Annotated in this window: 102 protein-coding genes (2 of these 102 cut by a window edge); 51 read left to right on the forward strand and 51 right to left on the reverse strand. The window is 68.3% G+C overall.

The window, feature by feature from the left end; translation table 11 throughout:
• The 6 genes in view from BN976_RS18240 to BN976_RS18265 are tightly spaced (at most 45 nt apart) and all read left to right on the forward strand, a layout consistent with a single transcriptional unit that may run on beyond the window.
• Positions 1–2,808, forward strand: partial view of a type I polyketide synthase gene (locus BN976_RS18240; RefSeq protein WP_036372750.1) — the 3' portion only. Its footprint begins 2,610 nt before the window's first position; 2,808 of the gene's 5,418 nt are visible here — the last part of the coding sequence; its start codon lies beyond the left edge, outside the window; its stop codon occupies positions 2,806–2,808.
• Complete coding sequence (locus BN976_RS18245; protein ID WP_036372753.1) at positions 2,805–7,217, forward strand: type I polyketide synthase; 4,413 nt, start codon at positions 2,805–2,807, stop codon at positions 7,215–7,217. Before BN976_RS18240 ends, BN976_RS18245 begins: the two co-directional genes overlap by 4 nt.
• Before the next feature lie 18 nt (positions 7,218–7,235).
• Positions 7,236–8,240 carry an efflux ABC transporter ATPase subunit, DrrA-related gene (locus BN976_RS18250; protein ID WP_036372756.1) on the forward strand — a complete coding sequence of 335 codons (1,005 nt, stop codon included), beginning with the start codon at positions 7,236–7,238 and terminating at the stop codon, positions 8,238–8,240.
• Positions 8,237–9,061, forward strand: coding sequence for an ABC transporter permease (locus BN976_RS18255; protein ID WP_036372759.1), 825 nt, complete (start codon positions 8,237–8,239; stop codon positions 9,059–9,061). Before BN976_RS18250 ends, BN976_RS18255 begins: the two co-directional genes overlap by 4 nt.
• Complete coding sequence (locus BN976_RS18260) at positions 9,061–9,915, forward strand: ABC transporter permease (RefSeq protein WP_011780327.1); 855 nt, start codon at positions 9,061–9,063, stop codon at positions 9,913–9,915. Before BN976_RS18255 ends, BN976_RS18260 begins: the two co-directional genes overlap by 1 nt.
• Positions 9,916–9,960: 45 nt before the next feature.
• Positions 9,961–11,211, forward strand: a complete 1,251-nt coding sequence (locus BN976_RS18265; protein WP_036372763.1) for a phthiocerol/phthiodiolone dimycocerosyl transferase — start codon at positions 9,961–9,963, stop codon at positions 11,209–11,211.
• A gap of 4 nt (positions 11,212–11,215) precedes the next feature.
• Here the strand turns inward: BN976_RS18265 and BN976_RS18270 are convergent, their stop codons facing one another.
• Positions 11,216–12,043, reverse strand: coding sequence for a class I SAM-dependent methyltransferase (locus BN976_RS18270; protein WP_011780325.1), 828 nt, complete (start codon positions 12,041–12,043; stop codon positions 11,216–11,218).
• Positions 12,044–12,105: 62 nt separating this feature from the next.
• Here BN976_RS18270 and BN976_RS18275 point away from each other — a divergent pair, with 62 nt between their 5' ends.
• The 4 genes from BN976_RS18275 (at position 12,106) to BN976_RS18290 (ending at position 15,600) form a co-directional block, all read left to right on the forward strand.
• Entirely contained in the window at positions 12,106–12,792 is a 687-nt protein-coding gene (locus tag BN976_RS18275) for a flavodoxin family protein (RefSeq protein WP_011780324.1), read from the forward strand.
• 4 nt (positions 12,793–12,796) lie between these two features.
• Complete coding sequence (locus tag BN976_RS18280; RefSeq protein ID WP_036372766.1) at positions 12,797–13,312, forward strand: DUF2505 domain-containing protein; 516 nt, start codon at positions 12,797–12,799, stop codon at positions 13,310–13,312.
• A gap of 2 nt (positions 13,313–13,314) precedes the next feature.
• Entirely contained in the window at positions 13,315–14,034 is a 720-nt protein-coding gene (locus BN976_RS18285; RefSeq protein WP_011780322.1) for a nitroreductase family protein, read from the forward strand.
• 138 nt (positions 14,035–14,172) lie between these two features.
• Positions 14,173–15,600: a hypothetical protein gene (locus BN976_RS18290; RefSeq protein WP_036372768.1), complete on the forward strand. Its 1,428-nt coding sequence runs from the start codon at positions 14,173–14,175 to the stop codon at positions 15,598–15,600.
• Here BN976_RS18290 and BN976_RS18295 read toward each other — a convergent pair.
• Positions 15,597–16,385, reverse strand: a complete 789-nt coding sequence (locus BN976_RS18295) for an SDR family NAD(P)-dependent oxidoreductase (RefSeq protein WP_011780320.1) — start codon at positions 16,383–16,385, stop codon at positions 15,597–15,599. The genes BN976_RS18290 and BN976_RS18295 overlap by 4 nt on opposite strands.
• Before the next feature lie 41 nt (positions 16,386–16,426).
• On the opposite strand from BN976_RS18295, the gene BN976_RS18300 reads away from it, so the two are divergent.
• The 4 genes from BN976_RS18300 to BN976_RS18315 all read left to right on the forward strand — a co-directional run bounded on the left by BN976_RS18300 (position 16,427) and on the right by BN976_RS18315 (position 23,309).
• The gene (locus BN976_RS18300) at positions 16,427–17,209 is read left to right on the forward strand and encodes an alpha/beta hydrolase (protein ID WP_011780319.1); all 783 of its coding nucleotides are present in this window, start codon (positions 16,427–16,429) and stop codon (positions 17,207–17,209) included.
• 879 nt (positions 17,210–18,088) lie between these two features.
• Positions 18,089–20,395 carry a PE-PPE domain-containing protein gene (locus BN976_RS18305; RefSeq protein ID WP_036372771.1) on the forward strand — a complete coding sequence of 769 codons (2,307 nt, stop codon included), beginning with the start codon at positions 18,089–18,091 and terminating at the stop codon, positions 20,393–20,395.
• A 33-nt stretch (positions 20,396–20,428) separates the two neighbouring features.
• Positions 20,429–21,913, forward strand: coding sequence for a flavin-containing monooxygenase (locus BN976_RS18310; protein ID WP_011780316.1), 1,485 nt, complete (start codon positions 20,429–20,431; stop codon positions 21,911–21,913).
• Between the two features lie 31 nt (positions 21,914–21,944).
• Positions 21,945–23,309 (forward strand): cytochrome P450, encoded by a 1,365-nt coding sequence (locus BN976_RS18315; protein ID WP_011780315.1) that lies wholly within the window; start codon positions 21,945–21,947, stop codon positions 23,307–23,309.
• Here BN976_RS18315 and BN976_RS18320 read toward each other — a convergent pair.
• The 5 genes from BN976_RS18320 to BN976_RS18340 form a co-directional block, all read right to left on the reverse strand.
• A complete protein-coding gene (locus BN976_RS18320) occupies positions 23,306–24,133 on the reverse strand; it encodes a class I SAM-dependent methyltransferase (RefSeq protein ID WP_036372773.1) in 828 nt (275 codons plus the stop codon). The two genes, BN976_RS18315 and BN976_RS18320, sit on opposite strands and share 4 nt — an antisense overlap.
• A gap of 45 nt (positions 24,134–24,178) precedes the next feature.
• Complete coding sequence (locus BN976_RS18325) at positions 24,179–25,369, reverse strand: PE-PPE domain-containing protein (protein ID WP_084182331.1); 1,191 nt, start codon at positions 25,367–25,369, stop codon at positions 24,179–24,181.
• Between the two features lie 180 nt (positions 25,370–25,549).
• Positions 25,550–26,215: a cutinase family protein gene (locus BN976_RS18330; protein ID WP_011780312.1), complete on the reverse strand. Its 666-nt coding sequence runs from the start codon at positions 26,213–26,215 to the stop codon at positions 25,550–25,552.
• 59 nt (positions 26,216–26,274) lie between these two features.
• The gene (locus BN976_RS18335) at positions 26,275–27,753 is read right to left on the reverse strand and encodes a flavin-containing monooxygenase (protein WP_036372775.1); all 1,479 of its coding nucleotides are present in this window, start codon (positions 27,751–27,753) and stop codon (positions 26,275–26,277) included.
• A gap of 165 nt (positions 27,754–27,918) precedes the next feature.
• The gene (locus BN976_RS18340) at positions 27,919–29,049 is read right to left on the reverse strand and encodes a PE-PPE domain-containing protein (RefSeq protein ID WP_308212950.1); all 1,131 of its coding nucleotides are present in this window, start codon (positions 29,047–29,049) and stop codon (positions 27,919–27,921) included.
• A gap of 1,008 nt (positions 29,050–30,057) precedes the next feature.
• Between BN976_RS18340 and BN976_RS18345 the strand changes: the two genes are divergently transcribed.
• Positions 30,058–31,290 carry a PE-PPE domain-containing protein gene (locus BN976_RS18345; protein ID WP_084182332.1) on the forward strand — a complete coding sequence of 411 codons (1,233 nt, stop codon included), beginning with the start codon at positions 30,058–30,060 and terminating at the stop codon, positions 31,288–31,290.
• Between the two features lie 45 nt (positions 31,291–31,335).
• Positions 31,336–32,193 (forward strand): SDR family NAD(P)-dependent oxidoreductase, encoded by an 858-nt coding sequence (locus BN976_RS18350; protein WP_036372779.1) that lies wholly within the window; start codon positions 31,336–31,338, stop codon positions 32,191–32,193.
• Here the strand turns inward: BN976_RS18350 and BN976_RS18355 are convergent.
• From BN976_RS18355 to BN976_RS18385, 7 genes are all read right to left on the reverse strand, one after another.
• Positions 32,173–33,363 carry an alkane 1-monooxygenase gene (locus BN976_RS18355; protein WP_036372781.1) on the reverse strand — a complete coding sequence of 397 codons (1,191 nt, stop codon included), beginning with the start codon at positions 33,361–33,363 and terminating at the stop codon, positions 32,173–32,175. The genes BN976_RS18350 and BN976_RS18355 overlap by 21 nt on opposite strands.
• A gap of 234 nt (positions 33,364–33,597) precedes the next feature.
• Entirely contained in the window at positions 33,598–35,184 is a 1,587-nt protein-coding gene (locus BN976_RS18360) for a peroxidase family protein (RefSeq protein WP_011780306.1), read from the reverse strand.
• A gap of 51 nt (positions 35,185–35,235) precedes the next feature.
• Positions 35,236–37,158: a vWA domain-containing protein gene (locus BN976_RS18365; protein ID WP_036372782.1), complete on the reverse strand. Its 1,923-nt coding sequence runs from the start codon at positions 37,156–37,158 to the stop codon at positions 35,236–35,238.
• Positions 37,159–37,211: 53 nt separating this feature from the next.
• Complete coding sequence (locus tag BN976_RS18370) at positions 37,212–39,416, reverse strand: malate synthase G (protein WP_011780304.1); 2,205 nt, start codon at positions 39,414–39,416, stop codon at positions 37,212–37,214.
• 73 nt (positions 39,417–39,489) lie between these two features.
• Positions 39,490–40,386, reverse strand: coding sequence for a hypothetical protein (locus BN976_RS18375; protein ID WP_036372784.1), 897 nt, complete (start codon positions 40,384–40,386; stop codon positions 39,490–39,492).
• The gene (locus BN976_RS18380) at positions 40,364–41,425 is read right to left on the reverse strand and encodes a hemolysin family protein (protein ID WP_011780302.1); all 1,062 of its coding nucleotides are present in this window, start codon (positions 41,423–41,425) and stop codon (positions 40,364–40,366) included. Before BN976_RS18380 ends, BN976_RS18375 begins: the two co-directional genes overlap by 23 nt.
• Positions 41,418–42,773 (reverse strand): hemolysin family protein, encoded by a 1,356-nt coding sequence (locus BN976_RS18385; RefSeq protein WP_036372786.1) that lies wholly within the window; start codon positions 42,771–42,773, stop codon positions 41,418–41,420. The genes BN976_RS18380 and BN976_RS18385 overlap by 8 nt, the downstream gene beginning before the upstream one ends.
• Positions 42,774–43,129: 356 nt before the next feature.
• On the opposite strand from BN976_RS18385, the gene BN976_RS18390 reads away from it, so the two are divergent.
• The 3 genes from BN976_RS18390 to BN976_RS18400 are packed head-to-tail and all read left to right on the forward strand — an operon-like array spanning position 43,130 to position 46,772.
• Positions 43,130–44,152 (forward strand): iron ABC transporter substrate-binding protein, encoded by a 1,023-nt coding sequence (locus BN976_RS18390; protein ID WP_011780300.1) that lies wholly within the window; start codon positions 43,130–43,132, stop codon positions 44,150–44,152.
• Between the two features lie 3 nt (positions 44,153–44,155).
• Complete coding sequence (locus tag BN976_RS18395; protein ID WP_375167618.1) at positions 44,156–45,700, forward strand: ABC transporter permease; 1,545 nt, start codon at positions 44,156–44,158, stop codon at positions 45,698–45,700.
• Complete coding sequence (locus tag BN976_RS18400; RefSeq protein ID WP_036373207.1) at positions 45,678–46,772, forward strand: ABC transporter ATP-binding protein; 1,095 nt, start codon at positions 45,678–45,680, stop codon at positions 46,770–46,772. The genes BN976_RS18395 and BN976_RS18400 overlap by 23 nt, the downstream gene beginning before the upstream one ends.
• Here the strand turns inward: BN976_RS18400 and BN976_RS18405 are convergent.
• Genes BN976_RS18405 through BN976_RS18420 form a run of 4 tightly spaced genes read right to left on the reverse strand, consistent with a single transcriptional unit; the run spans position 46,725 to position 51,075 of the window.
• On the reverse strand, positions 46,725–48,161 hold the full coding sequence (locus BN976_RS18405; protein WP_036372788.1) for a GuaB1 family IMP dehydrogenase-related protein: 1,437 nt from the start codon (positions 48,159–48,161) through the stop codon (positions 46,725–46,727). The genes BN976_RS18400 and BN976_RS18405 overlap by 48 nt on opposite strands.
• A gap of 22 nt (positions 48,162–48,183) precedes the next feature.
• A complete protein-coding gene (gene gndA / locus BN976_RS18410; protein WP_036372790.1) occupies positions 48,184–49,653 on the reverse strand; it encodes an NADP-dependent phosphogluconate dehydrogenase in 1,470 nt (489 codons plus the stop codon).
• A gap of 55 nt (positions 49,654–49,708) precedes the next feature.
• Complete coding sequence (locus tag BN976_RS18415; RefSeq protein ID WP_011780295.1) at positions 49,709–50,644, reverse strand: M56 family metallopeptidase; 936 nt, start codon at positions 50,642–50,644, stop codon at positions 49,709–49,711.
• A gap of 14 nt (positions 50,645–50,658) precedes the next feature.
• Positions 50,659–51,075: a BlaI/MecI/CopY family transcriptional regulator gene (locus BN976_RS18420; RefSeq protein WP_011780294.1), complete on the reverse strand. Its 417-nt coding sequence runs from the start codon at positions 51,073–51,075 to the stop codon at positions 50,659–50,661.
• 241 nt (positions 51,076–51,316) lie between these two features.
• On the opposite strand from BN976_RS18420, the gene BN976_RS18425 reads away from it, so the two are divergent.
• From BN976_RS18425 to BN976_RS18460, 8 genes are all read left to right on the forward strand, one after another.
• Positions 51,317–52,090 (forward strand): hypothetical protein, encoded by a 774-nt coding sequence (locus tag BN976_RS18425; RefSeq protein WP_036372793.1) that lies wholly within the window; start codon positions 51,317–51,319, stop codon positions 52,088–52,090.
• Between the two features lie 188 nt (positions 52,091–52,278).
• Complete coding sequence (locus tag BN976_RS18430; protein WP_011780292.1) at positions 52,279–52,683, forward strand: PaaI family thioesterase; 405 nt, start codon at positions 52,279–52,281, stop codon at positions 52,681–52,683.
• Between the two features lie 227 nt (positions 52,684–52,910).
• On the forward strand, positions 52,911–53,213 hold the full coding sequence (locus tag BN976_RS18435; protein ID WP_011780291.1) for an urease subunit gamma: 303 nt from the start codon (positions 52,911–52,913) through the stop codon (positions 53,211–53,213).
• A 42-nt stretch (positions 53,214–53,255) separates the two neighbouring features.
• Positions 53,256–53,570, forward strand: a complete 315-nt coding sequence (locus BN976_RS18440; protein WP_011780290.1) for an urease subunit beta — start codon at positions 53,256–53,258, stop codon at positions 53,568–53,570.
• Positions 53,567–55,288, forward strand: coding sequence for an urease subunit alpha (locus BN976_RS18445; RefSeq protein WP_036372795.1), 1,722 nt, complete (start codon positions 53,567–53,569; stop codon positions 55,286–55,288). Before BN976_RS18440 ends, BN976_RS18445 begins: the two co-directional genes overlap by 4 nt.
• Positions 55,288–55,932: an urease accessory protein UreF gene (locus BN976_RS18450; protein ID WP_036372797.1), complete on the forward strand. Its 645-nt coding sequence runs from the start codon at positions 55,288–55,290 to the stop codon at positions 55,930–55,932. The genes BN976_RS18445 and BN976_RS18450 overlap by 1 nt, the downstream gene beginning before the upstream one ends.
• Positions 55,933–55,946: 14 nt before the next feature.
• Positions 55,947–56,627, forward strand: coding sequence for an urease accessory protein UreG (gene ureG, locus BN976_RS18455; RefSeq protein ID WP_011780287.1), 681 nt, complete (start codon positions 55,947–55,949; stop codon positions 56,625–56,627).
• On the forward strand, positions 56,627–57,253 hold the full coding sequence (locus BN976_RS18460; protein WP_011780286.1) for an urease accessory protein UreD: 627 nt from the start codon (positions 56,627–56,629) through the stop codon (positions 57,251–57,253). The genes ureG and BN976_RS18460 overlap by 1 nt, the downstream gene beginning before the upstream one ends.
• On the opposite strand, the gene BN976_RS18465 is transcribed toward BN976_RS18460, so the two are convergent.
• From BN976_RS18465 to BN976_RS18475, 3 genes are all read right to left on the reverse strand, one after another.
• A complete protein-coding gene (locus BN976_RS18465) occupies positions 57,250–58,623 on the reverse strand; it encodes a type II NADH:quinone oxidoreductase Ndh (protein WP_011780285.1) in 1,374 nt (457 codons plus the stop codon). The genes BN976_RS18460 and BN976_RS18465 overlap by 4 nt on opposite strands.
• Positions 58,624–58,745: 122 nt before the next feature.
• Positions 58,746–59,675, reverse strand: a complete 930-nt coding sequence (locus BN976_RS18470; protein WP_011780284.1) for an LLM class F420-dependent oxidoreductase — start codon at positions 59,673–59,675, stop codon at positions 58,746–58,748.
• 99 nt (positions 59,676–59,774) lie between these two features.
• Positions 59,775–60,446, reverse strand: coding sequence for an SDR family oxidoreductase (locus tag BN976_RS18475; protein WP_036372800.1), 672 nt, complete (start codon positions 60,444–60,446; stop codon positions 59,775–59,777).
• 331 nt (positions 60,447–60,777) lie between these two features.
• Here BN976_RS18475 and BN976_RS18480 point away from each other — a divergent pair, with 331 nt between their 5' ends.
• The 3 genes from BN976_RS18480 to BN976_RS18490 all read left to right on the forward strand — a co-directional run bounded on the left by BN976_RS18480 (position 60,778) and on the right by BN976_RS18490 (position 63,261).
• Positions 60,778–61,794 carry an alanine and proline-rich secreted protein Apa gene (locus BN976_RS18480; RefSeq protein WP_036372803.1) on the forward strand — a complete coding sequence of 339 codons (1,017 nt, stop codon included), beginning with the start codon at positions 60,778–60,780 and terminating at the stop codon, positions 61,792–61,794.
• Between the two features lie 116 nt (positions 61,795–61,910).
• On the forward strand, positions 61,911–62,216 hold the full coding sequence (locus tag BN976_RS18485) for a GlsB/YeaQ/YmgE family stress response membrane protein (RefSeq protein WP_011780281.1): 306 nt from the start codon (positions 61,911–61,913) through the stop codon (positions 62,214–62,216).
• A gap of 43 nt (positions 62,217–62,259) precedes the next feature.
• Positions 62,260–63,261, forward strand: a complete 1,002-nt coding sequence (locus BN976_RS18490; RefSeq protein ID WP_036372806.1) for a zinc-binding alcohol dehydrogenase family protein — start codon at positions 62,260–62,262, stop codon at positions 63,259–63,261.
• A 4-nt stretch (positions 63,262–63,265) separates the two neighbouring features.
• Here BN976_RS18490 and BN976_RS18495 read toward each other — a convergent pair whose 3' ends face one another.
• Complete coding sequence (locus tag BN976_RS18495; protein WP_235622078.1) at positions 63,266–63,670, reverse strand: hypothetical protein; 405 nt, start codon at positions 63,668–63,670, stop codon at positions 63,266–63,268.
• 192 nt (positions 63,671–63,862) lie between these two features.
• Between BN976_RS18495 and BN976_RS18500 the strand changes: the two genes are divergently transcribed.
• A complete protein-coding gene (locus tag BN976_RS18500) occupies positions 63,863–64,495 on the forward strand; it encodes a CGNR zinc finger domain-containing protein (protein ID WP_011780278.1) in 633 nt (210 codons plus the stop codon).
• On the opposite strand, the gene BN976_RS18505 is transcribed toward BN976_RS18500, so the two are convergent.
• Together BN976_RS18505 and BN976_RS18510 are read right to left on the reverse strand one after the other, a co-directional pair.
• Positions 64,442–65,203 carry a CPBP family intramembrane glutamic endopeptidase gene (locus tag BN976_RS18505; protein ID WP_011780277.1) on the reverse strand — a complete coding sequence of 254 codons (762 nt, stop codon included), beginning with the start codon at positions 65,201–65,203 and terminating at the stop codon, positions 64,442–64,444. The two genes, BN976_RS18500 and BN976_RS18505, sit on opposite strands and share 54 nt — an antisense overlap.
• 19 nt (positions 65,204–65,222) lie before the next feature.
• Complete coding sequence (locus BN976_RS18510; protein WP_011780276.1) at positions 65,223–67,721, reverse strand: phosphoketolase family protein; 2,499 nt, start codon at positions 67,719–67,721, stop codon at positions 65,223–65,225.
• 175 nt (positions 67,722–67,896) lie between these two features.
• Here BN976_RS18510 and BN976_RS18515 point away from each other — a divergent pair, with 175 nt between their 5' ends.
• Complete coding sequence (locus tag BN976_RS18515) at positions 67,897–69,372, forward strand: acetyl-CoA acetyltransferase (protein ID WP_036372811.1); 1,476 nt, start codon at positions 67,897–67,899, stop codon at positions 69,370–69,372.
• A 3-nt stretch (positions 69,373–69,375) separates the two neighbouring features.
• On the opposite strand, the gene BN976_RS18520 is transcribed toward BN976_RS18515, so the two are convergent.
• The 4 genes from BN976_RS18520 to lon form a co-directional block, all read right to left on the reverse strand.
• A complete protein-coding gene (locus tag BN976_RS18520) occupies positions 69,376–70,374 on the reverse strand; it encodes a malate dehydrogenase (protein WP_011780274.1) in 999 nt (332 codons plus the stop codon).
• A gap of 14 nt (positions 70,375–70,388) precedes the next feature.
• The gene (locus BN976_RS18525) at positions 70,389–70,988 is read right to left on the reverse strand and encodes a hypothetical protein (protein ID WP_036373209.1); all 600 of its coding nucleotides are present in this window, start codon (positions 70,986–70,988) and stop codon (positions 70,389–70,391) included.
• Positions 70,989–71,013: 25 nt separating this feature from the next.
• Entirely contained in the window at positions 71,014–71,346 is a 333-nt protein-coding gene (locus BN976_RS18530; RefSeq protein WP_011780272.1) for a TfoX/Sxy family protein, read from the reverse strand.
• Between the two features lie 91 nt (positions 71,347–71,437).
• Positions 71,438–73,768: an endopeptidase La gene (lon, locus tag BN976_RS18535; protein WP_036373211.1), complete on the reverse strand. Its 2,331-nt coding sequence runs from the start codon at positions 73,766–73,768 to the stop codon at positions 71,438–71,440.
• Positions 73,769–73,881: 113 nt separating this feature from the next.
• On the opposite strand from lon, the gene BN976_RS18540 reads away from it, so the two are divergent.
• A complete protein-coding gene (locus BN976_RS18540) occupies positions 73,882–74,628 on the forward strand; it encodes an SDR family oxidoreductase (RefSeq protein WP_036372813.1) in 747 nt (248 codons plus the stop codon).
• 87 nt (positions 74,629–74,715) lie between these two features.
• Positions 74,716–75,993 carry an ATP-binding protein gene (locus BN976_RS18545; protein WP_036372815.1) on the forward strand — a complete coding sequence of 426 codons (1,278 nt, stop codon included), beginning with the start codon at positions 74,716–74,718 and terminating at the stop codon, positions 75,991–75,993.
• A gap of 63 nt (positions 75,994–76,056) precedes the next feature.
• Here the strand turns inward: BN976_RS18545 and BN976_RS18550 are convergent, their stop codons facing one another.
• The gene (locus tag BN976_RS18550; protein ID WP_011780268.1) at positions 76,057–77,061 is read right to left on the reverse strand and encodes an esterase family protein; all 1,005 of its coding nucleotides are present in this window, start codon (positions 77,059–77,061) and stop codon (positions 76,057–76,059) included.
• Positions 77,062–77,320: 259 nt separating this feature from the next.
• On the opposite strand from BN976_RS18550, the gene BN976_RS18555 reads away from it, so the two are divergent.
• Positions 77,321–77,749 (forward strand): DUF1810 domain-containing protein, encoded by a 429-nt coding sequence (locus BN976_RS18555; protein ID WP_036372818.1) that lies wholly within the window; start codon positions 77,321–77,323, stop codon positions 77,747–77,749.
• Positions 77,750–77,753: 4 nt separating this feature from the next.
• On the opposite strand, the gene BN976_RS18560 is transcribed toward BN976_RS18555, so the two are convergent.
• The 10 genes from BN976_RS18560 to BN976_RS18605 all read right to left on the reverse strand — a co-directional run bounded on the left by BN976_RS18560 (position 77,754) and on the right by BN976_RS18605 (position 89,245).
• On the reverse strand, positions 77,754–79,058 hold the full coding sequence (locus BN976_RS18560) for an alpha-amylase family protein (protein ID WP_036372821.1): 1,305 nt from the start codon (positions 79,056–79,058) through the stop codon (positions 77,754–77,756).
• A gap of 92 nt (positions 79,059–79,150) precedes the next feature.
• Positions 79,151–79,630: a nucleoside deaminase gene (locus BN976_RS18565; RefSeq protein ID WP_036372823.1), complete on the reverse strand. Its 480-nt coding sequence runs from the start codon at positions 79,628–79,630 to the stop codon at positions 79,151–79,153.
• A gap of 168 nt (positions 79,631–79,798) precedes the next feature.
• A complete protein-coding gene (locus BN976_RS18570; protein ID WP_036372825.1) occupies positions 79,799–81,478 on the reverse strand; it encodes a tetratricopeptide repeat protein in 1,680 nt (559 codons plus the stop codon).
• Complete coding sequence (locus tag BN976_RS18575; RefSeq protein WP_036372827.1) at positions 81,414–82,475, reverse strand: membrane protein; 1,062 nt, start codon at positions 82,473–82,475, stop codon at positions 81,414–81,416. The genes BN976_RS18570 and BN976_RS18575 overlap by 65 nt, the downstream gene beginning before the upstream one ends.
• Entirely contained in the window at positions 82,468–83,061 is a 594-nt protein-coding gene (locus tag BN976_RS18580; protein WP_011780262.1) for a TetR/AcrR family transcriptional regulator, read from the reverse strand. The genes BN976_RS18575 and BN976_RS18580 overlap by 8 nt, the downstream gene beginning before the upstream one ends.
• Before the next feature lie 96 nt (positions 83,062–83,157).
• Positions 83,158–84,759, reverse strand: coding sequence for a SulP family inorganic anion transporter (locus tag BN976_RS18585; protein ID WP_011780261.1), 1,602 nt, complete (start codon positions 84,757–84,759; stop codon positions 83,158–83,160).
• A 23-nt stretch (positions 84,760–84,782) separates the two neighbouring features.
• Positions 84,783–85,475 (reverse strand): cysteine hydrolase family protein, encoded by a 693-nt coding sequence (locus BN976_RS18590; protein WP_036372829.1) that lies wholly within the window; start codon positions 85,473–85,475, stop codon positions 84,783–84,785.
• Positions 85,472–86,875 carry an allophanate hydrolase gene (locus BN976_RS18595; protein ID WP_036372831.1) on the reverse strand — a complete coding sequence of 468 codons (1,404 nt, stop codon included), beginning with the start codon at positions 86,873–86,875 and terminating at the stop codon, positions 85,472–85,474. Before BN976_RS18595 ends, BN976_RS18590 begins: the two co-directional genes overlap by 4 nt.
• A gap of 63 nt (positions 86,876–86,938) precedes the next feature.
• Positions 86,939–87,634 carry a GntR family transcriptional regulator gene (locus tag BN976_RS18600; RefSeq protein ID WP_011780258.1) on the reverse strand — a complete coding sequence of 232 codons (696 nt, stop codon included), beginning with the start codon at positions 87,632–87,634 and terminating at the stop codon, positions 86,939–86,941.
• 81 nt (positions 87,635–87,715) lie between these two features.
• Positions 87,716–89,245 carry an HNH endonuclease signature motif containing protein gene (locus BN976_RS18605; RefSeq protein ID WP_036372832.1) on the reverse strand — a complete coding sequence of 510 codons (1,530 nt, stop codon included), beginning with the start codon at positions 89,243–89,245 and terminating at the stop codon, positions 87,716–87,718.
• Positions 89,246–89,438: 193 nt separating this feature from the next.
• On the opposite strand from BN976_RS18605, the gene BN976_RS18610 reads away from it, so the two are divergent.
• Positions 89,439–90,065 carry a PaaI family thioesterase gene (locus BN976_RS18610; protein WP_011780256.1) on the forward strand — a complete coding sequence of 209 codons (627 nt, stop codon included), beginning with the start codon at positions 89,439–89,441 and terminating at the stop codon, positions 90,063–90,065.
• On the opposite strand, the gene BN976_RS18615 is transcribed toward BN976_RS18610, so the two are convergent.
• Positions 90,037–92,055 (reverse strand): FUSC family protein, encoded by a 2,019-nt coding sequence (locus tag BN976_RS18615; protein ID WP_051558493.1) that lies wholly within the window; start codon positions 92,053–92,055, stop codon positions 90,037–90,039. The genes BN976_RS18610 and BN976_RS18615 overlap by 29 nt on opposite strands.
• Positions 92,056–92,086: 31 nt before the next feature.
• Between BN976_RS18615 and BN976_RS18620 the strand changes: the two genes are divergently transcribed.
• Positions 92,087–92,833, forward strand: a complete 747-nt coding sequence (locus BN976_RS18620; protein ID WP_051558494.1) for an EthD domain-containing protein — start codon at positions 92,087–92,089, stop codon at positions 92,831–92,833.
• Positions 92,830–93,588, forward strand: a complete 759-nt coding sequence (locus tag BN976_RS18625) for an enoyl-CoA hydratase/isomerase family protein (RefSeq protein ID WP_011780253.1) — start codon at positions 92,830–92,832, stop codon at positions 93,586–93,588. The genes BN976_RS18620 and BN976_RS18625 overlap by 4 nt, the downstream gene beginning before the upstream one ends.
• 3 nt (positions 93,589–93,591) lie before the next feature.
• Here BN976_RS18625 and BN976_RS18630 read toward each other — a convergent pair whose 3' ends face one another.
• Positions 93,592–93,780: a (2Fe-2S)-binding protein gene (locus tag BN976_RS18630; protein WP_011780252.1), complete on the reverse strand. Its 189-nt coding sequence runs from the start codon at positions 93,778–93,780 to the stop codon at positions 93,592–93,594.
• Positions 93,781–93,789: 9 nt separating this feature from the next.
• A complete protein-coding gene (locus BN976_RS18635) occupies positions 93,790–94,422 on the reverse strand; it encodes a hypothetical protein (protein ID WP_036372835.1) in 633 nt (210 codons plus the stop codon).
• A 264-nt stretch (positions 94,423–94,686) separates the two neighbouring features.
• Between BN976_RS18635 and bfr the strand changes: the two genes are divergently transcribed.
• The 6 genes from bfr (at position 94,687) to BN976_RS18665 (ending at position 100,283) form a co-directional block, all read left to right on the forward strand.
• On the forward strand, positions 94,687–95,166 hold the full coding sequence (gene bfr, locus BN976_RS18640; RefSeq protein ID WP_011780250.1) for a bacterioferritin: 480 nt from the start codon (positions 94,687–94,689) through the stop codon (positions 95,164–95,166).
• A gap of 105 nt (positions 95,167–95,271) precedes the next feature.
• Positions 95,272–97,329, forward strand: a complete 2,058-nt coding sequence (locus BN976_RS18645; RefSeq protein ID WP_036372837.1) for an MDR family MFS transporter — start codon at positions 95,272–95,274, stop codon at positions 97,327–97,329.
• A 19-nt stretch (positions 97,330–97,348) separates the two neighbouring features.
• On the forward strand, positions 97,349–97,831 hold the full coding sequence (locus BN976_RS18650) for a carboxymuconolactone decarboxylase family protein (RefSeq protein ID WP_036372840.1): 483 nt from the start codon (positions 97,349–97,351) through the stop codon (positions 97,829–97,831).
• A gap of 21 nt (positions 97,832–97,852) precedes the next feature.
• Positions 97,853–99,214, forward strand: a complete 1,362-nt coding sequence (locus BN976_RS18655) for a type I glutamate--ammonia ligase (RefSeq protein WP_036372842.1) — start codon at positions 97,853–97,855, stop codon at positions 99,212–99,214.
• Positions 99,215–99,438: 224 nt separating this feature from the next.
• A complete protein-coding gene (locus tag BN976_RS18660; RefSeq protein WP_036373218.1) occupies positions 99,439–99,795 on the forward strand; it encodes an ArsR/SmtB family transcription factor in 357 nt (118 codons plus the stop codon).
• 2 nt (positions 99,796–99,797) lie between these two features.
• Complete coding sequence (locus BN976_RS18665) at positions 99,798–100,283, forward strand: SRPBCC family protein (protein ID WP_036373220.1); 486 nt, start codon at positions 99,798–99,800, stop codon at positions 100,281–100,283.
• A gap of 74 nt (positions 100,284–100,357) precedes the next feature.
• On the opposite strand, the gene BN976_RS18670 is transcribed toward BN976_RS18665, so the two are convergent.
• Genes BN976_RS18670 through BN976_RS18680 form a run of 3 tightly spaced genes read right to left on the reverse strand, consistent with a single transcriptional unit; the run spans position 100,358 to position 104,382 of the window.
• The gene (locus BN976_RS18670; RefSeq protein ID WP_036372844.1) at positions 100,358–102,121 is read right to left on the reverse strand and encodes an N-acyl-D-amino-acid deacylase family protein; all 1,764 of its coding nucleotides are present in this window, start codon (positions 102,119–102,121) and stop codon (positions 100,358–100,360) included.
• A gap of 10 nt (positions 102,122–102,131) precedes the next feature.
• Positions 102,132–102,602 carry a nuclear transport factor 2 family protein gene (locus BN976_RS18675; RefSeq protein WP_036372845.1) on the reverse strand — a complete coding sequence of 157 codons (471 nt, stop codon included), beginning with the start codon at positions 102,600–102,602 and terminating at the stop codon, positions 102,132–102,134.
• Positions 102,592–104,382, reverse strand: coding sequence for an N-acyl-D-amino-acid deacylase family protein (locus tag BN976_RS18680; protein WP_036373222.1), 1,791 nt, complete (start codon positions 104,380–104,382; stop codon positions 102,592–102,594). Before BN976_RS18680 ends, BN976_RS18675 begins: the two co-directional genes overlap by 11 nt.
• Positions 104,383–104,491: 109 nt before the next feature.
• Here BN976_RS18680 and BN976_RS18685 point away from each other — a divergent pair, with 109 nt between their 5' ends.
• From BN976_RS18685 to BN976_RS18700, 4 genes are all read left to right on the forward strand, one after another.
• Positions 104,492–105,457, forward strand: coding sequence for a dienelactone hydrolase family protein (locus BN976_RS18685; protein ID WP_036372848.1), 966 nt, complete (start codon positions 104,492–104,494; stop codon positions 105,455–105,457).
• A gap of 84 nt (positions 105,458–105,541) precedes the next feature.
• Positions 105,542–106,648, forward strand: coding sequence for a glycosyltransferase (locus tag BN976_RS18690; RefSeq protein ID WP_011780241.1), 1,107 nt, complete (start codon positions 105,542–105,544; stop codon positions 106,646–106,648).
• Between the two features lie 14 nt (positions 106,649–106,662).
• Positions 106,663–107,085 carry a hypothetical protein gene (locus tag BN976_RS18695; protein WP_036372850.1) on the forward strand — a complete coding sequence of 141 codons (423 nt, stop codon included), beginning with the start codon at positions 106,663–106,665 and terminating at the stop codon, positions 107,083–107,085.
• A 90-nt stretch (positions 107,086–107,175) separates the two neighbouring features.
• The gene (locus BN976_RS18700) at positions 107,176–107,649 is read left to right on the forward strand and encodes a hypothetical protein (protein WP_011780239.1); all 474 of its coding nucleotides are present in this window, start codon (positions 107,176–107,178) and stop codon (positions 107,647–107,649) included.
• Here the strand turns inward: BN976_RS18700 and BN976_RS18705 are convergent.
• From BN976_RS18705 to BN976_RS18720, 4 genes are all read right to left on the reverse strand, one after another.
• Positions 107,646–108,947 (reverse strand): cytochrome P450, encoded by a 1,302-nt coding sequence (locus BN976_RS18705; RefSeq protein WP_011780237.1) that lies wholly within the window; start codon positions 108,945–108,947, stop codon positions 107,646–107,648. The two genes, BN976_RS18700 and BN976_RS18705, sit on opposite strands and share 4 nt — an antisense overlap.
• A 17-nt stretch (positions 108,948–108,964) precedes the next feature.
• Positions 108,965–109,360, reverse strand: coding sequence for a hypothetical protein (locus BN976_RS18710; RefSeq protein ID WP_036373224.1), 396 nt, complete (start codon positions 109,358–109,360; stop codon positions 108,965–108,967).
• Positions 109,361–109,415: 55 nt separating this feature from the next.
• Positions 109,416–110,588: a serine hydrolase domain-containing protein gene (locus BN976_RS18715; protein ID WP_049778223.1), complete on the reverse strand. Its 1,173-nt coding sequence runs from the start codon at positions 110,586–110,588 to the stop codon at positions 109,416–109,418.
• Positions 110,589–110,660: 72 nt separating this feature from the next.
• On the reverse strand, positions 110,661–110,867 hold the full coding sequence (locus tag BN976_RS18720; RefSeq protein WP_011780234.1) for an Rv3202a family protein: 207 nt from the start codon (positions 110,865–110,867) through the stop codon (positions 110,661–110,663).
• 295 nt (positions 110,868–111,162) lie between these two features.
• Between BN976_RS18720 and BN976_RS18725 the strand changes: the two genes are divergently transcribed.
• The gene (locus tag BN976_RS18725; protein ID WP_011780233.1) at positions 111,163–112,044 is read left to right on the forward strand and encodes a cyclopropane mycolic acid synthase family methyltransferase; all 882 of its coding nucleotides are present in this window, start codon (positions 111,163–111,165) and stop codon (positions 112,042–112,044) included.
• On the opposite strand, the gene speB is transcribed toward BN976_RS18725, so the two are convergent.
• Entirely contained in the window at positions 112,028–113,092 is a 1,065-nt protein-coding gene (gene speB / locus BN976_RS18730) for an agmatinase (protein ID WP_011780232.1), read from the reverse strand. The genes BN976_RS18725 and speB overlap by 17 nt on opposite strands.
• A 17-nt stretch (positions 113,093–113,109) precedes the next feature.
• Positions 113,110–113,532: an acyl-CoA thioesterase gene (locus BN976_RS18735; RefSeq protein ID WP_036373228.1), complete on the reverse strand. Its 423-nt coding sequence runs from the start codon at positions 113,530–113,532 to the stop codon at positions 113,110–113,112.
• A gap of 39 nt (positions 113,533–113,571) precedes the next feature.
• Here BN976_RS18735 and BN976_RS18740 point away from each other — a divergent pair, with 39 nt between their 5' ends.
• Both BN976_RS18740 and BN976_RS18745 read left to right on the forward strand, forming a co-directional pair.
• Complete coding sequence (locus BN976_RS18740; RefSeq protein WP_011780230.1) at positions 113,572–114,531, forward strand: threonine ammonia-lyase; 960 nt, start codon at positions 113,572–113,574, stop codon at positions 114,529–114,531.
• A gap of 78 nt (positions 114,532–114,609) precedes the next feature.
• Positions 114,610–115,343 carry the 5' portion of a DUF7159 family protein gene (locus tag BN976_RS18745; protein ID WP_036372854.1) on the forward strand. It continues 505 nt past the right edge of the window, so the window shows 734 of its 1,239 coding nt (coding positions 1–734); the start codon lies at positions 114,610–114,612; its stop codon lies beyond the right edge, outside the window.

Raw genomic sequence — 115,343 nt, forward strand, 5'->3', positions numbered from 1 at the left:
CGCCCGCCCGCGGTGCAGGCGCCCGAGGGGACACCGGGTCGGCTGGCCGACATTCCGCCGACGGCGTGGCAGCACTCGCCCTACTGGATGGTGGACCGTTCCGCAGGCCAGGGTTTCTCGGGGGCGCACCCGCTGCTGGGACTGCACGTGGAGCTTCCGTCGGGCACCGGTCACGTGTGGCAGTCGGACGTGGGCCTGCAGGCCCATCCGTGGCTGGCCGACCACATCGTGCACGGTCTGCCGGTGATGCCGGGCGCCGGCTTCGCCGAGATCGCGCTTGCGGCCGGGCGCGAGGCGCTCGGCCTGCCGGCCACCGGTGTCGAGGTGCAGCTGGAGGTCGAGCAGATGCTGCCGCTCGACGAACACACGAAGCTGACCACTCAGCTGACGCGCGACGACGAGGAGAACCTGCGGGTCGAGATCCACTCCCGCTCGGATGCGGGCAGCTGGACCCGGCACGCGGTCGGCACGGTGAAGGCCGCTGCGGGTCCGGCCCCGGCGAAGGTCGTACCTGCCTCCGACGGGACGCCGGTGTCACCGTCGGACTTCTACACCGCGCTGCGCCGCACCGGCGCGCACCACGCCCACGCGTTCGCCGCGCTGACCCGCATCGTGCGGGCCGGCGGCCGGGCCGACACCGAGATCGTGCTGCCCGACGAGGCGACCCCGCACCGCGGCATCGCACTGCATCCGGTGATGCTCGACGCCGCGCTGCAGGGCCTGGCCGCCGCGATGAGCGATGAGACCCTGTCGGATTCCACCGATGTCACCTATCTGCCCGTCGGCTTCGGGTCGATCCGGGTTTTCGGTGACATCGGCAGGCGGGCCAAGTGCCGCGCCGAGCTGGTCAGCGTCGTCGAGGACAGCGGCGACGCGATGGGCAGGGTCACGCTCACCGATGACACCGGCACCGTGCTGGCCCAGGTCGACGACGTGCACCTCAAGCGCATCCAGCGCCGGACCGTGCCACTTCCGTTGTCGCAGAAGATCTTCGACTCGCGCTGGGTGGAGTCTGCGGCGGCTGCGGGCACCACTGCCACCGGCAGCTGGCTGGCGCTGGCCGACGGGGCCGCCGGTCAGGCCGCCGCGCAGGACTTCGCATCCCGGTTCGGCGCAGACACCCGCAGGGTGATCACCGCCGACCTCGGCGACGAGTCGGCGGTGCGGGAGGCGTTCGCCACCGCGACGGCCGACCCCGACCTGCCGCCCGTCGGTGTGGTCGTGTTCTGCGACTTCGGAGGCAACCCGGCGACGCTGGACGGCACCGACGTCGCCGGCGGGCTGGAGCACGCCCGGGACGTGATCTGGGGCGTGGCGGGCACCGTGCGCGCCATCGTCGGCAGCTGGCACGGCAAGGCGCCGCGGCTGTGGCTGGTCACCCAGGGTGGTCTGGTCGTCAGTCCCGAAGACGGACAAGGCAATCCGGGCGCCAACAGCCTCAAGGGCCTGGCCCGGGTGCTGGCCTACGAGCATCCGGATCTGAAGACCACGCTGCTCGACACCGGCGGCGACGGTGCCGCGCTGGCCACGGAGATCGAGGCAGCACCGGCGTCCGCCGTGACAGAAGACGTGATCGCCTGGCGCGGCGGCACCCGCTACGTCGAGCGGCTGTCCCGCGCGACCCTGCCGGCCACGCCGGGTCAGCTCGTGGTGCGCAGGGACGGCGCCTACGTCGTCACCGGCGCCCTCGGTGGTGTCGGCATGGCCGTGGTCCGCTGGCTGGTCGACCACGGTGCGGGCCGGCTGGTGCTCAACGGCCGCAGCGGCCCGTCCGACGAGGTGGCGGCCGAGCTCGACACGCTGTCGAACCGCGCCGAGATCGCCGTCGTCACCGGCGACGTGGCCGAGCCGGGTGTCGCCGAACGGCTGGTCGCGGCCGCGGAGGAGACCGGAAAGCCGTTGCGCGGCCTGATTCACTCGGCCGCCGTGCTCGAAGACGAGATCTTCGTCGGCATGACCAGGGAAAGCCTGGACAAGATCTGGGCGCCGAAGGCCGCGGGTGCGCTGCGGCTGCACGAGGTCACCGCCGGCTCGGACCTCGACTGGTGGGTCGGCTTCTCGTCGATCGTGTCGCTGCTGGGTTCGCCGGGTCAGGCCGCGTACGCCTGCGCCAACGCGTGGCTGGACGGGCTGGTGGCCTGGCGCACCGCGGCGGGACTGCCCGCGCTCGCGGTCAACTGGGGCCAATGGGCCGATGTCGGTCTGGCCAGCACGCTGCGCTTCTCGGTGCTCGACCCGATCACCCCGGCCGAGGGTGTCGAGGCGCTCGGCGGTGTGATGGCGGCAGGGTTCTCCCGGGTGGGCATCGCCAGGCTGCGGCTGGACCGCGCCGCGGCGGCGTTCCCGGAGATCCAGCAGATCGGCTTCTTCGCCGACCTGGTGGGCGAGCTGGAGACCGACGACGTCGACGAGGACTGGGGCGGCGTCGAAGCCCTCAAGTCGATGGACGCCGCCGAGGTGAACCGGGTGGTGGTGGCACGGCTGCGCCGCCGGATCTCGGCGATCATGGGCTACTCCGACGACAACGCGGTGGACACCGCGCAGCCGCTGACAGAGCTGGGCCTGGACTCGTTGATGGCGGTCCGGATGCGGAACACCATCCGCGGGGATTTCGGCGTGGAGCCTCCGGTGGCACTGTTGTTGCAGGGCGCTACGCTGGCCGATCTCGCGCTCGATCTGATCCGCCAGCTCGGGCTGGAGGAGCAGGAGTCCGCCGAGCGTCCGAACGCGCTGCGGGAACGGGCACAACAGCGTGCCGCAGCGCGTCAAAGAGCCGCATCGCGGCGGAAAGTGGGACCACGATCGTGACGAGCGGTGCCTCGAACAACACCGACGAACTGCCCGATAATGCGATAGCCGTCATCGGCATGGCGGGGAGGTTCCCCGGCGCGGGCTCGGTGTCGGAGTTCTGGCGCAACCTGCGCAACGGAGTGGAGTCGATCGTCGACCTCCCCGAGGACGAGCTGCTCGCCAACGGAGTCACCGAGCGGACCCTGTCGAACCGCTCGTACGTGCGTCGTGCCGGCCTGATGCCGGGCATCGACGAGTTCGACGCGGACTTCTTCGGTTTCACGCCCTACGCGGCCCGGATGCTCGATCCGCAGCACCGGCTGTTCCTGCAGACGGTGTTCCACGCCATGGAGGACGCCGGCTACGACCCGAAGGGGCTGGAGGCCACCGTCGGCGTGTTCGGCACCAGCAGCTCCAGCGGATACCTGCTGCACAACCTGATGTCGAACTTCGACCCGATGATGGTGATCGGGCAGGGCGCCAGCTTCGAGATGGTCAACCTGTCGCTGCAGAACGACAAGGACCACCTGGCCACCCGCGCGGCCCACCAGTTCGACTTCCGCGGCCCCGCGCTGTCGGTGGCCACGGCGTGTTCGTCGTCGCTGGTCGCCGTGCATCTGGCCTGCCAGTCCCTGCTCAACGGCGAGTGCGACATCGCGTTGGCGGGCGGCTCGTCGCTGCGCATCCCGCACCATGTCGGCTACTGGTACGAGCAGGGCGCGATGGTGTCGCCCACCGGTCAGTGCCGCCCGTTCGACGTGCGCTCCGACGGCACGATCTTCGCCAGCGGCGTCGGCGTGGTGGTGCTCAAGGCGCTTACCGACGCCATCGACGACCGCGACCACATCCACGCGGTGATCCGCGGCTCGGCGCTGAACAACGACGGCTCGACGAAGATGACCTATGCCGCGCCGAACGCGCTGGGGCAGGCCGAGGTCATCGCCGAGGCGCACGCCATCGCCGGCGTCGACGCATCGTCGATCACCTATGTCGAGACGCACGGCACCGGCACCCCGCTGGGCGACCCGATCGAGATCGAAGGCCTGCGCCAGGCGTTCGAGCTGTCCGAGGAGACGCGCAGTGCGCCCTGCTATCTCGGGTCGGTCAAGTCCAACATCGGCCACCTGGAGACCGCCGCAGGCATCGCCGGTCTGATCAAGGCCATCCTGTGCCTCGAGCACAAGGCGATCCCGGCGACGCTGCACTACACCAGCCCGAACCCCGAGCTGCACCTCGACCGTGGACCGTTCCGCATCCGCAGCTCCGACGGGCCGTGGGAGTCCGACGGCATCCGTCGGGCGGGGGTCAGCTCGTTCGGTGTCGGCGGCACCAACGCCCACATCGTCCTCGAGGAGGCGCCGACCGCGCCCGTGCCTGCACCCCGGTCCGGGCCGCAGGTCCTGGTGCTGTCCGCGAGAACCGAAGAGACACTCGCCCAGTCGCGGGCCGCGCTGGCCGCCGAACTGTCCGAGGTCGACGAGATCAGCCTGCCCGATGCCGCCTACACGCTGACCCACCGGCGCAAGGACCCGGTCCGGCTGGCCGCCGTCGTGCACGATCAGGAGAACGCGGCCACCGTGCTGTCGGCCGCCGAGACGGACAACGTCTTCATCGGCCGGGCCGTCCCCGACCTGCAGGACTCCGCGGAGCGGGTCGCGTTCCTGTTCCCCGGTCAGGGCGCCCAGCACGTCGGCATGGCACGCGGCCTGTACGACAACGAGCCGGTGTTCAAGCGGCACTTCGACGAGTGCGCGACCGCGTTCAGCGACGACATGGGCTATGACCTGCGTGCCGAGATCTTCGACGGGGTCGGACGCAACCTGGAGCACACCGACCGGGCCCAGCCGGCGTTGTTCACCGTCGAGTACGCGCTGGCCAAGCTGGTCCAGTCCTACGGCGTCGAGCCGGCGATCATGGCCGGGCACAGCATCGGCGAGTACCCGGCTGCCACCATCGCCGGCGTGTTCGATCTGGACACCGCGGTCAAGGTGGTGTCCAAGCGGGCCAAGCTGATGCACGCCGCCCCGCGCGGCGTGATGGTCGCGGTGCCGCTGAGCCCAGAGGCGGTCGCCGAACATCTCACCCCCGACGTCGACGTCGCGACGATCAACGACCCGGGCAGCTGCGTGGTCGCCGGCAGTGAGGAAGCGATCCGCACCTTCCAGGCGGCTCTGGCCGAAAAGGGTGTGGCGGCTCGCCGGGTGCGCACGTCGCACGCGTTCCACTCCCGGCTGATGGACCCGGTCGTCGCCGAGTTCGGCGCGTTCCTGTCCGGGGTGACACTGCGCGAACCGCAGATCCCGTTGCTGTCCAACATCACCGGCACCACGATGACGGCGGCCGAGGCGACGAACCCGTCGACGTGGGCCCGCCAGATCCGGGCCACCGTCCGCTTCGCCGACGAACTGGATGCGCTGCTGGCCGCGCCGGACCGCGTCCTGGTCGAGGTCGGTCCCGGCGGCACGCTGACGTCGTCGGCGGGCAGGCACCCGAAGTGGACGGAACGGCACCGCGCCGTGCGCCTGATGCGTCACCAGGCGCAGAACCGCAACGACCACGACACGTTCCTGCTCGCATTGGGGCAGCTGTGGGCTGCCGATGTGGAAGTGGATTTCAACCAGGGTGCCGAGGAGGACCGCACCCTGATCACGCTGCCCGGTTACCCGTTCGCCAAACAGCGGCACTGGGTCGAGCACAACGCCAACGCGGCGTGGCTGGCCGGGGGAGCGGGTGCCAACGGAACGGCGGCGGCGGCGGGCTCCGCCGGTGTTGCGCCGGTGGCTGCCGGCGGTACCTCGACGGTGGAGGCCAAGCTGGCCCGCATCTGGTCGCAGTGCCTCGGCCTGTCCGACATCGACCGCAACGCCAACTTCTTCGAGATCGGCGGCGACTCGCTGATCGCGATCAGCGTCGCGATGACCGCGGGCCACGAGGGACTGGATCTCACCCCGCAGGATCTCTACGAGAACCAGACCGTGGCCGCGTTGGCCAAGCTGCTGACCGCCCGGTACGCCGAGGGCGGCCTGGCCCGTCAGACGCTCGACGACGCGGTGAACCCGCCGGTGCCGCCGAACGTGGCGTACTTCCTCGAGCACGGCCTGCGCGACATCGGACGCTGGCGCATCCCGGTGATCCTCGGACTGCGTTCCGACGTCGGCGAGGACGACGTCCGGGCGGTGCTGACCGCCGTCACCGAGGTGCACGACGCGCTGCGCGTGCACCTGGTCGAGCGGGCCGGCACCTGGGACCAGCACATCGCCGAGCCGGGGGAGTTCACCGAGCTGGTGGCCCGTCAGCTGCCCGAGGGGCTGGCCGCGGGCAGCCCCCAGGAGCGGGAGGCGGTGCTCGGGTTCCTCGACGAGCAGGTCCGCGAACACCAGGTGGTGGTCCCGTTGGCCGCGACGTTCATCCGTGGCGTGACCGGCGGCCCGTCGTACCTGGCGCTGAGCCTGCACGGGATCGCCGGTGACGACGTGTCCCGCGATGTGTTGCTCACCGACGTCTTCACCGCGTTCAGTCAGCGGATGGCGGGCGAGGAGATCGTCCTGGCGCCTGTTCCGGCGTCCTGGCGGGAGTGGTCGCAGCGGTGCGCGGGTCTGGCCAGCCACCCGGCGGTGCTGGACAGCCGTGACTACTGGTTGCAGACGGCGGGCGCGTCGACGCTGCGAATCGCAGGCCCGGAGCACTCCGAACGCCCGGGCGTCGACGACGTGACCCGGCTGTCCACCGCGCTGTCGGCCGCCGAGACCGGCGAGATCGACGATGCGCGGCGCAGGCTGCGCCTGCCCGTCGAGGAGATCCTGCTGGCCGCGCTCGGCCGGGCCGTGGCGGCGACCGTCGGTGAGGGCGCAGTGTCCGTCGACCTGGGCGGTCGCGGCCGCTCGGTGCTCAAGCCGGACGTCGACCTGCAGCGCACGGTCGGCTGGTTCACCACGATCCACCCGGTCTTGCTGACCGCGGCGCGGCAGGGCAGCGCGACGCAGGCCCTCGGTGACGTGCGCGAGACGCTGAAGGCTGTTCCGCACTACGGCATCGGCTACGGGCTGCTGCGTTACCTGTACGCGCCGACCGCGCGGGTGCTCGGCGCGAGCCGCCCCGCCGACATCCTGTTCTCGCACATCGGGACCATCCCCGAGGTGCCTGCCGAGCAGCCCGACGACGCTCCGGTGCGGTTCGACGCCGACACGGCCATGCCGATCCGGGACGCCCTGCCGGGCCTCGGGCATGCCGTCGAGCTGCGGGTCTACCGGGCCGCGGGGGTGCTGCATCTGGATTGGTGGTACGACAATCGCCGTCTGGGGCCCACCGATGTGGAATCCTTTGCCCGGCAGTACTCGGAAGCGCTCCTGGATGTCACCCGGGACGCGCTGGCCGAAGAGGACACCGACGCGGCGGGCGACGAGCTGGCTCTGGTCGATCTGTCGTGAGCGGTTAGGGGAGAGCGGATGACCAGGTCGGACAAGGCGGTGGTCGTCGCCGGGATCAAGAAGTCTTTCGGCTCCGTCCAGGCGTTACGGGACGTCAGCTTCGAGGTGGAACGCGGCGAGGTGCTCGGCCTGCTCGGCCCCAACGGGGCCGGCAAGACCACCACGGTGAACATTCTGTCCACGCTGATCAAGCCGGACAGCGGCCGCGCGTTGATCGCCGGCCACGACGTGGTGACCGATCCCGCCGGGGTTCGGCGAGCGTTGATGCTGACCGGTCAGCACGCAGCCCTTGACGACCTGTTGACGGGCCGCGAGAACCTGCTGATGTTCGGGCGCCTTCAGGGCCTGAAGAAGAAGGTCGCCCAACAGCGCGCGCAGGAGCTGCTCGAACAGTTCGACCTCGTGCAGGCCGCCGACCGTCCCGTCGGCACCTACTCGGGCGGCATGAAGCGTCGCATCGACATCGCGTGCGGGCTGGTGGTGCGTCCCGAGGTGGTGTTCCTCGACGAACCCACCACCGGTCTGGATCCCCGCAGCCGTCAGGCCATCTGGGAACTCGTCACCGACTTCAAAGAGGCCGGCATCGCCACGCTGCTCACCACGCAGTACCTCGAGGAGGCCGATCTCCTCAGCGACCGGATCATCGTGATCGACAAGGGCACCGTGATCGCGGAGGGCACTGCCGATGAGCTCAAGGAGCGCACCGGCGGCACCTACTGCGAGATCGTCCCGCGCAACCTCGCCGACATCCCCGAGGTCGCCCGCGTCCTGGGACCGCTGCTGCCGGACGCGAACCGGGCCGCGCTCACCGACACCTCCGACCGGATATCGATGCCCGCGCCGGACGGGCCGAACACGCTGATGCAGGCACTGCATCTGCTCAGTGAGGCCAACATCGAGCTGATGGACATCGCATTGCGCCGCCCGTCCCTCGACGAGGTGTTCCTCGCGCTCACCGGGGACCACCCCCGAACCCGCGACGGCGAGGCCGACGCGGTCGTGGCTGCGGACGCGTACGCGTGATCGTCGACTCCGCCATCCCGGCGGCTGTCCGGCCGCCGGTCTCCGCGGTGCAGCAATGGTGGGTGCTCACCGTCCGGATGATCACCCCGACCTTGCGCAACGGCGAGCTGGCGACGCAGATCGTCGGCTCGATCGTGTTCACCATCGGTTACTACCTGCCGCTGAAACAGATGATGGGCGCGGTGCAGCCGCTGAGCGGTTACGCCCAGTACCTGACGCCGCTGATCGTGCTTCAGGCGATCTGGTTCGCCGCGATCTCGGCGGCGTTCCGGTCGGCGACCGACTCCGTGCAGGGCATCAACCGCCGGTTCCGCGCGATGCCGATCCCGGCGCTGACCCCGTTGGCGTCGCGGATGACGGCGAGCATGTACCGCTGTGTGGTCGCGCTGATCGTGTCGGTGGCGTGCGGCTACGTCATCGGGTTCCGGTTCGACAACGGCGTGCTGGGCATTGTCGGATTCGTCGCGCTGGTGCTGCTGATCGGCGCCGCGCTGGCGCTGATCGGTGACCTGATCGGGATCGCCACCCAGAACCCCGAGGCGACCGCACCGATGATGCTCATCCCGCAGCTGACGCTCGGGCTGGCCTCGGTCGGGCTGCAGCCTGTCGAGCGGTTCCCGGAGTGGATCCAGGGCTTCGTCCGCAATCAGCCGCTGTCCCAGTGGGTCTACGGCCTGCAGGCGTTGGCCGGAGACAGCAGCGGCAACGCGCCCGAGGCGACGTTCGCCGTGTTGGGGCCGGGGCTGGCCTGGGTGATCGGCTGCATCGTGGTGGCGCTGGCGCTGCACACATGGGTGAGCCGGAAGAGACGGTCGGAATAATGACGCTCGAATCCCCGGAGTCCCTGGTATCGGCGCCGTACCGGCCCGGCGGCAGGCACCGCCGCGAGAAGGTATGGGAGAACTCGCCGAAGAGACTGGTCCCGCAGGTGGCGGTGCTGACCGGCCGGATCCTGCGGCGCTGGAGCCGTGACCCGGCGACGCTGGTGCAGTCGTTGGTGATGCCCGCGGTGTTCCTGGTGGCGCTCGACATCGTGCTCGGCGACGTCATCGAACAGGTCACCGGGCACAGTGGGCTCTACGGACAGGTGCCGTTGGTGGCGCTGGTCGGCGGGATGACGGGCGCGATCATCGGCGCGGTCGGCATCATGCGCGAGCGGGAGGCCGGGCTGCTGTCCCGGTTCTGGGTGGTGCCGGTGCACCGGGCGGCGGGGCTGTTGGCCAGGCTGGCCGCCGATTTCGTCCGCATCGTGGTCATCACGCTCGTCGTGATGGTCGTCGGTCTGGCGCTGGGGTTCCGGTTCGAACAGGGCATCCTCGCGGCGGTCGTCTGGGTGTTCATGCCCGCGCTGTTCGGGGTGGCGTTGTCGGCCGCGGTGCTCACGCTGGCACTGTTCTCCTCCAGCACCATCGCTCCGCAGGCGACCGAGATCGTCATCGCGATCCTGATGTTCTTCTCGATCGGCTTCGTCCCGCTCGATCAGTATCCGAAATGGCTGCAGCCGTTCGTCGAACACCAGCCCGTCAGCACTACGATCAAGGCGATGAAGGGCCTGTCCCTCGAAGGTCCGATCGCCCAACCTGTCTTGTTGTCGGTGTTGTGGGCGGCAGGCATCGCCGCGGTCTGCGCGGTGCCGCTGGCGATCGGATTTCGCAAAGCCAGCAAGCGTGGTTGATCGGTTGGCCACCCCCACTTTGACGCAGCAGGGAGTCTGACACTCATGTTTCCTTCATCGGGCATCCGTAAGCTCGCGCGCAGCGAGGAGATGTTCGCCGAGACGCACAACTTCATCGGCCTGGCCGCACACGTGAAGGGGTCGATGGACGCCGACGCGTTGTCGGACGCGTTCGACCTTCTCCTGCAGGCGCATCCGGTGCTCGGCGGGCACCTGGAGCAGCTGCCCGACGGCAAGTGGGAGATCGTGCTCGACGACCTGATGCATCCCGGGATCGAAGTGGTCGAACTGACCGGCGACGAACCCGCGCCGCCGCTGATCTTCGACCAGACCGTGTCGCTGGTGCATCTGCGGTTGACGATCCGCGACGGGCAGGCGCAGCCGACGCTCTACATCCACCACAGCCTGGCCGACGGCCATCACCAGTTCAGCCTCGTCGAGGAGTTGTTCTCCACCTACACCGATCTGGTGACCACGGGCACCACCAAGCCGGTCGAGGTACATCCCGCTCCCGAGCCGCTCGAGGTGATCCTGGCCAACCGGGGCGTGGAGAAGCGGACCCGGTCCGGCCTGGAACGCCTGCTCGCCGCGATGTTCGTCTACGACCTGCCCCCGTCGCGGCGCGCCCCGTCGGATGTCAATCCTGTTCTGCCGCAACTGGTTCCGATGGCCTATTGCACGCTCTCGGAGCAGGACACCGAGAAGATCATCGCGTTCTGCCGGGCCAACAAGCTAGGCCTGAACAGTCTGTTGTCGGCGGCCGTGCTGATGGCCGAGTGGAACGTGCGCAAAACCCCGAACATCCCGGTGCCCTACGTGTATCCGGTCGATCTGCGGTACCTGCTGTCGCCGCCGGTGTCGGCGACCGAGAGCACCAACCCCGTCGGTATCGCGACCTACCTCGCCGAGATCGAGAAGGGCACCGACATCGCCGAGTTGGCCCGCGACATCAACGACACCTACAAGAAGGACATCGCCGAAGGCGTGATCCAGCAGAGTTTCCTGCACTTCAGCCCGCAGTACGTGGGAAACCCACCGGGCCTGCCGGACGTGGTGATGTTCACCGACAACGGAATCGTGCCGCCGCTGCGCACCCCGCCGGACATGGAGGTGGCCGCCAGCCACGGCGAGTTCTACTTCGCGGTCGGTGCGGGCATCGAGATCTACACCAGCAAGATCTTCAACGGTCAGCTGATGATCGAGTACCACTCGCACGGGCCGGACCGCGAGAAGTCCGTCGCGGCCATCGAGGAGCAGCTGCGCGCCGTCGTGGCCAGACAGTCCGGTGTCGGCTGACGGTCTAGCGGGGACCGTACGCGTAGCGGTGGTACTGCAGCGCGTTGCGCAGCGGCGGCAGCAGTCGCACCGCACGCTTGGCCGCCTGCAGCCCCGGGCCGGTTCGGGAATACGTGCTGGCGTCGAAAAATGTTGTTGCGGCGAGCAATCGGATGTCGGGCAGCTTGCTCAGGATGTCCTGCGGGCTGTTGACGGCCCAGTACAACACCGATCCGGAAGTGCGGACCAGGGACTGCGACTTCTGAGATTTGATCGCCAGCCAGTTGAAGAAGTCGATCTGCAGCTCACCCGCGCCGAAGCGGTCGATGAAACGCCGCAGCAACGCGATGCCCTCGTCCTCGGTCAGGTACATGCTGATGCCCTCGGCGATCAGCAGCGTGGGGCGATCGGCCGGGATCTCGTCGAGCCAGTTCGGCTCGGTCGCCGGCGTCGCGATCAGCTGGTAGTTGGGCCGGGTCGGGTAGATCTGCTCGCGCAGCGCGATCACCTGCGGGAAATCCACGTCGTACCAACGCACGTCGGGTCCGGGGTCGACGCGGAACACGCGGCAGTCCAGACCGCAGCCCAGGTGCACCACGGTGCACTCGGGGTGCGCGGCGATGAACTCGCGGACCCAGCCGTCGTAGAGCGCGGTGCGAACGGTGAACAGCGGCGCCCACTTCGGCGTGATCTCGAGTTCGCGCCAATCGAAATCGAGTTTGTCGATGGCGGCCTTGGCGAACCGGTCGCCGAGCACGGGGCGGTCGAAGTCGGCGTCGAGTGCCTTCAGGTAGAGGGTCGACAGCATGGTCTTCGCCGGGCCGCTGAGGTCAACCGGAACTTTGTTGCTCACGTGTGTGAGGCTATTGGAAAAGGGCCCGGCGTGGCACGCCGGGTCGACGATGAGGAGAGGATGTGCCGACCGTGACTCATTCGGGTCCGCCGCGGGTGCTGTTGCTCTACTACAGCTACACGGGACAATCCAAGAAGGTTCTCGACGCCGCGGCCGACGTGTTCCGCGCCCGCGGGTGCGTGGTGACCGAGGCGCCGATCGAGTTCACCGACCCGCGCTACGCGCAGCGGTTCTCCCGCTTTCCCATGCACCGGGTGTGGCCGGAGTTCTTCGGGATGCTGCCCGCCCAGACGCTGCAGCGCACCGGCGACATCCGCACCCCGGACGCCGTCCGCACCGGGGACTACGACCTGATCTGCATCGGATCGCCCACCTGGTGGGACACGGTGTCGATGCCGTTGCGGTCCTTCCTGAAGTCGCACGAGGCGCGGAACCTGCTCGACGGCAAGCGGTTCGCGGTGTTCGTGGTGTGCCGGCGCAAGTGGCGCAAGAACCTCGCCGGGGTGCGCAAGCTCGCCGAGAACAAGGGCGGCCGCTACGTCGACGGCATCCATTTCACCTACCCGGGCGGCGAACTGTCGTCGATGCTGTCGCTGACCAGCTACCTGGGGTCGGGGGAGTACAAGGACCGCTACCTCGGTGTGAAGCTGCCTCCCACCAACATCAACGACGAGCATCTGGAGGAATCGCGGCGCTTCGCGGCCCGCGTCGCCGACAAGGTGTTCGGCAGACAACCGCAGGGGAACTGAGGCCGTGGCGCGCTCCTTCGACGTGATTACCGAGGCGGCGGCCGGTGTCGCCGATGTCCTCGCCGCCTTCGGCGACCGTGACTACTGGCTGGCCCGGCTGGCCGCCTACGGCGGGGACTCGATGTCGCTGGATTCGCTGGTTGTCGATGCCGAGGGCACGGTGGTCGTGCAGACCACCCAGGATCTGCGCCAGGACATGCTGCCCGGCGGGATCGCCCGGATGCTGCCGGGCGACACCAAGATCATGCGTACCGAATCATGGCGGGCGGCCGGCGACCGGAGGCGCGGCGAGGCCCACGGTGAGTTCACCATCTCCGCGCGCGGGGTGCCCAGCTCCGGCTCGGGCACCATGTTGCTGACGCCCGTCGCGACCGGGTCCAGCCTGCGGGTCCGCGGCATGCTCGAGGTCAGGATCCCGTTGGTGGGCGGGCAGATCGAGCGTTTCGTCGCCGACCTGATCGCCAGGGAGGTGCCGCAGATGCAGCGGTTCACCGCCGAGTGGATCGCAGGGGAGGCCTGAGCATGCCCGAACCGATTCCATCGGCCGCGGAGGCGCTGGCCCGGCTGGACATGCCATTGGTCGAGGCGATGATGACGCAGCGGGCGATCCGCCGCGTGCTGCCCGATCCGGTCGACGACGAGATCGTGCTCAAGTGTCTCGAGTTGGCGCTGCGCGCGCCGACCGGGGCCAACGGCCAGAACTGGGAATTCGTCGTCGTCAAGGACCCCAAGATCAAACGGAAGCTGCAGCGGCGTTACCGGCTGGCGTGGCGGGTGTTCCACCGCACCTCTATCCGCGACATCGCGTCCTACGACGAGGAGATGGCCAAGAGCGTGCGGGCGATCGAGTGGCAGCTCGAGCACTTCCACGAGATCCCGGTGCTGGTCATCGCGTGCCTGCGGTTGTCGGCCAGGGAGGGCAAGGTGCCGTACGTGCCGATGCCGCACGCGGCGGCGTCGGCGTTCTTCGGCTCGATCTATCCGAGCGTGCAGAATTTGTTGCTGGCAGCGCGGGCGATGGGTCTGGGCGCCTCGCTGATCACGTTGCCGCTGTGGAACCTGACCTCCGCGCGGCGGGTGCTGAAACTGCCCACCGAGGTGACCCCGTGTTGCGTCGTCCCGCTGGGCTGGCCGCGCGGCCGTTACGGGCCCACGACACGCAGACCGGTGGACGAAGTTGTGCACCTGGACCGCTACGGCAACCGGGCGTGGTTCGGACCCCGCGGCGCCGATCGGCCGTGACTTTGTATTGACGCAATCGTCACGTTCGGGGTCTCGACACGCGGTCTCCGATCTTTGCTAGACAAGGCGATTGGCGTCGGTTACGTTCCTTGCTGTTGGGGGACAGCATTTTCACAGACACAACTGAAGGGGCATGTCATGCCTGCTGCCATGAGGCCGTATGTCACGGCGGGCGTGGCGTTGGTGGGGGCCAGCGTCATTTCCGTCACGCCGATTGCACCGCAAGTGATCGCCGAGCGCGCAAGCGAGCAGTACGTCACGCTGACGGCCGCAGCGGGCGCCCTGTGCGAAGCCGAGAGCACATCGCCGTTGTGCACCGATCCGGGCCAACTGGACAGCGCGGTGACCACCAGCGCCGTATTCGGCGAGTCTTCGCTGGCCTACATCCCGGGCAACCTGATCAACGCGCTGCTGAGCATCCCGGCCTGGGAGATCCAGGCGATGGACAGGCTCGCCGACGCGATGATCGGAACCGGCAGCTGGCAGGTGTGGGGACCTACCAACGTGTTCGGTTTCGACCAGTGGGATCCGCCGAAGCTCAAGGCCTTCGTCGACATGCTGGTCCCGTTCAAGCCGTTCTCCTCGGTGCTGGGCGAGCAGATGAGCGTGTGGGCCCAGGCCAACCTGCCGATGAACTCCGGATGCGCCGGAACCCCGGGTGCGTGCCCGGACATGAGCATGTTGCTCGCCAGCATGTTCAAGGTGCCCATGTCCCAGCTGTACGAGGGCTACACCTTCCCCGAGGCGGGTGAGCAGGGCTCGACGAACCCGTTCGACGGCTCGATCGTGCCGTGGGCCGGACAGACCGTGAAGCTGGAGCCCTGGGGCCCGTTCACGTCGAGCTGGGAGTGGCTGACCTCGCCGCCGGAGCCGGTGGCGACGGTGCCGCTGTCCGACTTCATCCGGGTGCCACTCAAGCTCGCCAAGTCGCTGTTCGACGCGTTCAACCCGTTCGTCCAGAACAGCGGCATCTTCAATCCGAAGAACGGCCTGGTCGCCGCGGTGGCCAAGGCGCTGGCGCCGCTGTTCTGCAAGAACTGCGACCTGGACAACCTGTACGACAACCCGTGGCTCTACGACAATTACGACCCGCACCCGCCGATTCCGGAGGCCGAGCCCGAGTCGGCGACCGAAGGTTCCGAAGCGGCCGCGGAGGTGGCCGAGGCCGCGGTTGACGAGCCGGTTCAGGAGAGCACCGAGGGTACCGAGGAGACCGCGCCGGCCGATCCGACCGAGGCGGCCGTCGCGAGCCTGCTGGAGAAATTCCAGAGCGCCGGCGCCGAGGACGAGGATGCCGACACCGAAGAGGCGCCCGAGGAGGCGCCCGAGGAGGAGCCCGCCGAGGAGCCGGCCGAGGAGCCCGCTGACGACGTCGAAGACGACTCCGAGGCCGGAGCCGAAGCCGACGAAGCTGAAGCCGACGAAGCCTCCGGATCCGGGAAGCACCACCTCGGCGAGGGTGACGAGGAGAACTCGGTGAAGTCGATCCAGGACAAGGTCGGCGCCGACAAGGAGTCCGATTCCGGTTCCGACTCCGGCTCAGGCGGAGACGGCGCCGACGCCTAGCGGCGCCGTGCCGCGGCCATCCGCAGCGCGGGAAGCAGCAGTGCGCGAGGGGTGAAGCGTCCGCCGAGTCCGGTCAGCTTGGGTACCAGGCCGGGCACGACGAGACGCTTGCCCTCGCGCATCGCTGCGATGCCTGCTTCGGCGACCTCCTCGACCGAGACCGCGACCTTGCCGCCGGGTGGCTTCTCGCCGGCGATCTCCCACCATTCGGTGGGGACAGGCCCGGGGCACAGCGCGGTGCAGGACACCCCGGTTCCGTGCAGGCCTTCGTGTACCGCCTCGGAGAACGTCTGCACGTAGGCCTTGGTCGCCGAGTACACCGCGGCGCCGGGAAGTGGCTGGAATCCCGCGATCGAGCCGATGTTGAGCACCGCGCCGGCACCGCGCTCCACCATCTGGGGCAGCACGGCGTGAGTCAGTTCGGTCAGCGCCAGGACGTTGACGATCACCTGGTCGCGTTCGCGGTCCGGCGGAAGATCCTGAAGCAACCCGTTGGTGCCGAAGCCTGCGCTGTTCACCAGGCCTGCGACCGCCCCGCTGCGCAGCCGCTCGACTGCCTCGGCCCTGGCGGATTGCTCGTTGAGGTCCAGCGCCACCACGTCGACGGAAATCGAACGCGCCCGGCACAATTCGTCGGACAGGGCCTCCAGGCGGTCGCGCCTGCGGGCGATCAGCGTCAGCGAGTAGCCGCGACGGGCCAGACCGCGGGCGATGTGTTCGCCGATGCCCGACGAGGCGCCGGTGATCACGACGGTGGTGCCGGCGCTGGGTTTGGCAAGGCTCATGGGCCGCGATAGTACCCAGGTCCCCGTATACGCTGAGCGCGATGCTGGAGGTAATCGACAAGGGATCGGTCAGCCAATCCCACCCTGTCCCACTGCTGTTCGTCCACGGGGCATGGCATGCGGCGTGGTGTTGGGACGAGCACTTCCTGGACTTCTTCGCCGGACGCGGTTATCGCGCGCTCGCCGTGAGCCTGCGCGGCCACGGCGGCAGCCCCGCCGACAAGAAGCTGCGCGATCTGTCCTTCGAGGACTTCGTCGCCGACATCACCACCGCTGCCGATGCGCTACCGACGCGCCCGGTGATCATCGGGCATTCGATGGGTGGGGTGCTGGTGCAGCGGTATCTGGAGACGCGCGACGCCCCTGCCGGTGTGCTGATGGCGTCGATGCCCCCGCAAGGCTCCCTGAAGTCCGGGCTGCGCTGGATCCGGAGCCATCCGTGGCACTTCGCCAAGCTCACGGCGACCGGCAGGTCGCTGCCTTATGTCAGCACCCCGGAACTTGCCAGGGAGCGGTTCTTCTCGCCGGCCACACCCGAGTCCGTCGTGCGGCACTACGCCGCGCGGCTGCAGGAGGAAAGCGCCCGGATGGGTCTCGACGGGCTGGTGAAGTTGCCTCACCCGAGCCGCGTGCGCACCCCGCTCCTGGTTCTCGGCGCCGCCGACGACGGCGCGGTGACGCAGGACGAGGTTCGGGCCACGGCCGACGCGTACGGCACGGAGGCGCACATCTTCCCGGGGATGGGCCACAACATGATGCTCGAAGCGGGCTGGGAGGACGTGGCCGACCGCATCGACGTCTGGTTGCGCAGCCGCCGGTTGTGATCCATCCCACTGTTGCGGACTTTGCCGCCCCGGCCCGGCCGTGATTGCCACGTCCATAATGACGCCTACGTCAGCAAACGGTTGCCGCCATCGCCGTCCCCGATCGACGCCAACCGCGCGGTGAGCGTTGATCCCGGCCGTGGCGCGGCGACCGGGCGCCGACACGCCGACAGCCGACAGCTCATCGGGCGCCGGTCGACGGTCCGCCGGGACGCCCGATACCCGCGGCCGCGGCGCATCGCGACGTCACGTTGACGGGTGAACCGCTGCGGTTCCCGCTCCCGGCCATCGGCATGCGGGCAGCGGAATCGCCGAACATGTTGCTGGTCAACGGTTTTACGCCCCGAATCGGCCGTGGGTGGGTCGGTCTGACCGGGTTTGTCGACGCGGTGTCCCGCACTTCTTTGCTGGCCGCGACACGCGGGCCTCGTCCACCCCGGGCCCCGAGGTGCCCCGATCGCGGTCCGGACGCGCACCGATCACACAGCCCGGGGCGGTGCGCGCGAAGTCGGCCCGCACGTGCTTTTCCCTCGTCAAAGACGCCCGAGTAGGTCTATCGCGTTCGACGGCGCAGGTGTTACAGCCCGGACACTCGACCGCGCAACCGAGTGGGGCCGCCGCGAGGGTTTGCTGATTGGTCTACCAAATTGTGATCTGTGAGGTATTCTCCCTTCGTCAGGGATCGCGCTTACCGTGCAGCTTTGACAGAGCGACGCCACCGGGGGACTTCGCGTGCGATGTACGCAGCACGCAATGACCTGGTGGCGCCGGTTTGTGGAGGCACGGGGAGCACGTAGGTCGGCGCGGCCCCGCAGGATGCCAACCGCACGGTCCCGCTCGCTGTGGAGCGGATCAGTTGCACCTCAGAAAGGGACGTTTGTGAATCTTGCGACGAAAACGGCGCTGACGGCGGCACTGCCGTTCATGATGCTGCCGCTTACCGTTGCCGGACCGCTCCCCGCGGCAGGCGCTGCCGCCGCGGAGCTTCCCCCGGGCCCGGCCACCGTCCTTCACACCGGCCCGACCCCCTGGTCGACGCCGAACAACCTCGGCGGCATCATCTGCGAGCTGGAGCGGGAGTGCCGCGAGGTCTACTACCAGTACATTCTGCCGCTCGGCACCTTCGAGCCCGGGCTCGCCGAGAACGTCAAGACCATGAACTTCGCGCTGAACAACACCCCAGGTGACAAGATCGCCTACGGGTTCAGCGGCGGCGCGCGGGTCGTCTCCAAGTGGCTGCAGGACAACGCGGCCACCACCGAGCTCTCACCCGACGAACTGTCCGTCGTGCTCCTGGGCAACGGCGGCCGCAAGTACGGCGGCATCAACGGCTGGTGGGGCGGCTACGGCGATTCGCTGATGACCCCCACCGAGACCCAGTTCTCCGTCCTCGACGTGGCCCGCGAGTACGACCCGATCGCGGACTTCCCGGACAACCCGTTCAACCTGCTGGCGCTCGCCAACGCGATCTCCGCGTTCGGCACCGTGCACATGAACTACGCGGATGCGGACCTCGACGCACCGGGCAACTACGTCTGGACCGAGGGCAACACCACCTACGTCTTCATCCCGACCTCGCAGCTCCCGCTGCTGCAGGGGTTGCGCACCCTCGGCCTCGACGCACTGGCCGACCAGTGGGAAGCCCCGCTGCGGGAGATCATCGACAAGGCCTACGACCGCGAGTACCTGGAAGACGCGGAGGTCATCGGTGAGTCGGAAGACGACTCCGAGAACACCGTGCAGCCTGTCGCCGCCGCGATCCCGACCGGTGCCGGGGAGGCCTGCTCCGGGTACAACACCGACGGCTGCGACATCAACGAGGAGCAGTCCTACACCCCGATCACCGCACCTGATCTGGACAACCCGGCATGGCAGAACGTGCTGCCGAACCTGGTCAACGCGCTGATCAGCGTTCCGCGGGCCTACCTCGACGGGCTCAATGACCTGTCGCATGCGCTCGAAGTCACGGGAAGCTGGTGGGTCTACACGCCCACCAACGTGCTGGGCTACGACCCGGCCGACCCGCCGAAGATCACCGCGGTCACCAACCTGCTGATCCCGTTCAAGCCGCTGTCCAACGCCCTGGGCGAGCACGTGTCCTGGTGGGCGAAGGCCAACCTGCCGATGGACGCCGGCTGCACCGGCACCGCGCCGCCCACCTGCAAGGACGCCAACTCCATCCTCAGCAAGATGTTCCTGGCGCCGATCTGGGACCTGATCTCGGGTTACCAGTTCCCCGAGCTGAACAACCCGGTCAACGAGGAAGAGGGCGCGGCCGGCGAGGAGATCCCCGGCCAGACGGGCAACCCGGTGCCGTGGTCCGGCGAGTCTGTTCAGCTCAACCCGTGGGATCCGGTGTACAACACGCTGAACTACCTGTTCGCGCCGCCGGAGCAGAATCGGCCGGAGCCGATCACGTTCACCGAGGTCGTCGAATCGGTGGTCCGATTCGGCAAGGCGATGTGGCTGGACTTCAACCCGTTCGTGCCGGGCAGCTTCCTGTGGAAGGGCTACCCGTACACGCTGGTGACGCCGTTCATCAAGCCGTTCGTCAAGTTGCTGTGCCCGTCGTGCGACCCGGAGCACCCGGAGGATCCGACGCCGTTCGACGGCGAACTGCCGCCGAGCAGCGAAGAGGGCACCGAGGGCTCCGACGCCACCACGCTGCTGGCCTCGTCGACCGAGACCACCGAGGGCGCCACCGCCGACGAGGAGTCGGCCCCCGAGGCCGAGGGCGAGGACGTCGTCTCCGGGGCGGTCACCGACCTGCTGGAGAAGTTCAAGCTCGCTCCGCAGGACGAGACCGCGGTCGACGAGACGACGGACGAGGCGGATCAGGAGCAGCCCGCCGCCGAGGTGCCGGACGAGACGCCCGCCGCCGAGGTGCCGGACGAAGCGCCGGATGCCGAAGACGAGGGCAAGACCGAGACCGGGGCTCCCGCCGAGACCAAGCCCGAGGCGGGTGTCGACGAGGCCGAGGACAAGCCGGACACCGGCGAGACCGAGGACAAGGTGACCGAGACCGACGATGCCGAGAAGCCGTCGACCGGTGGAAAGCACCGCAAGGCCGATGGCGCCGATGCCTCGACGGCCTCGCAGGACGGGGGCGCTGAGTCCAAGTCCGACACCGACTCGAACAAGGAGAGCGCGGGCGCGAGCAGCGGCGGCGCTGACTCCGGCGAATAGGAAAGCCCGGACCATCAAACGTAGTATCGCCTCGTGAGTACGGAGCAGTTAGACGCCGTCATCGTCGGTGCCGGATTCGGCGGAATGGGAGCGGCGATCCAGCTCAATCGGCTGGGTTACCGCAACATCGCGATCCTGGACCGCGAGGACGACCTCGGTGGAACGTGGCACGTCAACCGTTACCCAGGCCTGACGGTTGACGTCCCGTCCACCACCTACTCGTACTGGTTCGAACCGAACCCGTACTGGTCTCGGCTGTACGCCCCCGGCTCCGAGCTCAAGACGTACGCCGAGCACGTCGCCGACAAGTACGACCTGCGCCGCTACATGCGGTTCAACACCACCGTCGAGGGCGCCCGCTGGGACGAGGAGAACCAGCAGTGGGTGGTCTCGCTGGCGGGAGGTCAGACGCTGCAGTCGCAGTTCCTGGTGCTCGCGACCGGCTATCTGTGCCAGCCCAAGAAGCCGGACATCCCGGGCATCGACACGTTTGCCGGCACCGTGCTGCACGCCCAGGAATGGGACGACAATTATTCGCTCAGGGGTAAGAAGGCCGCGATCATCGGCACCGGCTCCACCGGTGTGCAGCTCATCCCGAAGCTGGCCGAGGACGTCGCCGACCTGACGGTGTACCAGCGCACGCCGATCTGGGTGATGCCGAAGTTCGACCTGTCGTTCGGTCCGAGGACGCAGCGTATTTTCGCGAAATTCCCTGCGACACAACGCTTTGTCCGGCTCTCCAGCGACCTGTTCATGGACATCATGACCACGCTCGCGATGTGGAAGTTCCGACAGCTGCGGCCGATCAACACCGCGGCCGCCAAGATCGGGACGCTGCACCGGTTCCTGGCCATCCGTGACAAGGAACTGCGGCGCAAGCTGACGCCGGACTACGACTTCGGCTGCAAGCGGCCCACGTTGTCGAACGTGTACTACCGCACCTTCACCAAACCGCACGTGCATCTGGAGACGGCGGGTATCGAACGGATCGAGCCGGACGGCATCGTCGGCAAGGACGGCACCAAGCGCGTCATCGACACCCTGGTGCTGGCCACCGGCTTCGACGTGTGGGAGTCGAATCTGCCCGCCATCGAGGTGATCGGCCGGGAAGGCCGCGACCTCGGAAAGTGGTGGCGCGAGAACCGATTCCAGGCCTACGAGGGCTTGACGGTGCCGTTGTTCCCGAACATGGTGACCCAGGCCAGCCCGTACGCATGGGTCGGCATGTCGTGGTTCGACACCGTCGAGTACCAGATGCGCCACATGAACCGGCTCCTCGGCGAGCTGCAGCGCAAGGGCGCCCGGACGTTCGAGGTCACCGAGGAGGCGAACGCGAGGTTCCTTGAGCGGATGCTGACCCTGCTCGACGATTCGGTGTTCCGTCTCGGCGACTGCACGAATTCGCGGTCGTACTGGTTCAACAGCTCCGGCGAGGCCCCGCTGTTCCGGCCGACGTCGATCCGTCAAGCGGTCAAGGAGCAGGAGAAGTTCCCGCTGGCCGACTACGCGATAGCCTGAAAGACTCACTAGCTCTGTAAGGGGTGACGACATGGCAACGGCCACCACCGATCCAGTGCGGCTGCCACCTGGCCCGCGGATCCCCAAGCTCATCCAGGGCGCGGCCGTGCTGACCCAGCGCTACGGCGCGATCGCGGCGCTGGGCCGCCGGTACGGCCCGACGTTCACGCTGAACATCCCGGTGTTCGGGGAGACCGTGGTCATCAGTGACCCGGTCCTGGTGAAGGACCTGTTCAGCACTCACCGTGACCTGGTGGGCAGACCGCAGAACAACCTCGGCGGCGACGTGCTCGGGCCGGGGTCGATCTTCAACCTCGAAGGTGACGCGCTGCAGGCCCGCCGCAAGTTGCTGCTGCCGCCGTTCAACGGCAAGAGCATGCGCGGGTACGCGAGCATCACCGAAGAGGAGGCGATCCGCGAGATCCGAACCTGGCCCGAGGGGGTCGAGTTCGAGACGCTCGAGCCGATGATGCGGATCACGCTGAACACCATCCTGCGCGCGGTGTTCGGGGCCGAAGGTGAGCAGCTCGACGAACTGCGCGAGTTGATGCCCAAGGCTGTCGAATTCGGTTCCAAGATCGCGCTGATGCCGTCCATCGTGCGTAAGGATTTCGGACCGTGGAGCCCGGGCGGCAAGTTCGCCAGGTACCGCAAACGGATGGACGAGCTGCTCAACGGGCTGCTCAACGACGCGCGGTCGGACCCGAACTTCACCGAACGCAACGACGTACTGTCCCTGCTGTTGCAGGCCCGTTACGACGACGGCAGCCCGATGCCGGATTCCTTCATCCTCGATGAGCTGCTGACGATGCTGGTGGCCGGGCACGAGACCACCTCCACCCAGCTGGCGTGGACGATCGAGCGGATTCGCCGCCACCCGCAACTGCTCGTCCGGCTCACCGAGGAGGTCGACGCCGGCGGCAACGAGCTCCTGCTGGCCACGATCGCCGAGTCGCAGCGCACCCGGCCGGTGCTGACCGCGGCGCTGCGGCGGGCGCGGACTCGGATTCGCTTGGGAGAGTGGGTCATTCCCGAAGGCGACACGATTCTGGCGAGCACGCAGCTGGCGATGGCGGCCGAGTCGAGCTTCCCCGACGCCGACAAGTTCAACCCGGACCGGTTCGTCGGCAATCCGCCGAACCCGTTCGCCTGGATCCCGTTCGGCGGCGGCATGATGCGGTGTATCGGCGCGTCGTTCGCGACCATGGAGATGGAAGTGACGCTGCGGGCGCTGTTGCGGGAGTTCACGATCGAGCCGACCACCGAGCCCGACGAGAAGCCGCACAGCCGCGGCGTCACGGTAACCCCGGGCCGCAACGGTCGCCTCGTCGTGCACCGGCGTGAGCACAAGGCGGCACGCGCCACCGACTCGGTGTCGGTGGCGGAGAGCAGTTAGAAGCGGTACTGCAGAACCCGCGCCTTGCGCGCGATGGCGGGGACCCGGTGTGACAGTTTGGCCGCGAGCCGCAGGCCGGCGGGGAACAGCGCGCCCTCCGGCCGCTGCATGACGCTGGCCTCCTCCAGCAGGGTGAGGTCGCGATTCCACGCCTCGGGGCGGTGGGCGTCCTTGAACCCCGGGAATTTCCACTGGCCGTGCGGCGAGTTCGTCTTGCTCGACGTGGCCAACCTGCCCAGCAGCCGGTTGAGCTTGCTGACCGGGCCGTAATCGTTGAAAGCGACGACGCCGGAAGCGAAGTGGCCGGTGATGCGGCGCAGTATCGCGACCACGTCGGCCTCGGTGAGAAAGGCCACCAGGCCGTCGGCGAACAGCATGGTGGGCCGGTCGGCAGGTATGGAGTCGGCCCAGCCCGGTTCCAGAAGTGACGTGGGTACGGAGCGGTCGCGGTCGCGGACGGGCAGTAGTGCCTCACGCAGGGCGATCACCGCGGGCAGGTCGACGCTGTACCAGTCGACGGTGGACGGGGGATCAACCCGGAACACGGCGCTACTGAAACCTGCACCGAGATCCACGACCACGGCGTCGGGGTGCCGTGCGGTGAAGGCGCGAAGGCGTTCGTCGAGCATCTTGGCCCGCAGGGCGACCAGCGGCACGACGGAGGGGGTGGCGGCAAGAGTGGTGAAGTCGTAGTCGATCTGGTCGACGGTCTTCTCGGCCAGCCGGTCACCGAGAATCGGCCGCGCGGCCTTGCTGTCGAGGGCGCGGCAGTATTCGGTGAGCAGAGCCGTTTGTTCGATGGGGGTGAGACCGCTGACATCCATGTTGCCAGCCAAGCACATCCACCGATCCGTGCGGCAAGCGCTCGACTACTCGTCCCCGCCGGACGAATCACCGGAGGACGAATCCTGAGCCGGGGTATCGTCCGTGCCCGAGCTGTCCTCTGGGTCCTCTTGGGCCTCCTCGGCCTCCAGGGCCTCGGCCTCCTCGGCCTCGGGCTCGGCGGCCTCCTCTGCCTCCTCTGCGGCCTCTTCGGGCTCCTGGGCCTCCTCGGGCTCCTGGGTCTCCTCGGCGGCCTGCTGGTCGGAGGTTGCCTCCTCGGGGACCGAACCCTGGTCGTCCTCGTCGATCGTCAGCGACTGAACCGACGTCAGTGGGGCCGTCTCACCCTCGGGCTCAGGATCTGTCTGTGGCTCCTCGGGTTCGGGCTCCGGTTCGGGCTCCGGCTCGGGCTCGCTGGGCAGCCCCGGCTCGGCAGGTAGGTAGGAACGGTCGTAGGCATCCTCGACGATCGCCTTCAGCGGTCCGTTGAGCGCGTCGGCGATCCCGGTGAGGCCGAGCCAGCGCAGCGGCTCGAGCAGTGGCAGGTTCTCGGTCGGGATGAAGACGTAGGTCGTGTTCCCTTCCTTCCACACGTAATTCCGGGGGTCGTAGAGATCGACCTCCTCGTAATCCGCATGGATGAACATGAAGCCGGCGAGGACGTTGGCCAGCGCGAGAAGGTTGAATCGGTCGGGCATGTCGGCCGCCATGTCGTACTGCCGCGCCACGTCGAGGATCTGGTAATCACTGTCCGGTACGGTCTGGCCCCAACCGACATGCGCGCCACCGTATTTGCGCCCCGGATTGCCGATCAGCACGAAGCTCAGGTGTTCCGGGGACGGCGCGTCTTCGGTGCCTGCGTGCTGCGCGATCCAGTCGGCGGCCACCCGCGCGCCCTGGCTGTAGCCGAAGACGATCTGATGTGGTTGCTCAGGAGTTGGTAGCGGCTGCCTGATCGCCTGGTCCAGCAACTCGACACCCTCGGCCCGCAGCAGATACGGATACGGCACCGACGAACACGTGCGACCCCCTGAGCACACCTCGCCGCGGAGGTCATCGTCGTTGCCGCCCGGCAGCAGGCTCAACGTCAGCACCCGTGCGTTCTCCGGAAGCATCGAGATCGGCGCAGCGGCCGCCTGGGCGGGTGCCTGTGCCGGGAACGTCATGATCGGTACTGCTGCAGCAGCCGCCAGCCACTTCGCGTGGCGCTTTCCGGCATATCCGGTCGTCGTTGCCATCGCCCCCCCAGGAATCAACGTCTGCCGTATTTGCTGACCGGGTTCAGCGTACTCGTGTCACCGCACTGCTACCCGCATTTCACCGCGGCACGCAGGATTCGTGGCGCCGGGCGGGAGGGGCAACCGGCGAACAGCTTCGCTGAACGGATAAGTCGTTTGCTGAGCGGCCCGCGGACCTGGCTACCCGAGCCGGCCGGCCGCGAAGTTGGCGGCCTCTTCCACCATGCCGTTGTCGACGTAGGCGAAATGGGCGGGCAGATTGAAGCCGGGGGAGCAGAACGGGTCGTCGAACGCACACAGATCGATCGACTTCGACCCGTACGTCCCGCTCATCTGGGGCAGCGGCCCGCCACCGCGGATGTCGCGCAACGGGTTTCCGAAGACCACGACAGCGGCCACATGGTCGGCGACATTCGGCGGCATCGGTGTGGGCGTGAACCGGCCGAGCGGTCGCGGGTCGACGGTGATCAGGTCGATGACGCCGGCACCCTGGGACATGCCGCCCAACACCAGCTTGGTGTCGGGACAGTTCCCCGCCATCCACTGCACCCGCCCGGACGCGTCGGCGGCACCGAGCGGCGCCGAGTTGTCGAAATCGAAACCTGCGGGGTAGTTCACCGCGTAGGTACCCACCGACCGGCCACCGACCTTGGGGCGCAGGGCATTGACGAACGCGTCACCGACCCACCCGAGCCCGGGCTCGGCACCGGTTCCGCGGGCGAAGATGACCTCGATGTCGGGGCACGGATCCGCCGATGCGGCCGGTGCACCGACTCCAATGGGCCACAACCCGGCCGAAACCGCGACTGCCGCACCGACAATGCCAAGGACGCGCCTCACCTGCATGTATCCATGCTGTCACATCGCTGTGAGTGCCTTGATGGAACAGCCTCTGAGCAGGGAGTTCAGGCGAAGACGTAGTCGGTGAGCGGGAAGTTGTCGTTCTCGCGGTTGGTCTGGTTCGTCGACGCGGGGCGCACCAACGTCTCCCCGCTGGGACTGAAATAGTAGGACCGCGAGCGTGAGCAGTCGCCCTGCCGGAACACCGTCTTACCCAACAGTTTCAACATCCGCTCGCTGAACCGGTTGGTGGCGTCCTCGGTGACCTCGAACGTGGCCGCGTCGCGCCTCTTCAGCTCACCGAAGAGTCGGTCCATGTGACGCATCTGATATTCCATCGTGTTGAAGAAGGACAGCCCACTCGTGGCGTACGGGCCGGCCAGCGAGAGGAAGTTCGGGAAGGCCGGCACCGCCACGCCCTGGTAGGTCCTGAACCCGTTGTCCCGCCACCACTTACCGAGGTTGCGGGCATCGCGGCCGATGACTTCGATCGCGGGGATGTTGGCTTCCCAGATGTCGAACCCGGTGCACAACACCAGGGTGTCGATCCTGGTCTTGGTGCCGTCGTACGCCACGATCCCGTCGGCCTCGACGCGCTCGATGCCGGACGTCTGCAGGTGCACGTGCGGGCTGGCGAACGTGCGGTAGTAGGAGTTCGAGTAGGTCGGCCGCTTGCAGCCGAAGTCATAGTCCGGAGTGAGCTTGTCGCGAAGCTGCTTGTCGCGGATCGACACGAACCGAAGCGCCTGCGACAGATAGGAAGCCCCGACGTTGAGCTGGCGGAAGTACTTGTAGTTCAGCACCGACAGAATCATCATCACTTCGAGATTCGCGTCGGTGGTGAACCGGAAAGCGCGCTGCAGCAGCGGGACGCGCGCGAACAGTCGGCGCAGCAGCACCGGGATCGGGAAGTCGAACTTGGGCACCACGTGGATCGGCGTGCGCTGGTACACCGTCAACTCGGCGGCCGACTTGGACAGCTCGGGAATCAACTGCACCGCGGTGGCGCCGGTGCCGATCAGTGCGATGCGCTCACCGGCGGGGGAGTAGTCGTCGTCCCAATCCATGCTGTGCACGATGCGGCCGGCGAAGTCCTCGATGCCCGGGATGTCGGGCTTGCGGGGCTGTGAGAGGTAACCGGTCGCGGTGATCAGGAACCGAGAGGTCAGGGTCTCGCCGTTGGACAGCGTCACCTGCCAGTACTTGCCGTCGTCATCCCAGCGCGCCCCGTCCACCGGGCTGTTGAACCTCATGTGCCTGCGAACGTCGTACTTGTCGGCGACGTGGTCGGCGTAGGTCTTGAGTTCGGTGCCCGGGGCATAGAGCCGCGACCAGTTCGGATTCGGCTCGAACCAGTACGAGTAGGTGGCCGACGGGATGTCGACCGCCAGGCCGGGGTAGTGGTTGACGTGCCACGTTCCACCCAGATCGTCCTCGCGGTCCACGATCAGGATGTTGTCGTAACCCATCTTCTTGAGCTGGATCGCGGCGCCCATCCCGCCGAATCCAGCACCGACGACGATGACGTCGTACTGCACATTCATGGCCACCAACGCTACCTCACAGCAAATCGAGCCCCCGCGCAGAGATCTTAGGCCGCTCGCGTCGGGAGCGCTTGTCAGTCAACCCTCACACACCACGGAGCCCCGGCGCGATGCCGGGGCTCCGGGCGGGCGTCCGAGATGTCGGCAGCCTCGAATTCGGGGAGGCTACTCCGAGGAGCCGGATTCGGACGACCCAGTTCCGTCGGACGCCGCGTCTCCCGACGAGTCGGAGTCGTCGGTATCCGTGGAGTCCTCGGATTCGGCGGCGTCCTCGTCGCCCTGTCCGGCGTCGACCGAGTCGGCCTCGTCGGCGTCCTCGACGGCCTCATCGATGGCGTCGGGCTCGTCGACTTCATCAGCCTCGTCGATGACCTCAGCTTCGTCGTCGCCCGTGCTGGAGCCTGTGTCGGCGTCCTCGCCGACGGCGCCGAGATCCTCGCCGTCGTCGCCCTTTGCCTCTGTCTTGAGGTCGGCATCGTCAACCTCGACCGATTCCTCGGCGGGCGCGGTGACCTCCGCGGCGTCGTCGGTCTCTTCGACCGCCGCGGTGAGCGTACGCAGCGCGCTGGTCTCGACGATGTCGTTGCGGCTGTAACCCCGGTCAACCATCTCCTTGAGTTCGGCCTCCATCGGCGCGAGGAACGGGAGGAGTTGAACCAGAGGGAGTTTCGCGGTGGGAATCAGGTACTTCGTCGTCGTTCCGCCCAGCTCGTTGACGTCGATTTCGGTGATGTACTCGTCCTTGAGGTCAGCGAACATCATCGGTATGTGCACGAAGATGCCGCCGGCCATCGCGTTGGCGACCGCCACGAAGTTCCACCAGCGATCCGGGAAGTCTGCCATGCCGTCGTACTCACCGGTGACCTCCTTGACGTCGTACTTCGTCTCCGGTGGCGGCTGGTAGGTGTAGTCGTAGCGGCTGTTGTAACGGGCCTTGTCGATCAGCTTCTGCCGGCTGGAGTCGGCGACCACGATGAACGTCAGCTGATCGGCCGCGGGCGCGTCGGGGTCTGCCGCGAGCAGGCGGAGCACCTCCGTGACGACCAGTGAGCCGGCCGACAGACCGACGATCTTGACCTGCTCGCCGGGGGCGAGCTTGCCGATCGCGGTGTCGATCTCGGTGTTGAGGTTGGTGATGCCGATGGCGATCGACTCACCGAGGGTGTAGGTGTCGCCGCTGTACGGCTTCGCCTCGGCGGGCCAGTAGATGCTGACACGCTCCATCCCGTGCAGCTCGTCCTTGAGGATCTGTGCCATCACCAGGTCGTGCATCGTCGGCGTTGCCAAGCCACCCACCACGAGCCCGGACGGGGTGGCCAATCCTGGCGTTGCGGTTGACAGCGCTATCGCAACTGAAGCAAAGGCGGTGCCACAGGCAACCCCGGCCTTTCGTAAGCCTTTACGCATGTGATCTCCCCGATTCGTGACTGTGAGGTGACTCGCCGTCACCGGCGCAACATGAGCATATTGCGCGGCAGTCAACCTTTGCGCAGCAAAAACTTAATATTTCTAATCGGTGGAATTTCAGCAAACGTTGTTTATATTGCTGTGATTAGTGCTTTATAGTATCTCTACATTGGTAGAGCGCCGAATGTCCCGCATCATGGGAAATTTCCTACGGCGGCGTAGGTAAGGTCAGAAGTTGCAGTTGAACTGGGGATAAAATTAAGCACGGTGTCCAAAGTATTCGCCGACAGCCAAAATTGCACTGTTGTCATTCACGTCGACCGCTAACCGAGGGGAAGGGCGAGCAGTTGGTAGCCAGCCGCCGAGTTGCAAAAAAAAATTGTTGGTCTGTACCAACTGCTGCAGCACATGCTTTCAAGTGGTGAACAGGGTGTGAACATTGCGCGGCGGGGATGGACACCTGTCCATGACGTGATAGGGCGTGAGTGGAACGGCGCCGCGCGACACGTGTGCACGGCCTGCGCGAGGGGCAAACGGATCGAACGGCCGCGCGGCAGCACAGCAACATCTCGCGATCTTGCTCGCGAATCCGGCTCGGGTGTGGGCCGCAGAGCCCGCCGCGAGCCGGGTCGGTGGACCGCATTCGAACACCGGGGAGGTGGGGAAATCCCTAGCTCAACGGGCGTACGCCGCCGACGTCGGCGGAGCGGGCGGCCGGCCGCGTCACCCCGATGATGAGCACGTCTCGATAGCCGATACCGCCCATCACCCAGGAAACGAAAGGATTTCGGCCGGCAAGAGTTTGCTGCACAGGTCTGCCGTGGGGCCGGGAGTGCGGTATCGTCCACCCCGGTCGCCGCGATCCCAGGTGGCTTCACTCCTCGAGAAGGACGGTCTGTGATACGCGCGACGAAGGCGGCGATGACCGCGGCCACGCTGCCATTTGCGGCACTCCCTCTGATGTTCCTGGGTCCGGTGCCTCTGGCCGCGGCGACCCAGGTCATCCCCGAGGGGCCGGCGACGGTGCTGCATCACGGCCCGACACCCTGGGCGATGGACGAAAACCTCGGCGGCGCGCTCTGCGAGCAACCCAAGCTCTGCCGCGAGGTCTACTACCAGTGGATCGTTCCGCTGGGGCTGGTGGAAGTCGGCGTCGCCGAGAACGTGCGCGCGCTCAACTCCGCCATCAAGCGCGTGTCCAGCGATCCGGAGGCGCCCGAGGACACGATCGTCTACGGGTTCAGCGGTGGCGCCCGGGTGGCGTCGAAATGGCTGCAGGACCACGGAAGTGACCACGAAGAGAGCGACGCCACGCCGTCGCCGGACGACCTGTCGTTCGTTCTGATCGGCAACGGAGGTCGCAAGTACGGCGGGCTCAACGGCTGGTGGTACGGCGATGCCCTGCTCACCCCTACCGACACCGACTACGCCGTCGTCGACATCGCCCGCGAGTACGACCCGATCGCCGACTTCCCGAAGAATCCGTTCAACCTGCTCGCCCTGGCCAACGCGATCGCGGCCTTCGACTACATCCATATGACCTACGACGAAGTCGATCTCGACGACCCCGAGAACATCGTGTGGACCGAGGGGAACACCACCTACGTGCACGTTCCGACGGAGAACCTGCCGTTGCTCCAGGGTTTCCGGAACTTCGGCCTTGGCTGGCTGGTCGACAGCTGGGAAGAGCCGCTGCGAGAGATCATCGACCAGGCGTATGACCGCACCTGGCTCGAGGGCAAGCCGGCGCAGGGTGAGCAGGGTGACCCGACGTTGCAGGCGGTGCTCGGCGATCAGGAGGCCCCGCGCAGCGCCACCAGCTCGCTGGTCGACGCCACGGAGCCCGTCGAGGACGAAGCCGACCAGGACGAGGCCGCCCTGGATGGAGCCGCCGAGGACGAGGCCGCCCAGGATGTAGCCGCCGAGGACGAAAGCGCGCCCGATTCTGATTCCGAAGAGTCTGATTCCGACTCTGGTTCCGACGGCTCCGACGAGACGGCCGCCGAGGAACCTGAGGAGACGTCCGGCGACGAGGACACCCCCGTCACCGGGGGGAGCGGTGACGAAGGCGACGGCGACTCCGGCTCGGACACCGCGGCGGACTCCTCCGGCGATGAGAGCTCCGCTTAGAAGCGACGAATCACGTTGCGCCACTGAGGCCGCTATCCTTCCCGGGTGGCATCCAAAGACGTGGCTCAACTGTCCGGGAAGGTCGTCTTCATCACCGGCGGCGCATCAGGGATCGGGGCGGCGCTCACCGCGCGACTCGGTGCCGCAGGTGCCCAGGTGTGGATTGCCGACCGTCAGTTCGGGGTCGCCGAGGAACTCGCGCAGCGACTGAGAGACACCGGTGCACGGGTTCACGCCGTGGAACTGGACGTACGCGACCCGGCGGCCTTCGCGACGGCGATCGCCGCGACGGTCCAGACCGCCGGGCGCATCGACTACCTGTTCAACAACGCGGGCATCGGCATCGGCGGCGAGGTCGACACACTGACCCTCGACGACTGGAACGACATCATCGACGTCAACCTGCGCGGGGTGGTGCACGGCATCCAGGCCGCCTATCCGATCATGATCCGGCAGGGCAGTGGCCACATCGTCAACACCGCCTCGATGGCCGGGCTCGTCACCACCTCGGCGCAGGCGGGCTACTCCGCCACCAAACACGCCGTCGTCGCCCTGTCCAAGACGATGCGGGTGGAAGCCGCCACGCACGGTGTGCGGGTGTCGGTGCTGTGTCCGGGGGTGGTCCGCACACCGATCCTGTCCGGGGGCGCCTACGGGCGCAACAAGAGTGTCAGCCGCGAGGATCTGGTCAAACTGGGCGAGGCGCTGCGCCCGATGGACGCCGACGATTTCGCGGACAGAGCGCTGCGCGCGGTGCTCCGCAACGAGGCGATCATCGTCGTACCCCGATGGTGGAAGGCGCTGTGGTATCTGGAACGGCTCTCGCCCGCACTGTCGATGCGGACCGCGGCAGCAGCGCTCAAGCGCACCCGCGAAGTGCAGTCAGCCGTACCGCCGCAATAGCCGACGTTCTTTGCGCGGACTCAGCGCCGCCAGTCGGATGTCGCCGCCGTAGTGGGCGAGGACCCGCCGGTCCATGACGCGCCGCCACAGCGGCGGGAACAGCGCCAACAGCACCATCGTCGCGTAGCCCGACGGCAGCTGGGGCGCCTCGTCCGCGTGGCACAGCGCCTGGTAGCGCCGATGCGGGTTGGCGTGGTGGTCGGAGTGGCGCTGCAGGTGGAACAGGAAGACGTTGGAGATCACCGAGTTGCTGTTCCAGCTGTGCGAGGGCCGGACCTGCTCGTAGGTGCCGTCGGCGCGGCGCTGCCGCCGCAGCCCGTAGTGCTCGAGATAGTTGATCGACTCCAACAAGCAGATCCCGACGACCGCCTGGCCCAGCAGCCAGGGCAGCACCTCCACGCCGAACCCGGCGACCAGCACCGCGAACAGCGCCGCGGTCATGAGCCAGGAGTTCAGCACGTCGTTGCGAAGTGTCCAGGGCGACTTCCCGTGCCGGGACAGCCGTCGGCGCTCGAGCCTCCATGCCGAGCGCAGGGAGCCCAGGACGGACCGGAACTGGAACGTGTAAATGCTCTCACCCAGGCGTGAGCTGGCCGGATCCTCGGTGGTGGCGACGCGGGCGTGATGGCCGCGGTTGTGTTCGACGAAGAAGTGACCGTATCCGGTCTGCGCCAGCGCGATCTTGCTGAGCCGGCGCTCCGACCGCGCCCGCTGGTGGCCGAGCTCGTGGGCGATGTTGATCGCCACACCCCCGATACCACCGATCGTGAGCATCAGCCCGACCTTGTCGACGTCGCTCATCGCCACTCCGCCGCCACCGCTCCACAACCAGCACGCCAGCACCAGGGACACGTACTGGGCAGGCAGGTACAGGTAGGTGGCCCAGCGATAGAACCGGTCGTTCTCCAGCCACGTGAGCGCGCTGTCGGGCGGATTGTCGGCGTCGGGACCGACCAGATAATCCAGAGTCGGGATCACGAGGAACATCAGGGCGGGGCCGGACCACCAGAACACCCCCGCACCCGTCAGGGCTGCCGCTGCCCACGACATGGGCACGAGCGTGGGGATGACCAGGCCCAGCAGCCAGCCGTAACGCTTCTGGTCACGCCAGGCCTGAGCAACTACCGGTGCCCGGCTGTGCCGCTGCGGTGAGCGCTGCTGAATCGGCATCGTCCGAAGTGTCCCCCTCTTAGCCGAACCGTCTTCCGATCATCGCAGCATCAGGCGACGATTGGGTAACGCCGTCATACCAGTGGTGCCCGCCGCAGGCAATCTCGTCAGCGAAGTGACCCTATCCTGCGCTGACTGGCTGCCATCGGAACGTCGTTTGCTGGGCGCCTGCTCAATGCCCGTGTGCGTCCGGTTCGTGACCGACGCAGCGCGGGTGTGCAGCAAAGCGATAGATCACGAATCCCCCCAATTCTCGCGTGCCAGCGAGACAAATGGGTCCACCGACTCGCCGTCGATGTTGCGCTTCACGATGTCAGACAGCGACGTCGTGGATTCGATGACGTCCATGCCGGCGCGCGAGAAGGTGTCCGGCGTGTGCAGGTTCGGGTCCAGCAGGGGATTGGTGAGCGCCTGGGAGAACGCGTCGACCGCGACCATCGTCGCCATCAGCGGCGGCAGTGTGGCGTTCTGGCGGACGTCCTCGGCGAACAGTCCCGGGAAGAACTCCACTTTGTCGATGTCGTCGCCGTAGCAGGCCCGCAGCGCGTCGCGCACGTCCCGTTTGGCCGACAGATCCTCGAACGAACGCAGCCGGGGATAGCCGCAGCTGTGGCGGTAGTCGTTGTAGGAGGCCAGCTTCGCCGCGCGGCCCACCTCGATCGACTTCGCCTCGATCGGCAGCATGAACGGGTCGGTGTTGAGCAGGCTGATCGTGCTGCACGGCTGACGGGACGCTTCGTCGAACAGCTTCGCCAGGCCGTGGGTGGTGACCGGGCGGGTGTCCCACTGCAATTCGGAAAACGGTCTCCGCTGCCCTCCGACGCGCACCTTCGTGGGGATCAGGCTGTGCCAGCGGTAGAGCAGGTTGAACTCGGTCGACATCCAGTTCTGCCGGAACCACCGTTCCTGCGCACCGAGACCGGGCTCGACGAACAGCGGGAACTTGATCGGCGTGATGTGGTTGATGTACTCCTCGATGACGATCTTGATCAACAGCACGATCATGGTGTTGCGCGTGGTCTCGAACACCTGGTCCGAGCTGAAGCACGGGTTCTGCCTGCCGATCAGCCGCGCGACGCGGTTGTGTTCCCGCAGGAACAGGGTGCTCATCATCACGAAGCCGTAGTGGATGTTCCCGCGGCGGATGCCGAGCGCGAACAGATGCGGCTTCAACTCCTCTGTGATCTTCTCGATCTCCGTGGTCTTGGGATCATCCCCGGATACCAGCTCCAGGCGCTCGAAGCGCTCGTCGACGGCCCCGTCCCGAAAGTAGTACGGCGGAAACTCGTGCCCGTCGACATCGGAGGTCAGCAGCAGCCCGTGGTCACCGCGGAGCATGTCGGTGACGGCCCTGGTCTGGCCGTAGAGCTGGCTCAGATCGATGTCGTGGGTGGACGTGTTTTTCAGCGGGTTCGTCGGATCGGTCCGCAGGAAACCGTCGACGAACCACTGCGCGAACAGCGGGAAGAGCAGCGTCGACTTCTCGGAGACGATGTTGTGCCCGTCGGGTCGGGCGAACAGTTGCGCGACGGCGGCGACCGGCGGCCTGCCGTCGACGATCAGGCCGGGATCGGCCCTGAGATAGCGGCGATTCCAGGTGCGGTCCCTCAGCGATTCCCACGACGTGTAGTCGCCGAGGGTGCTCAACGCCCCCGGCCGGGTCTTCATCGTGTAGACGGCCCCGTTGATCAGCCACCGGTTGACGAGCGAGTTCACCTTCGGCGTGCGGCGCAGCGCCAGCCAGATGCGTCTGCCGTGCGTCGTCAGCGCGACACGCACGCCGTTCTTGACGCCGTACTTGCGCCAGAACCCCCCGGCCACGAGCGTAAATATACGTCTGCGGGCCCCGGCTGTGGCAGGCTCGGGCGATTCTCAGGACAACATCGACGAGATGGCCGCCGCCAGTTCCGGGGACGCCGAGGTGCCGAGGTTCTGGTAGTTGCCACCGGTGATCTGGGCGACGGACTCCCAGGTGGCCCGATCGGAGTCGTCACCGAAATCGATCACGTTGACCGCCACCGGGCGGTCCCGGTTGAAGGCGCCGCGGATGTAGTCCTGCAGGCCCGCGGCTCCCAGCGACTGGTCGGTGTGTGGCCCGGTGGTGATCACCAGGACCGAATTCTTCTGGCCCTCACGGTATTTCGTCGACGCGTCGGTGTAGACCAGGCGCAGCGTGGTGAACGACACCGCGCCGCCGCCGGACGGGGACTGCGAGTCCAGTGCCGCGGTGAGCGCTTCCTTGCGCGGCGCGCCGTCCACCGGCTCCGACAGCGGTCCGACGCTGACCGCCGAGCGTCCCTGGACACCGTCGAACGTCCACAGCCCGACCCCGGAATCGGCAGGGAGCACCGCGATGCGGGCCTTGAGGGCGTCGATGACGTTCTGCAACCGCGAGGCCCCGCCCTCTTCGACGGGCATCGACTGGTCGAGCATGACGGTCACCGTCGGGCTTCCCACCGGAGTGGCCAGCGTCTCCGCGATCGTGGACCGCAGCGCGTTGTCCCCGACCTCCAGAGGAGCGGACACCGGCGCGAAGTCGACGACGTCACTGGCCGGAGGCGCCGTGCCCTCCACCCGGAAGCCCGCCTTGGCCAACTCGCCCAGCTGTTCGGGCTTGCGCATGAACCGGGCGAACTCGCTGGCCGCGGTGACCTGTTCCTGGGACAGCCAGTCCCCGGCCAGCAACACGGTGGGGAAGTCGGCGGTCGCCGTCGGTCCCGGTGGAATCCAGGCGGCCAGTTTGTCCTTCGAGTCGGGCAGCGAGGATGCGCGCTGGAACACCCGCTGCTCGGTGGTCACCACCGCGTGCACGGGTGCGGCGGCCTGGTCGGCGGCGCCGACCAGGGCATCGATGGCCGTGCCCGCATTGGGGTCGGCCAGCTCCGGCGCACCCGACATCACCGTGCTGACCGCGCCGAGACCTGCACTGGCCGGTGCCCCCGAGGGTGCCGCGGCGGCGGCGATCGCCTCGGCCGCCAGATAGGAGGCATCGCTGTCGTCGCCGAGCGGCAGCGCCAGACGCAGCCCACCCCACCCCTGCAGGCCGAGGCCGTCCAGCGCGGCGGGATCGGTTTGCAGCCTCGGAAGCGTGCCCCAGTTCTGTTGACCCAGAGCATCTTTGAGCGCAGGCGCGACGGCGAGCACGACGGGCGAGGTCACCAGCGAGCGGCTGTCGCTGACCGTCTCGGCTCCAGTCGCCGCCTCGAGCCGGGCGCCCGACACCGAACTCGCCGGAATCCACAGCGCCGGACGTTCACCGAGATCGCCGGGCCATTGTCCGGAGAAACCGTTGAGCACCTGGTCGGAATCGGCGGACTTCACGCCCACCTTCACGCAGCGGTCGCCGACAGGGGCGGCTGTCTCGTTGTACCGCTCGGCGAGCGCAGCGACCGGCTCGGCGATCGCGGGATCAGCGACGACGGCGACGGCGACCTCGCCCTCCACACACCGCGCGGCCGCTACATCGGAGCGCCCGGACAACGCGTCACCGACGAAACGCCAGACGATGACGGTGGCCACCACCACGACGACGGCGACCAGGGCAACGATCACGCCGAGGCTCACCTTGCGCCGGCCCGGTGTCACCGCCCGGTGGCTGCCGGTCCATTCGCCGCCCTCCCAGCCACCGCTGTGCTGCGGACCCGACCGGGGTGCGGTCGGGGAGCCGGGTGTATCGGAGGCTCGGAAGCCGCCAAACTCACCGGAGTCAGCGGATTCGCCGAAGTCGCCGAAACCCCTTGCGGGCGAGCCGGACTGGTCCGACTCGTCGGGGTCGGGGAGGCTATGCCTTCCCATGCCGTCCTATGCCCTGTCCTTTGCCCTGTCCCAGGCCTCGTCCCAAGCGCACGTCAGCCAACGTTACTAGCCGCCTTGAACTCCCTGCGCCTGCGGTGCAGGATCGGCTCGGTGTAGCCGTTGGGCTGATCGGCGCCGGACAGGATCAGCTCCTGGGCCGCCTGGAATGCGATGCTGCCGTCCGGATCGGGTGCCATCGGCCGGAAGTCCGGATCCGCAGCGTTCTGCTCGTCCACGACCGCGGCCATCCGGCGCAGGCTCGCCTTGACATCCTCCTCGGTGATGACACCGTGGCGCAGCCAGTTGGCCAGCAGTTGACTGGAGATACGCAGCGTGGCCCGGTCCTCCATCAGCGCGACGTCATGGATGTCGGGAACCTTCGAGCAGCCCACACCGGCGTCGATCCACCGCACCACGTAACCGAGGATCGACTGGCAGTTGTTGTCGACCTCTTCCCGGATCTCTTCGGGCGCCCAGGCCAGCTCCTTGGCCAACGGAATGGTCAGCAGTTGATCCACCGTGCCCCGTCGGGTGCCCGCCAGCTCGTTGTGCACCGCGAAGACGTCCACCTCGTGATAGTGCATGGCGTGCAGCGTGGCCGCGGTCGGCGACGGCACCCACGCGGTGGTGGCGCCGGCCCTGGGCTGACCGATCTTCTGCTCGACCATGTCGGCCATCAGGTCGGTCATCGCCCACATACCCTTGCCGATCTGGGCCCTGCCGGAGAACCCGGTCTCCAGGCCGATGTCGACGTTCTGGTTCTCGTAGGCGGCGATCCACTCGGTGGACTTCATCGCGCCCTTGCGGATCATCGGGCCTGCGTCCATCGAGGTGTGGATCTCGTCGCCGGTGCGGTCCAGGAAACCGGTGTTGATGAACACCACCCGGTCGGCGGCGGCCTTGATGCACGCCTTGAGGTTGAGCGTGGTGCGGCGCTCCTCATCCATGATGCCGACCTTGAGGGTGTTCTGCGGCAGGCCGAGGACGTCCTCCACCCGGCTGAACAACTCGCAGGTGAAGGCCACCTCGTCGGGGCCGTGCATCTTGGGCTTGACGATGTAGATCGAACCGGTGCGGCTGTTGACCAGCGGCCCGTTGCCGTCACCGGTGCGCAGGCCGTGGATACCGATCAGGCTGGTGAACAGCGCGTCCTGGATGCCCTCGGGAATCTCGTTCCCTTGGGCATCCACGATCGCGTCGTTGGTCATCAGGTGGCCGACGTTGCGCACGAACAACAGGCTGCGGCCGGGCAGGGTGAGCTCAGTCGCGCCGTCCGGGCCGGGATTCGCCGCAGTGTAGGTGCGGTCGGAGTTCAGCACGCGGGTGAACGTCTTGCCGCCCTTGCTGACCTCTTCGGCGAGGTCGCCGCGGTTGAGGCCGAGCCAGTTTCGGTAGCCGAGCACCTTGTCGTCGGCGTCGACCGCGGCGACGGAGTCCTCGAAGTCCATGATCGTGGTGATCGCGGACTCCAGCACGACGTCCTTGATGCCGGCCTTGTCCGTCGCGCCGATGGGGGCCTCGGCGTCGATCAGGATCTCGATGTGCAGGCCGTTGTTGACCAGGAGCACGGCCGTCGGCGCCTCGGCGTCACCGAGGTAGCCGACGAACTGTTCGGGCGTGCCCAGGCCCACGGTCCCGCCGTCGTCCAGCGTGGCGGCGAGCTGACCCTCGTCCAGCTTCAGCCCGGTGATGTCGGACCACGAACCCGACGCCAGCGGAACCGCGCCGTCGAGGAAGCGTCGGGCGTAGGCGATGACCTTGTCGCCGCGCACCGGGTTGTATCCGCTTCCCGCCTCGGCGCCGCCCTCGTCGGAGATGACGTCGGTGCCGTACAGCGCGTCGTACAGCGAGCCCCACCGAGCGTTGGCCGCGTTGAGCGCGAAACGCGCGTTGAGGATCGGCACCACCAGCTGCGGTCCGGCGGTGGTGGTGATCTCGTCGTCGACGCCCGCGGTGGTGATCGAGAAGTCGGCCGGCTCGGGTTCCAGATAGCCGATGTCGGTGAGGAACTGCTTGTAGTCCTCGGGCTCGAAGCCGCCGATCACCCGCGCCCGGTGCCACCTGTCGATCTGCGCCTGCAGATCGTCGCGGCGGGCCAGCAGATCCTGGTTCCGTGGGGTCAGGTCGGCGACGACCTTGTCGACGCCGGACCAGAACGTGTCGGGGTCGATGTCGGTGCCGGGCAGCGCCTCGTTGTTGATGAAGTCGTACAACACGGGGGCGACGCGCAGGTTACCCACCGTCACGCGATCGGTCATGATTCCTCCCTCGCCTGCGCATGCGCCTGCCGCCTGCACTTTCGGGGAACCAGCTTACCCACCGGTAGCAGGGCTAATCCGCGGTGGCGGTGTCCCGCAGCGCTTCGCAGTGCTGTAGCAGCCGGGTTCGCAGCGGTGCCGCGCGCGCACTGATCGCCTCCTGCGCGCGCGTGTATTCGCGCCTGCCAGCAGGCGTTTCGACGGCGATCGGCTCGAAACCGAAGGCGCGCAGGTCGTAGGGGCTGGCCCGCATGTCGAGAACCCGGGCGTCCGCGGCGAGCTCGAGACAGTCCAGCACCAGCCCGGATTCGATCAGCGGCCCCAACTTGACCGCCCACTTGTAGAGATCCATTCCCGCGTGCACGCATCCCGGTTGCTCGAAGGCGATCTGGCTCTGGCGGGTCAGCTGCTGGGCGTTGCGGTCGACGGCCGGCTCGGTGAAGAACCGATATGCATCGAAGTGGCTGCAGCGCAACGGCATTGACTCGACCACCGCATCGGTTCCGTCAGACCCGAGGCGCAGCGGAACGCCGCTGTGACGCACCGTCGGGGCCCGGTAGACCATTGCCCATTCATGCATCCCGAAGCAGTTGAACCTGGCCGGGCGGGATGCGGTGGCGCGCAGCAGATCGGCGATGAAGCTCACAGTGGACATGCGGCTGTGCAGATAGTCTCCGCCGACGGTCACCCCGCCGTCCCGGCGTACGTAACCGGCCCGGCCGAGATAGCACGCCGCCGCTGCGCCGTCGAGGAAGACACCGTGGCCGGGATGCCAGACCCGCAGCTGACCAGGTCGCACGCTGTAGTAGGTGAACAGGAAGTCGTGGACCGGATGAGCCTGACCGGCCCGGCGGCGCTGCAGATGCGGCGCCAGGAAGCCGTCGGCGCGGCGGCGGTGCCCGGCGGCACGGTCGAGCCAGTCGGCCTCCGACAGTCGGGTGCGGAACTCAGATGCGGTGTGTGCTGTCACGGACGGTTCCCACCAGGTCCTCGACCAGGTCTTCCAATGCCACCATCGCGGTGGGGGTGCCGTCGCCGGCGGTGACCAGCGCCAGGTGGCTGTTGGTGCGCCGCAGCCGGGTCAGCGCGTCGGGCAGCGGCAGCGAGGCGGGCACCCGCGGCAATGGTCTGACCATCGACGTCTCGATCACCGCGGTGCCGCCCGAGTCGCCGGCGACCAGCGGCAGCACATCTTTGATGTGCAGGTATCCGATGTAGGCGCCGGTGGGGTCGGCGACCGGGAAGCGGGAGTATCCGGTCTCCTTGAGGGCTTCCTCCAGCGCGCCGACGGTCGGGCCCGCACCCTCCTGGGCCACCGGTACGGCGCGGATCTGGTGCAGCGGCATGGCGACGTCGTTGACCACCCGGTTCCGGATCTGCAGGGCCCGGGTCAGCCGGGTGTGTTCCTCGGGGTCGAGCAGGCCCTCGGAGAGCGATTCGGCGATCATCTCGGACAGTTCCACGGTCGAGACGGTGACGTCGAGTTCGTCCTTGGGTTCGACGCCGAAGGCACGCAGCGTCGCGTTGGCGCACCAGTTGTAGAACGCGATGAACGGGCGCGCCATCCGGATGTACACGAGGTAGACCGGGATCAGCAGCATCGCCGTGGACTCGGGCCCGGCGATGGCGATGTTCTTCGGGACCATCTCGCCGAGCAGCACGTGCAACGTCACCACGATGGACAGCGCCACCAGGAACGACACCGTGTGCAGCACCGCGTCCGGGATGCCCACCAGCCCGAACGGCTTCTCCAGCAGGTGGGCCACCGCAGGCTCGGCGACGCGACCCAACAGGATCGAGCACACCGTGATGCCGAGCTGGGAACCGGCGAGCATCAGCGAGAGGTTCTCGCCGGCCCTGATCACGGTCACCGCGCTGGACTTGCCCTGCTCCGCCAACGCCTCCAGCCGGTCGCGGCGCGCGGAGATGAGCGCGAACTCCGAGGCCACGAAGAACGCGTTGGCGCCCAGCAGCACGAAGGTCAGCAGCACACCGAAGACGTCACCCACGGCTGTCTCCCTTGCGGCCGAGTTCGGTCAGCCGCAGCTGGTCGATGCGGCGGCCGTCCATCTTGACCACGGTCGCCAGCCAGTGCACCGGATCCTCGATCGGGCCGTCCGGGTCGAAGGCGATCAGCTCCACCGACTCGCCTTCCTCCGGTATGTGGCCGAGCTTCTCCAGCACCAGACCGCCGATGGTTTCGTAGTCGCCTTCAGGTGCCCGGAACTCGGTGCCCTGAGCCACCTCGTCGATGCGCAGCAGACCGGAGACCTGCCAGCCGCGGCCGGCCTGCACCACGTCGGGCGGTTCGACGTCGTGTTCGTCGCGCACATCGCCGACGATCTCCTCGATCAGATCCTCGACCGTCACCATGCCCGCGGTGCCGCCGTATTCGTCGACCACCAACGCGGTCTGCAGACCGTTGGCGCGCACCTCCGACATCACCGCATCCCCGTCGAGCGTCGAAGGCACCTTGGTGACGGGCTGGACCAGGGTGGCCAGCCTGGTTGTCGCGCGGGCGTCGGCCGGCACGGCGAACACCTGTTTGACGTGCACCATGCCGACGGTTTCGTCGAGGTCACCGCGGATGACGGGGAAGCGGGAGTGGCCCGTTCGGGTCGCGGCGTCGCTGAGGTCGGCGACCGTGTCGTCGGCCTCCAGCGTGTCGATCTTGGACCGCGGCGTCATCAGCTCTTCGGCGGAGCGGTCGCCGAACTGCAGGGAGCGGTCCACCAGCAGCGCCGTGACCGGGTCCAGCGATCCGCGTTCGGCCGAGGACCGCACCAGCGACACCAGCTCCTGGGGTGAGCGTGCCGAGCGCAGTTCCTCGGCCGGTTCGATGCCGAGCCGCCGCAGGATCCAGTTCGCGGTGCCGTTGGTCAGCCGGATCAGGGGCGTGAACAGGAACGAGAACATCAGCTGCAGCGGTGCCGACCACCGCGCGGTCGGCACCGGGCGGGCCACCGCGAGGTTCTTGGGCACCAGCTCGCCGAACACCATCGAGATCGAGGTGGCGATCAGGATGGCGAGGGTCAACGCCAGACCGCCGACGAACCGGTCCGGGATCCCGATGGCGGTCAGGCCGGGGTGGATCAGCCGGGCGACGACGGGTTCGGCCAGGAAACCGGTGGCCAGCGTGGTGATGGAGATGCCGACCTGCGCTCCGGACAACTGCGTCGACAGCGTGCGGTGGGCACGCTGCACCATCACATCGCGGCGGTCCCCTGAGCGGACGTTGGCCTCGACGGTGCTGCGTTCGAGCGCGGTCAGGGAGAACTCCGCGGCGACGAACACCGCGGTTCCCGCGGTGAGCAGCATGAACGCCAACAACGCCAGCAACGACAATGTGCTGCTCATCGCGGTGTTCCCGACGGGAGGGCAGTAGAGAAGCCGGGCTGTGAGCCCGGCCGACTAGAGGAGGGCTCGGCCTCGGGGGGCTCGTGGTCAGACCGCTCGGCGTGTATCGCCGGCTCGGATGGGCCTCCATCCAGTGCCTGCGGCACCTGGTCCCTTTCGTCTCGGTGCGGACGGTTCGCGGCAGCGTGGCGCGCGCGAATTCGTCTGATGGTCAACACATGTTAGCCGAACCGGGCAGTGGCCCGTGCCGGCCGCCGGGACGGGAAGTCGCCAGAGCGAGTAATGGTAGGTTTGCCTACATCAGTCAGGCGCGCCGCGCAGGATCGCCGTGCACGGAAAGACGGAGTCCACCACCGATGTCGAACTCGCGATTTGCCGGCGTACTCGCAGTGATCACGGCGATGCTGGCACTCACCGCATGCGGGTCAGGGTCACAGTCCGAGGACGCCGACAAGATCGTCGTCTACGCCGGCCGCAGTGAAGCGCTCATCGCGCCGTTGATCGAGCAGTTCACCGCCGACACCGGCATCGAGGTCGAAGCGCGCTACGCCGGTTCCGGCGAGCTGGCCGCCCAGCTGATCACCGAGGGTGACAAATCCCCCGCGGACGTGTTCCTGTCCCAGGACGCCGGCGCGCTCGGCGCCGTCTCCAAGGCCGGACTCTTCGCCCCCATCAGTCCCGACACGCTGGCCGCGGTGCCCGCGCAGTACTCCGCCGCGGACGGCACCTGGGTGGGCGTGTCAGGGCGCGCGCGGGTCATCGTCTACAACCCGACCCTGGCGCCGAACCCGCCGGACACCATCGACGGCCTGCTGGCGCCGGAGTGGAAGGGCAAGATCGGATTCGCGCCGAGCAACGCGTCCTGGCAGGCCTTCGTGACCGGCCTTCGCGTGCTGCGTGGCGACGACGGCGCCGAGCGGTGGTTGCGGGCGTTCAAGGACCAGGATCCCCAGGCGTTCGAGAACAACGTCGCGGTCCGCGACGCCGTCAACTCGGGACAGATCCCGCTGGGCCTGGTGAACCACTACTACCTCTACGAGCTGATCAACTCCAAGGGTCCCGACGCGGTGGTCGCCGAGAACAAGTTCATGGCCCCGGGAGATCCCGGCGGTCTGATCAACGTCGCCGGGGTGGGCGTCCTGAAGGCCGCGCCCAACCCGGAGGGCGCGCAGGAGTTCGCGAAGTACCTGGTCGGGGAGTCGGCACAGAAGTACTTCGCCCAGGAGACCGCCGAGTACCCACTCCTCGCGTCGGTGCCGCCGTCGGCGGAGATGCCTGCCCTGGCCGACCTTGCGCCACCGGCGGTCGACCTCTCGCAGCTCGACGACATCGAGGCCACCCAGGAGCTGCTGGTCAAGACCGGCCTGCTGACGAACTGACGGGTGCCGGTCATCACGGCCCGTTCCCGCCCGCCGGCGCTGCTGCTGCTACCCGCCGCACTGGTGGCGGCGGGCACCCTCATCCCACTGGTCTACCTGGTCGAGCGTGCGCTCGGACGCGGCTGGCCGTTCGTCTTCGACGAACTGTTGCAGCCGCGCACCGCTGCGCTCGTCGGCCGGTCCCTGCTGCTGGTGGCCGTCGTCACCGCCGCCTGCGTCGTTCTCGGCGTGGGGCTCGCGGTGCTGGTCACGCGGACCAATCTCAGGGGCAGGCGCGCCCTCGCCGTCTCGTTGACGCTGCCGCTGGCGATGCCGAGCTATCTGCTCGCCTACCTGTGGGTGTCGGCATATCCGACCATCACCGGCTTCTGGGGCGCCGCGCTGGTGCTCACCCTGGTCAGCTACCCGTTGGTGCTGCTGACCACCATGGCGGCGCTGGCACGGGTGGACCCCGCCCAGGAGGAGGTCGCCCGCTCGCTTGGGTTGGGGGGCGTGGCGGTGCTGTTCCGGGTGACGCTGCGGCAGGCGCGGCCGGCGATCGCGGCAGGCGCACTGCTGGTGGCGCTGTACGTGCTCAGCGATTTCGGGGCCGTCGCGGCGATGCGGTTCGAGGCGTTCACCTGGGTCATCTACGGGGCATACCGCTCGGGCTTCAACCCGTCGCGGGCGGCTGTGCTCTCTCTCGTGCTGATGTTGTTCGCGGTCGCGCTGGTGGTGGCCGAGCATCGCGCGCGCGGCCGGGCGGCAGCCTCACGCATCGGTGGTGGCAGCCCCCGTCCCGCGCCGCTGAACCGGCTCGGCCCGTGGAGCCCCCTCGCGCTGCTGGTGCCTGCCGCGGTGTTGGCCGCCGCCGTCGCGGTCCCCACCGTGGAGCTGGCGGGCTGGCTGCTCACCGCCGGACCCCGCTGGGACGTGGCGGAATGGCTCGACGCGCTGGGTTCGACGGTCTGGCTGTCGGCCGCGGCCGCGGTGGTGTCCACGGCGGCGGCGCTGCCTCTGGGCGTGCTGGCCGCACGTCACCGCGACCGGGCGACGAGGACCCTGGAAGGCGCGAGCTATGTGGCACACGGGCTTCCGGCGATCGTCATCGCGATCTCGATGGTCTCGCTGGGCGTGCTGCTGCTGCGACCGATCTACCAGCGTGAGCCGCTGCTGATCCTCGCCTATACGGTGCTGTTCGTGCCCATGGCAATCGGCTCGATCCGCGCCGCGGTGGAGGCCGCCCCGATCCGGCTTGAGGAGGTGGCGCGGTCGTTGGGTCGCCCCCCGGTGCGGGCATTCGGTGCCGTGACGGCCCGGGTCGCTTTGCCCGGTATCGCGGCCGGGGCGGCTCTGGTGCTGTTGACCTGCATGAAAGAGCTTCCGGTGACGCTGTTGCTGCACCCGACGGGCACCGACACCCTGGCCACCCGGCTGTGGGGCTACAGCTCGGTCAGCGACTACGCCGCCGCGGCGCCCTATGCGGCGGCGCTGCTGCTGTTCGCCGCGGTGCCCACCGCGGTGCTCGGGATGTGGGGCACCGACGATGCCGGGGTGCGCAGTGACTGACGCCGCCGCCGTCAGCGCCCGCGGCATCCACAAGGCCTTCGCGGGTCGCACGGTCCTCTGCGGTGTCGACCTGGAGATGGCCGCAGGGTCGATCACCGCGGTCCTCGGCCCGTCGGGTTGCGGCAAGACCACGCTGCTGCGCATCCTGGCCGGCTTCGAGAACCCCGATTCCGGAACGGTGCGCATCGCGGGGGAGACGGTCGCGGGCGACGGCGCGGCCGTGCCGGTGCACCGTCGCAGGGTGGGCCTGATGCCGCAGGAAGGGGCGCTGTTCCCGCACCTGAGTGTGGGGGAGAACGTCGCGTTCGGGCTCGGCCGGGCCGACCGGGCGACAGCCTGCGCCCAGGTCGCGCACTGGCTGGACGTCGTCGGGCTGGAAGGGTTGGCCGACGCCCGCCCCCACGAGATCTCCGGCGGGCAGCAACAGCGGGTGGCGCTGGCCCGGGCACTTGCCGCCCGGCCCAGGGTGCTCCTGCTCGACGAACCCTTCGCCGCGCTGGACGCCGGACTGCGGGTCCGTGTCCGCGAGGACATCGCCACCATCCTGCGTGACACCGGCACCACCGCTCTGCTGGTCACCCACGACCAGTCCGAAGCGCTGTCGCTGGCCGACTCGGTGGCACTGCTGATCGACGGCGTCATCGCCCAGCACGGCACCCCGGCCGACCTCTACGAGCGCCCCGGAACGCTGGCCAACGCCCGGTTCATCGGCAGCACAGTCGAGATCGCGGGCACCGCGGACGCGGGGACGGTCCACACGTCGCTCGGACCGCTGCGCACCCGCGGGCCGGTGGCCGACGGTCCGGCCGTGGTGGCGCTGCGGCCCGAGCAGCTGCGATTCGGAACCGGCCTGTCCGGGACGCCCGGGCGGGTGACCGCGCGGCGGTTCTACGGCGCCGACACCGTGGTGCACGTCGCGCTCACCGACGGCACCGCGTTACGGCTGCGCAGCCCGGTCCCGACCGGGCTGGACGACGGGTCGCCGGTCACCATCGAGGTCGCCGGCGACGTGCTGGCCTACCCGTCACCAACCAGTGGGCAACGGGTGCCCCTCGGCGAAGCCGGCAGCTGACTGCACCCCGACCACGGCCTTCTCGTGCAGCTCCGACAGCGTCGTCGCCCCGACGTAGGTGCAGGTGCTGCGGACACCGGAGGTGATGTGGTCGATGAGGTCCTCGACGCCGCCGCGCACCGGGTCGAGGTACATCCGCGAGGACGAGATGCCCTCCTCGAACAGCGCCTTCCGGGCCCGGTCGAAGGAGCTGTCGCCCGCGGTGCGTGCCGCCACGGCCCGCTTGGAAGCCATCCCGTAGCTCTCCTTGTACGGCTGGTCGTCACGGTCGCGCATCAGGTCACCGGGGGACTCGTAGGTGCCCGCGAACCATGACCCGATCATCACGTTGGACGCGCCCGCCGCGATCGCCAGCGCTACGTCGCGCGGGTGCCGCACACCACCGTCGGCCCACACATGGCCGCCGAGTTCTCTTGCGGCTGCGGCACATTCGACGACAGCCGAGAACTGCGGGCGTCCGACACCGGTCATCATCCTGGTGGTGCACATGGCGCCGGGGCCGACACCGACCTTGACGATCGAGGCGCCGGCGCTGATCAGGTCGCGGGTGCCCTCCGCGGACACCACATTGCCCGCGGCCAACGGCAGGCCGAGCTCGAGGGCGGCCACCGCCTCGACGGTGTCGAGCATCTTCTGCTGATGTCCGTGTGCGGTGTCGATCACGAGCACGTCGACACCGGCCTCGGCGAGGTCGCGCGCCTTGGCGCCGACGTCGCCGTTGATGCCGACCGCCGCGGCGATCCGCAGTCGCCCGTCGGCGTCGACGGCGGGGGTGTAGATGCCGGCCCGGACGGCGCCCGTGCGGGTCAGCACCCCGGCCAGCGAACCGTCGGCCTCGGTCAGCACGGCAACGTCCACCGGGGCATGCTCGAGCAGGTCGAACACCTTGCGCGGATCCGTCCCGACGGGGACGCTGACGAAATCGGAGACCACCACGTCGCGCACCCGGGTGAACCGGTCGACGCCCGCGCAGCTGGCCTCGGTGACGAGTCCGATCGGACGATTCTCGAAGAGGACGACCGCCGCCCCGTGCGCCCGCTTGTGGATCAGCGCGATCGCATCGGACACCGAGTCGTCGGGCGACAGCGTCACGGGCGTGTCGACGACCGTGTCCCGGCTCTTGATGAAGTCCACGGTCTGCTTGACCGCCGACACCGGAAGGTCCTGCGGCAGCACCACGATGCCGCCGCGGCGGGCCACAGTCTCGGCCATCCGGCGGCCGGCGACCGCGGTCATGTTGGCGACCACCACCGGGATCGTCGTGCCCGAGCCGTCGACCGTGGACAGGTCGACGTCGAAGCGTGACAACACCTCGGACCGCCCCGGCACGACGAACACATCGTTGTAGGTCAGGTCGTACGGCGGCCGCTGGTCATCGAGGAACTTCACACCCCGAGTCTAGTGGCGCAACTCAGGCCTCGACCTCGCTGCGGTCACCGCTCCACAGCGTGTGGAACCGCCTGGTGGGGTCGGTGTCGATACGGCCGTAGGTGTGGGCGCCGAAGAAGTCGCGAAGCCCCTGCGTGAGCGCCGCGGGCAGCCGCTCGGTGCGCAGCCCGTCGTAGTAGGACAGCGCCGACGAGAACCCGGGGATCGGGATGCCCAGTTCGGTGGCCTTGATCACCACGCGGCGCCAGCTGTCGACGGCGGCTTCGATCGCGTCCCGGAAGTACGGGTCGACGATCAGGGTGGGCAGGTCCGGATCGTTGTCGAAGGCGTCCTTGATCCGGTTGAGGAACTTGGCGCGGATGATGCAACCGCCGCGCCAGATGGTCGCCATGTCGCCGGGGGTGATCCCCCAGTTGTATTCGGCCGATCCGGCCTGGATCTGGTTGAAGCCCTGGGCGTAGGCGATGATCTTCGACGCGTACAGCGCCTGGCGGATGTCTTCAACGAATTGCGCTGCGGCTTGACCGTCCGCGGGCACGCGCTCACCGAGCCTCCCGGAGGCCAGCCCGGTGGTGGCCCTGCGCTGGGCGACGGAACCCGACAGTGCGCGGGCGAACACCGCCTCGGCGATGCCGGTCACCGGCACGCCGAGGTCGAGCGCGGACTTGACCGTCCAGCGGCCGGTGCCCTTCTGTTCGGCCTCGTCGAGGATGAGATCGACCAGCGGCTTGCCCGTCTTGGCGTCGGTCTGGCGCAGCACCTGCGCGGTGATCTCGACCAGGAAGCTGTCCAGGTCGCCGGAGTTCCACTCGTCGAAGACGTCGGCGATCTCGGGTGCGGTCTTGCCGAGACCGTCGCGCAGCAGCTGGTAGGCCTCGCCGATGAGCTGCATGTCCGAGTACTCGATGCCGTTGTGCACCATCTTGACGAAGTGGCCCGCACCGTCGGGGCCGATGTGGGTGCAGCACGGCACCCCGTCGACGTGGGCGGAGATCTCCTCGAGCAGCGGGCCGAGGGACTCGTAGGACTCCTTGGGGCCGCCGGGCATGATCGAGGGTCCGTTCAGTGCGCCCTCTTCGCCGCCGGAGATGCCCGCGCCGACGAAGTGCAGACCGCGCTCGCGGATCGCCTTCTCCCGACGGATGGTGTCGGTGTAGAGGGCATTGCCGCCGTCGATGATGATGTCGCCTTCCTCCATGGCGTCGGCGAGTTCGTTGATGACCGCATCGGTCGGGTCGCCCGCCTTGACCATGATCAGCACGCGGCGCGGCTTCTCCAACGCGTCGAGGAACTCGGCGATGGTCTCGCTGCGGACGAACTTGCCTTCGGTTCCGTGCTCGGCGAGCAGCGCGTCGGTCTTGGCGATGGAGCGGTTGTGCAGTGCCACGGTGTAGCCGTGCCGCGCGAAGTTGCGGGCGATGTTCGACCCCATGACAGCCAGGCCGGTGACACCGATCTGCGCCGTACCCGTGGTGGACTGCGACGAGCTCATGAACGGATCCCTTTCGTTCGTTGAATGCGGCACCGCAGAATCTACGGGGCCGCGTCTACGCCGAGAACAGCCTCTGGAGCTCGGTCAGCCACGGCACTGCCAGCGCGACCGTCGGCACGACCAGTACCGCCGCGGCGGTGATGTACGCGCCGGCGGCAAGGATCCTGCTGTTGGGCGCACCGCCGAGGCGGCGCACCCGAACCACCGTGGTCGGTCCGCCGGCGGCCAGCGCGCCGCGGGGAGCCCGGCCGGAGGCGCAGGCCACGAGTGCCCGCGCCAGCGGGGTCGGACCCTCGGCCCGCACGGCGGCGTCGTCGGCGAGCAACTCGATCAGCAACCGCACGGCGTTGAGCGCGTGCCCGCTGCGGACCAGCCGCGGGAAGGCGGCATGGACCGCGGTGAACATCTCGAGCACCAGGTCGTGGCGGGCCCGCAGGTGGGCGTGCTCGTGTTCCAGAATGGCGGCCATTTCGTTGTCGGACAACGCTTTGAGCGCACCCTCGCTGACCACGACACGGCTGCGGACCCCGGGCAGGCAGTAGGCCAGTGGTTCGGCGACGTCGAGAATGCGCAGGCCGGCGCCCGACCGGTGCCGGTGATCGTGGGAGCCGACCAGATCGACCACCATGCGGTGGTGGGCCCGACGGCGGCGGGTGGCGATGGCGACCTGCAGCACCGACACGATCAGCCTTGCGCCGATCATCAAGGTGAGGACGAAGACGACCACGTACGCGGTCCACAGCGGCCAGCCCAGCACCTCGATCTCACTGACGATGGTGGCGGTGGGCCTGCCGTCGGGACCGGGCACGAAGAGCCGGCTCGCGATCGCAATCCCGGCCGAGAATGCCGACAGCACCGCGGCCAGCGCGATCGACTGCCAGAGCACGATCGCGGCGCGGGGGGCGCGCAACGGCCATGACGCTCTGGCCAGCAGCGCAGGCACCGGCCCTGACAGCAGCAGGGCGACGATCGTGAAGGCCAGCGCGGACACGCTGTAAGTGTCTCTCAGGCGGTACCCGGATCGCCAGCCGGTCCTCCGGTGCGGTGCTTGTCTTCGAGCTCGGCGAGCGCGCGGCGCAATGCAGCCGCCTCATCTGCCCCGACCCGCTCGACGAAATGCACGAGTGCGGCCTCCCGGCTACCCGAATCGGCGGCCTGGTCGAGCGCATCCACCATCAGCCCCGCGACGAGTTCGTCGCGGCCGTGGGTCGGCGCGTATCGGTGCGCGCGGTCGTCGCGGTGCTGCACCACCAGGTTCTTCTTCGCGAGGCGCTGCAGCACGGTCATGATCGTCGTGTAGGCGAGATCGCGGTGGGCGGCCAGGGCTTCATGCACCTGGCGCACGGTTTGCGGCTCGCCTGCGGACCACAGGTGGTCCATGACGGAACGCTCGAGTTCCCCGAGCCTCGTCAGCTTGGCCATCTTCCGTTCATCTCCTACTGGCAGTAGGTCAAAAGCCTACTACGTGATTACTACCGCGTGTCGTACCAAATTACGGCCCCGGCCTTCCGCTGCGACGGATGGCCTCGCGGATGCCAACGTCACCCGCGCCACCGGCGCGTCCGCCCACCCCTGTGAGTCCGACCACAGGGTCTGGCCGCCGGGGTGCCCATGACTATAGTAAGGCTAACCTAACTCAAGAGCTGGGCTGTAAGGAGGTGTCATGACGGTTCTCGTCGAGGATCCGCTGATTGCGAGCATGGCGATCGGTCAACCGCTGCCGATACACGAATCGAGCCGCCGACTCCGGGAGCTGTACCCCGAATGCCCGCGCGTCTACGGAGTCGCCGTGATGGGCGATCTGTCGCGGCGACGTTGGTGGCCGCTGGCGGAGATCGTCACGACGGACCGCCTGAACACCATGTTCGACGCCGCCCTCGTCGAAACCGAGAGCTCTGTCGCGGTGACCCAACAGTTGGCCGCCACGTTCGCTCATGTCGTGGTCGGTCGGGTCACTGCGCTCCTCGCCCTGGAGGGGCGTGCGTGGGACACCGGTCTGGAGAACCTGTGGGTGCACGTCGACTCCGAGGGCTCCATCGACTGGGTCGGGGTCGCCGATCCGACGGTGCGGGCACTGCCGGACGATCCCGTCTTCGCAAGCCGCGGGAGGAGGTGCCGCTCGACGGGCGATGGGATCGTCGCGCTGCCCAGCGAAGCGGCGCTGACGACCTGGGTCGCCCACCGCAGTCATCGCGCGCTCGGGCCGATCTTCGACAAACTCGCCGCGGTCAGCGCGGGGGCGGTCCCGGTCTCGGCGATGTGGCACATCGTCGGTGGCACGGTCGTCAGCGTGGCGACGCAGATCCCACTGCTCTCCGGCGCCAGTGAGGTGGTCAGCATGCGGCGAGGGCAGGCCGTGCTCGATGCGCTCGTCGGCTTCGGACTGCCGGTGCGCGGTACGTCGCGGGCGAATTGCGGGAAGGTCTTGCTTAATTAGGCAAGCCTTGCCTATGCTTTGAGCATCGGAACCAACGGACCGCGCCGGAGTCGCTGAGGGCTGCAGAGACCCCCGGTCCGACCGAAGGAAGGGCCCCACGCCATCGGTGTGGGGCCCTTCCGCTTTCGCCGGTGTCTCGCGGCGACCCCCGCGTCGGATCCGGCCGGCCGGCCGTGTAGACACGACGCGTGACGACTGACGTTCCCGAGGGCCTCGGCGAGGGATTCGACAAAGAACTCGGCCTGACGTATCTGGAGATGACGCCCGACGGCGGACGCGCCCAGCTGGAGATCACCGAAAAGCTGTTGCAGCCGTGGGGGATCGTGCACGGCGGTGTCTACTGCGCGGTGATCGAGAGTCTGGCCAGTGTGTCCGGTCACGTGTGGCTCAGCCAGAACGGCGGCGGCACTGTCGTCGGTGTCAACAACAACACCGATTTCCTGCGCGCGATCCGGTCGGGCACGGTCACCGCGACGTCGAGCCCCATTCACCGCGGGCGCCGCCAGCAACTGTGGCTGATCACCATCACCGACGAGGCCGACCGGGTGGTGGCCCGCGGACAGGTAAGGCTCCAGAACATCACCGATGCGTAGCGTCGAATCCGGTTCCGATGCGTAGCGTCGAATCCGGTTCCGATGCGTAGCGTCGAATCCGGTACCGATGCGTAGCGTCGAATCCGGTACCGATGCGTAGCGTCGAATCCAGTACCGATGCGTAGCGTCGAATGCGGTACCGATGCGTAGCGTCGAATAGGGGCGCAGACGACAGCCGCAGGTTTGCGCGCTGCTGACAGCGCTGTGTCGTGGCAGGATCGCCCACTATGCGTTTGACGCCGCATGAACAGGAACGGCTGCTGCTCTCGTATGCCGCCGAACTCGCCCGCCGCCGCCAGGCGCGTGGCTTGAAGCTGAATCATCCCGAGGCGGTGGCGGTGATCACCGACCACATCCTCGAAGGCGCCCGTGACGGCCGCACCGTGGCCGAACTGATGGTCAGTGGCCGCGCGGTCCTGGGCCGCGCCGACGTCATGGACGGTGTCCCCGAGATGCTTCACGACGTCCAGGTGGAGGCCACGTTCCCCGACGGCACCAAGCTCGTCACCGTCCACCACCCGATCCCGTGAGGCGGCGATGAGCAATTGCGTGACGAGCACAGGGAGGACACCGTGATACCAGGGGAGTTCGTCTTCGGCGACGGCGACATCGAGATCAACGCTGGTGCGGTGCGGCTGGAGTTGCCGATCGTCAACACCGGCGACCGGCCGGTGCAGGTCGGTAGCCACGTGCACGTGCCACAAGCCAACGGCGCGTTGGAGTTCGATCGCGCCGCCGCGCACGGCTACCGGTTCGACATCCCTGCGGGTACCGCGATCCGATTCGAACCCGGTGTGGCTCAACATGTTCGCCTCATCCCTCTGGGTGGTGCGCGGGAAGTTCACGGCTTGACCCTGGATCCGCCCGGCAGATTGGACGCGTCATGACCCAGCTCTCCCGCGAGCGGTATGCGGCGCTGTACGGCCCGACGACGGGCGACCGCATCCGACTCGCCGACACCGACCTGCTGATCGAGATCACCGAGGACCGCAGCGGCGGGCCGGGTCTGGCCGGCGACGAGGCGGTGTTCGGCGGTGGCAAGGTGCTGCGCGAATCGATGGGCCAGTCGCGGGTCACCAGGGCAGACGGCGCCCCCGACACGGTCATCACGGGCGCGGTGATCCTCGACTACTGGGGAATCATCAAGGCCGACATCGGCATCCGGGACGGCCGGATCACCGCGATCGGCAAGGCCGGCAATCCCGACATCATGACCGGTGTGCACCCCGGCCTCGTCGTGGGTCCGTCCACCGAGATCATCGCCGGCAACGGCCGCATCGTCACCGCAGGCGCGATCGACTGCCACGTGCACCTGATCTGCCCGCAGATCATGGCGGAGGCGCTCGGCGGCGGCATCACCACGATCGTGGCGGGCGGCACCGGCCCCGCCGAGGGCAGCAAGGCCACCACGGTCACCCCCGGCGCCTGGCATCTCGCACGCATGCTCGAGGCTCTCGACACCTGGCCGCTCAACATCGCGTTGCTCGGCAAGGGGAACACCGTCAGCGCCGAGGCGATGTGGGAGCAGTTGCGGGGCGGTGCCGCGGGTTTCAAGCTGCACGAGGACTGGGGGACCACCCCCGCCGCCATCGACGCCTGCCTGACCGTGTGCGACGCCGCCGGTGTGCAGGCGAACATCCACACCGACACGCTCAACGAAGCCGGCTTCGTCGAGCACACGCTGGCCGCGATCAAGGGCCGGTCGATCCACGCCTATCACACCGAAGGCGCCGGTGGCGGCCACGCACCCGACATCATCACCGTCGCAGGCCATCCCAACGTGCTGCCGAGTTCGACCAACCCGACGCGTCCGCACACGGTCAACACGCTCGACGAGCACCTCGACATGCTCATGGTGTGCCATCACCTCAACCCCAGCGTCCCCGAGGATCTGGCGTTCGCGGAGAGCCGGATCCGGCCGTCGACGATCGCGGCCGAGGACCTGCTTCACGACATCGGGGCGATCTCGATGATCGGCAGCGACGCGCAGGCGATGGGCCGCATCGGCGAGGTGGTGATGCGCACCTGGCAGACCGCACATGTGATGAAGCGCCGCAGGGGCTTTCTGCCCGGTGACACGAAAGCCGACAACGCCCGCGCGAAGCGCTACGTGGCGAAGTACACCATCTGCCCGGCGGTGGCGCACGGGCTGGACGGCGAGATCGGCTCGGTCGAGGTCGGCAAGCTGGCCGACCTGGTGTTGTGGGAGCCGGCGTTCTTCGGGGTGCGCCCACACGCCGTGGTCAAGGGCGGCATGATCGCGTGGGCGGCGATGGGCGATGCGAACGCGTCCATCCCGACGCCGCAGCCGGTGCTGCCGCGGCCGATGTTCGGTGCGGCCCCCGCGGCGGCCGCCGCGACGTCGGTGCACTTCGTCGCGCCCCAGGCCATCGAGGACCGTCTGGCCGACCGGATCGCGGTGAACCGCAAGCTCGTCGCGGTCGGTAACGTGCGTGGCGTCGGCAAGGCGCAGATGCCACTCAACGACGCCACGCCGGACATCGAGGTGGACCCCGACACGTTCACGGTGCGCATCGACGGCGAGGTCTGGCAGGAGCAACCCGCCACCGAACTCCCGATGGCCCAGCGCTACTTCCTTTTCTGATGTCCAATCTCGCCACCCTGCTGGTCCTGTCCGACTCCCGGCTCCCGACCGGGGGCCATGTGCACTCGGGCGGCGTCGAGGAAGCGGTGAGCAGCGGCCTGGTGGTCGACCTGGCCACGCTGCGCGCGTATCTGACGCGCCGCATCCGCACCAGCGGGCTGGTCACCGCGTCGCTGGCGGCCGCCGTGCACCGAGGATCCCTGCCGGCCGCGGCGGGGGAGGCGGGCGACGCCGAAACCGACGCGCGCACACCGTCTCCCGCGGCACGCGCGGCGTCGCGCGCACAGGGTCGCGGCCTTGTCCGGCTGGCGCGGCGGGTGTGGCCGGAGCAGGACTGGGATGGACTGGGCGCCACCCCGCACCTGGCGGTGGCCGCCGGGGTCGCCGGCCGGGCCGGTGGTCTGGCCCCGGACCACACCGCGCTGTCGGTCGTGTACACGACGATGACGGGGTCGGCCACCGCGGCGCAGCGGCTGCTGGCACTCGATCCCGGCGACGTCGCGGCGGTGACGTTCGCGTTGTCACCGCTGTGCGAGCACACCGCCGCCGAGGCCGCCAAGGAGCTCGCCGACCTGTCCGATCCGCTGCTCGATGTCCTCGCCCAGCGGCACCTCGAACGCGAGCGCCCGCTGTTCGCCTCCTAGAGAAGGTTGTTCACATGCCACCGCACTTTCTTGACGGTCAGCCGCACGGCCACACCGACCGTCCCCGCCGGGTACGGCAGCCGGGGGAACCGCTGCGCATCGGGGTCGGCGGTCCGGTGGGTTCCGGCAAGACCGCGTTGGTGGCGGCACTGTGCCGTCAGCTTCGCGACGAGTTGTCGCTCGCGGTGCTGACCAACGACATCTACACCACCGAGGACGCCGACTTCCTGCGCCGCCACGCCGTGCTGCCCGACGACCGCATCGCCGCGGTGCAGACCGGCGGTTGCCCGCACACTGCTATCCGCGACGACATCACCGCCAATCTCGACGCCATCGACGATCTGATCGCCGGGCATGACGATCTGGATCTGATCCTGGTGGAATCCGGTGGCGACAACCTGACCGCGACGTTCTCGTCGGGCCTGGTCGACGTGCAGATCTTCGTCATCGACGTCGCGGGCGGGGACAAGGTGCCCCGCAAAGGTGGGCCCGGTGTGACGTTCTCGGACCTGCTGGTGGTCAACAAGACCGACCTCGCCCCGCTGGTGGGGGCCGACCTCGAGGTGATGCGGCGCGACGCTGCCGCGGTGCGTGGGGACCGGCCTTTCGAACTCATCTCGCTGGCCGTGGATCCGGCCGCCACGCCGGTGTTGAGTTGGGTGCGCGAACAACTCCGGGTCGCGCAGGCGGTGTAGTGCGTTCGGACATCGTGATCGTCGCCAGGCCCGGCCGCAGCCCTCACATCGAGTGCACCGGCGGGATCGCGGCGCGCCGCACCGGGCAAGACACCGTGCATCTGGTGTCCTCGGCGGCCACCCCGCTGGGCGGCGACGCAATAGCGATGCGCATCGTCGTCGAGGTGGGCGCGCGGCTGAACGTGCGCACCGTGGCGGCGACGGTTGCGCTCCCGGGCCCGGTCACCACCGAGTCGCACGCCACATGGGACCTCGACGTGGCCGGTGAGCTCGACCTGGACCCCGAGCCGACGATCGTGGCGGCCGCGTCGCGGCACCATACGTCGACCCGTGTGACGCTGACCGACGCAGGAGTGCTCCGCCTGCGCGAGCGGGTCCAGATCGGCAGAACCGGTGAGCGGCAAGGATTCTGGTCAGGCTCACTGCACGCCGACGTCGACGGGACACCGTGCCTGCGGCACCGGGTGGAGCTGGGCAGCGGATCGCCGGCCGACGACGAGATCGCAGCGCCACGCGCATGCATCAGCGAATTCCATTATCCGCGAAGCGAAGTCGACGCGCCCGGGGTGACGCTGGCGCTGGCGGCCGGCGGATGCCTGGCCACCTGGCAGGGTGAGCGGCTCTAACTGGCGGCCCGCTCGGTCTCCTGGACGGACGCGGCGATCTCCTCGAGTTCCTCGATGCGTGTCCGTGCGTAGGCCTGCTGCTCGGTGATGGTCAGCTGACCACGCTTGGTCGACAGGAACGTCACCGTCCACGACAGCAGCGTGACGATCTTGGTCTTGAAGCCGACCAGGTACACCAGGTGCAGCACCAGCCAGGCCAGCCAGGCGACGAAGCCCTCGAACTCCAGTGGCCCGATCTTGGCGACCGCGCTGAACCTGGACACGGTGGCCATCGAGCCCTTGTCGAAGTACTTGAACGGTTCACGCTCTGTGGGATCGGCGCCCTTGAGCCCGGCGGCGATCGCCTTTGCGGCGTACTTCCCACCCTGGATCGCGCCCTGCGCCATGCCGGGCACCCCCTCGACGGCCGCCATGTCACCGACGACGAAAACGTTCGGGTGGCCGGGGAGCGACAGGTCGGGCAGCACCTTCACCCGGCCGGCACGGTCGAGTTCGACGCCGGACCCCTCGGCCAGGTCCCGGCCCAGCGGGCTTGCCGACACACCGGCCGACCACACCTTGCACGCCGCCTCGATCCGGCGGATAGTCCCGTCGGGGTCCTTGACGGTGATGCCGTTGCGGTCGACGTCGGTGACCATCGCGTTGAGCTGGATCTCGACACCCAGCTTCTCCAGCCGGGCCTGCGCCTTCTTGCCGAGCTTCTCACCCATCGGTGGCAGCACGGCGGGCGCGGCGTCGAGCAGGATCACCCGCGCCTTGGTCGAATCGATGTGGCGGAAGGCGCCTTTGAGTGTGTGGTCGGCCAATTCGGCGATCTGGCCGGCCATTTCGACGCCGGTCGGACCTGCGCCCACGACGACGAACGTCAGCAGCTTCTCCCGGCGGGCCGGATCGCTGGACCGCTCGGCCTGCTCGAACGCGCCGAGGATGCGCCCACGAAGTTCCAGCGCGTCGTCGATGGATTTCATGCCGGGCGCCCACTCGGCGAAGTGGTCGTTGCCGAAGTAGGACTGGCCTGCACCCGCCGCGACGATCAGGCTGTCGAACGGTGTGACGTAGGTGTGCCCGAGCAACTCCGAGCGCACGGTCTTGGTCTGCAGATCGATGCCGGTGACGTCGCCGAGCAGCACCTGGGCGTTCTTCTGGTTGCGCAGGATGACTCGGGTCGCGGGGGCGATCTCGCCTTCCGAGATGATGCCGGTCGCGACCTGGTAGAGCAGCGGCTGGAAAAGGTGGTGGGTGGTGCGGGCGATCAACTTGATGTCGACGTCTGCCCGCTTCAGGGTCTTGGCTGCGGTCAACCCACCGAATCCCGATCCGATGATCACCACCTTGTGGCGATCGGATGGAGTGGCTCCGGGATGGCTCATTGCGGCTCCTTGTCGGGGCTTTGGTGGGTCCGCGGACCTTCCTTCTTTACCCATTCAGAACAACGAGAACCTTAGTCGCTGCTCATCCTCGCGGCGCAGTGAGATGCCCCACCGCCCGGGGATCAGGCGGTGACCAGCGGTGCGAGGGCCTCGCCGAGTGCGGTGATCTGCCCTGGCTGGTAGCCGACGATCTGGGTGGGCACGTAGAGGATGACCCCGTCGATGCCGGCGTCGAGGACCTTGGTCTTGATCTGCTCGGCCACCTGGTCGACGGTCCCGGCCACCATCCGCTGTTTGAACTCGTCGGGAATCTGGTCGGGGGAGACGTCGTCGCCGACGAGGGCCCCGACCAGCACGCTGGTCTCCAGGGTGGCCGGATCACGGTCGATGTCCGCGCAGCGCTGCTCGATCACCTCGATCTTCCTGGCCAGCTCGTCGAATCCGGCGATCACGTTGAGGTGGTCGAAATGCCGTGCCGCCAGCGGGATCGTCTTCTTTTCGCCGCTTCCGCCGATCATCAGCGGAATATGCTCCCGGAAGCGGGGATTGGCCATCGCCTCCTGCACGCGGTAGTGCCGTCCGGTGAACGTGGGCCGCTCGCCCTTGAGCATCGGGACGATGATCTGCAGTGCCTCGTCGAGCTTGTCGAACCGCTCGGTGAACGTGCCGAACTCGTAGCCCAGCTGGTCGTGTTCGAGCTCGAACCAGCCGGTGCCGATACCGAGAACGGCCCGGCCCTGACTGATCACGTCGAGAGTGGTGATGTTCTTGGCCAGCAGCGTGGGGTTGCGGTAGGTGTTGCCGGTGACCAGCGTGCCCAACTGCACGTTCTGGGTGACGGCCGCCAGCGCGCCGAGCGCGGTGTAGGCCTCCAGCATCGGCTGGTCGGGGGTGCCGAGACCGGGCAGTTGGTAGAAGTGGTCCATCACGAAGACCGAGTCGAAACCGGAGGCGTCGGCTTCCTGCGCTTGCGCGACGACGGTGGGGAACAGGTCGGGGACGGGGGTCCCGTAGGAGAAGTTGTTGATCTGCAGGCCGAGTCGAATGGTCACGCGTTCGACCCTACGATCGCCCGCCGCGCGCCGTCGCTCGTTTCACTTGCCGCGAAGCGCGGAATAAAAGCTGCCGGAACGCAGTTCGGCCCCGGGAGCTCAGCCGAAGTTGGCCAGCGCGCCGTGAGTGACGTGCAGTGTCTGCCCGGTGATGTGCCGCGCGGCCGGGGTGGTGAGGAACAGCGACAGGCGGGAGATTTCCGCGGCGACCGACGGCGGTGTGCTGCCGAGTCCGTCGTAGCCGGGTTCGACCCCACGTCCGACGGCGACGGCGTTGACGGTGATGCCGCGGACACCGAACTGGTCAGCCTGGCCGGCGGTCCAGTCCGAGACCGCTGCCTTGACCGCTGCCGCGGCACTGCCGTCGCGCACGAAGTCGGGGATCACGTTGATGATGGACCCCCCCGAACGCATGTGGTCGCCGAGCACCTGGACGGTCAGTACCGAGGCCACCAGACCGGCGTCGAAAAGGCCGCGCCATTCCGCGGCGTGGTCGGCCAGCGTGTAGGTGCGGGGATCACCTACGGTCCAGGTGGGGGCCGGCACATTGATGATGGTGTCGAGGTGGGCCGGCACCTGGCCGTGGAGTGCGGCGACCGAGGCCGGATCGGTGTTGTCGAACACCAGCGCGTCGACATCGAGTTCCTTCGCGAGGACCTCGAGTTCATCGCGGCGGCGACCGCCGACCAGCACCTTGTGGCCGGCTTCGGAGAAGCTCTCCGCGATCGTGCGACCCAGATCTGTGTCGCATCCCGTGATCAGGACATCCATCGTGGGCCCTCCTGTTGTGTTCGGCGCTGAACCCCAGCGAGTGCCGCTTATGTTACTGGACAGTAGCTAGATGGGAAAATGCGACGCGCCGGACCTGAGGTCCACTGGTAACGCTGCCTGGGGCCGCCGCGATGGACAGGGCAGGAGACCGCCCGCCTCGCTTTGGGGATATGTCACAACCACCCGCGCCACGCGCGGGTGGTCTGGCGCGCCAGCGAACAGTCCTGATGCTGATGAGCAGCTGTTATTCAGCTGGCAGCAATATAACAATTTGGCACTTCTTGAGGACCTCACATTTGCGTCACGCCAGCGACACGGTAGTTTCTTCCCCATGGATCAGCCGGACATGCATGCCAAGCGCCGCAAAGGTCTTCCGACGTCGTTCCGACGGTCGGCACTGACCGGCGCCACCGCAGCGTTGACCGCAGTGTTCACGCTGCCCGCGGTGGCCTACGCCCAGCCGGCGCCGCCGCCCAGTCCGGCGCCTCCGCCTGCGGTGGAAGCACCGCCGGTGCCGCCGCCGCCGGTCGATCCGAACGCTCCGGTCCCCCCGCCGCCGGTCGATCCGAACGCTCCCGTGCCTCCGCCGCCGCCGGTCGATCCGAACGCTCCCGTGCCGCCGCCCGCCGACCCCAACGCTCCGGTGCCCCCGGCCCCCGAGCCGGGCCGCATCGACAATGCCGCCGGCGGCTTCAGCTATGTCGTGCCGGCCGGCTGGGAGGTCTCCGATTCCACCCAGCTGTCGTACGGCCAGGCGCTGCTGACGAAGCTGCCACCCGAGGGTGCGCCGCCGGACGCGCAGCCGCCGAACGACACCAGCGTGCTGTTGGGCCGCCTCGACCTGAAGCTGTTCGCGGGAGCGGAGAACGACAACACCAAGGCCGCCCAGCGGCTGGCCTCGGACATGGGTGAGTTCTTCATGCCGTTCCCCGGCACCCGGGTCAACCAGCAGGTCGTCCCGCTCGACAACAACGGTGTGGCCTCGTACTACGAGGTGAAGTTCAGCGACACCAACAAGCCCAACGGACAGATCTGGGCCGGCGTCGTCGGGGAACCCGTCGCACCGGGCACCCCGCGTGGACAGCGCACCCCCGAACGCTGGTTCGTGGTGTGGCTCGGCACGGCGACCAATCCGATCCCGCAGGCCGAAGCCGTCACATTGGCCAACTCGATCCGCCCGTGGACGCCGCCGCCACCGCCGCCTCCGGCCGACCCGAACGCTCCGGTGCCGCCCCCGGACCCGAACGCGCCGCCGCCGGATCCCAACGCCCCGGCACCTCGGCCCGCCGTCGGCGTGCCGGTTCCGGTAGATCCGAACACGGCCCCCGGGATGCTGCCGCCGGCCTGATCGTGTCCGTTCGCTGCCTGTTTCCACCGCCGTTTCGTTACTCGGTTTAGGTATATCTGGGCAATGGCCCGGTCGCAGACGCACCGGGTTGGGCTGGTGACAGGTAGGAGTTCCTGATGGACGTCGTTGCAGCTACCGAGTTCCTCGCCCGATCGTCCACGCTGACCAGCGTGGGCTGGATCGGCTACATCATCATCGGGGCGATCGCGGGTTGGATCGCCGGCAAGATCGTCAAGGGGTCCGGTTCGGGCATCCTGATGAACATCGTGATCGGTATCGTCGGTGCCCTCGTCGGCGGGTTCCTGTTGAGTTTCTTCCTGGACACCGCGGGCGGTGGCTGGTGGTTCACGTTGTTCACTGCGATCCTCGGCTCGGTGATCCTGCTGTGGATCGTCGGAATGGTGACGAAGTCCCGTACCTAGGGGCGGTGCGCCATGGCATCGTGAGGGCGTGACCGCCCCGACGATGCGTGCATGGCAGGTGCGCAGGCCGGGCCCGATGGCCACCAAGCCGCTGGTACGCGCCACAGTGCCGGTGCCGCAGCCCGGTCCCGACGAGCTGCTGGTCGCCGTACGGGCCTGCGGCGTGTGCCGCACCGACCTGCACGTGGCCGAGGGCGACCTCCCCGTGCACCGACCCCAGGTGATCCCGGGTCACGAGGTGGTCGGTGAAGTGGTGGCGCTCGGCCCGAACGCCGGGTCGCGGTTCGCGGTCGGTGACCGGGTCGGCATCGCGTGGCTGCGCCACACCTGCGGCACGTGCAGGTACTGTCTGCGCGGCCAGGAGAACCTGTGCCCGGAATCCCGCTACACCGGCTGGGATGCCGACGGAGGTTACGCCGAGTTCGCGACGGTGCCCGCCGACTTCGCGCTGCGGCTACCCGACGGCTACTCCGATACCGAACTCGCCCCGCTGTTGTGCGCCGGCATCATCGGCTATCGCGCGCTGCTGCGTGCGGAGTTGCCGCCCGGCGGGCGCCTGGGGATCTACGGATTCGGCGGGAGCGCGCATCTGACGGCTCAGGTGGCGTTGGCCGGGGGTGCCGAGGTGCATGTCATGACCCGTGGCGAGCAGGCGCGTGAACTGGCGCTTTCGCTCGGCGCGGCGTCCGCACAGGGGGCCGCCGACCCGCCGCCGGTGCCGCTTGATGCCGCGATCCTGTTCGCCCCGGTCGGCGATCTGGTGTTGCCGGCCATGGAGGCGCTGGATCGCGGCGGCACGCTGTCCATCGCCGGCATCCACCTCAGCGACATCCCGGTGCTGAACTACCAGCGGCATCTGTTCCGGGAGCGGCAGATGCGCTCGGTGACGGCGAACACCCGCGCCGATGCGCAGGCCTTCCTCGATTTCGCCGCGGGGCACCGGCTCGAGGTCACCAGCCCGCGGTATCCGCTCGACCGTGCCGACGACGCGCTCGGCGACCTGTGCACCGGCAGGATCGCGGGCGCGGCGGTGTTGGTGGTCTGATCCCTCAGAGCTCGGCGAGCGCGGCGCCCAGGCGGCCCGGCAGGTCACCGCTTCCGCACCGGTACAGCGGTCCCGAGCCATCGGAGAGCAGGAGCCGCAGCCGCGCCATGCCGCGTTCACACACCGGGCCGGGAGCGTGCAGGCGCTGGATCAGCCGCTCGATCAGCGCCTGGGCGGCGGTGACGGCACGGATGTCCAGCGGAGTCCGCGGCACCGGTGGCAGTGACGCTCCTCGGCGGGCGTCGGATACGGCGATGCTCAGCGCGTGCGCGATGGCCTGCCGCTCCGGCGTCGAGGTGATGCGGTGGCGGTGCGCGGCCAGGGGGCTACCCGCGGCGGCTGCGACGCCGACCGCGAGCTGCCGGTCCAGCGAGCGCGCCCGCAGCCGGGCGGTCAGCCGAGCGCGCAACCGATGACGCTGGGGTCGGGGTTGACGCTGCACGACTCGGCCGCCCATAGCGGCCCCGAGCGGCGCTCCGGCTGAAGTTCGGGGTCGGGACATTTTTCGCTCTCGCTTTCCATGGGTGACTATCGAAAACGTTATACCGGTCACTCATGACTGGTCAAGCCATTTTGATGGTCATGGTGCTAGTCTTCTGGTGTGCGCGCGAACTGGCCGGATGACGACGAACCGAAGCCCGCGCCGCAGCCCCTGCGGCGTATCCAGGCGCTCGTCAACACGGTGGAACGGCCCGACGGCGCCGATCGCCTTGCCGACCCCTCCGACGCACGGCCGTGGATGATCGCCAACGGGCTGTTGGCGCCGTCGGCCGAGTTGACCGCCGCCGACCTGGCGCTGGCCATCGAGGTGCGTGAAGCGTTGCGGGCGTTGCTGATCCACAACGCGGGAGGTCCCCGGCCGGGGCCCGAGGCGGTGGCCCCACTGCAGCGGATCGCGGCGAAGGGCCGGCTGCAGGCAGCGGTCGGGGACGGAGGTGTGGTGACGTTGCGGGTCGACGGCGACAGCGTGGCCGATCGGCTCGCCGGCCTGCTTCCGGTGATCCGCGACGGGCAGCGCGACGGCACCTGGGCGCTGCTCAAGGCGTGCGGTAACGACGAATGCCGGTGGGTGTTCTACGACTCCTCCCGCAACCACGGCGGCACATGGTGCGACATGGCGTCCTGCGGCAACAAGCTCAAGAACCGGCAGTTCCGTGCGCGAAGGCGCGCCGACGGACCGTCAGGACAGGTGCCACACCAGGGCGGCGGCCAGCGCGCCCAGCCCGTTGAGTGACCAGTGCAGGGCGATGGGGGCGATCAGGCTGCCGCTGCGGCGGCGTAACCAGGTGAACACGAAACCCGCCGCGGCCGTGGCGATCACCGCGCCGACGACGCCGACCACCATGCCGAACACCCCGCCGCCGAGGATCTTGGTGAAGCCGACATTGCTGGCGGTCAGGCCCAGCGACGTGGCGATGTGCCACAACCCGAACAGCAGCGAACCTGCGGCGGCGACACCACGCCAACCCCACGCCCGGTCCAGCGCCCCGTGCAGCACGCCACGGAACGCCAGCTCTTCGGGGATCACGGTCTGCAGCGGAATGATGATCATCGACGCGACCAGCGCGCCCGACAGCGTCGCGTAGTTGTCGTTCAGGAACATCGGCCGGGTGACCGGCAGCAGGACACCGACGGCGATGACCGTCCCGACGAGCGCGACCGCCCCGAGGGCGTAGCCTGCACCGGATTTCCAGTGCTCACGGCCCAGGCCCAGCTCGGACCACCCGAGACCGCGGGACCGGACCAGCAGCAGCAGCCCGACCGCGGCCGCGGGGACGACGGCGATGTTCGCCCACGGCGTCGTGAAGTGCGCCAGCAGGTTCGTCAGCGCCAGTACGACGACGACGATCGCGATGTCGACGTAGATCCGGAAGTGATGCAGCGCCGACAGGTGCCCCATCCACGGATGGTGCTCGACCGGTGCGGCGATGGCGTCAGACATAACTGCACCAGGATACCGGCTATTCGTTGTCACCCCCGGTGGCTGCGGTGGCGTCGGCGGCCGCGGTACCGAATCCCGACTCCCGCGCCGCCGGCCAGACCCAGTCCTTGACCTCGGGGATGTCGTCGCCGTGGGCGCGGGTGTACTCACGCGCCGCGATGCGCTTGTCGGCCATCTGCTGGCGCAGCGTCGCACACGTCGAACCCAGCGACGGGACCCGGTCGATCACGTCCATCACCAGGTGGTAGCGGTCGAGGTCGTTGAGCATCACCATGTCGAACGGTGTCGTCGTGGTGCCTTCCTCCTTGTAACCGCGGACGTGGAGGTTGGCGTGGCCCGCACGCCGGTAGGTCAGCCGGTGGATCAGCCACGGGTAGCCGTGGTAGGCGAAGATGATGGGCCGATCGGTGGTGAAGATCATGTCGAAGTCGCGGTCGGACAGCCCGTGCGGGTGCTCGGTACGGTCCTGCAGCCGCATCAGATCCACCACGTTGACGAAGCGGAGCTTCAGGTCCGGCAGGTGTCGGCGCAGGATGTCGGCGGCGGCCAGCGCCTCCAGCGTCGGAATGTCCCCGGCGGCCGCGAGGACGACGTCGGGGTCGGTGCCCAACTGCTCCGAACCGGCCCACTCCCAGATGCCCAGCCCGCGGATGCAGTGCGCGACCGCCTGCTCCATCGTCAGGAAATTGGGCGACGGCTGCTTGCCCGCGACGACGACGTTGACGTATTGGCGCGAGCGCAGGCAGTGGTCGTAGGTGGACAGCAACGTGTTGGCGTCCGGCGGAAGGTAGACGCGCACCACCTTGGCGCTCTTGTTCACCACGTGGTCGATGAAACCCGGGTCCTGGTGCGAGAACCCGTTGTGGTCCTGGCGCCAGACATGGCTGGACAACAGGTAGTTCAGACTGGCGATGGGCCGCCGCCACGGGATGCCGTTGGTGACCTTGAGCCACTTGGCGTGCTGGTTGAGCATCGAGTCGATGATGTGGATGAAAGCCTCGTAGCAGTTGAACAGTCCGTGCCGACCGGTCAGCAGATAGCCCTCCAGCCACCCCTGGCACTGGTGCTCGGAGAGCATCTCGACCACCCGGCCCGCCCGCGCCAGGTGCTCGTCGACCTCCGGACCGAAGAACTCGGCGTTCCACTGCTTGTCGGTGGCGTCGTAGACGGCCTGCAGCCGGTTGGACGCGGTCTCGTCGGGTCCGAAAATGCGGAAGTTGTCCGGATTGAGCCGGATCACCTCGGTCAACCACTGGCCGAGCACACGGGTGGCCTCGGCGATGGTGGCACCGGGCGCGGGGACGTCCACGCCGTACTCCCGGAAGTCGGGCAGCCTGAGGTCCTTCAGCAGCAGCCCGCCGTTGGCGTGCGGGTTGTCGCTCATCCGCAGCGGCCCCGCCGGCGCCAGAGAGGCGATGTCGGGCAACAGCTTTCCGTCGGTGTCGAACAGCTCCTCGGCCCGGTAGGAGCCCAGCCAGTCGGCGAGCACTCCGAGGTGTTCGGCGGTGTCGCGGGCGTTGGCCAGCGGCACCTGATGGGCCCGCCACGAACCGGTGGTCTTCTTGCCGTCGATGTAGGCCGGGCCGGTCCAGCCTTTCGGGGTGCGGAAGACGATCATCGGCCAGCTCGGGCGCGACTCGTCACCTGCTGAGGCTCTGGCCTTGATGTCGGCGATCTCGTCGAGGACGTCGTCGAGCAGGGTCGCGAAGCGTCGGTGGGCATCGGCGTGATCAGCCTGGGCCGCGTCGTCGGGCACCTCGAAGAAGTAGGGGTGATGCCCGTAACCGGTCAGCAGGCTGCGCAGTTCCTCGGTGGGGATACGGGCCAGCAGCGTCGGGTTGGCGATCTTGTAGCCGTTGAGGTGCAGGATCGGCAGCACCACACCGTCCTTGCCGGCGTTGACCAGCTTGTTGGAGTGCCAGCTGGTGGCCAGTGGACCCGTCTCGGCCTCTCCGTCACCGACCACCGCGGCCACCAGCAGGTCCGGGTTGTCGAACGCGGCGCCGTACGCGTGGGACAGCGCGTAGCCGAGCTCGCCGCCCTCGTGGATCGACCCGGGGGTCTCGGGCGCGACGTGCGAGGGGATGCCGCCGGGGAAGGAGAACTGGCGGAACAGCCGGCGCATCCCTTCGGCGTCCTGGGTGATGTCGGAGTAGATCTCGCTGTAGGTGCCGTCGAGGTAGGCGTTGGCCACCAGCCCCGGGCCGCCGTGGCCCGGACCGGTCAGATAGATCGTCGACTGCCCACGCTCCTTGATCGCCCGGTTGAGGTGGGCGTAGAGGAAGTTGAGCCCCGGCGTCGTGCCCCAGTGGCCCAGCAACCTCGGTTTGACGTCGTCGCGGGTCAGGGGGGTGCGTAGCAGCGGGTTGTCGAGCAGGTAGATCTGGCCCACCGACAGGTAGTTGGCTGCCCGCCACCACCGGTCGAGCTGATCGATCTCCGCATCGGCCAGCGGCCGGCGGTCCCCGGTCCTCCACGAGGTCGTCGGGCTCTGCTCGGCTGTGGTCGTGGTAGTCATCTCTCCATCCAACTCCGCATCGGGGTCCGGTCAACTCGTACCCGATGGCGTGCGCGTTAATCTTTCGCGCACCGTTATCGTGACTAGTCACCAGTTGGGTCGCCGACGGGATGCTGTCGGCCCGTCGCCCATCCCACTTGCGACACAGCTCATCTAGCGGAAAGGCGCATCGTCGATGCCCATCGATCCCAGGACTCCGGTTCTCGTCGGCTACGGCCAGGTGAACCAGCACGACGAGAACCCCGACGTCGAACCGGTCGACCTGATGGTGCAGGCCGCCCGGGCGGCCGCGGACCCCCGGTTGCTGGAGGCGGTCGACGCGGTGCGTGTGGTGAACCTGCTGTCCTGGCGCTATCGCGACCCCGGGCTGCTTCTGGCGCAACGCATCCGGGCCGACAAGGCGGTGACGCGGTACACCGGTATCGGTGGGAACGTCCCGCAGACCCTGGTGAACATGGCCTGCCTCGACATCCAGCAGGGGAAGGCCGATGTGGTGCTGATCGCCGGGGCGGAGACGTGGCGGACACGCAGCCGGATTCGTGCCGCCGGACGCAGGCCGGACTGGACCAAGCAGGACGAATCGGTGCCGTCGGCGCCGGGCGGCGACGAGAGCGTGCCGATGGCGGCCCCGTCCGACATCCGGATCAACCTGGATCGGCCGGCTTACGTGTATCCGATGTTCGAGCAGGCGCTGCGTATCGCCGCGGGCGAGACCCCCGACGAGCACCGCCGCCGCATCGGCGAGCTGTGGGCGCAGTTCTCCGCCGTGGCGGCGGACAACCCGCACGCCTGGAACCGGGAGGCGCTGACCCCCGAGCAGATCTGGCAGCCGTCCGCGTCCAACCGGATGATCAGCTGGCCCTACACCAAGTTGATGAACTCCAACAACATGGTCGATCAGGGCGCGGTGTTGATCGTGGCGTCGGCGGAGAAGGCCCGCCATCTCCAGATCCCGTCCGACCGCTGGGTTTTCCCGTATGCGGGAGCCGATTCCCACGACACGTACGCCATCGCCGAGCGAGCGGAGTTCCACACCTCACCGGCGATCCGCATCGCGGGACGGCGGGCGCTGGAACTGGCGGGCGCCGGCGTCGACGACATGGATCTGGTCGACGTGTACTCGTGCTTCCCGTCGGCCGTTCAGGTCGCCGCACGGGAACTGGGTCTTCCGGTCGGGAAGCCGGACCGGCCGTTGACCGTCACCGGCGGACTGACCTTCGCGGGTGGACCGTGGAACAACTACGTCACCCATTCCATCGCGACGATGGCCGAACGGCTGGCCGCGCAGCCGGGCCAGCGAGGCCTGATCACCGCCAACGGCGGCTATCTCACCAAACACAGCTTCGGCGTGTACGGCACCGAACCCCCGAAACACGAATTCCGTTGGGAAGACGTCCAGTCCGAGGTGGACCGGGAACCCACCCGCACTGCGGTGGTGGAGTGGAGCGGTGTCGGCACCGTCGAGTCGTGGACCACCCCGGTGGACCGGGACGGAGCGCCGGAGAAGGCGTTCCTGGCCGTCCGGACCCCTGAGGACGCCCGTGTGCTCGCCGTGATCACCGACCGCGCCGGCGCCGAGGCGACCGTGCGCGACGACATCGCGGGCGCCGCGGTGCGCGTGCACGCCGACGGAACGGCGTCCCTGGAGTAGCCCTCAGAGCAGCCCGAGGGCGGCCACCGCATCGCGTTCGGTGCGCAGCTCCGCCACGCTCGCATCGATGCGGGCCCGCGAGAACGGGTTGATGTCGAGCCCTTCGACGATCTCCCAGCGGCCACCGACGGACCGGCACGGAAACGAACACACCAGGCCTTCGTCCACCCCGTAGGCGCCGGGGGAGGGCAGCGCCACCGAGGTCCAGTCCCCGTCGGGGGTGCCGTGCACCCAGTCGTCGATGTGGTCGATGGCGCCGTTGGCCGCCGACGCCGCGGAGCTGGCCCCGCGCGCCTCGATGATGGCGGTGCCGCGCCGGGCCACGGTGGGAATGAAATCGTCTGTGAGCCAACGGGTGTCGGCGGCGTAGTCGGCGCCTGAGCGCCCGCCGACGACGGCGTGGAAGATGTCGGGGTACTGGGTGGGCGAGTGATTGCCCCAGATCGTCATCCGGCTGATCTCGGTGACGGGGACACCGCTGTGCCGCGCCGTTGCCGCGACCGCCCGGTTGTGGTCCAGCCGGGTCAGCGCGGTGAACCTGTCGGCGGGGATGTCGGGGGCGTGCGCGGAGGCCACCAGCGCGTTGGTGTTCGCGGGATTGCCGACCACCAGTACCCGCACGTCGGGGCTGGCGCCGGCGTTGAGCGCCTTACCCGAAGTCGCGAAGATCTCGGCGTTCGCGCCGAGCAGATCGGCGCGCTCCATGCCTTTGGTGCGGGGCCTGGCCCCGATCAGCAGCGCGACGTCGACGCCGTCGAAGGCCCGGGTCGGATCGTCGTAGATCTCGGTGCCGGCCAGCAGCGGGAACGCGCCGTCCTCGAGCTCCATCACCACGCCTTCTGCGGCGCGCACGGCATCGGGCAGCTCCAGCAGCCGCAGCGTGACCGGGGTGGTGTGGCCGAGCATGGCACCGGCGGCGATCCGGAACAGGGCGGCGTACCCGATGTGGCCGGCCGCGCCGGTGACGGCGACCGTGACCGGCGAGGCGGTTGTCGACGACATGGAGCCAACCCTAGTCAGGGCGCGTCGGCGGGCACGTCGGTGTACTGCGCGACGAAGCCGTCGGCGGAGAACGTGAAGCCCTTGCCGCTGGCCTCGGACAGGCACGAAATCCCCACGGCCTCTTGCACATTGCACCGGAAACCGGCGACCGCCAGGATCCTGTTGAACGGCAGCTCGGGGGCCGGGTCCGGCGCGAGCCCGAACGCCGGAGTGGCGAGAGCGACGAATTGCGGGTCGGCGTCGCGGTCCACCACGATGGCGTTGGGTGCGCTGGGCTCACCGTCGGCGCCGGGCACCTCGTCCGGCGCACCGGTGATCCCGATGCTCGCGGCGTTGCGGGTGTCCTGACAGCCCGCACGCACGCGGGGCACGATCGCGCATTCCCACCGACCGCTCGGTGAGGTGAAGTAGTAGCCGGTCTGACCGTCGACCTCGGCGGCGAAGTGGTACGCGTTGGCCAGGTGGGCGTTGCTCGGCCTGGTGGTGGTCGGCGCGGCGGAGGCGGACGGGCGCGGCGGCACCGTCGATTCGTCGGTGTTGACGACGGTCGGACCCGAGCAGGAGACGCTGCCCAGAGCGAGCAGCATGAGGCAGACGTACTTGATGGCAGGCATGTCGGTGTCCAAGCGTGCCACGTCGCTACTTCGGCGGAAGGGCCCGGGCGTACTCGACGCCGCGCGTCACCCACGGCTTGAGCTGACGTTTCGTCGTGATCCCGGCGGGGCGCACCCGCAGCCATCCGCGGGCTTCGCGTCCGGCCATCACCATCGGTTCGACGTGGTCCCGGGACAGCAAGGCCTCGGTCTGGTCGCGCGGGACCCGGACCATCAGCCCGCCCTTGGAGCTGACGACGACGGCCATGTTGCCGTTGATCAGGAAGGCCAGCCCACCGAACATGGCCTTCTCCTCGACACCCCGCTCGGCGGCGATCAATTCACGGATGCGATCGGCGAGTTCGGCGTCGTAGGCCATGACAGCTCACCTTTCTCCGCGAAAGCGCGCGTCTGCAACCGTGACACGCCGTCAGCCACGTACAAACGCACGCCTTCGCGCAGAACCCCCGCTACGCCGCGACGCTGGTCGCATCCTCGGCAGGCTCCAGGGCCTGCGCGACGATCTCGGCGACGTCGGTCATCGGCCGGACGTCCAGCGACTCCAGCACGTCGGCCGGGACGTCGTCGAGGTCGGCCTCGTTGCGCTGCGGGATGAACACCGTCGACAACCCGGCCCGCTGCGCGGCGAGCAGCTTCTGCTTGACGCCGCCGATCGGCAGCACCCGCCCGTTCAACGTGACCTCGCCGGTCATTCCGACGTCGGAGCGCACCTGCCGCCCGGTCGCCATCGACACCAGCGCCGTCACCATCGTGACACCGGCGGACGGACCGTCCTTGGGCACCGCGCCCGCGGGCACGTGCACGTGGATACGGCGGTCCAGCGCAGTCGGGTCGACGCCGAGTTCCGCGGCGTGCGAGCGGACGTAGGACAGCGCGATCTGCGCGGACTCCTTCATCACGTCACCCAGCTGACCGGTCAGCTGCAGCCCGGATTCACCATCGGTGCTGCCCGCCTCGATGTAGAGGACATCGCCGCCCAGTCCGGTGACAGCCAGCCCGGTCGCCACACCCGGAACCGCGGTGCGTTCCGCCGATTCCGGCATGAACCGTGGCCGGCCCAGATACTCGACCAGATCCGGCTCATCGACGGTGATCGGTGATGGATCCGCGGCCAGTTTCGTTGTTGCCTTGCGCAGCGCCTTGGCCAGCAGCCGCTCGAACTGACGCACACCCGGCTCCCTGGTGTAGTCCGCGGCGATCTTGCGCAGCGCCGCATCGGTCACCGTGACTTCCTCGGGGGTCAGCGCGGCACGCTCGGACTGACGGGGCAGCAGGTAGTTGCGCGCGATCGCGACCTTGTCGTCGGCGGTGTAGCCGTCGATCGTGATCAGTTCCATGCGGTCCAGCAGCGCCGACGGGATGTTCTCGACCACGTTGGCGGTCGCGACGAACACGACGTCGGACAGGTCCAGATCGAGATCCAGGTAGTGGTCGCGGAACGTGTGGTTCTGCGCCGGGTCCAGGACCTCGAGCAGCGCGGCCGACGGGTCGCCCCGGTAGTCGGAGCCGACCTTGTCGATCTCGTCAAGCAGCACAACGGGATTCATCGATCCCGCCTCACCGACGGCCCGCACGATGCGGCCGGGCAGGGCCCCCACGTAGGTGCGGCGGTGTCCCCGGATCTCGGCTTCGTCGCGTACACCACCGAGGGCGACGCGCACGAACTTGCGGCCGAGCGCGCGGGCGACGGATTCACCCAGCGACGTCTTGCCGACGCCGGGGGGACCGGCCAGCACCATCACCGCGCCGGAGCCGCGGCCGCCCACGACGGCCATGCCCCGCTGGGCGCGCCGGGCCCGCACAGCCAGGTACTCGACGATGCGCTCCTTGACGTCGTCGAGGCCGTGGTGGTCGGCATCGAGAATCTCGCGGGCCGACTTCAGGTCCGTCGAGTCCTCGGTGGTGACGTTCCACGGCAGGTCCAGCACGGTGTCCAGCCAGGTGCGGATCCAGCCGCCCTCGGGGCTCTGCTCGCTGGACCGCTCCAGCTTGCCGAGCTCGCGCAGCGCGGCCTCGCGCACCTTCTCGGGCAGGTCCGCCGCCTCGATCCTGGACCGGTAGTCGGCTTCACCTTCCTGGCCATCGGGACCCAGTTCGCCGAGCTCCTTGCGGATGGCGTTGAGCTGTTGGCGCAGCAGGAACTCCTTCTGCTGCTTGTCCATGCCGGCGCGGACGTCCTCGGCGATCTTGTCGGTGACCTCGACCTCGGCCAGATGGTCGCCGGTCCACGAGATCAGCTGACGCAGCCGGTCGTCGACGTTCTCGGTCTCCAGCAGTTCCCGCCGCTGCACCTCGGTCAGGTATGACGCGTAGCCGGCGGTGTCGGCCAGTGCGGACGGGTCGGTGATCTTGTTGACCACGTCGACGATCTGCCAGGCCTCCCGGCGCTGCAGCATCGCCAGCACGAGCTTCTTGTATTCGGCGGCGAGCGCCTTGGTCTCATCGGTGATCACCGGATCGGCGACCTCGTCGACCAGCACCCAGAGCGCCGCGCCCGGCCCGCTGGTCCCGGATCCGATGTGGGCGCGCTTGTCGCCGCGCACCACGGCGACGGCCCCGCCCCCGGGCACCCGTCCGACCTGCACGATCGAGGCGAGCACGCCGTAGGTGGGGTAGCGGTCGTCGAGGCGCGGCGCGATCAGCAGCCTGCCGGAATCGCTGGCCTGCGCGGCGTCGACTGCGGCGCGCGCGGCGTCGTCGAGTTCGATCGGCACCACCATGCCGGGAAGCACGATCGGTTCGCTGACGAACAGGACGGGCACTTGCAGAGCCTCAGGCATCAAACCTCCAAAGTTGAACCTGATGCGCTCAACCTTGACGAGGGGGCGTTTGTTCCCTGCATCGATTCGGCTCACAGCGGAATAGGCCCGGCCTGCGGATCGTCGTAGCCACCATGGTCAACGATCCGATCGACGGCATGGTCGTCGCGATCACCGGCGCCAGCAGCGGCATCGGGGAGGCGACGGCACGACTGCTCGGGACGCGCGGGGCGCGACTGGTGCTGGGCGCCCGGCGCGCCGACCGCCTGCACACCCTCGGCGGCGAGTTGCGCGCCGCCGGCACCGAGGTGGCCACCGTGACGACGGACGTCACCGCGGCCGGGGACCTCGAGCGACTGGTGGGCACCGCGGTCGCCGACTTCGGCAGGCTCGACGTGCTGGTGTCCAACGCCGGCATCAGCGCGATCGGCCCGCTCGCCGACGCCGACGTGACCGGCTGGGACGCGATGATCGACGTGAACCTGCGCGGGGTGCTGCACGGTATCGCCGCCGCCATGCCCGTGGTCCGGCAGCAGGGGCACGGGCACTTCGTCACGACGGTGTCGACCGCCGGCCTGAAGATCGTCCCCACGATGGGCGTGTACGCGGCGACCAAGAATGCCGTCCGCACCATGATGGAGGCGTTGCGCCAGGAATCGACCGATGGGGTCATCCGAACCACGTCCATCTCGCCCGGATACGTCAACACCGAACTCGACCGCTCGATCACCGACGTCGCCCTGCGCAACGCGGTCCGGGCCGACATGGACGCGTTCGGGCTGGCGCCGGAAGCGGTGGCCCGCGCAATCGTCTTCGCGATCGAGCAGCCGCCCGAGGTGGAGATCGGCGACCTGACGATCCGCCCCGCGGTCCAGGGCTGACGCCGCACGGGGGAGAAGGCGACCCCCTCGCGCACCACCCGGATGGGTGATGCCCGTCGGCCCCTCGCGCCGGTAGATGTTTGGCGCATGCCCCCATGGCGCTTGCGCGATTTTCACGACGACGACCTCGATCAGGCGATCTCGGTCTGGGACCAGAGCCGCGAACCCGGCGAGCCGCCACCGGCGTTCCCGGTCTCCGAGGTGGTCTCGGCCGCCCGATCCGGGCAGCCCGCCGTCGTCGCGGTCGTCGGCGATCAGCTGGTCGGCATGGCGGTCGCGCAGGTCACCGGTGATCGGGCGTGGATCTCGATGATGGCGCTGAGTGACCGCTGGCGGGACCGCGGCATCGGCAGCGCCCTGCTCGTCGAGTTGGAGCTGCGGCTGCGGACGCTGGGCGCCCGGCGCATCAGTGGGCTGTTGCCCCGCGAGGCCACCGGCACAGCTGCGCTGCGCAATTCGGGATACACCGAACGCTGCGACCTGAGCTACTTCGAGAAGGTCGACCACGTCGGGGCTTCGGACACCGGCCTGCTGACCGCGCTGGGCGGCCAGCTGATGAGCCCCGGCCTGTGGGAGGGCATGGCGGGCATGGAGACCGAGAAGCGCATGATCGAGCGTCGCATCGTGCTGCCGCTGGCGCAGCCGGATCTGGCGGCCCGTTACGGCGTGTCCCCGCCCAAGGCCGTCATTCTGTTCGGTCCGCCGGGAACCGGGAAGACGAGTTTCGCCAAAGCCGTTGCCGGACGCCTGGGCTGGCCGTTCGTCGAGATCTTCCCGTCCCGGCTGGCCACCCCGGACGTCGCGATGCCAACCGCGCTGCGGGAGGTGTTCACCAACCTCAACGAGCTCGACGCCGCCGTGGTGTTCATCGACGAGGTCGAGGAGATCGCGGGGTCGCGGTCGGGCATCCCGTCTGATCCGGCCCACGGCGTCACGAACGAACTGCTCAAACTGATCCCGACGTTCCGTCAGCACGAGGAGCGGCTGCTGATCTGCGCGACGAACTCGGTGCGCTCCCTGGACTCGGCGTTCCTGCGGCCCGGCCGATTCGACTACATCATCCCGGTCGGTCCACCCGATGACGCTGCGCGCAAGGCGATCTGGAACCGCTACCTGGGCGTCAGCGCCGACTACGTCGAGGTCGACAAGCTCGTCGAGGCCACCCACATGTTCACCCCGGCCGATATCGAGTTCGCGGCCCGCAAGGGCGCCCAGTGCGCCTTCGAGCGTGAGATCGAACACCGGCGCGGTGAACCTGCCTGCACCGACGACTACCTGGGGGCGATCGCCGAAACGAGGCCGACCTTGACCGACGCGATGCTCGACGAGTTCAGCGAGGACATCGACGTCCGGACCCGGTTGTGACCCGACACGGCAGAGAGCCTGCCGCTCGGGGGAAACGGCAGGCCCTCTGAGTGTGGGCGGAAGCTAGACCGTGGCCTGAGCTCCCAGGACCCGCTGAATGTCGGGCTTCATCTGCTGCAGCTGCTGGCCCCAGTAACCCCAGCTGTGGGTTCCCGAGGTCGGGAAGTTGAAGACACCGTTGGTGCCGCCCGCTGCGATGTAGTTGTCCCGGAAGGCGATGTTGGTCCGCAACGTGAACCCTTCGAGGAACTGCGCCGCCATCAGGTTGTTGCCCGGCGTGCCGTTGTCCAGGTCGGACGGGGTGCCGGTGCCGCAGTAGATCCAGATCCGGGTGTTGTTGGCCACCAGTTGGTTGATGTTGACCATCGGATCATTGCGCTTCCATGCCGGGTCCGAGGACGGGCCCCACATGCTCTCGGCGTTGAAGCCGCCCGCGTCGTTCATCGCCAGCCCGATCAGCATCGGCCACCAGCCCTCGGACGGGTTCAGGAAGCCCGACAGGGAGGCCGCGTAGATGAACTGCTGCGGATGGTAGATCGCGTAGGTCAGTGCCGCGCTACCGGCCATCGACAGGCCGACGACGGCGTTTCCGGTCCGGGACACACCGCGGTTGGCCTCCAGCCACGCCGGCAGCTCCTGGCTCAGGAACGTCTCCCACTTGTAGGTGTAGTTCTGTCCGTTGCCCCGCGACGGCTGGTACCAGTCGGTGTAGAAGCTGGACTGTCCGCCGACCGGCATGATCGTCGACAGTCCGGACTGGTAGAACCACTCGAACGCGGGCGTGTTGATGTCCCAGCCGTTGTAGTCCTCCTGCGCGCGCAGGCCGTCGAGGAGGTAGACGGCACGGGGGCCGCCGCCCTGGAACTGTACCCGGATGTCACGGCCCATCGACGGGGAGAACACGTCGAGATACTCGACGGGAAGACCGGGCCGGGAGAACGCCCCAGCCGTTGCCGAACCCCCGGCGAAGCCGATCAGCCCGGGCAGCGCAACGGCAGCCAGGGCGGCAGCCGCCACCCGACGCATCGCTGCCCTTGCGGTACCACGCCACTTCTCTTTCAACTTCATAACGGCAACCAACCCACCTTTCTCGTCAAACTTCTCGTGCTGCTCGCAAAATTGCCGTGGCTTTGCAGTCGTAATGGAACACGTTGCGGCTGCGGCATTGACGGCTCGACACGGTGGATCGACATCGCGTTTGGCTAACGATTCCGACTCGGGGCGGACTCACCACCCACCGATCAGGGCTGTGACCAGTGTGAAAGGAGTGAACACTCCAGGGTCGGAGGTTGAGGCCAGGCGGTCGACCTGACAGGCTCGTGTCGAGATGACCGACGGTGATGATCCCTACGATCTCGAACGCTTCGTGGCCGCGCAGGACCGGGTGTATGCGGCGGTGCTGACCGAGCTGCGCGCCGGCGCCAAGCGCACACACTGGATCTGGTTCGTGTTCCCCCAACTGCGCGGCCTCGGCCACAGCGCGACCGCGCACCGGTACGGGATCGCCTCCGTCGACGAGGCGAAGGCCTACCTGGCGCACCCGGTCCTCGGCCCGCGCCTTCGCGAGTGCGCCGAGCTGCTGATGACACACCAAGGGCGTTCGGCCACAGAGATTTTGGGCTATCCCGATGACCTGAAGGTGCGTTCGTCGATGACACTGTTCGCCCGCGCCTGCGACGACGACGCGGTGTTCCGTGCGGTGTTGGACGCCTTCTACGACGGGGAGGATCCCGCGACGGTGGACCTGCTCGACTGAACCGCTAGCGCGGCGCCAGGATCAGCCAGCCGTGGGCCGGCACCACGGTGTCCGCGACGACCTGGGCGGGCGGGGCACCCGACCCGGCGACGACCTCGGCACGCGCGAGCCCGAACTCCGCCAGTGACACGGGCATCGCATCGTCGTCGATGTTCAGGGCGACGACGAGCGCGTCGTCACCGTGGCGCGTCGTGTAGACGTACCCGCGGTTGGTGACCCGCAGCGGGGTGGTTCTGGCGGTGTGCAGCCACGGATTCCGGCGCCGCAGGCCGATGAGGTGCTGATGGGACCGGAACACCTGGTGCCCGTGCTCACCGACACCCTCAAAGGGCGAACCGAATTCGGGCCGCACCGCGTCATCGCCGCCGAACCGCTCTTCCTTCACCCCCCGGTAGGCGACCTCGTCGCCGGCGTAGACGCTGGGAGTGCCTCCGACGGTCATCAGCAGGACGAGCGCGTGTTCGACATGGGTGGGGTCCGTCAGTTGGCTGGCGATGCGGGTGACGTCATGGTTGCCGACGAACGTCATCGGGACGAAGGTGTCGAGGAACTCGTTGTGGCGGGTCAATGCCCAGTCCAACTCGTGGAAGTTGCCGTCGTTGAGGCTGCTCCAGATCGCCTTCCACAGCTCGTACTGCGTCACGGAGTCGAATCCCGAGTCCCGCACCCGCGCCGGGTAGTCGCCGTGGATGACCTCGCCGACGAACCAGGCCTGCGGGTGTCGTTCCCGCACCCGGGGCAGCACGCCGGCCCAGAAGCTGTCGGGCACCGCGTAGGCGGCGTCGAGGCGCCAGCCGTCGGCCCCGCGGCCGAGCCAGTGACTCATCACGTCGACGGTGTAGTCGACGACCTCGGCGCTGCGGTGGTCCAGCGCGATCAGGTCGCCGTGACCTTCGAACGTCGCGAAATCCCCGCCGCGCCTGCGGAACCACGCGGAGTCGCCGCCGGCCGCGGCGTCGCGGTAGCGCGGGAAGTCGGTGCCCACGTGATTGAACACCCCGTCGAGCAGGATCCGCAGCCCCCGGTCGCGCGCCTCGGCGACGAGGTGGTCGAAGTCGCCGTCCTCACCCAGCCGCGGGTCGATGCGGTAGTGGTCGGTGGTGTCGTAGCCGTGCGTGCGTGAGGCGAACACGGGGCCGAGCGCCAGTCCCGAAGCGCCGAGTTCGATGGCGTAGTCGAGCCAGTCGACGATCCGGCGCAGCCTGTGTTCGCCGGGAAGGGCCGGGGGGTCAGCCGGGTAGGCGCCGACGAATCCGAGCGGGTAGACCTGCCACCACACGACGTGGTCGACCCAGTCCGGTTCTGTCATGTCGTCTCCTCGCGCGAGCGCACGTCGGTCATGTCGTCTCCTCGCGCGAGCGCTCGTCGGTCATGTCGTCTCCTCGCGCGAGCGCTCGTCGGTCATGCTCGAAAAGCCCTCGCGTACAACGCCTTCATCTCCTCGGTCAGCTCGGCTGCGGGTCCGTCCGCGTCGACGCCCGGCGCAACGGTCGCGATCGGCAGTGTCGCGACCGGCGGCGCAGGGACGCCCCACTCGCGGAGCCACTGGGCGAGCTGCGCGGACGAGGCGGCATACACGACGCGTCCCAGTCCTACCCAGGCATGCGCGGCCGCACACATCGGGCAGTGCTCGCCGGAGGTGTACACGGTGGACCGGTTCCGCTGCGCGGGGCTCAGGTGCTCGACGGCCCAGCGTGCGATCGCGAACTCGGGATGACGGGTGGCATCGCCGTCCTTCACCCGGTTGTGGTCCTCGAACCGGACCGAACCCTCATGATCGACCAGCAGCGATCCGAACGGCTCGTCGCCGCCGTCGAGGGCTGTGCGGGCCAGGCTTACGCAGCGGCGCAGGAACACCAGGTCGTCATCGGTGACAGCCACGCCCGGAGTCTACGGTGGTGGCCCACTCGGGCCCGGCCGCACCATCGGGTTGCACGCCACCGACCTCGGTGACGACTGGCTGCTCGACTTCACCGAGAGCTCGCGTTCCGGCGCGGGGTGTGAACCTGCCGCCGCCGAGCTGAGGGGAGCGGTGGCCCATGTGCTGATTCAGTCGCAGCAGTGTGGCTGCAATCTGCACGCGCAGGACGCCTCGATCGGGACGTCGGCCCGGGCGGCGGCCAGCTCGAGCTGCTTACCGATGATCAGCGCTTCGGGGCCACGGCCGAGGCGGGTCAGGCATTCGTGGTAGCCGTGCAGGCTCCAGACGTTGCCGGGGTGCTGACAGGATCTGCTCAGCGTCGGGTCAAGACCGAGGTCGGCGGCGTACACCTGCGCGGCCTCCTCGACGCGCCCCTGCTCGAGAAGCAGCGCCCCGAGCGCGTGCCGGGTGGGCTGCATCCACCCCCAGGGCTCGTCGTACGGGAGGGTGTCGTCCAACTCGACCGCCCGCCGCAGATGTGCGAAGGCATCGTCGAAACGCCCTGCACGGTAGTCGATTTCGCCGTCGAGCATGGCGGCGGCGACGGCCAGGATGTCGCGGCTGGTGTTGTTGAACAGATAGCGGCTGTCGGGGATGCGGTCATAGGCCGCGGCGAACAGTTCCCGCTCGGCGGCGGCCTGATCCAGATGCCCGGATGCCGCGTGCGCCACCCCGCGCCCGTAGTGGATGGTGGCCGTCGTCGTGCAATACAGCTGAGGATCGTCGGGCAGCGGCGTCGCAATCAGCTCGTCCCACCGGCCGAACCGCACCAGCACGTGAACCCGCAGCGGCACGAACGCTTCCAGCCAGTCGGCCATCGGCGGTGACTCGATGGCCAGCAGTTCGGGGGTGAGTTGGCCGGACAGTTCGTCGGCGGCCCGCAGCGCGATCGCCGAATTACCCTCGAACATGGCCGAATACACCACGAAATGCAGGTTGTGTGCACGGTAGAGCGAGTAGAAGTTCAGCGGGCCCTGGCGTTCGACGAAATGTCGATCCACCTGTACCGCGGCCAGATTCGCGACGATGGAGTCCCGGTAGTTGCCGCACAGCACGTCGATGTGGCTGGGCATGTGCCGCAGGTGGCCGGCGTCGGGCACCAGCCCACGGAGCAGGTCAGCGGCCGGCAGGGCCGCCTCGGGCGTCGTCGACATCTCCATCGTGTGCAGGTAGAGGTGCAGGATGCCGGGATGCGCCCGGCCAGCGGGCGTGGCCAACGCGTCATCGAGGATGCGCTTGGCTTCCACGACCCGCGACCCGGGCGCGGGCTCACCGGTTCGGCTGTCCCACAGCGCCCATGCGGTCACGTTGACGAGCGCGTCGGCGGCCAGCGCGGCCACGTCGACATCGTCGGGATAGGCCCGCGCCAACTCCGACATCGCGTCGGCGTAAGCGGTGTGACCGGCCTGCAGCGTCCGGGCGTCGGCGGGATCGTCGGTGGTGAAGCGGCGCGCCAGCGCGTCGATGAGGCCACGTTCGACGGCCGATGCGCGGCCCGCCGCAGCCAGCCCGAGTTCCATCTTCGCCCGCGCGACAGACGCCGCCAGGTCGACGGGGTCGAACGCTTCCCAGCCCTTGTTGTAGTTCGGCCCGATCGCGTAGGCGATGCCCCACCGCGCCATCGCCAAGTCGGCGTCGAGTTCCAGCGCCCGCTCGAAACAGTGGATCGCCTCTTCGTGGTTGAACGCGTACGCCCAGACCATGCCGCGGTCGAACCAGACCTGCGCGGCGTCGGAGGCCGTGTCAGTCGGCCGATGGAACGAGCCGAGATCGTAGTACGGCTCGGTACTGCCCGACGCGACGCTCATAGAGTGCACGATAATTCACCCGCGCCGCGGTGGCGCCGACTGCGAGGAAACATCCTGCGGCGGCCCAGATCCCCAGCGTCACCAACGGAGTCGTGGCTCCGTGGCCGCCGAAGTACGAGATGCTGCGAAGCAGGGAGACGCCGGAGCCCTGCGGAACGATCGTGGTGAACGTCGAGTAGAAGCCGGACAGCAGGGGCCGGCCGACGGGGCCGGCGGCGGCCGCGTTGCCGACGACGACGAGGAACAGTCCCAGCGCCACCGACGCCGCCGTGCCGAACGCCGCGGCGACGCCGGTGACAGCACCCGCGACAGCCATCGAATAGAGCCACAGCGCACCGAACACCTGCCAGATGTGTCCCGTCAACGCGTCCAGAACCGGCCCGACGTAGGCGGTGACGGCGCCGGCCAACACCGCGGAGAACGCGGCGAGTGACACCGTGCGCAACGCCAGGGTGGCCGGGGTGCGGACGCTTCCCATCAGCCGGCCGAGCAGCGCTGCGCCCAACGATGCGCCGATCGACAGGAAGATGACGGCGTAGAACTCGACGGTGCCCGACGGGTCGCCGGGCGATGTCGGTGCGACGTCTTCGACGACGGGGGACAGGTCGGCGCGTTCGGCGGTTTCGCGACCCACCAGTTCGGCGGCCGCGGCGACGCTGCGGCCGCCGCCGCCCGCCACGTAGATGGTCATCCGCTGGTCGGGGCTGACGGCCAAAGCGGCGTCGGCGCTGCGTTGGTACACCTGCGCTCGCGCGGCGGCGGCATCACCGACTTCGTCCACCGACAACGTGTGCTGATCACGCAGCCCCTCGATGATCTCCGGTGGAGCCGCGACTGCGACGGTCATATGGTGCAATGTGGGTTTCGCGAACGCCCCGGAGTAGCTGGCGACCATCGCGATGACGAATACGGTCAACGCGGCCAGGGCCAGCACCGTGGTGCGGACCGCGGATCGGTCGCGGAAGGTCGAAGCCTCGGGCGTGTGGTGTTTACCCATGTGTGGGTCCTTTCTGAGCTGGGGAGGTGCCCAGGAGCGCGTCGACGGTGTCGAGTGCTGCGCTCACCCGAGCGTGCAGATCGGTTGCGTGCGGGTCTTCCATCCAGGACCGCAGGACTTCCATGAAGCCGCCCACCAGGAAGCGGGTGACCGCTTCGGCGGGCAGGGGAGCAACGGTGTCCAGAACGGCCATGCCCTGCTCGGCGATCTGCTGGCAGGGTTCGAACAGCGCATCCCGGTAGGTCGCCAGCACGTGCTGGTTGACGGTGCTGGGAACGATGTTCCGGCACATCGCCGGATGCGCACCGGCGAACTCGAACAGGTCGAGGATGCGCGTGCGGGCATCGCCACCGGTGGCGCCGCCGGTCGCATCGGTGAACGCGCGCGAGAAGGCCGACGCCACCGCGTCGTCCCGGTCACGGAAGTGCCGGTAGAACACCTGACGGCTGACCTTTGCCCGGCCGACGAGATCGCCCACCGTGATCCGGTCGACGGGATGTTCGTGTGCCATCGCGAACGCGGCCTCACGGAGCCGGGTGTGGACCCGCTCGGCGCGTGGGTCGGCGCTGCGGCCGCGTTCGGTCATGTCACGAGGCTAGAAGAGTTCGTGGACAGTTGTCCACGACAGCTTAGGTAATCTAAAGCACTCTGGTCGAGTGCTGTGACCTCGGCCGCGTCCGCCTCAGTGGCCGGCGACGATGTCGGCCTCGTCCACGACGACCGGTTCCTTGGCCCCGGGCAGGAACCAGAACGCCACGCACACCCCGCCGAAGAGCAGATAGCCAAGGGCCACTTGGGGACTGGCCGCCCATGCCACCTCGGGCGCGTGGATCAAACCGATGAAGGACAGCGCCGCTCCCACCGCCGAAGCGGCCGCGGCGTGGAGGAATTTCTTGTCGAGGATGTAGGTGACCATGGTGCCGAGGATCAGTCCGACGAGCACCGCCCCCTCACCGAGCGTCTTCAGGCCTTCGTAGACCACCCCTGCGCCGTTGAGCGCGTCGGCGGTCACTTCGGCGGCCGATGTCCCGGCGGCACTGAGGGCGTTGTCGATCATGCCCCGTCCCCACTCGGCCAGGTTGGGCAGCAGCGCAGCCACCACAGCCACGGCATGCAACCGCGGCACCGCCTGGAAGGCCTGGGCGCCGATCAGCAGGCCGATGTACAGCAGGATCGGGACGATGGCCGGAACCGGCAACAATGCCGCCAGCACACCGAAAAGGCCGACGAAGCAGAAGATGCCGATCACCGCGCCGCTGGCCAACGAGTAACCCGCGCGGCCGCCGGCGTCCTTCCAACCAGGATGACCGATGTAGACGGCGGGCGGGAACGGTGAGCCGAACGCCGATCCGATGACCGCGCCCGCGCCGTCGGCGAGCAGCACGCTGCGCAGGTTGTAGTTGTCGCCGGCGGCGGCGGCGCTCTCGACGTTGCTCATGGCCTCGGTGAAGTTGTACACGCCGAGCGGGATCGCGGTACCGAGCAGCGGTGCGAGGTCGGCAAGGCCGTTGAACAGCATGTCGATCCGCAGGTCCGGGATGCCGATGGCGATGTCGCTGAACGCCTGACCGACGTCGGGCGCCGACATGTAGCCGCCCGCCCAACCGATCGCGGTGCCGACCAGCAGCGCCACCAGTCCGATCGGAACGCCGCCCGGAAGTTTCACGTCGGTGAAGAACCCGATCAGGATGATGGCCAGCACGGGCAGACCGATCCAGGCCACCTCCCACATCTGGGCGGCGGGCCGCATCGAGATGAAGGTGATCGAGATGCCGGCCAGCGTGCCGAGCATCGCCGCGCGCGGTGTCAGCTTGCGGATGTACGGGCCGACGAAGGCGCCGATCATCACGATGACACCGATCAGGAAGGCCCACGCCAGACCCGCCTGCCACGCCTGCGTCGGGTCGTCCGTGGCCAGGTACACCGGCAGCATGACCACGAACACGACGATGAACATGTGCGGCACGCTGGGGCCGTAGGGGAGCGCGGTGACATCGGATCTGTTCTCCCGCTTGGCGAGTCGCCGCGCCAGGAACGTGTAGTACAGGTTCCCGAGAATGAGGGCGACTCCCAGTGCGGGCAGCACGGTGCCGAGCACGTCGTCGGCGGGGACGGCGACGACCCCGATCATCAATCCCGTCAACGTAAGAACATTGACCAGAATGTTGAATCCGAGGCCGAAGAACGCGTTGGTGTCGCCGCGGGTCCACCACGCGAGCACGGGCGGCTTGGCGGCCGGAGGTTCGATCGGATCGGCGGGCGGGTTGGTGACGTCGGTGCTCATCGGGTCCTCTTTTCGGGCAGTCGTCAGGCGGGGATGGAGCTGAGTCGGGCGAGCGCGGGGATGACCGACGAGGTGTCGGCGACCCAGCCGAAGATGCCGCCCTGGGCCTTGATCATCTCCAGCCCGACCCGCTGGAACTCGGGGAAATACGAACCGACACAGTCGGATACAACGAGGCACTGATAGCCGCGGTCGTTGGCCTCGCGGGTCGTGGTGTGCACGCATACCTCGGTGGTCACGCCGGTGATCAGAAGCTGGGTGATGCCGGCTTCCGTCAGCACGTCGGACAGCGAGGTGGCATAGAAGGCTCCCTTGCCCGGTTTGTCGATGACGATCTCGCCGTCGATGGGAGCGAGCTCGTCGATGATGTCGTGGCCGTATTCGCCGCGGATCAGGATGCGGCCGTACCTGCCGGGATCACCGATGCGTTTGGACGGCGTCCCGCGGTTGAGTTTGGCGGGCGGGCAGTCCGACAGGTCCGGCTGGTGCCCTTCGCGGGTGTGGACGACCATCACGCCCGCCGCCCGCGCCGCCGCAATCAACGAGGCGAGGGGCGGAACCACTTCCAGCAGCCGGCCGACGTCATTGCCCAGGCTCTCGCCGAACCCGCCGGGCAGCAGGAAGTCTCGTTGCATGTCGATGACGATGAGCGCCGTCCTGCCTGCGACGAGGGGGAACGACGACGGTTCGGCGGGCACGTCGACGGTGTGGTTCACAGACGCTCCTGGGCGGCGAGTGGGACGGTGGCTTCTTGATGGGTCGAGCGCGGTTCGTCGAGGATCTCGGCGGCGAGCTGCAGTACGGTGTCGTCGCTGAGCGCGTTTCCGAGCAGCATGGCGCTGCAGGGTCTTCCGTCGGCGGTGGCCCCGAGAGGGATTGCGGCACCGAGCAGGTCGAGAAGGTTCCCGAAGTGTGTGTAGTGGCCCAGCTTGGTGTTGCAGTCGATGGGCGCCGCAAGAACCTGGTCGACGGTGAACGTGGTGCCGATGGTGGGCACCACGAGGACGTCCATGTGCTGCCAGAGCCGGCCGACCACGGCCTTCAACTGCTGGAGCTTCTGAAGGGCGGCGAACGCGTCGACGGCGGTGTAGCTGCGGCCGCCCTCGAAGATCTCGCGGACCACCGGGTGGATCGAATCGGGATGGGCGGTGAGGAAGTCGCCGAACTCGACGAGACGCTCGGCGACCCAGGGGCCCTGGTAGAGCAGTGTCCCGGCGGCGAGGAAAGGCTCAAGTGACACCTCGACGACCGTGTGGGTGCGCCTGAGCTGCGCACGGAAGGCGTTGTGCGCCATCCGCATCTCGTCGTCGCCGAAGAACTCCAACTCGGAATCGGGTGGCAGCCCGACGCGGATCGCAGCGTTGCGGTGACGGGGGCCGCGCTCCCTGGACCATGGATCGTCGTCGTCGCGGCCGACCATGATGTCGAGCACGCGGTCGACGTCGTCGATGCAACCTGCCATCACGCTGAGACAGTCCAGCGACTTGCAGGCGGGTACCAGCCCGACAGTGCTGATCAGACCACGGGAGGGTTTGAACCCGATCACTCCGTTGAGTGCGGCGGGAACCCGCCCCGAACCCGCGGTGTCGGTGGCGACGGCAAATGGGACCTGGCCGAGGGCCACCGCGAGTGCGGAGCCGGAACTGGACCCGCCCGAGATCAGATCGGAGCCGTACACGCTGCGCGGGGCGGTGTGCGGGGTCCGGGTGCCGTTGAGTCCGGTGGCGAACTGGTCGAGGTTGGTCTTGCCGACGTAGAGCGCTCCGGCGTCCAGCAGCTTCTGCACCGCAGGCGCGGTGGCTGTGGCGATGTAGGCGTAGTCGGGACACGACAGCGTGGTCGGCCGGCCCTCGACATCGATGCTGTCCTTGACGCCGAACGGCACGCCGTACAGCGGCAGGGTGCGGGCCGCAGGGCGGCGCTCGATGGCTTCGGCGGCAGCGATCAACTGGTCGCGGGGCACCGTGGACAGCCAGGTGCCGTCATCGCCTCGGGCGGCGATCGCGTCGGCGACGCGGGCGGCGGTCTTGGTGGGTGAACCCGTCCCGCCCGCGTGCGATGCGAGGATCTCTGCCACGGAGGGTCCGGTGGAGGGTCCATGGAGGGGGTTGGCCATATCTGTCGATTGTCGACAGAATCGTGGCGATTTCGGGTCGGGTGTGTGTCGATTGTGTAAGCGCTACGGCGCGAGACCCAGATAGTGCAGATGGCCGTGGTCGCGGATGGCGGTGACGACAGCTGCGGGATCATTGGTCTCCAGCGCCGAGAGGATCGCCTTGTGCCGTCCGATGCCCTCGTCGGCCGCACCGGGCCGGTGGCGGCGGCCGGGTCCGGCGTGCTGTCGGGCCTCTTCACGCATGTTCCTGGCCATGGGCAGCTGCAGCTTCAGCAGGATCGGCTCGAGCGCGATGTCGAGCTGGCGGTTCTTGGCCAGCCCCACCACCGCAGCGTGGAAGGCGCGGTGGGCGTCGTCGAGGCTGAGCACATCCGACGACGCATCCATCTGCTCGAGCGCGGCACGGACCGGCTCGAGATCACGGTCGAGATCGGCCAGCGGCAACGCGGATTCGATGGCATGACGCTCGAGGACATTGCGCAGCTCGAACAGCTGCAGGATGTCCGTGGGGGACCATTCGGTGACGCGTGAGCCCCGCCGCGGCAGGTGCTCGACGAGTCCCTGCTGCGCGAGCCTCCGCAGCGCTTCCCGCAGCGGAGCCCTGCTGATTCCGAAGTCGGCGCACAGCTGTTCCTCGATGATTTTCTCGCCCGGTGCGAGCTCGCCGGACAAGATCGCGTCACGCAGCCGATTGCCGGCAACCTCGACGAGGGTTGCGGGCAGCGCGAGCCGAGAAGGCTCTTCGGTCGGCGCTGCCATGCCCACAATGGTAGGAACTGGCGCAAGCCGGCGCAGAGGCGCGGCCGGGCACACACGAAAATCTCTTCTCCGCAATGACTCTCAGGGTCCTTGGTCGTCTTCGGGGAGTAGGTATCTTTCGGGGTGGTGGTGGCCGTTGACGCGGTGTTGGCCTGTGTCGAGGTCCGGTGGCGGGAGCCATTCGGTCTGATTCTTGCCGTTCTTGCGGGTGCGCCAGCCGGTGTTGTCGAGCATGCGGTGATCGCACGGGCATGCCAGGGTCAGATCGTCGATGTTGGTCAGTCCGCCGTCGACGAAATCGGCGCTGGCGTGGTGGGCCTGGCACCAGTAACCCGGTGCAGTGCACCCCGGCCGCGTACAGCCCCGATCGCGTGCGTGCAGGACGATCCGCTGCGCGGCGTTGGCCAACCGTTTGGCCCGGCCCAGGTAGAGGGACTGGCCGCTGTGTTGGTCGTAGACGTAGAGGTAGTGGTGGGCCCGGGCGGCCATCCGGATCAGGTCGGGCATCGGCAACAGCGATCCGCCGCCGGTGACCGCCACCCCTGCGCCTTTCTCCAGCTCCTGCAGCGTCGTGGAGACGATCACCGTCACCGGTAACCCGTTGTGGGTGCCGAGTTCTCCGGATTCCAGGAGGCGGCGCCCGACGGCCAGGAAGGCGTCGTGGTTGCGCTGAGCCTGGGTACGGCTATCAGAGCCGCACCGGTCAGGCTGCGGATCGTGGTCCTCAACCGGCGCGTCGCCACCATCATCACCCGACGTGTTGCCGTAACCCGCCGTGCTGCTGGGGGCCACGCCATCACCTGACGTCTCGCCGTCACCCGATGCTTCGGCGTGGTCCGAGGTTTCGGTGTCGCGCGGCTTGCCGATGGAGGCGCTGTCCTCGGTCTGCTCAGACTCGGGCAGGTTGGCGCCGGGGGCGGCTTCCTTGGCGAAGATCGCCTGCCAGATGGCCAGGGCTTCGGGGGTGAGGGTGCCCGAGATGGTGGCGGTGCCGTCGGAATGTTGCTTGCTGATCCGGACACCGCGTTTGCGGGCCCGCTCCTTGTCGCAGGGTTGGGCGCCGTCGGGGTTGATCATGGCCAGCAGCACCCCGGCGGCCTCGTCGAGGCCTTCGGGATCCAGTCCGGAACCCGCGTGAGCCAGCTGGCGGTCGGCCTCGGCCCGGGTCTCGATATCGACCCAGGCCGGCAGCCTCTTGTGGAACGCCGCGATCACCGCGACATGCTCCTCACTCAGCAGGCCCTGGGCCTGGGCGGCGGCGGTGGACTCCCACAACGGTGGCAACGGCGTCCCGGTCAGTCCGCGCCGCGAGCCCAGGGTTTTGGCCCGCTTCAGCCGCCGCCCTGCCTCGGCACCGGAGATCCGCAGCGCGGTGGTCAACACCTTCTTCCACGACCCCTCACCCAACCGGGCCGGCTCGGTCTCGGCGATCACCGAGGCGAGCAACTCGTGTTCCACAGTGGGGATACGGCGCAGGTTGCGTTCCAGGCGGGCCTCCAGACGCACCCGCTCGGCCGCACTGAGCGCGTCGTAGTCCAACGCCAGGATCGACTCCACGACCGCGTCGAGGGCATCGAAGGCCCCCAACACGTCCTCCCGCGAACAACCCATGCATCGAACACTAGTTCGAAGATCTGACAGCACCACCCGGAAATGTGACCAGAGAAACCACAGTGACCAAAGAAATTTCAGAGGTTGTTGGAGCCAGGGTCTTGGCCGGACGACCCGGCTCGCTTACGCAGACCGCCCTGCCGTACCACCACCCCCACGCGACACGGCGATTGACACATGTTCTAGTCGAGGGGTGCTGGACTACACCCATGTCGAGGATCTCAGCGCCGCCGACATCGCGCGGCTACGGGCCGTTTACGAACCTCTGACCGCGTCAGTGCGTGAATTGATCGACGCGACGATCCGCACCGAAGTCGACGCCGACGCGGTCGCCGCGGCGAAAGCCGAGATCGATTCTGCCGCCGCGCGGTTGCGCGCCGCTCAGCGCGACGGGTCGTTCGGGATCCAGTTCGGCGCGGACGGCGATCCGATGCCGTGGGGCAATGCGGTGATCGGAGTGCGCAATCCCTGCGCTCCTCCGCTGGTCATCCGCAAGGAGCCGGACGGCTCGGTGAAAAGTGACTTCTACCTGGGCGCGGCGTTCGAGGGCCCGCCCGGGCATGTTCACGGCGGGGTGTCGGCGAAAATCCTCGATCACATCCTCGGCGACGCCGCCAGTACGCCCGGCGTGCACCGATTGACCGGCACGATCACGGTGCGGTACCGACGGCTGACCCCGCTGGGCCGGTTGCGCTCCGAAGCGCGGGTGACGCACACCGACGGGTTCAAGACGTACGCGGTGGGTCACATCGCCGACAGCACCGGGGTCACCGTCGACGCCGAGGCGGTGTTCATCGAACCGAAGTGGGCGAGGGACTGACGCTGATCGCCGAGACGTGGCGGGTGATCGTGTCGACCTCGGCGACGAGGAGGCGCGCCGGCCCCTCTTCGGGTCCGTGCCGGCGCACGGCCTCGCGCAGACGTGCCTCGGCGGCCGCCAACTCGGCACAGTCCACCCTCCAGGGCGACGCAGCGGTCGGCGGATCCCCGCGCAGCGCCTCGACATATTCGTCGACGGCGAGCACGAACTCGCGGTCCGCGGTGACCGCGGGCTGTGCGGGCAGTTGGTCTTCCAACGTGGTGCACGAACTCGTCACGGCGTTGAGCGCGGTGCGGTAGCTGCGTAGCCAGTGGCGCAGTTCGCGAGACTCCATCCGCATCGCGCCGGTGGTCGCCTCGAACGCCGCCCGCGCCCGGAAGGCCCGCTGCCAGGCCGATGTCATCGTCTCCGCGGGATCGTCGAGCTCGTGCACATAGGCCTTGATGACGGTTGCGGCGTAGTCGATCTCCGTCCGGAGCAGCTCACCCGCCCGCTGAGAAAGCCTGGTCAGCGCATCGTCGGGCAACACCACGTGGGCGATCAGGGCCAAGGCGCCGCCGAAAAGGACCGCCAGTACCGGATCAGCCACGGCCGGAGGCATATCGGGCCTGCCGATGTCGACGAGAAACACCGCCGCCGCGGTCACCGCGGCGGCCATCGCGATGAAGCCGATGCCGGATAGCACGCAGGCGACGCCGACCGCCGCCAGCGCAAGGACAGCCGACACCGCCACGCCGGGATTCAGGATCACGAGCACCGCCGAGGCCGTGACGATCCCGACCAACGTGCCCGCTACCCGACCCACGCAACGGGTGTAGGTGTGCGCGGTTTCCGGCCGGAGCACCATCAGCACGGTGAGCGGAATCCAGAAGCCGTACGCGCCTTCGGCGTAGCGATCGACGACGCAACCGACGGCAACCGCCGCGGCCAGCCGCACGGCATGCCGCAGGACCGGCGAGTGCCGGTCGAGATGGCTGCGCATGACGTCGACAGCCGAGCGCACCGAAGTGCGCAGTTCGGGACGTCGCAGGCGTACCGCGTCGGGCGTCGACGGCACGAAATCGCCGAGCCGCATGGCCACCGCTTCGTGCAGCTGAGTCGAGAGTTTCTGCACCACAACCGATTCAGACCCGTCAACGGTCGCCGCGACGCTGTCGAACCGGCCGATGGCGACGTCGGCACCGACTCGGCCCGTCCTGCTGGTGTCGGCGACAGCGGCCAGGGTGTCGGCCGCCTCGGCGAGGGCGAGCGCCAGCGCGTCCGAGCGGGCGGGTAGACGTGCCACATCGGTCAGGGTGTCGGCGATCCGTTCGGGCAACGCGTACCAGCCGCGGTAGGTCGCGGGCCGCCGCCTGCTCGGGCCGTCGGCGGCGGTGAACGCCGTACGCAGGGCGGCCAGCGGTTCGGGGTCCGCCGCCGGGCCGCCTCCGACGGTGCCGTCGCTGATCTTTCGCGCATCCGCCGCCAGCGACCGGTACGCGGCGACGAGCGCCTTGCGCTGATTGCGCCACCGCAGCGGTGGCCACAACGAGATCACCCAGACCTGCAACAGTCCTCCGGCAACGGCCAACAGCCACGTCACGACAACCGACGTCGGTGTCGGCGTCACCGGCGGCGCGGAAACCAACAGCGCCGCCGAGGCGGCGCCGATCAGCCCGGGGTTGGCGCCGAGAGCCCACAGCATCGACGCACCGAAGCACCACAGCGTTGCCACGGCGACGAAAAGAGGGGAGAAGCCGGATGTCAGCGCCCCGAGCAGGACTGCCAGCCCGGCCACGGCGGTGACCAGCAGCACCACCGTCACCCGGCCCCGCGGACTGTCCTGCAGCGCGGTCGCACCCGCGACGGCGGCGGCGCCGACGACCGCGGTCGCCGAACCCTGCGGGCCCCACTGCACAGCGACCACGGCGACGGCCGCGACGCACGCCAGGCTGCGCAGTACCGCGGCGGGGTCCGGCATCGCCGACCGCTGCACGAGGCCCTTGATCACGCGTCCATTCTGACCCGGCTATGTTCGCGGAGTGGAGAAAGTGATCATCGCGTTGCGGGGTGCTCCGGGCGACGACGCCTGGTGCGCAAGGCTGCGCACCGAGGTCGCGGGGACCCTGCTGGACACCGGCGCACCGGGAGTGACGGTTCACGTCCGAGACGCACCGGTGACGGACTCCCTGATGACGCTGACGACGCTCGACCCGCCGGCGATCGGCTTTGTCAGCATCTGGACCCCGCAGTACTACGGGCATCAGATCCGCACCGCTGTCGAGGTGTTGGGCGAATGCTGTGAGCAGGTCGCCGCTTACCTGGTGACAGAGTCGGTGCCGCTTCCGCCACCGCATACCGAGCCCGGCGCGCGCACACCGGGTTTCACCAACATCGCGTTGCTGCGCAGGCCGAGCGAGCTGGACGAACAGACCTGGCTGCACCGCTGGCACCACGACCACACGCGGGTCGCGATCGAGACGCAGTCGACGTTCGGCTACGTCCAGAACACGGTGGTGCGGGCCCTGACCTCCGGGGCGCCCGCCATTTCGGCGATCGTCGAGGAGCTGTTCCCGATCGAGGCGACATCGGACCTGCACGCGTTCTTCGGTGCGCTCGACGACGCCGACCTCGGCGACCGGATGACCCGGATGGTGGCGAGCACAACGACCTTCGGCGCCAACGCCAACGTCGACACGGTGCCGACGAGCCGCTACGTGCTGCGCGATCCGTTCCCCGCTGCGGCCCCGCCCGATGACGCGGCCCGCCGCGATAGGCTGCCGCGGTGACTCTGCAGATCACCGACGAGAACCGGGTCCGCACCCTGGTACTGAACCGGCCCGAGGCGCTCAACGCGTTCAACCAGGAGTTGTACCTGGCCACCGCGACGGCACTGCGGGAGGCCGCCGACGACCCCGAGGTCGCGGTGGTCCTGTTGACCGGTGCCGGTCGCGCGTTCAGCGCGGGCAACGACCTCAAGGAGATGCAGGCGGGTATCGCCGACGGTTCGCTGACGAGCGAGGGCAGCCATTTCACGACGATGATCGACGCGCTCACCGATCTGCCCAAACCGCTGATCTGCGCGGTCAACGGCGTCGGCCTGGGCATCGGCACGACGATCCTCGGCTATGCCGATCTGGTGTTCATGTCGGCAACCGCACGGCTGAAGTGCCCGTTCACCAGCCTGGGGGTCGCGCCCGAGGCCGCGTCGTCGTATCTGCTGCCGCAGTTGATCGGTCGGCAGAACGCGGCGTGGCTGCTGCTGTCGTCGGAGTGGGTGGACGCCGCGGAGGCCGAGCGGATGGGCCTGGCGTGGAAGGTATGTGAACCGGACGATCTGCTGCCCGAAGCCCGCAGGCACGCGGAAATCCTTGCCTCCCGGTCGATTCCGAGTCTGATCGCGGTGAAGAAGACGATCGTCGAACCGTACCGCGCCGAGATCGCCGCCGCGACGCAGCGTGAGAACGCGCACTTCCAGGAACTGCTCGGTGGGGTCGCCAACGCGGCGGCGCTGGCGGAGTTCACCGGTCAGCGGAAGAGCTGACCGCTACCGCGAAACGCTCTCCGGCTTGTCGGCGAAGTGCGCCTCGATGATCGCGCGCAGGGTGCGCCTGCAGCGTCCGCAATCTCCGCCTGCACCGCATGCCTCGGCAATCTCCCTGGACGTGCGGGCACCGTTGGCCACGACCTCGTCGACCACGTGGCTCGTGGCTCCGGTGCACAGACAGACGAACATGACGGCCCGCTATCCCGGTTCGCCGACGCTCATGAGGTGGGCGAACCGGCCGACGAATCGGCTGGGGTACGGACCCATTCCTGCGTTGGTCATCCACTCCGCGGCGGCGTCGGGGTGCTCGATCCACTGTCGGGCGCTGGCCTCGTCCGCGATCTCCTGCAGGATCAGCACTTCCTGACCGTCGTCGAAGGCGCGGTAGACCCAGATCTTGCGAACTCCGCCGTTCTTGAACCGCGGCAGGCCGTCATGGACCTTCACCATCAGTTCCGAGACGTCCGCGACCGAGGACATCACGCCCACCACAACCCGTCCGACGTGGCCTTCCGGACCGGAGCCGTACAGATCGATCTTCTCGACGACCTCGCCGCCGAAGATCGGGGGGATGTCGTCGGCGCCGGAGATGTCGAACCATTCGAATATCGCCGGTGATCGCAGGACGTCGCGAATCGAGCGTGCATTGCGAATGCCGATCGTGACGAATACCCGGCGCGGTTCCCAGATCGATTCGTAGAGCACCACGTGATGCGCCCCGATTGATTCGAGTCCCTCGCGGTGCTTTTTCAGCCATTCCCACATGCGGTCGACGTCATCGACTCGGAAATCGCAGGCAAGGATGAATGAGTGCAGCTCATACTCACCCATTGGATACCCTCACCTATTTGGACGGCCGAAACAGTTAGCGAAGTCTACCCTTAGTTAGCGTAGCCAGTCCAGACCCCAGTGCTGATCTGGGACGCGAGAACCCCGGAAGTTCACGGCAACACGCCCGTCGGGCCCACATTCACTGCCGCTCCGCGCTGAGAATGGATTAGATTGGACGTGCTCGTCTGAAACAGATTGGACGCGCTCATCCAAAGCCCGTGCGGTTATCGCACACCCAGCCCCGTCGGCGTTTAGGAGCAAGGCATGCAAGGCGATCCCGAAGTTCTGAAATTGCTCAACGAGCAATTGACGAGCGAATTGACGGCGATCAACCAGTATTTCCTGCATTCCAAGATGCAGGACAATTGGGGCTTCACCGAATTGGCCGAGCACACTCGGAAAGAATCATTCGAAGAAATGGTTCACGCCGAGGAGATCACCGATCGCATCCTGCTGCTCGACGGTCTGCCGAATTATCAGCGGCTGTTTTCGCTGCGGGTCGGCCAGACGGTGCGGGAGCAGTTCGAGGCCGACCTGGCGATCGAGTACGAGGTCGTCGCACGGCTGAAGCCGGGGATCATCCTGTGCCGCGAGAAGGGCGACGCCACGTCGGCGAACCTCTTCGAGAAGATCCTCGCCGACGAGGAACAGCACATCGATTACCTGGAGACGCAGCTGGAGCTGATGGGCAAGCTCGGCGAGGAGCTGTACCTCGCGCAGTGCGTGTCCCGTCCGCCGAGCTGACGGTTCGGGACCCGCGCCCGCGGGAACGCCGCCTTCGGACCGTAACTTTCATAGGTCATCTAACGATGTTCCATGCAGAGTTCACGGTCGACCAGGAAGGCAGGTATGGCAGCGTCACCGGAAGCACACCCCGAGACGACACAGCCGGCGGAGCCGGCACCGGTCAGCCCCAACCGCCGCAACCTCATCTTCGTCGCGGTGGTCCTCGGCATGCTGCTGGCGGCCTTGGATCAGACCATCGTCGCGACGGCGCTGCCGACCATGGTCGCCGACCTCGGCGGAGCGGGCCACCAGGCGTGGGTGGTGACCAGCTACCTGCTGGCCTCCACGATCGTCACCGCGGTCGTCGGCAAGCTCGGTGATCTGTTCGGCCGCAGGACGATCTTCGCCGCGGCGGTGGTCTTCTTCCTGATCGGGTCGGTGCTGTGCGGCATCGCCTCCTCGATGGAGATGCTCGTCGCCTCCCGCGCACTGCAGGGTGTGGGCGGCGGCGCCCTGATGGTCACCGCGGCGGCGCTGATCGGCGAGGTCATCCCACTGCGCGACCGCGGGCGCTACCAGGGCGCACTGGGCGCGGTCTTCGGTGTCACCACGGTGGTCGGCCCGCTGCTGGGCGGCTACTTCACCGACCACCTGACGTGGCGTTGGGCGTTCTGGATCAACGTGCCGATCGGCATCGTCGTGCTGATCGTGGCGCTCACGACGATCCCGGCACTGCGCAGAGGCGGCAGACCTGTCATCGACTACGCCGGCATCGTGCTGATCGGGCTGGGCGCCTCCGGGCTCACGCTGGCCACCAGTTGGGGCGGCAGCACCTACCCATGGTCGTCACCGGTGATCATCGGCCTGTTCGCCGGGTCGGGGGTCGCGCTGGCGCTGTTCGTCAGGGTCGAGTTGCGCGCCGAGGAACCGGTGCTGCCGATCCGGCTGTTCGCCAGCCCGGTGTTCACCGTGTGCTGCATCCTGTCGTTCATCGTCGGCTTCGCCATGCTCGGGGCGCTGACGTTCCTCCCGACCTTCATGCAGTTCGTCGACGGTGTCTCGGCGACGGAGTCCGGGCTGCGCACACTGCCGATGGTCGGGGGACTGCTGTTGACCTCGATGGGCAGCGGGGTTCTGGTCAGTCGCACCGGACGTTACAAGATCTTCCCGGTGGCCGGCACCGCGGTGATGGTGGTGGGCTTCGTGCTGCTCTCCCAGATGGACGCGACGACCCCGATGCTGCAACAGAGTGCGTATCTGTTCATCCTGGGCACCGGCATCGGCATGTGTATGCAGGTTCTGATCCTGATCGTGCAGAGCACCGCGACATTCTCCGACCTGGGGGTCGCGACATCGGGTGTGACGTTCTTCCGCACCATCGGAAGCTCGTTCGGCGCAGCGATTTTCGGCTCGCTGTTCGCGAACTTCCTCGATGCCCGGATCGTCACGGCGCTGGCCGGCGGCGGGGCGCCGCCGGAGGCCGCGCAGTCCCCGCAGGTGCTGCACCGACTCCCGGACGCGGTGGCGGCTCCGATCGTCGAGGCGTATTCCGACTCGCTGGGGCTGGTGTTCCTGTACGCCGCCCCGGTCGCGCTGCTCGGCTTCCTGGTGGCGCTGACGCTCAAGCAGGTGCCGTTGCAGGAGTTCGAGGCCTCCGCGGCGCTGGACATGGGGGAGGGCTTCGGCATGCCCTCGACCGACACCCCGGAGAAGATGCTGGAGACCGCCGTGGGCAGGCTGGTGCGCCAGTCTCCGGAGATCCGGCTGCGCAGTATCGCGGGCACCCGCGGTTGCGAATCCGATGTGGCGTTGCTGTGGGCGCTGATCCAGATCTACCGGCAGAGCCAGGTTTTCGGCTCGGCGAGGTTGACCGAGATGGCCGAGCGGCTTCGGGTGCCGCCCGAGGTGCTCGAGCCGACGTTCGACCGGCTCGTCGAGTGCGGACACGCGCTGCGCACCGGCGATCAGCTGTGGTTGACGCAGTCGGGTGCACAGCAGGTCGATGCGGCGTCTTCGGCGCTGGTCGGCCGGATCGTGGCGAAGCTGGAGGCCTCGCCGGCGTTTGAGGGGCGCCCCGACCGCGGCGAGGTCGAGGCGGCACTCGAGCGGATCGCACTGCGCCTACTGGTACAGCGGGACTGGGACGACGACCGCGCTGAACTCCCCACGGGGGGAAACTGAAACACGTTACAATCCGGGCATGAGCCGAATCGGAGATTTCGCCGACGACGACGTGACCGGCTTCGCGGTGAAGTCACCCGAATTGGGCACCGCCATGGCCCAATTCAGCAACGCCGTCTACACCAAGAGCCGACTGCCCCTGCGGATTCGCGAGGCGGCGCGGATCGTGATCGCCTACGCCAACGAATGCGTCGTGTGCCAGAACACGCGGGACGCCGAGGGCGAGGCCAACGGCGTCGACGAGGAGTTCTACGACTACGCCGCGCAGTGGCGCACCTGGCCCGGGTACAGCGACGCCGAGCGCATCGCCATGGAGTTCGCGCACCGGTTCGCGACCGAGCACACGGCGCTGCGCGACGACGAGGACTTCTGGGAACGTGCCGCCGTCCACTTCGACGACGAACTGCTCACCGACCTGGCCATCTCCTGTGCGATGTGGGTCGGGATGGGCCGGATGCTGCGCACCCTCGACATCGGTCAGTCCTGCAAGATCACGCTGTAACGGCCGCGTCCGGGCTGCACAATGGCTGCTATGGCAGCCAAACCGCTCGCCGCTGCAGCGATCGCACAGCTTGAGGCCGACGGCGTCGCCACTCTGATCGGCACCGTCGTCAACCCGGCGGGGCTCATCCACGCCAAAACGGTGCCGCTGCGCCGGATGGGGTCGTTCGCAGACCCGGGCCTGGGCGCCAGTCCGGTCTGGCACGTCTTCGCCATCGACCAGGCGGGCATCGTGTTCGGCGAGACCACCGGTGTCGTCGGCGACCAGCGGATCCGCATCGACCTCGGCGCGCTGCGCATCCTCGGTGACGGGCTGGCCTGGGCCCCGGGCTCCTTCTTCGACCAGGACGGCGCACCCGACCCCCACTGCACGCGGGGCGCGCTGCGCCGGGTAGAGGACAGACTGGCCGAAGCAGGAATCGGCGCACTGGTCGGACACGAGATCGAGTTCGTCCTCGTCGGCGCCGACGGCGCCCCGCTTCCCGGACATCTGTGGGCGCAGTACGGGCTCGCCGGGGTGCTCGAACATGAGGGCTTCGTTCGGGATGTGACCGTCGCGGCGACGGCGTCCAGCGTCGCGATCGAGCAGTTCCATCCCGAGTACGGCGTCAACCAGTTCGAGATCTCGCTGGCGCCGCAGCCGCCGGTGGCGGCCGCCGATCAGGTCACGTTGATGCGGATCATCATCGGCCGGATCGCCAGGAAGTACGGCATGCGCGCCAGCCTGTCCCCGGTGCCTTTCGCTGGGAGCGTCGGTTCTGGTGCGCATCAACACTTCTCGCTGACCCGTGACGAGGTCCCACTGTTCTCCGGCGGCGACGGACCCGCGGGCATGACGGCAGAAGGCGCCTCGGCAGTGGCCGGGGTGCTCACCGGGCTGCCGGCGGCGCAGGGCGTTCTGAGTGGATCGATACTCTCCGGATCGCGGATGCAGCCCGGCCACTGGTCGGGGGCGTACGCCTGCTGGGGGACCGAGAACCGGGAAGCCGCGGTGCGGTTTCTGACCGGCGGCGACGCCAATCCGTACGGCGCCAATGTCGAAGTCAAGGTGATCGACCCGTCCGCGAACACCTATCTCGCCACGGCGACGATCCTGGGTCTTGCCCTCGACGGCATCGATCGCGGGCTCGCCCTGCCCGGCGAGGTGGCCGTCGACCCGTCGAGTCTGACTGACGCGGCCCGCGCGGAAGCGGGCGTGTCGGTGCTCAGCAACGACCAGTCCGCGGTTCTCGACGCGCTCGACGGCTCGGCCGCGATGCGCGGAATCCTCGGCGACCCGGTGGTCGACGCGGTGGTCGCGGTGCGGCGCTACGAGGAACACAACTACGGGCAGCTGAGTCCCGACGCGCTCTCCGAGAAGTTCCGGCTCGCCTGGAGCGTGTGAGTAACCGCCCTGCGTGAGCACGCCGAGGCAGTCACGGGAGTCACAGGAAACCACCTTCTAGAGCGGAAGTGCGAGAACGCTCCCGCACCAGGTGCATTCGTGTTGCTCGCGGGGTCGGTGTGTTGACGGCAATCCGTCGCCGCGATCGCCGTGACCTCCGCGGCCCAGAAAAAACCACAACCAGCCCTTGACAACATACAACCATTTGGTTGTATGTTGGTGTGGTGATCGAGCACGACGAGGACAGGGCTGACGCGCTGTTCCACGCGCTCGCCGACCGGACCCGGCGCGACATCATGCGCCGGGTGCTTGCCGGCGAGCACTCGGTCTCCGCGCTCGCGGCCAAGTACGACATGAGCTTCGCCGCGGTGCAGAAACACGTCGCCGTACTGGACAAGGCCGGTCTGATCACCAAGCGGCGCAGTGGCCGCGAGCAGTTGGCCAGCGGCGACGTGGAGGCAGTGCGGTCGGTGGCGTCCATGCTCACCGAACTGGAGCAGATCTGGCGTGGCCGCGTGTCGCGCATCGACGAGCTCATTGCCACCGATCCGAGAACAGAGAACCACGACCAGGAGGAGTGAACATGCCCGTGACCGATGTCCAGCAGGACCTTGAGAATAGGACGCTGACCATCATCGCCGACTTCGCCGCGCCGGTGGAACGGGTCTGGCAGGTCTACGCCGACCCCCGCCAGCTGGAGAAGATCTGGGGCCCACCGGAATGCCCGGCGACGGTGGTCGACCACGACCTGCGGCCGGGAGGTCGCGTGACCTATTTCATGACCGGTCCGGACGGCGACAAGTTCGCCGGCTACTGGCAGGTGACCGCGGTCGACGAACCGAACAGCTTCGCTTTCGACGACGGCTTCGCCGACCTGGACTTCAACCCGAACCCGGATCTGCCCGTGTCGAAGAATGTCTTCACGTTCACCGGGCGGGCCGGCGGCACCCGGTCGACCTTCGTCAGCACCTACGAGTCCGCCGAGGCCCTCCAGAAGGTGCTCGACATGGGTGTGATCGAGGGCGCGTCGTCGGCGATCAACCAGATCGACGGCCTACTCGCCAGCTGACGATTCCGCCGAAATCGCATTCCATGCAGTCGATTCCGCGATCTGACGCGCGTGGACTGCGATTTCGGCGAGAGTCAGCGGACGCCGCGAAGCAGCCGGCCCGGCCTGGCACCGGTGTCGACGCCGTGGCGCCGGGTCACCACCCCGTTGACCACGGTCGCGTCGTACCCTGAGGCGCCCTGGAGTAGGCGGCGACCGCCGGCGGGAAGGTCGTAGACCATCCGCGGCACATCGAGCCGCAGTGCGTCCATGTCGATGACGTTGATATCAGCCTTCTTGCCGGCCGCGATCACCCCGCGGTCGGACAGACCGAAAAGCGTTGCGGTGTCCAGGGTCTGCTTGCGGACCACATACTCGAGCGAGAATTTCGGGCCGCGGTGACGGTCCCGGGCCCAGTGCGTCAGCAGGAAGGTGGGGTAGGAGGCGTCGCAGATCAGCCCGCAGTGCGCGCCGCCGTCCGACAGCCCGGACACAGCCGCGGGACTCTGCATCATCTCGTAGATCGCACTGTGATCGCCCTCGGCGTAGTTGAAGAACGGCAACATCAGCATGGCGCCGGCATCGGCTTCCAGCATGAGGTCGTACATCGTCTCCAGCGGGTTCTGCCCGCGGGCCGCCGCGATGGCGGCCACCGTCTTGTCCGGGGTCGGTTCGTAGTCCGGAGGATCGCCGATGGCGTAGATGCGATCGGTGCTGTACTGCGCCAGCGCGAACAACCCGTCGAGCAGGGCACCGGGCGTCGGGGGCAGATCCTCCTCGGCGAGGATCGCCGCCTTGACCGCGGGATCGGCCAACCGGGCCGCGAGTTCGTCGCGGGTCGATCCGGCCGACACTGCGCGGAACGTCGGCCGATGGGTGAAGGCGTGATAGCCGGGGAAGCCCAGCAACATGCCGAACGGGCGGGCCGCGAACTGTGCGTAGAGCTCGATGCCGTTCTCATGCGCCTTTTCGGCCCGGTCGAGCTGCTGGCGCCACAGGTCCGGTGCGTGCGAGGCCTGGATCAGCGTGAATGACACCGGTCGGCTGATGTCGTCGGAAAGCTTTGCCATCCACTCCATCTCACGCATGCAGGCATCTGCCGGGCTCTCGCCTGCGGTACCCTGTGGAGCCACCTCGAAGACCGCCTGACCACCGGCGGCCATCGCGCGACCGAGCCCGAAAAGTTCGGCCTCGGCCGCATAGGTCCCCGGCACCGCCTGGCCGTCGATCGCGCGGTGCGCCTCGGTGCGCGAGGTCGAAAAGCCCAGCGCACCTGCCTCGATCGCTTCCCGCACGATGCGTGCCATCGCGGCGATGTCGTCGGCGGTGGCCTCCTCGTTGTTTGCGCCACGCTCGCCCATCGCGTAACCGCGGACCGCCCCGTGCGCGATCTGGGTGCCGTAATCGATTGCCAGGCTGCGCTTCTCGATGGCATCGAGGTACTCGGGGAAGCTCTCCCACTGCCAGGTGATGCCCTCGGCCAGCGCGGATCCGGGGATGTCCTCGACGCCCTCCATCAATTCGATGAGCCACTGCTCGCGGCCGGGCCGCACCGGCGCGAAGCCGACACCGCAGTTGCCGCTGACAACCGTGGTGACGCCGTGCAGGCTCGACGGTTCCAGTGTCTCGTCCCAGCTGACCTGGCCGTCGTAGTGCGTGTGCACGTCGACGAATCCCGGCGCGACGATCCGGCCGGTCGCGTCGATCTGGTGTGCGGCCTCGGTCTGCAGGCCCGGGTCGTCACCGTCGCGGCGGCGAACCTCGACGATGCGTCCGTCCTTGACGCCGATGTCCGCGCGGAACCGGTCGGCTCCCGTCCCGTCGACGACGGTGCCGCCGGTGATCTTCAGATCCAGCATCCGTAGCTCCTCACACCAGTCCGGTCGCGTCGAAGACCCACGACATGTCCGCGCCGGCGAAGTCTGCCAGCCAGGTCGGCGGGGCATGGTCGGCCAACGCCCCCATGTCCCAGTAGTCCTTCCACAGCGTGATCTCGCCGCCCTCGACACGATGCACGGTGACGAACTTCAGCAACGCGGATTCGCCTGTGGTCCAGTGCCATTGCTCGCTGTGCTCATACATCACGTCGGCGCCGTTGCTGACCATCAGGCCCGGGAAGTTCCGGTAGGCGGCCAGTGGCTCAAGGCCGATCTTGAGCCGTTTGACGATGTCCTCGGGCCCGCGGGCGGCCGCGGCCGGACCGACCGGCACATCCAGGTAGATGCAGTCGGCAGACAGGAATGTCTTGAGCGCGGTCCAGTCGCGCGCCGACAGCGCCTCCCACATTGCCTGCACGGTCTCCTCGGCCTGACCGGTGTTCGCGACCTGATCAACCGGCATGGGCGAGCGCTCCGTTCTGTGCGAGGAGTGCGGGCGCCTTGTGGGCGGCCCGCAGGAAGCGTCCGGTCCGTTCCGCGCCGACCAGCGGGGTGGGTCTCCCGTCCAGGAACACCGCCCGGCCGCCGACGAACACGGCGGCGACGGTGTCGTCGTTTCGGTTCACCATCCGGGACAGCCCGCCGTACTGCTCCACCGGTTCCTCGGCGTAGCGGTCCAGTGTGTCATCGAGCCGTTCCGGGTCGACGATCACCAGATCGGCGCGGTCGCCGAGGCGCAGATGTCCGGCGTCGATGCGGTACCAGTCGGCCAGCTCACCGGTCAACCGGTGCACGGCCTGTTCGACGGTCATGAACGGCCGCCCGGACCGCGCCGCGTCCTGGACATGGCGCAGCAGCCGCAGGCCCATGTTGTAGAACGCCATGTTGCGCAGGTGAGCACCGGCGTCGGAGAAGCCCATCTGGATCCCGGGGTCGGCGGCCAGCTTCCTGAGCACCTCGGGGCGGTGGTTGGAGATCGTGGTGCGCCACCGCAGCCCCTTGCCGTGTTCGAGGACGAGGTCGAGGAACGCGTCCACCGGATGCAGTCCGCCGCGCTCGCGGCCGACCTCGCCGAACGACTTGCCGATCACCGACACATCGGGGCAGGCGACGATCTGGGCGTCGAAGAAGTCCCGGTGCCAGACCCGCATCCCGAACCTCGCGTCGTAGTCCTTACGGAACCGGCGCCGGTAGGACTCGTCGCGCAACAGCGCGTTGCGGTCGACCTCGTCGGCCAGGTGCAGCGCGGCCGCACCCGAGCCGAACTCCTCGAAGATGACCAGGTCGATGCCGTCGGCGTACACCTCGAACGGCACGGGAAGGTGCTGCCAGCGGAAGTTGCCGCCGAGGCGGTTCGCCAGCCGCGCGAGCGGGCCCAGCAGCTTGACCGCCACCGGGTTGGACTTGACGTCGGCCGCCGAGAGCAGGCTGGTCTTGAGAGGATGGCGGACAAGGCCGAGCGACTGGAACACCTGCGAGGCCACGTTCAGCGGGTTCGTGATGTCGGGCCCGGACTGCAGAACCCGCCCGGAGCGGCGCAGCAGGGATTTCAGCCTGCGCAGCTCCCGGGGCTTCGCGTACGTCGACGGCAACGTCCGGGAGCGGCACACCTCGCCGTCCAATTTGTCGAAAAGCAGTTGCTGAGAGGACATTCCGACGAATCCGGCGCGCAGTGCCTCGGTCAGCATCCGCTCCATCTGCGCCTGCTCGCTGCCGGTGGGCCGTTCGTCCTTGCGGGTTGCCCGGTCCAGCCCCATGGTGGCGGTCCGCATGTCCGAGTGCCCGATGAATGCCGCCACGTTGGGTCCGAGCGGGCGTGATTCCAGCGCCGCGATGTACTCCTCGCCGGTGGTCCAGGTCTTGTGTCTGTCGACGGCCGCGATGACGTGCTCGCGGGGGATGGCCTCGACACGGCCGAAGATGTCGCCGGCATCGACGCCGTCGACGTAGACGGTCGACAGCGAGCACGATCCGAGGAGCACCGTGGTCACGCCGTGACGCAGTGACTCGGCCAGCGACGGACCACCCAGCACCTCGATGTCGTAGTGCGTGTGGATGTCGAGCATGCCCGGCAGGACCCACTTGCCCACGGCGTCGATCACCTGCGGGCATCCGGTCGCGTCCAGCTCGTCCTCGCTGATGGACACGACGTGTCCGTCGCGGATGCCGAGGTTGCGCACCGCGGACGGCGCGCCGGTGCCGTCGAACCAACGGCCGTTGCGGATGATCGTGTCGAAAGTCACAGGCTCATCGAACAGCGCCCGCACGCGGGTGTCAACGAAATCAGTGAACAGATTGTCGGGTCTGTCTACTTGCCTCCGCGAGCTGCGGCGAAGCGCATAATCGGACCTTGTGACGCCTTTGCAGCGCTACATCGCCGAAGAGATCGCCACCGACCATGTGGACGGGCTGTTGACGCGGCGCGAGGCGATGCGCCGGCTGGCGCTGCTCGGGGTCGGCGGCGCAGCCGCGACGGCACTGATAGCCGCGTGCGGGCAGAACAGGCAGCCCGAGACCGCAGGCACGTCGCCGGAGGCGCCGGGGTCGCCCGCGTCGTCGACGGCGGATCGTGCCGCGCCGCCGCCCGGCATGGACAGGGCGCTTCCCACCACGCCCGTCACCTGGGCCGGGCCGGCGGGGGAGTTGCAGGGCGCGTGGGCTCCGGCCGGGGCGAGCGAAGCGACGGGGAATGAGGGCACCTCGGGCGACGCCCGCGGCGGCATCCTGGTGATCCACGAGAACAAGGGCCTCAACGACTGGGTGCGCTCGGTGGCGGGCCGACTCGCCGGCGCCGGCTATTCCAGCCTCGCGATCGACCTGCTGTCCGGACAGGGCGGCACCGCAACGTTCGCCGATCCGGCCGAGGCCACGGCCGCGCTGGGGCAGCGCACTCCCGAAGACATGGTGGCCGACCTGAAATCGGGTATCGCCGAGGTGGCGCGCCGCACCCCGGGGAAGAAGGTGGCCGCGATCGGGTTCTGTATGGGTGGCGGCCTGGTGTGGCGATTGCTGGCAGTCGGATCACCCGAGCTCGCGGCCGCTTTCCCGTTCTACGGTCCCACCCCCGACAACCCTGACTTCGCGGCATCGAAAGATGTTGCGGTCCTTGGCTTCTATGGCGAACTGGACCAGCGGGTCAACGCCACTGAACCGGTCGCCGCAGCCGCGCTGCAGAAGGCCGGTCTGGTCCACGAGCTCGTCACCGAGCCGGGCGCCAACCACGCCTTCTTCAACGACACCGGCGACCGCTACGACCCGGCTGCGGCCGCCGACGCCTGGTCGCGCACGCTGGACTGGCTGGCCGCCCACGTCGGGTAGCGGGCACCGACAGGACACCTCCTGTTCGGCGTGCCGCCGATCTGCCGTTGCGCTTCGCACACGCGCACAGGTTCTGATGCAGCCATGCGGGTGGTCCAGGTGGCGAACTTCTACGGCCCCCGCTCCGGCGGACTGCGCACCGCGGTCGACCGCCTCGGCGCCGAGTACTGCGCGGCCGGACACACCGTGTTCCTCATCGTGCCGGGGCCGCACCCCGAAAGGGTGACGCTGCCGTCGGGCGTCGTCCGCATCTGCCTGCCCGCCAGGCTGATCCCGTACACCGGCGGATACCGCGCGGTGCACCCGGGTCCGGTCATCGCGCTACTCGCCGAACTGCGCCCCGACGCGCTGGAAGTGTCGGACCGGCTGACCCTGCGGTCGCTGGGGCCGTGGGGGCGCAGGCACGGTGTGTCGACGGTGATGATCTCCCACGAACGACTGGATCGGCTTGTCGGGCAGATACTTCCGGTGCCGATCGCACGAGCGGTGGCCGACGTCGCCAACCGGCGGACCGCGGCCAACTACGACGCGGTCGTGTGCACCACGGCGTTCGCCCGCGAGGAGTTCGACCGGATCGGGGCGACGAATGTGGCAACGGTGCCGCTGGGCGTCGACCTCGAACAGTTCCACCCCCGCCGCCGCTCGGCGGAGGTCCGGCGCCGATGGGCAGCGCCCGAGCAGTCGTTGCTGGTGCACTGCGGACGGCTCTCGGTCGAGAAGCAGCCGCACCGTAGCATCGAAGCCGTTGCCGCGCTGCGCGATTCGGGTATCGACGCCAGACTGGTGGTGGTCGGCGAAGGCCCGCTGCGGGCCCGGTTGCAGAGGCAGGCGGTGCGACTGCCCGTCGAGTTCACCGGGTACATCGGCTGCCGGGACACCGTCGCCGACATCCTGGCCAGTGCCGACGTCGCGCTGGCGCCCGGCCCGCACGAGACGTTCGGGCTGGCCGCGCTGGAAGCGCTGGCGTGCGGCACCCCGGCGGTGGTGTCACGGACCTCGGCGCTGGCCGAAATACTGACCGACGACAGCGGCGCCACCGCCGACAACGATCCACACGCCATCGCCCACGCCGTCAGTACCGTCCTGACCCGCCCCGAGCACCAACGCCGACACAGCGCACGGCAGCGTGCCGAGCAGTTCACCTGGCCGAGATCAGCGGCGGGAATGCTCGGCGCGCTCGGCGCCCGGTGACTTACCATCCAGGGATGCTTCGGACGTTCGCCGTGCTGGCCGCCACCGCGTCACTCCTCGCGCCCACGGTGGCCGTCGGAGCCGGGTCGGCCGGTGCCCAGCCGGCTCCGACGGAACCGGCTCCGGCGGCGTGCACCTTCGAGCTCACCGCGCCCAGCGTGGTGAACGTCTCCGGAACCAACGTGGTCACCGCCACTGTCACCACCAGGGCCTGCGACGGCGCGGTCGCCTATCGCACCACCGCCTGCATCCAGATGCAGGGCGCCAGCGGACCCGGCCAGTGCGCACACGGCAACGGCATCAACCCGGCGCAGGTGTTCTTCCAGCCCTACCGCCCGGGCGCCAACTACACCTCGACCGGCCGCGGATGCGCGTCCAAGGGCAACCCGCCGCAGCCGTACTGCCAGGAGAACGGTCCCTTCAGCGCCACGCTCTGAGCGCCCCGGTTTAGCCCACTCGCCGCCCGGGCATCCGTCGAATCAACGGGGTCGTCAACCGCGGCTGCCCCCGCATTCGAAGGAGTCGGCATGGATACCAACAACGTCGTCTGGATCGTCATCGCCGCTGTCGTCGCGATCATCGTCATCGGCGTGATCGTGTTTCTGGCGCGCAGGGCGCGCAACCAACGCCGCGCCCAGGAAGCCGACCGCATCCGCGAAGAGGTTCACCACGACAGCCGGCGCGTGCAGCGGCAGGCTTCCATCGTGGAGGAGACGGAGGCGAAAGCCCGCGCCGCGCAGGCCGAAGCCGAAGCCAAGGCCGCCGAAGCAGCACGGCTCGCCGAGACCGCGTCCAGCCGTCGCGACGCGCTGAACAGCTCGCAGCAGCATCTGGATTCGCGCCTTGAACACGCCGACACCCTGGACCCGCGCCGCACCGACGACGACAAGGGCGGCGCAGTGGCACCCGACCCCAAGAACCCCGTCAGGGACCCCGAAAACCCGCGCCGGGACGGTACCGCCGAGACGATGCGCCCGGACGTCAGGACCCGCTCACACTAAGCGGACCAGGACACCGGCAGACGCTTGATGCCGTGGATGAACGCCGAGTGCAGCCGGTCCGGTTCCTCCACGGCGCGGATGCCGGGCACCAACCGGTGCAACTCCTCGAACGCCACGGTGATCTCCCGGCGGGCGAGATTCGCGCCGAGGCAGAAGTGCGCGCCACCGCCGCCGAACCCCACATGGGGGTTCGGATGCCGGCCGACGTCGAACAGCCACGGGTTCTCGAACTTCGACTCGTCACGATTGGCGGAGCCGTACCACAGCGAAACCTTATCTCCGGCAGCGATTCTCACACCGCTCATCTCAACGTCCCGGGTCGCGGTGCGCCGCATGTAGGCAACGGGGGAGGCCCACCGAACGATCTCCTCGACCGCCGTCGGTGCCATACCCTGGTAATCGGACCACCACCGCTGACGCTGCTCGGGATAACGGCTGAGCGCGAGCACGCCGTGACTGATCGCGTTACGGGTGGTCTCGTTGCCTGCGACGACGAGCAGGATGAAAAAGGACGCCACCTCGGCGGAGGTCAGGCGTTCGCCGTCGAGTTCGGCGGCCACCAGGCTGGTGGTCAGATCATCGCCGGGATGGTCCCGGCGGTCATCGGCAAGCTGGGTGGCGTAGGCCCCGATCCCCATTGCCACAGAGACGAATTCGTCGAAATCGGTGGCGATGTCGGGATCGCCGAAACCCAGGATCACGTTGGTCCAGTGGAAGATCTTCTGGTGGTCCTCTTCGGGGATGCCCATCATGTCGCAGATGATCTGCAGCGGCAGGGGACCGGCCAGCTCGGCCACCAGCTCGCCGTTCCCGTCGGGATGGGCGGCGACCATCTGCTGGACCAGGCTGCGCGCGCGCTGCCGCACCGAATCCTCGATGAGGGCCAGCACCCGCGGCGTGAACGCGCTCCGGACGATGTTGCGCAGCCGGGTGTGCCGCGGGTCGTCCATCGCGATCATGGACCCGAAATACTCGGCCAATTCCGGGGTTTGGTCGCCCACCGTGATACCGAGAGCGGAGCTGAAGATCTCGGGATGCCTGCTCGCATAGAACACGTCGTCGTGCCGGGTCAGCGCCCAGTGACCGGCGACCTCGTTGTCCGGGTCGATGACGTAGGCCTCGTGGAAGGAGATGGGCGCCTCGCGGCGCAGCGTGGCGAACGCGCCGTCGCGATAGTCGTCGTCAAGACCCCAGAAGTCCCATGAGCCGAGGTCGATGTCGGCCAGCGGCACCTCGGGCGGTGCCACCCCGTTCGTTCGGGTGACGGCGGACTTCTCTATGCCCATGCCCAGGCTCATACAGCCCAAGGGTAGCGTCAGGGCCGCGCTTCATGGCCGGATCTGCCGTGCGTGCGCCGGTGCTCCTTCATTCGGGCTTCGTGGACGTGGCGCGCGCCGCCCGACAGCTCGTCGCGGACACGACGCTCATGCTCGCGCAAGACCGACCAGTACGAGTCGTCGAACTCCTCGACCACCTGGAACGTCCACCGTCCGAACAACACGTTGCGCCCGACGACGTCCGTCTCGAGCCGCTCGGCCACCGCGGCCGAGCCCGCCTCGCGCAGCGCATCGCATGCGTCGCCGAGCAGCAGGTCGGCATGCCCCATCAACTGGTGAAACGAGTAAAGGTGCCCCCTGGCCCGTTCCACGAACTCCAGCGCCTCCGTCACCTTGCCGACAGCCTCGACCGTGGCGTCACTCGAATCAGTCACCGAGGCGAGATACCCGCCCGTGACCCCCGGCAACCCATCTCCGGGGCTCCGGCGCTCAGCTGAGCGTGTACACGTGGTCGGGGGTCAACTCGGTGGTGACCGCCCTGGCCAGCAGGGTCCCCGGCTCGGCGCCCCGGAACGCGATGTCGGTGTTGGTCAGGATGACCAGCGCGGTCTGCCGCTCCGGCAGGTACACCGAGACGGTCTGGTAGCCGGGCACGCTGCCGTTGTGGCCGATCCAGCCGGCGACGTTGAACATGCCGAGTCCGTACTCCTCCGGTGCGGGCTGCCCCGAGCTTTCGACCATCTGCAGCCGCTGCTGCTGCATCTGCCGGGAGAGCAACGTCCCGGTCACCAGGGCCGGGGCCCAGATGCGCAGGTCGTGCAGCGTGGAGACCATGTTGCCGGCGGCCCACGACCAGGACAGGTTCCAGTCGGTGGCGGTCATCTCCCGGTCGTCGGGGGGCTGGACGGTGTAGCCGGTGGCATGGGGCCCGGGGAAGGTGGCGTCGGTGGGGAAGCTCGTCTCCGCCATTCCGAGCGGCGCGCTGATGTGACGGCGGATGTAATCACCGAGTGACTGTCCGCTGACCTTCTCCACCACCAGACCGAGCAGAACGGTGTTGGTGTTGCTGTAGTGGTATCCGTCGCCGGGGGCGAACATCGGGGGCTGCGAGAAGGCGAACTCGAGCATTTCCGTCGGCGCGAAGGCCCGCCCCGGATCGGCGATAACCGTCGGCACGAACTCCGGGTTCGCCGTGTAGTCGGGCAGCCCGCTCTGCATGCGCGCGAGCTGGCGCAAGGTGATGGCGTCGCCGCCGGGCACGCCGTCGACGTATCCGGCGATCGGGTCGTCGAGGCCGAGTCGGCCCTGATCGGCCAGCAGCAGCACCGCGGTGACGGTGAAAGTCTTTGTCAGACTTCCGATCCGGCTGTAGAAGTCGGTCTTCATCGGTGCCCGGGTCTTCGTGTCGGCCACGCCGAACGCGCGCACATAGTCGCCGCCCGGGCCCCAGATCCCGACGATGGCACCGGGAATGCCGGCCTCGGTCATCACCCGCTCGACCGCATCATCGAGACGGTCGGTCACCTCGGCTGCCATCGTCGTGGCCGGCGCGGTGACAGCCGGGTTCCGGGAGCCGGTGGTCTGCGTGGTGTCCACGGACTCCCCGCACGCGGTGAGTGCCAGCACCATGGCGAACACGATCGGCAGAGCGCGGGTGATCATCGCACCCAGCGTATGTGCCGAATCGCGGCGCCCGTTCTCATCCGCCACGACCGGCCGCGGCCTCCGCAGCGGTCAGCGATCGAACTCCGCATCGTCGTCCGGCACGGCCAGCGACTGCTCGATCAGGTCGGCTTCGCTGGCCTGCCAGTCGCGCTCCTCACCGACGCGCTGCGTGTCGTTCCAGGTGTCCTCGTCGACGACGTCGTCGATCGGCGTGAGTTGTTCAGCCACGTCGGCTTCGGCGGCATCGCCGAGCTGGCCGGGGTCTGGGGTCGTCATCAGCTGTCCTCCGATGGTCGGTGACGTGCGAGCGGCACTCCCACGATAGGCGCGGTTGCCGGCGGGTCTGCCGGGTACCCGCTGACCACCCAGCACACTCACCTCGCGACCAGGCCACCGGAGGCCGTCCCGGATTGGTCACTGTTTGACCGTTGCTGCGTCGTATGCCCTGGTGATTCACTGGTCCAAGTGGCTCTCGGGTACGCTGCGTAAACTCCGCGAAAACGGGATAGGCCCTCAAGCCCGGTGGGGCCCTGCCAACCGACCAGCTTCCAGAATCTCAAAGGCTAGTACTTTGCCAGAAACCACGAGCGGCTCAGCGGATCTGCAGCCTCACTTCGAAGACGTCCAGTCGCATTACGACCTGTCCGACGACTTCTACCGGCTCTTCCTTGACCCGACACAGACCTACAGCTGTGCGTACTTCGAGCGCGACGACATGACGCTCGAGGAGGCGCAGATCGCCAAGATCGACCTGTCGCTGGGCAAGCTCGGACTCCAGCCCGGCATGACGCTCCTCGACATCGGGTGTGGGTGGGGCGCCACTTTGCTGCGCGCCCTCGACAAATACGACGTCAACGTCATCGGCCTGACCCTGAGCCGCAACCAGCAGGCGCACGTGCAGAAGCGGCTGGACGCGCATGGCAGCGGGCGCAGCAAGCGGGTCCTGCTGGCCGGCTGGGAGCAGTTCGACGAGCCCGTCGACCGCATCGTGTCGATCGGCGCTTTCGAGCACTTCGGCCGCGATCGCTACGACGAGTTCTTCAAGAAGGCCTACCAGGTGCTTCCCGACGGCGGCGTGATGATGCTGCACACCATCATCAAGCCCACCGACGAGGAATTCGCCGATCGTGGCTTGAAGCTGACCATGAGCATCGTGCGGTTCTCGAAGTTCATCATGGACGAGATCTTCCCCGGTGGTGACCTGCCCAAGCCCACCACCGTCGCCGAGCACGCGACCAAGGCCGGTTTCCGGCTCACCCGCGAGCAGCGGCTGCGCGAGCACTACGCCAAGACACTGGATATCTGGGCCGACGCGTTGCGCAAACGCGAGGACGACGCTGTCGCGATCCAGTCCCGGGAGGACTACGACCGGTACATGAAGTACCTGACCGGATGCGCGGATCTGTTCCGCGACGGCTACACCGACATCTGCCAGTTCACTCTGGAGAAGTGACGCCCCGGTCCCGGTAGGACCGGGCCGGCTGTCCCACCTCGCCGTCGGCTGCGTCGCGGCGCCTGGCCGCCATCCCGGCGAGCGCCTCGAACACCACCCGGTGCGCGGCGTTGATCGTGAGCTCGGCGTGGTCGTAGGCGGGCGCCACCTCGACCACGTCCACCCCGACGACGTCGTGCTCGTGACAGAGTTGCCGCACCATGCGCAACAGGTCTGCGCTGGTAATGCCGCCGGGCTCCGGGGTCCCGGTGCCCGGTGCGTGGGCCGGGTCCAGCACGTCGATGTCGACCGAGACGTACAGCTTGTCGGCCTTGGCCAGCGCCTCGGCGACCGCGTCGGCCATCACCGCCTTGAAGCCGCGCTCCCAGATCTCCTGCATGGTGTGCCAGGTCATCTTCTGTTCGAGCATCCACTCGAAAGTATCCTGGGGCGGCCAGTAACCGCGCAGCCCGACCTGGACGAAATGCGAACCGGGCACGGCGCCCGATTCGATCAGCCGGCGCATCGGCGTGCCGTGGCTGGCGAGGTTGCCTTCGATCTCGTCGGCGGTGTCGGCGTGGGCGTCGAAGTGCACGATGCCGACGTTGCCGTAGCCGTGCACGTCGGCAACGGCCGTGGCGGCGGGCCAGGTGATCGAATGGTCGCCGCCGAGGATGACCGGGACGATCCCTCGGTCGGCCACCGCGTGCACCCGCTCCCGGATGTTGCGGTGTGACACCTCCGTCTGGCCGTGCGGGCAGTAGGCGTCGCCGAAGTCGACGACCTCGAGCCAGTCGAAGATCTCCAGACCCAGATCCATGTGGTACGTCCCGGGTTCATAGGCCGTCGCGCGGATCGCCCGCGGACCGAAACGGGCGCCGGGACGGTTGGTGGTCCCGACGTCGAACGGCGCGCCGACGACGGCAACGTCCGGCTTCCACGAGTCGAGCTGTTCGGACTCGGTGAGAAAGGGCCGGTGGCCGAAGGACACCACCCCGGCGTAGGGAAGGTCCAGCTGCTCGGCCATACCCGGTGCGAGCTCACGGTGAGGTCGGTGATCGTGGCCCATGGGCACGACCGTACCGGTCAGCGCTGCTGCGGTCCGGTCAACGCACGCCGCAGATCGTCGGGGATCGGGCGCTTGGCCCAATCCGTGGTCGACACCACGACGTAGACGTTGTGCCCGCGTACCGCCACACGCTCGTCGTCTCCGCCGGTCCGGGCGAACACGGTGAACCCGATGGTGAAACTCGTCGAACCGATCCGCGCGCACTGTGCGCTCACCCGCACCTCGTCACGCCATCGCACCGAGGCCGTGAAGTCGATTTCGGAGTGCACCACCTGGAAGTCGTGGCCTCCCGCCATCAACTGCGGATATGAGACCCCCAGCGACTCGAGCAGGCCGGTGCAGGCCTCGTCGAACCATGTCAGGTAGTGGCCGTTGAACACCACGCCCTGCTGGTCGATCTCGGCATAACGGGGGACGATCACCAGCGAGAACTCGGTCACCCGCAACACCCTAGACACAGGTGCGCCAGACTCGGACCCGTGAAACTCGTGACGATCGACGATGTGCGGGCGGCGGCTGAGCGGATCCGACCGAATGTGGTGCGCACTCCGCTCCTGGCCGCGCGCTGGGGCGACCGGGAGCGGCCCTTGTGGATCAAACCGGAGAACCTGCAACCCATCGGCGCGTTCAAGGTGCGCGGTGCGTTCAACGCGATCGGGGCGGTAAGGGAGAACAGCGACGGTCGGGACGCCGTCACCGATGTCGTCGCGTATTCCAGCGGCAACCACGCCCAGGCCGTGGCCTACGCCGCGGCGGCGTTCGGCCTGCGCGCCCACATCGTGATGCCCGAGGAAACGCCCGAGGTCAAGGTGGCGGCGACCCGTGGTCTCGGCGCGCGCGTGGTGCTGTGCGCGGCGGGGCAGCGGGAGGCGGTCGCCGAGCAGACCGCCCACGACACGGGCGGGGTGATGATCCCCCCTTTCGACCATCCTGACGTGATCGCCGGTCAGGGCACGGCCGGTCTGGAGATCGCCGAGGATCTGCCGTCGGTGCGTAACGTGCTCATCCCGGTCAGCGGCGGAGGCCTGGCGTCGGGCATCGGCACCGCGATCCGCGCGCTGTGCCCGGCCGCGAAGATCTTCGGTGTGGAACCCGAACTCGCCGCCGACACCGCCGAAGGACTGCGGCTCGGCCACCGCGTCGACTGGCCCGTCGGGGACCGCAACCGCACGATCGCCGACGGTCTGCGGTCGCAGCCGTCGGAGCTGACGTTCGCCCACCTTCAACAGGTGCTCGACGGGATGATCACGGTGTCCGAAGCCGAAATCCGCTCGGCGGTCCGCGAACTGGTCCACCGCGCCCACCTGGTCGCCGAACCGAGCGGCGCGGTGGCGCTGGCCGCCTACCGGCAGGGAGTGACACCGCCCGGTGACACGGTGCTGATCCTGTCCGGCGGCAATGTGGAGCCGCAGATGCTTCGGCAGATCCTGGCCGACTGAGGGCCGCCTCTCATTCGTCAGATGTGCAACGGCCGGGCAGAGGGTAGGGTCCACCCGGGATTTGCGAAGGAGTGTTGCGTGGACGCGGTTCTCGGCTTGTCGGTGACACCGTCTGCCGTCGGTCTCGTCCTGGTGGAGGGGCAGGACGTCGACGGCGTCACATTGGACGGTGACGGATTCGAGGTCGGCGGGGACGGCGCGGCGGGCGCGCTGTGCACGTCGGAGCAGGCCACCGCTGCGGTGCGCCGCAGCGAGGCCGTCGCGGCAGACCTGGGCCGCCGGGTGCACGCCATCGGCGTGACCTGGAGCGACGACGCGGACACGGAGGCCTCGTTGCTTCTGAAGTCGCTCAGTGAGGCGGGTTTCGACAACATAGTCCCGGTCCGGCTGTCGGAGGCCACCGATGCGCTTGCGCGGCGCATAGCCAAGCTGATGGGTTACCGGACCACCGCGGTCTGCGTCATCGAACCCGAACAGCTGATCGCTCTCGTCGCCACCGACGAAGGCGCGGTGCAGACGGCGGTCAACCATTCGGTCGTGACCGAAGAGGACCTGATCGGCTGGCTCAGCTCGGTGTTCGCCCGGGCCGATTGGGCGCCCGAAGCGCTGGTGCTGGTCGGCTCCGCCGAAGACCTCGACGGACTCTCGCCGATCCTGGAGGACGCACTGGCGGTTCCGGTGTTCTCGCCGGATGCCGCGCAGTTGGCGCTGGCCCGGGGCGCGGCGCTGGCATGCGCCAGCAACGGCGATTTCGATGTCTGGCCCGGTCCCGCCTCCGAGCGCCAGACACGCCCGGCCACAACACGTTTCGC

This window comes from Mycolicibacterium austroafricanum, from assembly GCF_000612725.1.
GTDB lineage: Bacteria > Actinomycetota > Actinomycetes > Mycobacteriales > Mycobacteriaceae > Mycobacterium > Mycobacterium austroafricanum.

Bases quoted from the DNA above. Each gene is read 5' to 3' on its own strand.
- BN976_RS18425 (WP_036372793.1), top strand. From the start codon at position 51,317: ATGACGGTTCTCGTCGAGGATCCGCTGATTGCGAGCATGGCGATCGGT.
- BN976_RS18250 (WP_036372756.1), top strand. From the start codon at position 7,236: ATGACCAGGTCGGACAAGGCGGTGGTCGTCGCCGGGATCAAGAAGTCT.
- BN976_RS18675 (WP_036372845.1), bottom strand. From the start codon at position 102,602: ATGCCGGTTGATCAGGTCGCGAACACCGGTCAGGCCGAGGAGACCGTG.
- BN976_RS18555 (WP_036372818.1), top strand. From the start codon at position 77,321: ATGACCGACGGTGATGATCCCTACGATCTCGAACGCTTCGTGGCCGCG.
- BN976_RS18670 (WP_036372844.1), bottom strand. From the start codon at position 102,121: ATGCTGGATCTGAAGATCACCGGCGGCACCGTCGTCGACGGGACGGGA.
- BN976_RS18390 (WP_011780300.1), top strand. From the start codon at position 43,130: ATGTCGAACTCGCGATTTGCCGGCGTACTCGCAGTGATCACGGCGATG.
- BN976_RS18285 (WP_011780322.1), top strand. From the start codon at position 13,315: ATGCCCGAACCGATTCCATCGGCCGCGGAGGCGCTGGCCCGGCTGGAC.
- BN976_RS18435 (WP_011780291.1), top strand. From the start codon at position 52,911: ATGCGTTTGACGCCGCATGAACAGGAACGGCTGCTGCTCTCGTATGCC.
- BN976_RS18540 (WP_036372813.1), top strand. From the start codon at position 73,882: ATGGTCAACGATCCGATCGACGGCATGGTCGTCGCGATCACCGGCGCC.
- BN976_RS18505 (WP_011780277.1), bottom strand. From the start codon at position 65,203: ATGTCTGACGCCATCGCCGCACCGGTCGAGCACCATCCGTGGATGGGG.
- BN976_RS18370 (WP_011780304.1), bottom strand. From the start codon at position 39,416: ATGACCGATCGCGTGACGGTGGGTAACCTGCGCGTCGCCCCCGTGTTG.
- BN976_RS18330 (WP_011780312.1), bottom strand. From the start codon at position 26,215: ATGCAGGTGAGGCGCGTCCTTGGCATTGTCGGTGCGGCAGTCGCGGTT.
- BN976_RS18400 (WP_036373207.1), top strand. From the start codon at position 45,678: ATGCCGGGGTGCGCAGTGACTGACGCCGCCGCCGTCAGCGCCCGCGGC.
- BN976_RS18520 (WP_011780274.1), bottom strand. From the start codon at position 70,374: ATGTCGTCGACAACCGCCTCGCCGGTCACGGTCGCCGTCACCGGCGCG.
- BN976_RS18355 (WP_036372781.1), bottom strand. From the start codon at position 33,363: ATGCCGATTCAGCAGCGCTCACCGCAGCGGCACAGCCGGGCACCGGTA.
- BN976_RS18690 (WP_011780241.1), top strand. From the start codon at position 105,542: ATGCGGGTGGTCCAGGTGGCGAACTTCTACGGCCCCCGCTCCGGCGGA.
- BN976_RS18595 (WP_036372831.1), bottom strand. From the start codon at position 86,875: ATGGCCAACCCCCTCCATGGACCCTCCACCGGACCCTCCGTGGCAGAG.
- BN976_RS18300 (WP_011780319.1), top strand. From the start codon at position 16,427: ATGCTGGAGGTAATCGACAAGGGATCGGTCAGCCAATCCCACCCTGTC.
- BN976_RS18450 (WP_036372797.1), top strand. From the start codon at position 55,288: ATGTCCAATCTCGCCACCCTGCTGGTCCTGTCCGACTCCCGGCTCCCG.
- BN976_RS18365 (WP_036372782.1), bottom strand. From the start codon at position 37,158: ATGGGAAGGCATAGCCTCCCCGACCCCGACGAGTCGGACCAGTCCGGC.
- BN976_RS18580 (WP_011780262.1), bottom strand. From the start codon at position 83,061: ATGACCGAACGCGGCCGCAGCGCCGACCCACGCGCCGAGCGGGTCCAC.
- BN976_RS18530 (WP_011780272.1), bottom strand. From the start codon at position 71,346: ATGGCCTACGACGCCGAACTCGCCGATCGCATCCGTGAATTGATCGCC.
- BN976_RS18315 (WP_011780315.1), top strand. From the start codon at position 21,945: ATGGCAACGGCCACCACCGATCCAGTGCGGCTGCCACCTGGCCCGCGG.
- BN976_RS18570 (WP_036372825.1), bottom strand. From the start codon at position 81,478: ATGAGCGTCGCGTCGGGCAGTACCGAGCCGTACTACGATCTCGGCTCG.
- BN976_RS18325 (WP_084182331.1), bottom strand. From the start codon at position 25,369: ATGGCAACGACGACCGGATATGCCGGAAAGCGCCACGCGAAGTGGCTG.
- bfr (WP_011780250.1), top strand. From the start codon at position 94,687: ATGCAAGGCGATCCCGAAGTTCTGAAATTGCTCAACGAGCAATTGACG.
- BN976_RS18635 (WP_036372835.1), bottom strand. From the start codon at position 94,422: ATGGGTGAGTATGAGCTGCACTCATTCATCCTTGCCTGCGATTTCCGA.
- BN976_RS18260 (WP_011780327.1), top strand. From the start codon at position 9,061: ATGACGCTCGAATCCCCGGAGTCCCTGGTATCGGCGCCGTACCGGCCC.
- BN976_RS18705 (WP_011780237.1), bottom strand. From the start codon at position 108,947: ATGAGCCTGGGCATGGGCATAGAGAAGTCCGCCGTCACCCGAACGAAC.
- BN976_RS18585 (WP_011780261.1), bottom strand. From the start codon at position 84,759: ATGAGCACCGACGTCACCAACCCGCCCGCCGATCCGATCGAACCTCCG.
- BN976_RS18700 (WP_011780239.1), top strand. From the start codon at position 107,176: ATGGATACCAACAACGTCGTCTGGATCGTCATCGCCGCTGTCGTCGCG.
- BN976_RS18525 (WP_036373209.1), bottom strand. From the start codon at position 70,988: ATGCCTGCCATCAAGTACGTCTGCCTCATGCTGCTCGCTCTGGGCAGC.
- BN976_RS18295 (WP_011780320.1), bottom strand. From the start codon at position 16,385: ATGAGCCTTGCCAAACCCAGCGCCGGCACCACCGTCGTGATCACCGGC.
- BN976_RS18655 (WP_036372842.1), top strand. From the start codon at position 97,853: ATGGCTGCTATGGCAGCCAAACCGCTCGCCGCTGCAGCGATCGCACAG.
- BN976_RS18420 (WP_011780294.1), bottom strand. From the start codon at position 51,075: ATGGCCAAGCTGACGAGGCTCGGGGAACTCGAGCGTTCCGTCATGGAC.
- BN976_RS18545 (WP_036372815.1), top strand. From the start codon at position 74,716: ATGCCCCCATGGCGCTTGCGCGATTTTCACGACGACGACCTCGATCAG.
- lon (WP_036373211.1), bottom strand. From the start codon at position 73,768: ATGCCTGAGGCTCTGCAAGTGCCCGTCCTGTTCGTCAGCGAACCGATC.
- BN976_RS18600 (WP_011780258.1), bottom strand. From the start codon at position 87,634: ATGGCAGCGCCGACCGAAGAGCCTTCTCGGCTCGCGCTGCCCGCAACC.
- BN976_RS18560 (WP_036372821.1), bottom strand. From the start codon at position 79,058: ATGACAGAACCGGACTGGGTCGACCACGTCGTGTGGTGGCAGGTCTAC.
- speB (WP_011780232.1), bottom strand. From the start codon at position 113,092: ATGGGCCACGATCACCGACCTCACCGTGAGCTCGCACCGGGTATGGCC.
- BN976_RS18335 (WP_036372775.1), bottom strand. From the start codon at position 27,753: ATGAATGTGCAGTACGACGTCATCGTCGTCGGTGCTGGATTCGGCGGG.
- BN976_RS18510 (WP_011780276.1), bottom strand. From the start codon at position 67,721: ATGACTACCACGACCACAGCCGAGCAGAGCCCGACGACCTCGTGGAGG.
- BN976_RS18720 (WP_011780234.1), bottom strand. From the start codon at position 110,867: ATGACGACCCCAGACCCCGGCCAGCTCGGCGATGCCGCCGAAGCCGAC.
- BN976_RS18515 (WP_036372811.1), top strand. From the start codon at position 67,897: ATGCCCATCGATCCCAGGACTCCGGTTCTCGTCGGCTACGGCCAGGTG.
- BN976_RS18650 (WP_036372840.1), top strand. From the start codon at position 97,349: ATGAGCCGAATCGGAGATTTCGCCGACGACGACGTGACCGGCTTCGCG.
- BN976_RS18695 (WP_036372850.1), top strand. From the start codon at position 106,663: ATGCTTCGGACGTTCGCCGTGCTGGCCGCCACCGCGTCACTCCTCGCG.
- BN976_RS18265 (WP_036372763.1), top strand. From the start codon at position 9,961: ATGTTTCCTTCATCGGGCATCCGTAAGCTCGCGCGCAGCGAGGAGATG.
- BN976_RS18320 (WP_036372773.1), bottom strand. From the start codon at position 24,133: ATGGATGTCAGCGGTCTCACCCCCATCGAACAAACGGCTCTGCTCACC.
- BN976_RS18475 (WP_036372800.1), bottom strand. From the start codon at position 60,446: ATGGATGTCCTGATCACGGGATGCGACACAGATCTGGGTCGCACGATC.
- BN976_RS18480 (WP_036372803.1), top strand. From the start codon at position 60,778: ATGGATCAGCCGGACATGCATGCCAAGCGCCGCAAAGGTCTTCCGACG.
- BN976_RS18485 (WP_011780281.1), top strand. From the start codon at position 61,911: ATGGACGTCGTTGCAGCTACCGAGTTCCTCGCCCGATCGTCCACGCTG.
- BN976_RS18645 (WP_036372837.1), top strand. From the start codon at position 95,272: ATGGCAGCGTCACCGGAAGCACACCCCGAGACGACACAGCCGGCGGAG.
- gndA (WP_036372790.1), bottom strand. From the start codon at position 49,653: ATGAGCTCGTCGCAGTCCACCACGGGTACGGCGCAGATCGGTGTCACC.
- ureG (WP_011780287.1), top strand. From the start codon at position 55,947: ATGCCACCGCACTTTCTTGACGGTCAGCCGCACGGCCACACCGACCGT.
- BN976_RS18665 (WP_036373220.1), top strand. From the start codon at position 99,798: ATGCCCGTGACCGATGTCCAGCAGGACCTTGAGAATAGGACGCTGACC.
- BN976_RS18605 (WP_036372832.1), bottom strand. From the start codon at position 89,245: ATGGGTTGTTCGCGGGAGGACGTGTTGGGGGCCTTCGATGCCCTCGAC.
- BN976_RS18465 (WP_011780285.1), bottom strand. From the start codon at position 58,623: ATGAGCCATCCCGGAGCCACTCCATCCGATCGCCACAAGGTGGTGATC.
- BN976_RS18715 (WP_049778223.1), bottom strand. From the start codon at position 110,588: ATGATCACCCGCGCTCTGCCGATCGTGTTCGCCATGGTGCTGGCACTC.
- BN976_RS18290 (WP_036372768.1), top strand. From the start codon at position 14,173: ATGCCTGCTGCCATGAGGCCGTATGTCACGGCGGGCGTGGCGTTGGTG.
- BN976_RS18445 (WP_036372795.1), top strand. From the start codon at position 53,567: ATGACCCAGCTCTCCCGCGAGCGGTATGCGGCGCTGTACGGCCCGACG.
- BN976_RS18550 (WP_011780268.1), bottom strand. From the start codon at position 77,061: ATGAAGTTGAAAGAGAAGTGGCGTGGTACCGCAAGGGCAGCGATGCGT.
- BN976_RS18385 (WP_036372786.1), bottom strand. From the start codon at position 42,773: ATGAGCAGCACATTGTCGTTGCTGGCGTTGTTGGCGTTCATGCTGCTC.
- BN976_RS18630 (WP_011780252.1), bottom strand. From the start codon at position 93,780: ATGTTCGTCTGTCTGTGCACCGGAGCCACGAGCCACGTGGTCGACGAG.
- BN976_RS18575 (WP_036372827.1), bottom strand. From the start codon at position 82,475: ATGGGTAAACACCACACGCCCGAGGCTTCGACCTTCCGCGACCGATCC.
- BN976_RS18490 (WP_036372806.1), top strand. From the start codon at position 62,260: ATGCGTGCATGGCAGGTGCGCAGGCCGGGCCCGATGGCCACCAAGCCG.